The 112989-nt window shown below is 60.4% G+C and carries 113 protein-coding genes, 6 tRNA genes and 1 pseudogene (2 of these 120 cut by a window edge); 48 read left to right on the top strand and 72 right to left on the bottom strand.

The window, feature by feature from the left end:
• Positions 1-391 carry the 3' portion of a histidine phosphotransferase family protein gene (locus D3P04_RS04540; protein WP_119746360.1) on the top strand. The gene continues 248 nt to the left of window position 1, outside the view, so only the last 391 of its 639 coding nucleotides appear in the window; the start codon falls outside the window, past its left edge; it ends in the stop codon at positions 389-391.
• A 54-nt stretch (positions 392-445) separates the two neighbouring features.
• Here D3P04_RS04540 and D3P04_RS04535 read toward each other — a convergent pair whose 3' ends face one another.
• Entirely contained in the window at positions 446-1711 is a 1266-nt protein-coding gene (locus D3P04_RS04535; RefSeq protein WP_119746358.1) for a glutamate-5-semialdehyde dehydrogenase, read from the bottom strand.
• 100 nt (positions 1712-1811) lie between these two features.
• Here D3P04_RS04535 and D3P04_RS04530 point away from each other — a divergent pair, with 100 nt between their 5' ends.
• Entirely contained in the window at positions 1812-2279 is a 468-nt protein-coding gene (locus tag D3P04_RS04530) for a DUF1203 domain-containing protein (RefSeq protein ID WP_119746356.1), read from the top strand.
• An 8-nt stretch (positions 2280-2287) separates the two neighbouring features.
• Here the strand turns inward: D3P04_RS04530 and D3P04_RS23255 are convergent, their stop codons facing one another.
• Positions 2288-2449 carry a hypothetical protein gene (locus tag D3P04_RS23255; RefSeq protein ID WP_182912729.1) on the bottom strand — a complete coding sequence of 54 codons (162 nt, stop codon included), beginning with the start codon at positions 2447-2449 and terminating at the stop codon, positions 2288-2290.
• A gap of 124 nt (positions 2450-2573) precedes the next feature.
• Entirely contained in the window at positions 2574-3818 is a 1245-nt protein-coding gene (gene tyrS / locus D3P04_RS04525; RefSeq protein ID WP_119746354.1) for a tyrosine--tRNA ligase, read from the bottom strand.
• Between the two features lie 56 nt (positions 3819-3874).
• Between tyrS and D3P04_RS04520 the strand changes: the two genes are divergently transcribed.
• The 3 genes from D3P04_RS04520 to D3P04_RS04510 all read left to right on the top strand — a co-directional run bounded on the left by D3P04_RS04520 (position 3875) and on the right by D3P04_RS04510 (position 5396).
• A complete protein-coding gene (locus tag D3P04_RS04520; protein WP_119746353.1) occupies positions 3875-4975 on the top strand; it encodes an anhydro-N-acetylmuramic acid kinase in 1101 nt (366 codons plus the stop codon).
• 240 nt (positions 4976-5215) lie between these two features.
• Positions 5216-5292, top strand: a tRNA-Asp gene (locus tag D3P04_RS04515).
• 27 nt (positions 5293-5319) lie between these two features.
• A tRNA-Asp gene (locus D3P04_RS04510) sits at positions 5320-5396 on the top strand.
• A 203-nt stretch (positions 5397-5599) separates the two neighbouring features.
• Here the strand turns inward: D3P04_RS04510 and D3P04_RS04505 are convergent.
• From D3P04_RS04505 to D3P04_RS04480, 6 genes are all read right to left on the bottom strand, one after another.
• Positions 5600-6604, bottom strand: a complete 1005-nt coding sequence (locus D3P04_RS04505; RefSeq protein WP_182912728.1) for an SPOR domain-containing protein — start codon at positions 6602-6604, stop codon at positions 5600-5602.
• Between the two features lie 71 nt (positions 6605-6675).
• Entirely contained in the window at positions 6676-7311 is a 636-nt protein-coding gene (upp, locus tag D3P04_RS04500) for a uracil phosphoribosyltransferase (RefSeq protein WP_119746349.1), read from the bottom strand.
• Positions 7308-8267, bottom strand: coding sequence for an adenosine deaminase (locus D3P04_RS04495; RefSeq protein ID WP_119746347.1), 960 nt, complete (start codon positions 8265-8267; stop codon positions 7308-7310). Before D3P04_RS04495 ends, upp begins: the two co-directional genes overlap by 4 nt.
• Positions 8264-9451 carry a phosphopentomutase gene (locus D3P04_RS04490; RefSeq protein WP_119746345.1) on the bottom strand — a complete coding sequence of 396 codons (1188 nt, stop codon included), beginning with the start codon at positions 9449-9451 and terminating at the stop codon, positions 8264-8266. Before D3P04_RS04490 ends, D3P04_RS04495 begins: the two co-directional genes overlap by 4 nt.
• 107 nt (positions 9452-9558) lie before the next feature.
• The gene (locus D3P04_RS04485; RefSeq protein WP_119746343.1) at positions 9559-10848 is read right to left on the bottom strand and encodes a thymidine phosphorylase; all 1290 of its coding nucleotides are present in this window, start codon (positions 10846-10848) and stop codon (positions 9559-9561) included.
• Positions 10845-11240 carry a cytidine deaminase gene (locus D3P04_RS04480; RefSeq protein WP_119746341.1) on the bottom strand — a complete coding sequence of 132 codons (396 nt, stop codon included), beginning with the start codon at positions 11238-11240 and terminating at the stop codon, positions 10845-10847. The genes D3P04_RS04485 and D3P04_RS04480 overlap by 4 nt, the downstream gene beginning before the upstream one ends.
• 134 nt (positions 11241-11374) lie before the next feature.
• On the opposite strand from D3P04_RS04480, the gene D3P04_RS04475 reads away from it, so the two are divergent.
• The 3 genes from D3P04_RS04475 to metG all read left to right on the top strand — a co-directional run bounded on the left by D3P04_RS04475 (position 11375) and on the right by metG (position 16051).
• Positions 11375-13654, top strand: coding sequence for an NADP-dependent malic enzyme (locus D3P04_RS04475; protein WP_119746339.1), 2280 nt, complete (start codon positions 11375-11377; stop codon positions 13652-13654).
• Between the two features lie 180 nt (positions 13655-13834).
• Complete coding sequence (locus tag D3P04_RS04470; RefSeq protein ID WP_119746337.1) at positions 13835-14272, top strand: PaaI family thioesterase; 438 nt, start codon at positions 13835-13837, stop codon at positions 14270-14272.
• Positions 14273-14332: 60 nt separating this feature from the next.
• The gene (metG, locus tag D3P04_RS04465) at positions 14333-16051 is read left to right on the top strand and encodes a methionine--tRNA ligase (RefSeq protein WP_119746335.1); all 1719 of its coding nucleotides are present in this window, start codon (positions 14333-14335) and stop codon (positions 16049-16051) included.
• Between the two features lie 106 nt (positions 16052-16157).
• On the opposite strand, the gene rlmH is transcribed toward metG, so the two are convergent.
• Entirely contained in the window at positions 16158-16625 is a 468-nt protein-coding gene (gene rlmH, locus D3P04_RS04460) for a 23S rRNA (pseudouridine(1915)-N(3))-methyltransferase RlmH (protein ID WP_119746333.1), read from the bottom strand.
• Positions 16626-16628: 3 nt separating this feature from the next.
• Entirely contained in the window at positions 16629-16976 is a 348-nt protein-coding gene (gene rsfS / locus D3P04_RS04455) for a ribosome silencing factor (protein ID WP_408634352.1), read from the bottom strand.
• A gap of 419 nt (positions 16977-17395) precedes the next feature.
• Between rsfS and leuC the strand changes: the two genes are divergently transcribed.
• Complete coding sequence (gene leuC, locus D3P04_RS04450; RefSeq protein ID WP_119746329.1) at positions 17396-18826, top strand: 3-isopropylmalate dehydratase large subunit; 1431 nt, start codon at positions 17396-17398, stop codon at positions 18824-18826.
• 11 nt (positions 18827-18837) lie between these two features.
• On the top strand, positions 18838-19443 hold the full coding sequence (gene leuD / locus D3P04_RS04445) for a 3-isopropylmalate dehydratase small subunit (protein ID WP_119746327.1): 606 nt from the start codon (positions 18838-18840) through the stop codon (positions 19441-19443).
• A 195-nt stretch (positions 19444-19638) separates the two neighbouring features.
• Here leuD and D3P04_RS04440 read toward each other — a convergent pair whose 3' ends face one another.
• From D3P04_RS04440 to D3P04_RS04400, 9 genes are read right to left on the bottom strand one after another with little or no spacing between them, the layout of a single operon-like run.
• Entirely contained in the window at positions 19639-20001 is a 363-nt protein-coding gene (locus D3P04_RS04440; RefSeq protein ID WP_119746325.1) for a hypothetical protein, read from the bottom strand.
• Positions 19995-21059 (bottom strand): flagellar type III secretion system protein FlhB, encoded by a 1065-nt coding sequence (flhB, locus tag D3P04_RS04435; protein ID WP_119746323.1) that lies wholly within the window; start codon positions 21057-21059, stop codon positions 19995-19997. Before flhB ends, D3P04_RS04440 begins: the two co-directional genes overlap by 7 nt.
• Entirely contained in the window at positions 21056-21808 is a 753-nt protein-coding gene (locus D3P04_RS04430; protein WP_119746321.1) for a flagellar biosynthetic protein FliR, read from the bottom strand. The genes flhB and D3P04_RS04430 overlap by 4 nt, the downstream gene beginning before the upstream one ends.
• Complete coding sequence (locus D3P04_RS04425; protein ID WP_119746319.1) at positions 21808-23904, bottom strand: flagellar biosynthesis protein FlhA; 2097 nt, start codon at positions 23902-23904, stop codon at positions 21808-21810. The genes D3P04_RS04430 and D3P04_RS04425 overlap by 1 nt, the downstream gene beginning before the upstream one ends.
• The gene (locus tag D3P04_RS04420; RefSeq protein ID WP_147391882.1) at positions 23901-24188 is read right to left on the bottom strand and encodes a hypothetical protein; all 288 of its coding nucleotides are present in this window, start codon (positions 24186-24188) and stop codon (positions 23901-23903) included. The genes D3P04_RS04425 and D3P04_RS04420 overlap by 4 nt, the downstream gene beginning before the upstream one ends.
• Positions 24185-25051 (bottom strand): flagellar motor stator protein MotA, encoded by an 867-nt coding sequence (gene motA, locus D3P04_RS04415; RefSeq protein WP_119746315.1) that lies wholly within the window; start codon positions 25049-25051, stop codon positions 24185-24187. Before motA ends, D3P04_RS04420 begins: the two co-directional genes overlap by 4 nt.
• A gap of 10 nt (positions 25052-25061) precedes the next feature.
• On the bottom strand, positions 25062-25610 hold the full coding sequence (locus D3P04_RS04410) for a MotE family protein (RefSeq protein WP_182912727.1): 549 nt from the start codon (positions 25608-25610) through the stop codon (positions 25062-25064).
• Positions 25603-25962: a hypothetical protein gene (locus D3P04_RS04405; RefSeq protein WP_119746311.1), complete on the bottom strand. Its 360-nt coding sequence runs from the start codon at positions 25960-25962 to the stop codon at positions 25603-25605. The genes D3P04_RS04410 and D3P04_RS04405 overlap by 8 nt, the downstream gene beginning before the upstream one ends.
• A complete protein-coding gene (locus D3P04_RS04400) occupies positions 25959-26420 on the bottom strand; it encodes a flagellar basal body-associated FliL family protein (protein ID WP_119746309.1) in 462 nt (153 codons plus the stop codon). Before D3P04_RS04400 ends, D3P04_RS04405 begins: the two co-directional genes overlap by 4 nt.
• Before the next feature lie 113 nt (positions 26421-26533).
• On the opposite strand from D3P04_RS04400, the gene fliF reads away from it, so the two are divergent.
• The 4 genes from fliF to fliP are packed head-to-tail and all read left to right on the top strand — an operon-like array spanning position 26534 to position 29659.
• Complete coding sequence (gene fliF, locus D3P04_RS04395; protein WP_119746307.1) at positions 26534-28135, top strand: flagellar basal-body MS-ring/collar protein FliF; 1602 nt, start codon at positions 26534-26536, stop codon at positions 28133-28135.
• Positions 28135-28701, top strand: coding sequence for a FliH/SctL family protein (locus D3P04_RS04390; protein ID WP_119746305.1), 567 nt, complete (start codon positions 28135-28137; stop codon positions 28699-28701). The genes fliF and D3P04_RS04390 overlap by 1 nt, the downstream gene beginning before the upstream one ends.
• Entirely contained in the window at positions 28698-28955 is a 258-nt protein-coding gene (locus tag D3P04_RS04385) for a FliM/FliN family flagellar motor switch protein (protein WP_119746303.1), read from the top strand. Before D3P04_RS04390 ends, D3P04_RS04385 begins: the two co-directional genes overlap by 4 nt.
• A complete protein-coding gene (fliP, locus tag D3P04_RS04380; RefSeq protein ID WP_119746302.1) occupies positions 28952-29659 on the top strand; it encodes a flagellar type III secretion system pore protein FliP in 708 nt (235 codons plus the stop codon). Before D3P04_RS04385 ends, fliP begins: the two co-directional genes overlap by 4 nt.
• 2 nt (positions 29660-29661) lie before the next feature.
• On the opposite strand, the gene dxs is transcribed toward fliP, so the two are convergent.
• From dxs to D3P04_RS04345, 7 genes are all read right to left on the bottom strand, one after another.
• On the bottom strand, positions 29662-31587 hold the full coding sequence (dxs, locus tag D3P04_RS04375; protein WP_119746300.1) for a 1-deoxy-D-xylulose-5-phosphate synthase: 1926 nt from the start codon (positions 31585-31587) through the stop codon (positions 29662-29664).
• 22 nt (positions 31588-31609) lie between these two features.
• Positions 31610-32473, bottom strand: a complete 864-nt coding sequence (locus D3P04_RS04370; protein WP_119746298.1) for a polyprenyl synthetase family protein — start codon at positions 32471-32473, stop codon at positions 31610-31612.
• A complete protein-coding gene (locus D3P04_RS04365; RefSeq protein WP_119746296.1) occupies positions 32473-32709 on the bottom strand; it encodes an exodeoxyribonuclease VII small subunit in 237 nt (78 codons plus the stop codon). The genes D3P04_RS04370 and D3P04_RS04365 overlap by 1 nt, the downstream gene beginning before the upstream one ends.
• The gene (locus D3P04_RS04360; protein WP_119746294.1) at positions 32706-33626 is read right to left on the bottom strand and encodes a histone deacetylase family protein; all 921 of its coding nucleotides are present in this window, start codon (positions 33624-33626) and stop codon (positions 32706-32708) included. Before D3P04_RS04360 ends, D3P04_RS04365 begins: the two co-directional genes overlap by 4 nt.
• 67 nt (positions 33627-33693) lie before the next feature.
• Positions 33694-34209 (bottom strand): DinB family protein, encoded by a 516-nt coding sequence (locus D3P04_RS04355; protein ID WP_119746292.1) that lies wholly within the window; start codon positions 34207-34209, stop codon positions 33694-33696.
• Between the two features lie 15 nt (positions 34210-34224).
• A complete protein-coding gene (locus tag D3P04_RS04350; protein ID WP_119746290.1) occupies positions 34225-35433 on the bottom strand; it encodes a UbiH/UbiF family hydroxylase in 1209 nt (402 codons plus the stop codon).
• A gap of 21 nt (positions 35434-35454) precedes the next feature.
• Positions 35455-36135 (bottom strand): pyrimidine 5'-nucleotidase, encoded by a 681-nt coding sequence (locus D3P04_RS04345; protein WP_119746527.1) that lies wholly within the window; start codon positions 36133-36135, stop codon positions 35455-35457.
• Between the two features lie 66 nt (positions 36136-36201).
• Here D3P04_RS04345 and D3P04_RS04340 point away from each other — a divergent pair, with 66 nt between their 5' ends.
• Genes D3P04_RS04340 through D3P04_RS04330 form a run of 3 tightly spaced genes read left to right on the top strand, consistent with a single transcriptional unit; the run spans position 36202 to position 38124 of the window.
• Entirely contained in the window at positions 36202-36831 is a 630-nt protein-coding gene (locus D3P04_RS04340; RefSeq protein ID WP_119746288.1) for a GntR family transcriptional regulator, read from the top strand.
• Positions 36824-37471: a DNA-3-methyladenine glycosylase family protein gene (locus D3P04_RS04335; RefSeq protein WP_119746286.1), complete on the top strand. Its 648-nt coding sequence runs from the start codon at positions 36824-36826 to the stop codon at positions 37469-37471. Before D3P04_RS04340 ends, D3P04_RS04335 begins: the two co-directional genes overlap by 8 nt.
• Positions 37468-38124: an alpha/beta hydrolase gene (locus D3P04_RS04330; RefSeq protein ID WP_119746284.1), complete on the top strand. Its 657-nt coding sequence runs from the start codon at positions 37468-37470 to the stop codon at positions 38122-38124. The genes D3P04_RS04335 and D3P04_RS04330 overlap by 4 nt, the downstream gene beginning before the upstream one ends.
• 38 nt (positions 38125-38162) lie before the next feature.
• Here the strand turns inward: D3P04_RS04330 and D3P04_RS04325 are convergent, their stop codons facing one another.
• Positions 38163-38597, bottom strand: coding sequence for a VOC family protein (locus D3P04_RS04325; RefSeq protein ID WP_119746282.1), 435 nt, complete (start codon positions 38595-38597; stop codon positions 38163-38165).
• Between the two features lie 184 nt (positions 38598-38781).
• Here D3P04_RS04325 and D3P04_RS04320 point away from each other — a divergent pair, with 184 nt between their 5' ends.
• A complete protein-coding gene (locus D3P04_RS04320) occupies positions 38782-39381 on the top strand; it encodes an HNH endonuclease (protein WP_119746280.1) in 600 nt (199 codons plus the stop codon).
• 24 nt (positions 39382-39405) lie between these two features.
• Here the strand turns inward: D3P04_RS04320 and D3P04_RS23250 are convergent, their stop codons facing one another.
• Both D3P04_RS23250 and D3P04_RS04315 read right to left on the bottom strand, forming a co-directional pair.
• On the bottom strand, positions 39406-39579 hold the full coding sequence (locus tag D3P04_RS23250; RefSeq protein WP_182912726.1) for a hypothetical protein: 174 nt from the start codon (positions 39577-39579) through the stop codon (positions 39406-39408).
• 132 nt (positions 39580-39711) lie between these two features.
• Positions 39712-40293, bottom strand: coding sequence for a uracil-DNA glycosylase family protein (locus D3P04_RS04315; RefSeq protein WP_119746278.1), 582 nt, complete (start codon positions 40291-40293; stop codon positions 39712-39714).
• A 152-nt stretch (positions 40294-40445) separates the two neighbouring features.
• On the opposite strand from D3P04_RS04315, the gene D3P04_RS04310 reads away from it, so the two are divergent.
• The 3 genes from D3P04_RS04310 to kdsA are packed head-to-tail and all read left to right on the top strand — an operon-like array spanning position 40446 to position 43670.
• Positions 40446-41099: an ABC transporter ATP-binding protein gene (locus tag D3P04_RS04310; protein WP_119746276.1), complete on the top strand. Its 654-nt coding sequence runs from the start codon at positions 40446-40448 to the stop codon at positions 41097-41099.
• Complete coding sequence (locus D3P04_RS04305; RefSeq protein WP_119746274.1) at positions 41083-42831, top strand: capsule biosynthesis protein; 1749 nt, start codon at positions 41083-41085, stop codon at positions 42829-42831. Before D3P04_RS04310 ends, D3P04_RS04305 begins: the two co-directional genes overlap by 17 nt.
• Positions 42828-43670, top strand: coding sequence for a 3-deoxy-8-phosphooctulonate synthase (gene kdsA, locus D3P04_RS04300; protein WP_232844876.1), 843 nt, complete (start codon positions 42828-42830; stop codon positions 43668-43670). The genes D3P04_RS04305 and kdsA overlap by 4 nt, the downstream gene beginning before the upstream one ends.
• A 5-nt stretch (positions 43671-43675) precedes the next feature.
• On the opposite strand, the gene D3P04_RS04295 is transcribed toward kdsA, so the two are convergent.
• Entirely contained in the window at positions 43676-44860 is a 1185-nt protein-coding gene (locus D3P04_RS04295; RefSeq protein WP_119746272.1) for a BaiN/RdsA family NAD(P)/FAD-dependent oxidoreductase, read from the bottom strand.
• A gap of 93 nt (positions 44861-44953) precedes the next feature.
• Between D3P04_RS04295 and D3P04_RS04290 the strand changes: the two genes are divergently transcribed.
• A tRNA-Gln gene (locus D3P04_RS04290) sits at positions 44954-45028 on the top strand.
• A gap of 197 nt (positions 45029-45225) precedes the next feature.
• Here the strand turns inward: D3P04_RS04290 and D3P04_RS04285 are convergent.
• Positions 45226-46404, bottom strand: coding sequence for a DUF1501 domain-containing protein (locus tag D3P04_RS04285; RefSeq protein WP_119746270.1), 1179 nt, complete (start codon positions 46402-46404; stop codon positions 45226-45228).
• Between the two features lie 4 nt (positions 46405-46408).
• A complete protein-coding gene (locus D3P04_RS04280; RefSeq protein ID WP_119746268.1) occupies positions 46409-47779 on the bottom strand; it encodes a DUF1800 domain-containing protein in 1371 nt (456 codons plus the stop codon).
• Positions 47780-48073: 294 nt separating this feature from the next.
• On the opposite strand from D3P04_RS04280, the gene D3P04_RS04275 reads away from it, so the two are divergent.
• Positions 48074-48667 carry a gamma-glutamyl kinase gene (locus D3P04_RS04275; RefSeq protein ID WP_119746266.1) on the top strand — a complete coding sequence of 198 codons (594 nt, stop codon included), beginning with the start codon at positions 48074-48076 and terminating at the stop codon, positions 48665-48667.
• Between the two features lie 28 nt (positions 48668-48695).
• Here D3P04_RS04275 and D3P04_RS04270 read toward each other — a convergent pair whose 3' ends face one another.
• The 10 genes from D3P04_RS04270 to D3P04_RS04225 form a co-directional block, all read right to left on the bottom strand.
• Complete coding sequence (locus tag D3P04_RS04270; protein ID WP_119746264.1) at positions 48696-49418, bottom strand: MipA/OmpV family protein; 723 nt, start codon at positions 49416-49418, stop codon at positions 48696-48698.
• Positions 49419-49546: 128 nt separating this feature from the next.
• Complete coding sequence (locus D3P04_RS04265; protein WP_119746523.1) at positions 49547-51400, bottom strand: ABC-F family ATP-binding cassette domain-containing protein; 1854 nt, start codon at positions 51398-51400, stop codon at positions 49547-49549.
• Between the two features lie 227 nt (positions 51401-51627).
• Positions 51628-51703, bottom strand: a tRNA-Thr gene (locus tag D3P04_RS04260).
• A 153-nt stretch (positions 51704-51856) separates the two neighbouring features.
• Complete coding sequence (locus D3P04_RS04255; RefSeq protein WP_119746262.1) at positions 51857-52441, bottom strand: (d)CMP kinase; 585 nt, start codon at positions 52439-52441, stop codon at positions 51857-51859.
• Between the two features lie 281 nt (positions 52442-52722).
• Positions 52723-53601, bottom strand: coding sequence for a translation elongation factor Ts (gene tsf / locus D3P04_RS04250; protein ID WP_119746260.1), 879 nt, complete (start codon positions 53599-53601; stop codon positions 52723-52725).
• A 90-nt stretch (positions 53602-53691) separates the two neighbouring features.
• Entirely contained in the window at positions 53692-54489 is a 798-nt protein-coding gene (rpsB, locus tag D3P04_RS04245; protein WP_119746259.1) for a 30S ribosomal protein S2, read from the bottom strand.
• A gap of 180 nt (positions 54490-54669) precedes the next feature.
• The gene (locus D3P04_RS04240) at positions 54670-55230 is read right to left on the bottom strand and encodes a nucleotidyltransferase family protein (protein ID WP_182912725.1); all 561 of its coding nucleotides are present in this window, start codon (positions 55228-55230) and stop codon (positions 54670-54672) included.
• On the bottom strand, positions 55227-56078 hold the full coding sequence (locus tag D3P04_RS04235; protein WP_182912724.1) for an XdhC family protein: 852 nt from the start codon (positions 56076-56078) through the stop codon (positions 55227-55229). The genes D3P04_RS04240 and D3P04_RS04235 overlap by 4 nt, the downstream gene beginning before the upstream one ends.
• Before the next feature lie 115 nt (positions 56079-56193).
• Complete coding sequence (gene rpmG, locus D3P04_RS04230) at positions 56194-56361, bottom strand: 50S ribosomal protein L33 (protein ID WP_089344652.1); 168 nt, start codon at positions 56359-56361, stop codon at positions 56194-56196.
• A 208-nt stretch (positions 56362-56569) separates the two neighbouring features.
• A complete protein-coding gene (locus D3P04_RS04225; RefSeq protein ID WP_119746253.1) occupies positions 56570-60022 on the bottom strand; it encodes a chromosome segregation SMC family protein in 3453 nt (1150 codons plus the stop codon).
• A gap of 1012 nt (positions 60023-61034) precedes the next feature.
• Here D3P04_RS04225 and D3P04_RS04215 point away from each other — a divergent pair.
• From D3P04_RS04215 to D3P04_RS04185, 7 genes are all read left to right on the top strand, one after another.
• Positions 61035-61502, top strand: a complete 468-nt coding sequence (locus D3P04_RS04215) for an RrF2 family transcriptional regulator (protein ID WP_119746249.1) — start codon at positions 61035-61037, stop codon at positions 61500-61502.
• 183 nt (positions 61503-61685) lie between these two features.
• On the top strand, positions 61686-62876 hold the full coding sequence (locus D3P04_RS04210; protein ID WP_119746247.1) for a sulfate ABC transporter substrate-binding protein: 1191 nt from the start codon (positions 61686-61688) through the stop codon (positions 62874-62876).
• 3 nt (positions 62877-62879) lie between these two features.
• Positions 62880-63719: a sulfate ABC transporter permease subunit CysT gene (gene cysT / locus D3P04_RS04205; protein WP_119746245.1), complete on the top strand. Its 840-nt coding sequence runs from the start codon at positions 62880-62882 to the stop codon at positions 63717-63719.
• Positions 63720-63835: 116 nt separating this feature from the next.
• Positions 63836-64702, top strand: coding sequence for a sulfate ABC transporter permease subunit CysW (gene cysW, locus D3P04_RS04200; RefSeq protein ID WP_119746243.1), 867 nt, complete (start codon positions 63836-63838; stop codon positions 64700-64702).
• A gap of 12 nt (positions 64703-64714) precedes the next feature.
• Positions 64715-65434 carry a sulfate/molybdate ABC transporter ATP-binding protein gene (locus tag D3P04_RS04195; protein ID WP_119746241.1) on the top strand — a complete coding sequence of 240 codons (720 nt, stop codon included), beginning with the start codon at positions 64715-64717 and terminating at the stop codon, positions 65432-65434.
• Positions 65435-65449: 15 nt separating this feature from the next.
• On the top strand, positions 65450-65827 hold the full coding sequence (locus tag D3P04_RS04190; protein ID WP_119746239.1) for a hypothetical protein: 378 nt from the start codon (positions 65450-65452) through the stop codon (positions 65825-65827).
• Complete coding sequence (locus D3P04_RS04185) at positions 65824-66315, top strand: Lrp/AsnC family transcriptional regulator (protein ID WP_119746237.1); 492 nt, start codon at positions 65824-65826, stop codon at positions 66313-66315. Before D3P04_RS04190 ends, D3P04_RS04185 begins: the two co-directional genes overlap by 4 nt.
• 207 nt (positions 66316-66522) lie before the next feature.
• Here D3P04_RS04185 and D3P04_RS04180 read toward each other — a convergent pair whose 3' ends face one another.
• From D3P04_RS04180 to D3P04_RS04130, 10 genes and pseudogenes are all read right to left on the bottom strand, one after another.
• Positions 66523-66939, bottom strand: a complete 417-nt coding sequence (locus D3P04_RS04180; protein WP_147391881.1) for a hypothetical protein — start codon at positions 66937-66939, stop codon at positions 66523-66525.
• Between the two features lie 348 nt (positions 66940-67287).
• Positions 67288-67389, bottom strand: a pseudogene (locus tag D3P04_RS23925) (IS630 family transposase); the annotation flags it as partial.
• A 606-nt stretch (positions 67390-67995) separates the two neighbouring features.
• On the bottom strand, positions 67996-69324 hold the full coding sequence (dddP, locus tag D3P04_RS04165) for a dimethylsulfonioproprionate lyase DddP (RefSeq protein ID WP_119746229.1): 1329 nt from the start codon (positions 69322-69324) through the stop codon (positions 67996-67998).
• Between the two features lie 61 nt (positions 69325-69385).
• A complete protein-coding gene (locus tag D3P04_RS04160) occupies positions 69386-70960 on the bottom strand; it encodes a dipeptide ABC transporter ATP-binding protein (RefSeq protein ID WP_119746227.1) in 1575 nt (524 codons plus the stop codon).
• A complete protein-coding gene (locus tag D3P04_RS04155; protein WP_119746225.1) occupies positions 70957-71799 on the bottom strand; it encodes an ABC transporter permease in 843 nt (280 codons plus the stop codon). The genes D3P04_RS04160 and D3P04_RS04155 overlap by 4 nt, the downstream gene beginning before the upstream one ends.
• Complete coding sequence (locus D3P04_RS04150; RefSeq protein ID WP_119746223.1) at positions 71796-72743, bottom strand: ABC transporter permease; 948 nt, start codon at positions 72741-72743, stop codon at positions 71796-71798. Before D3P04_RS04150 ends, D3P04_RS04155 begins: the two co-directional genes overlap by 4 nt.
• Positions 72744-72828: 85 nt before the next feature.
• The gene (locus D3P04_RS04145; protein ID WP_119746221.1) at positions 72829-74430 is read right to left on the bottom strand and encodes an ABC transporter substrate-binding protein; all 1602 of its coding nucleotides are present in this window, start codon (positions 74428-74430) and stop codon (positions 72829-72831) included.
• A 98-nt stretch (positions 74431-74528) separates the two neighbouring features.
• Positions 74529-75578: an aldo/keto reductase gene (locus tag D3P04_RS04140; protein WP_119746219.1), complete on the bottom strand. Its 1050-nt coding sequence runs from the start codon at positions 75576-75578 to the stop codon at positions 74529-74531.
• Positions 75579-75691: 113 nt separating this feature from the next.
• Positions 75692-77188, bottom strand: coding sequence for an aldehyde dehydrogenase family protein (locus D3P04_RS04135; RefSeq protein WP_220475264.1), 1497 nt, complete (start codon positions 77186-77188; stop codon positions 75692-75694).
• Between the two features lie 25 nt (positions 77189-77213).
• Positions 77214-78614, bottom strand: coding sequence for a lyase family protein (locus D3P04_RS04130; RefSeq protein ID WP_182912723.1), 1401 nt, complete (start codon positions 78612-78614; stop codon positions 77214-77216).
• Positions 78615-78835: 221 nt separating this feature from the next.
• Here D3P04_RS04130 and D3P04_RS04125 point away from each other — a divergent pair, with 221 nt between their 5' ends.
• From D3P04_RS04125 to D3P04_RS04105, 5 genes are all read left to right on the top strand, one after another.
• Positions 78836-79825 carry a LysR substrate-binding domain-containing protein gene (locus D3P04_RS04125; RefSeq protein ID WP_119746213.1) on the top strand — a complete coding sequence of 330 codons (990 nt, stop codon included), beginning with the start codon at positions 78836-78838 and terminating at the stop codon, positions 79823-79825.
• 2 nt (positions 79826-79827) lie between these two features.
• On the top strand, positions 79828-80718 hold the full coding sequence (locus tag D3P04_RS04120) for a LysR substrate-binding domain-containing protein (protein WP_220475263.1): 891 nt from the start codon (positions 79828-79830) through the stop codon (positions 80716-80718).
• A gap of 183 nt (positions 80719-80901) precedes the next feature.
• On the top strand, positions 80902-82119 hold the full coding sequence (locus D3P04_RS04115) for a mandelate racemase/muconate lactonizing enzyme family protein (RefSeq protein ID WP_119746211.1): 1218 nt from the start codon (positions 80902-80904) through the stop codon (positions 82117-82119).
• 5 nt (positions 82120-82124) lie between these two features.
• Positions 82125-83744: a GMC family oxidoreductase gene (locus tag D3P04_RS04110; RefSeq protein ID WP_119746210.1), complete on the top strand. Its 1620-nt coding sequence runs from the start codon at positions 82125-82127 to the stop codon at positions 83742-83744.
• Positions 83745-83879: 135 nt separating this feature from the next.
• Positions 83880-84314, top strand: a complete 435-nt coding sequence (locus tag D3P04_RS04105; RefSeq protein WP_119746208.1) for a tyrosine-type recombinase/integrase — start codon at positions 83880-83882, stop codon at positions 84312-84314.
• A 9-nt stretch (positions 84315-84323) separates the two neighbouring features.
• Here D3P04_RS04105 and D3P04_RS04100 read toward each other — a convergent pair.
• Positions 84324-84400, bottom strand: a tRNA-Arg gene (locus D3P04_RS04100).
• Between the two features lie 101 nt (positions 84401-84501).
• Between D3P04_RS04100 and D3P04_RS04095 the strand changes: the two genes are divergently transcribed.
• Positions 84502-85515, top strand: coding sequence for a LacI family DNA-binding transcriptional regulator (locus D3P04_RS04095; RefSeq protein ID WP_119746206.1), 1014 nt, complete (start codon positions 84502-84504; stop codon positions 85513-85515).
• A gap of 60 nt (positions 85516-85575) precedes the next feature.
• Here the strand turns inward: D3P04_RS04095 and yidD are convergent, their stop codons facing one another.
• The 3 genes from yidD to rpmH all read right to left on the bottom strand — a co-directional run bounded on the left by yidD (position 85576) and on the right by rpmH (position 86433).
• Positions 85576-85836 carry a membrane protein insertion efficiency factor YidD gene (gene yidD, locus D3P04_RS04090; RefSeq protein WP_119746204.1) on the bottom strand — a complete coding sequence of 87 codons (261 nt, stop codon included), beginning with the start codon at positions 85834-85836 and terminating at the stop codon, positions 85576-85578.
• Positions 85833-86204 carry a ribonuclease P protein component gene (gene rnpA / locus D3P04_RS04085; RefSeq protein WP_182912722.1) on the bottom strand — a complete coding sequence of 124 codons (372 nt, stop codon included), beginning with the start codon at positions 86202-86204 and terminating at the stop codon, positions 85833-85835. The genes yidD and rnpA overlap by 4 nt, the downstream gene beginning before the upstream one ends.
• A 94-nt stretch (positions 86205-86298) precedes the next feature.
• Positions 86299-86433: a 50S ribosomal protein L34 gene (gene rpmH / locus D3P04_RS04080; RefSeq protein ID WP_028725980.1), complete on the bottom strand. Its 135-nt coding sequence runs from the start codon at positions 86431-86433 to the stop codon at positions 86299-86301.
• Positions 86434-86689: 256 nt separating this feature from the next.
• On the opposite strand from rpmH, the gene D3P04_RS04075 reads away from it, so the two are divergent.
• Positions 86690-88111 carry a sensor histidine kinase gene (locus D3P04_RS04075; protein ID WP_119746200.1) on the top strand — a complete coding sequence of 474 codons (1422 nt, stop codon included), beginning with the start codon at positions 86690-86692 and terminating at the stop codon, positions 88109-88111.
• Positions 88112-88184: 73 nt separating this feature from the next.
• Positions 88185-88261 (top strand) — tRNA-Arg (locus D3P04_RS04070).
• A 133-nt stretch (positions 88262-88394) separates the two neighbouring features.
• On the opposite strand, the gene D3P04_RS04065 is transcribed toward D3P04_RS04070, so the two are convergent.
• From D3P04_RS04065 to D3P04_RS04055, 3 genes are all read right to left on the bottom strand, one after another.
• Positions 88395-89714, bottom strand: coding sequence for an MFS transporter (locus tag D3P04_RS04065; RefSeq protein WP_119746198.1), 1320 nt, complete (start codon positions 89712-89714; stop codon positions 88395-88397).
• A 7-nt stretch (positions 89715-89721) separates the two neighbouring features.
• Positions 89722-89982, bottom strand: a complete 261-nt coding sequence (locus D3P04_RS04060; RefSeq protein WP_119746196.1) for a metal-sensing transcriptional repressor — start codon at positions 89980-89982, stop codon at positions 89722-89724.
• Between the two features lie 336 nt (positions 89983-90318).
• Positions 90319-91131 carry an aminoglycoside phosphotransferase family protein gene (locus D3P04_RS04055; protein WP_119746194.1) on the bottom strand — a complete coding sequence of 271 codons (813 nt, stop codon included), beginning with the start codon at positions 91129-91131 and terminating at the stop codon, positions 90319-90321.
• 267 nt (positions 91132-91398) lie between these two features.
• Here D3P04_RS04055 and D3P04_RS04050 point away from each other — a divergent pair, with 267 nt between their 5' ends.
• The gene (locus D3P04_RS04050) at positions 91399-93282 is read left to right on the top strand and encodes an acyl-CoA synthetase (protein WP_119746192.1); all 1884 of its coding nucleotides are present in this window, start codon (positions 91399-91401) and stop codon (positions 93280-93282) included.
• 152 nt (positions 93283-93434) lie between these two features.
• On the opposite strand, the gene D3P04_RS04045 is transcribed toward D3P04_RS04050, so the two are convergent.
• The gene (locus D3P04_RS04045) at positions 93435-94568 is read right to left on the bottom strand and encodes a GNAT family N-acetyltransferase (protein WP_119746190.1); all 1134 of its coding nucleotides are present in this window, start codon (positions 94566-94568) and stop codon (positions 93435-93437) included.
• A gap of 178 nt (positions 94569-94746) precedes the next feature.
• Here D3P04_RS04045 and D3P04_RS04040 point away from each other — a divergent pair, with 178 nt between their 5' ends.
• Together D3P04_RS04040 and D3P04_RS04035 are read left to right on the top strand one after the other, a co-directional pair.
• Positions 94747-95655 (top strand): DMT family transporter, encoded by a 909-nt coding sequence (locus D3P04_RS04040; RefSeq protein WP_232844875.1) that lies wholly within the window; start codon positions 94747-94749, stop codon positions 95653-95655.
• Positions 95656-95759: 104 nt separating this feature from the next.
• Positions 95760-96257: a DUF2569 domain-containing protein gene (locus tag D3P04_RS04035; protein ID WP_119746188.1), complete on the top strand. Its 498-nt coding sequence runs from the start codon at positions 95760-95762 to the stop codon at positions 96255-96257.
• Between the two features lie 9 nt (positions 96258-96266).
• Here the strand turns inward: D3P04_RS04035 and D3P04_RS04030 are convergent, their stop codons facing one another.
• Entirely contained in the window at positions 96267-97094 is an 828-nt protein-coding gene (locus D3P04_RS04030; protein WP_408634354.1) for a bifunctional allantoicase/(S)-ureidoglycine aminohydrolase, read from the bottom strand.
• Positions 97095-97153: 59 nt separating this feature from the next.
• On the bottom strand, positions 97154-98557 hold the full coding sequence (gene puuE / locus D3P04_RS04025; protein ID WP_119746184.1) for an allantoinase PuuE: 1404 nt from the start codon (positions 98555-98557) through the stop codon (positions 97154-97156).
• 220 nt (positions 98558-98777) lie between these two features.
• Between puuE and D3P04_RS04020 the strand changes: the two genes are divergently transcribed.
• Positions 98778-100079, top strand: a complete 1302-nt coding sequence (locus tag D3P04_RS04020) for an NCS2 family permease (RefSeq protein ID WP_119746182.1) — start codon at positions 98778-98780, stop codon at positions 100077-100079.
• Between the two features lie 38 nt (positions 100080-100117).
• Here the strand turns inward: D3P04_RS04020 and D3P04_RS04015 are convergent, their stop codons facing one another.
• Entirely contained in the window at positions 100118-100447 is a 330-nt protein-coding gene (locus D3P04_RS04015; protein ID WP_119746180.1) for a TfoX/Sxy family protein, read from the bottom strand.
• 60 nt (positions 100448-100507) lie between these two features.
• Here D3P04_RS04015 and miaB point away from each other — a divergent pair, with 60 nt between their 5' ends.
• Entirely contained in the window at positions 100508-101860 is a 1353-nt protein-coding gene (miaB, locus tag D3P04_RS04010) for a tRNA (N6-isopentenyl adenosine(37)-C2)-methylthiotransferase MiaB (protein ID WP_119746178.1), read from the top strand.
• A gap of 76 nt (positions 101861-101936) precedes the next feature.
• Here miaB and D3P04_RS04005 read toward each other — a convergent pair whose 3' ends face one another.
• The 6 genes from D3P04_RS04005 to D3P04_RS03980 form a co-directional block, all read right to left on the bottom strand.
• Entirely contained in the window at positions 101937-102353 is a 417-nt protein-coding gene (locus D3P04_RS04005; RefSeq protein WP_119746176.1) for a DUF3597 domain-containing protein, read from the bottom strand.
• 106 nt (positions 102354-102459) lie between these two features.
• Positions 102460-103407, bottom strand: coding sequence for a cation diffusion facilitator family transporter (locus tag D3P04_RS04000; protein WP_119746174.1), 948 nt, complete (start codon positions 103405-103407; stop codon positions 102460-102462).
• Between the two features lie 12 nt (positions 103408-103419).
• Entirely contained in the window at positions 103420-106221 is a 2802-nt protein-coding gene (polA, locus tag D3P04_RS03995; protein WP_119746172.1) for a DNA polymerase I, read from the bottom strand.
• A gap of 78 nt (positions 106222-106299) precedes the next feature.
• Positions 106300-106662: a putative signal transducing protein gene (locus D3P04_RS03990; RefSeq protein WP_147391880.1), complete on the bottom strand. Its 363-nt coding sequence runs from the start codon at positions 106660-106662 to the stop codon at positions 106300-106302.
• 67 nt (positions 106663-106729) lie between these two features.
• Positions 106730-107059, bottom strand: coding sequence for a GNAT family N-acetyltransferase (locus D3P04_RS03985; RefSeq protein WP_119746169.1), 330 nt, complete (start codon positions 107057-107059; stop codon positions 106730-106732).
• Between the two features lies 1 nt (position 107060).
• Positions 107061-108572, bottom strand: a complete 1512-nt coding sequence (locus D3P04_RS03980; protein ID WP_119746517.1) for a VOC family protein — start codon at positions 108570-108572, stop codon at positions 107061-107063.
• 158 nt (positions 108573-108730) lie between these two features.
• On the opposite strand from D3P04_RS03980, the gene D3P04_RS03975 reads away from it, so the two are divergent.
• The 5 genes from D3P04_RS03975 to D3P04_RS03955 all read left to right on the top strand — a co-directional run bounded on the left by D3P04_RS03975 (position 108731) and on the right by D3P04_RS03955 (position 111844).
• A complete protein-coding gene (locus D3P04_RS03975; protein ID WP_119746167.1) occupies positions 108731-109666 on the top strand; it encodes a pirin family protein in 936 nt (311 codons plus the stop codon).
• An 88-nt stretch (positions 109667-109754) separates the two neighbouring features.
• Positions 109755-110207: a GAF domain-containing protein gene (locus D3P04_RS03970; RefSeq protein ID WP_119746166.1), complete on the top strand. Its 453-nt coding sequence runs from the start codon at positions 109755-109757 to the stop codon at positions 110205-110207.
• Positions 110197-110577, top strand: a complete 381-nt coding sequence (locus D3P04_RS03965; protein ID WP_119746164.1) for a GFA family protein — start codon at positions 110197-110199, stop codon at positions 110575-110577. The genes D3P04_RS03970 and D3P04_RS03965 overlap by 11 nt, the downstream gene beginning before the upstream one ends.
• Positions 110574-111200 (top strand): LysE family translocator, encoded by a 627-nt coding sequence (locus tag D3P04_RS03960; RefSeq protein WP_119746162.1) that lies wholly within the window; start codon positions 110574-110576, stop codon positions 111198-111200. Before D3P04_RS03965 ends, D3P04_RS03960 begins: the two co-directional genes overlap by 4 nt.
• Entirely contained in the window at positions 111197-111844 is a 648-nt protein-coding gene (locus D3P04_RS03955; protein WP_119746160.1) for a pseudouridine synthase, read from the top strand. Before D3P04_RS03960 ends, D3P04_RS03955 begins: the two co-directional genes overlap by 4 nt.
• Before the next feature lie 41 nt (positions 111845-111885).
• Here D3P04_RS03955 and D3P04_RS03950 read toward each other — a convergent pair whose 3' ends face one another.
• Together D3P04_RS03950 and plsX are read right to left on the bottom strand one after the other, a co-directional pair.
• A complete protein-coding gene (locus D3P04_RS03950; RefSeq protein ID WP_119746158.1) occupies positions 111886-112863 on the bottom strand; it encodes a beta-ketoacyl-ACP synthase III in 978 nt (325 codons plus the stop codon).
• Positions 112860-112989 carry the 3' portion of a phosphate acyltransferase PlsX gene (gene plsX / locus D3P04_RS03945; protein ID WP_119746156.1) on the bottom strand. The gene runs 980 nt beyond the window's last position, so only the last 130 of its 1110 coding nucleotides appear in the window; its start codon lies beyond the right edge, outside the window; the stop codon is at positions 112860-112862. The genes D3P04_RS03950 and plsX overlap by 4 nt, the downstream gene beginning before the upstream one ends.

Raw genomic sequence — 112989 nt, 5'->3', positions numbered from 1 at the left:
GATCACCACGGCGCAGCTGAAGAAACTGCTATCCGGCATGATGGCACATCGACGGATCAAGGTTGATCTGATTGCCTACGGCACATTTCCGCACGATCACATCCGGATGGTCTTGCTTGCCACGATGTGCCTTGAACATGCCCTGTCCAAAGGCGGAAACGTCACGGTTCGGCATTCCGAAACCGGCTGGAAACTGACGGCGGATGCCGAAGAAACCCGGGCCGATACCGCCCTGTGGGCCTGGCTGGATCAAACCGAAACCCCGCCGCAGCGCAACCCTAGCCCTTCGCCGTCAGAGGTTCAGTTTCTCCTGCTTGCGGAAGCGGCGGCGGATTGTGGCCGCGCATTAAGCTGGGAACTGACCGGGCGCGGCGCCGGAATCGCGTTCTGAAATTCGAAAAGACCGCCCCGGCTGACAAAGGGGCGGTCCCGCCGGAGATCCGGCCTAGCCTCTGATCGTTCCCTGCCCCGTAACCAGATATTTGAAGCTGGTCAGTTGCTCGGCTCCGACCGGGCCGCGGGCATGCAGTTTTCCTGTTGCGATACCGATTTCCGCCCCCATGCCGAATTCGCCGCCATCGGCAAATTGCGTCGAGGCGTTCCGCATGAGGATCGCGCTGTCCAACCCGGCAAAGAACGCCTCGGCCGTCGCGTCATTGTCGGTCAGGATCGATTCGGTATGCTGGCTTCCATATTCCCGGATATGCGCAATCGCTTCGTCAACGCCGTCCACAAGCCGGGTCGCGATGATCATGTCCAGAAATTCCCGCCCGAAATCATCAGGCTGCGCGCGAACGGTTCCCGATATCTTCGACAACTCGCCTTCCGCCCGGACCTCGACACCCGCGGCGATCAGATCCTCGATGACCGCCGCGCCGTGTTTCGTATAGAATTGCCAGTCAATCAGCAGACATTCGGCCGCACCGCAAATGCCCGTGCGCCGCGTCTTGGCGTTCAGCACCACCTTGCGGGCCATGTCGGGATCCGCATCGCGATCCACATAGACATGACAGATCCCTTCAAGATGCGCGAAGACCGGCACCCGCGCCTCTCGCTGTACAAGCCCGACCAATCCCTTGCCGCCACGTGGAATGATGACATCGATCAGGCCCTGCGCGGTCAGCATCGCACTGACCGCCGCACGGTCACGGGTGGGAACAAGCTGAATGGCGGCCTCGGGCAATTTCGCCTGACGCAATCCTTCAACCAGACAGGCGTGGATCGCTTCTGACGAATGCAGGCTTTCCGAGCCGCCGCGCAGGATCACCGCATTCCCGGATTTCAAGGCAAGCGCGCCAGCATCCGCCGTCACATTCGGACGGCTTTCATAGATCACGCCCAGCACGCCGATCGGTGTGCGGACGCGCTGGATATGCAACCCGGTCGGACGGTCCCATTCATCGATGACCGCACCGATCGGATCCGGCTGCTCGGCCACGGCACGCAAGCCGTCCTCGATCCCGCGCAACCGGTCGTCATCCAGCCGAAGCCGGTCGATCATCGCGTCGGACAGGCCCTTTTCGCGACCATATTCCAGGTCGCGCGCATTCGCCGCAAGAATTTCGGGCGCACGTTTGCGAATTTCATAGGCTGCGCCGATCAATGCGGCATGTTTCCGTTCGGCCGGGGCTTGCGCCAATTCCGTCGCGGCCGCGCGCGCGGCTTCGCCCATTTTCGCGATCAACGCCTCTGCTTCGACCATGTCCTTCATCGCATGTCACCCAGTTTGCCGAATGAGACGCCCGATTTCTGCGCCCCTGCATTTCGCCTGCCCTACATAAACAGGTCTGTCGCAAAACAGGAGTCCCGAAATGCAAATCCGTTTCCGTCCGATCCCGACCGCGTTAGCACAGGCATGGCGCAACGGCGCGGCTGACGTCTATGGTCTGGCACCCGAACATGTCGCAGCCTCACCCGGCAATGGCACGCCCTGCCGTCACTGCATGGAGCAGGTGCCCGAAGGCGAACCTTATCTGATCGTCGCGCATAGGCCATTCGAGGGGCTGAACCCCTATACCGAATCCGGCCCGATCTTCCTTTGCGCCGCGGAATGCGCGGCGGGAGGGCCGGATTTCCCCGCGGGCTTTCTGCGATCAAAGCAATATATCGTCCGCGGCTATTCCTCCGACGAACGTATCGTCTATGGAACCGGCGGAGTCGTCCCGACCGGAGAAATCGAGGCCCGGTGCCGCGAATTGTTCACGCGGGACGAGATCGCATTCATCCATATCCGCTCCGCCAGCAATAATTGTTTCCACTGCCGGGTCGAGCGCGGATAAGACGATAATCAGGCGGCGCGGACCGCAGCCCGATAAGCGTCGAATTCCGTAACGATCCGGCGCGGCTGCTCCTCTCGCGAAAAATAGCCGAACATCTGCTCCAGAGCGTTATCGGCTTCTTTTCCGTTCTGACGGCTGGCGATGCTTTGCGGTTGTGTATCTTGGCTCATATCTGATCTGCCATATTCGAGTGGTTTCCCCCCGCATCCGTGCAGATATGACCGTCGACGCCCGAATTCCAGTGCCGCGACGTGGCGTCACATGGCTGCGCAAGGCAGCCATGCAATAACCGCCCTAGCCGATCCGCACCATCCGGTGCTTTTTTCGGCCGACAGAAACCTTCAGACCATCACCGATCATTTCCGCATCGACAGGCAGCAAAGGATCACTGACGGAATCGTTGTTCAGACGCAGCCCGCCTTCGGCGATCAGCCGCTTGGCTTCCTTGCCGCTTGTCGTGATACCGGTCTTGACCAGCATCTGAACCACACTCAGCCCATCATCAAGCGCATCCGCAGGCAACAGAGCAACCTCCAGATCGCCGCCCGTGCCGCCCTGTTCAAAGACTTCCCGCGCGGTTGCTTCGGCGCTCGCCGCCGCATCGGCGCCATGCAGAAGCGTCGTGACCTCATTGGCCAGACGGATCTTCGCCTCGTTGATCTCCGAGCCTTGCAAGCCTGCGAGACGATTGCATTCCTCGACCGGCAATTCGGTATAAAGCTTCAGAAACCGTCCCACATCGGCATCGGTCGTATTGCGCCAGAATTGCCAGAATTCATAGGGCGACAGCATCCCGCCATTCAGCCAGACGGCACCGCCCTGCGACTTGCCCATCTTGCGCCCGTCGCTGGTCGTCAGCAGGGGCGAGGTCAGCCCCCAGATCACCTTGTCATCCACACGCCGGGTCAGATCGATCCCGTTGACGATATTTCCCCATTGATCCGAGCCACCCATCTGAAGCTGGCAGCCATAGCGGCGATTCAACTCAAGGAAATCATAGGCTTGCAGGATCATGTAGTTGAATTCAAGGAAGGATAGCGACTGCTCGCGGTCCAGCCGCGACTTGACCGACTCGAATGATAGCATCCGGTTGACGCTGAAATGCCGGCCGATATCGCGCAGGAACTCCAGATAGTTCAACCCGTCCAGCCATTCGGCGTTGTTCAGCATCAGTGCCTGTCCGTCGCCGTAAACAAGATAGCGCGCGAACACCTGCTGCATCCCGTCGATATTGCCTTGAATCGCGGCATCATCCAGCAATGGCCGTTCATCCGCGCGGAAAGACGGATCGCCCACCTTGGTCGTCCCGCCGCCCATCAGCGTGATCGGCTGGTTACCGGTTTTCTGGAGCCAGCGCAGCATCATGATATTCAGCAGATGCCCGACATGCAGGCTGGCCGCCGTCGCATCATAGCCGATATAGGCCGTTACCGGACCGGCCAGCAGCGCCTTGTCCAGACCTTCGTAATCGGTGCAATCGGCCAGATAGCCGCGTTCGGACATGATCTGCAGAAAATCGGATTTGGGCTGGTAGGTCATGGGTGTTTCCTTTGCTGCGCTGCGGATATACCGGCTGCGAGAGCAAAGGAAAAGCCATGATGATCCGCGTTCTGGGAATGATGTCGGGAACCTCGCTGGACGGAGTCGATGCGGCGATGATCGAGACGGACGGCATCCGTATCGGCGGATTTGGCCGCAGCGGTTATCGCGCCTATTCGGATAACGAGGCCGCCGTGCTGCATGCGGCGCTTGGCCACTGGCACGGCGATGCGGGGGTGGAGGACGCAGCGGAGATCTCGGTCGTCAGCCATGCGGCACTGGCGGCGGATTTTCCCGAGGCGGAACTGATCGGCTATCACGGCCAGACTTTGGCGCATGACCCGCAGGGCCGTGGCACCCATCAGGCCGGGGACGGCGCGGCGCTTGCCCGTCTGACGGACCGCCCCGTCGTGTGGGATTTTCGCAGCGAGGATGTCCGGCAGGGTGGCGAAGGCGCTCCGCTTGCACCGTTTTTTCACTGGGCCTGCGCGGAATGGGCCATCGCGCAGGGGTATTTGCCCGCAGAACCCGTAGCCTTCCTGAATCTCGGCGGGGTCGGGAATATTACCTGGACCGATCCCTCTGCCTCCGCGCCCGAGGCCCCGGGCGCCTGCATCGCCTTCGATACCGGCCCTGCCAACGCGCCGATCAACGACCTGATGCGCAGTCGCCTGCACCGGGAACGGGACGAAGGCGGCAGGCTGGCCAGTTCGGGACAGATTGACCATGCCATTCTGACAGAATTCCTGCGCCATCCGTATTTCGAGCGCCCGCCGCCGAAATCTCTGGATCGGGATCAGTTTTCAGGGCTTTCCCAGGCGGTTTCCCATTTGACCGATGCCGATGCGGCGGCCACGCTGGTCGCGGCATTGGCGGGTTCGGTCGCGGTGGGGCTGCGCTGGCTGCCCTCGGCTCCGGCGGTTCTTCTGGTCTGTGGCGGCGGGCGTCATAACATCGCGATCATGGAAGCATTGCGCGCAGAGCTGCCAACCAGGGTGCAGCCCGTCGAATCGGCGGGTCTGGACGGCGATATGCTTGAAGCACAGGCCTTCGGCTGGCTGGCGGCCCGCGTCTTGCAAGGGCTTCCGACCTCCGGCCCCATGACGACCGGAGTTCCAGCGCCGGTTTGCGGAGGGCGGATCAGCCACAGCCGGTAAATGCGGCTTGCCTCTTCCTCTGTCACCAAATGCGGTTATCACGCCGCGATTTCGTCTGACATACCGGGAAGATGGTGCAAAATCAGCTTTGTGGCACTCATCCCCGGACGGCATCACAAGGCAACTCGGGTATTCTCTTCTGATCCACGGATGTTTTTTCCCATGCTGTCTTGACGTGTCGCCACGCTACGCTTAAACCCCGCTCACCCCGGCGGGCGATCAGCCGGGGAAGGTGAGTGTGCGGTTGTAGCTCAGTTGGTTAGAGTACCGGCCTGTCACGCCGGGGGTCGCGGGTTCGAGCCCCGTCAACCGCGCCACTTGCACCTTTTCGCCCGGATAAATGCGCGGTTGTAGCTCAGTTGGTTAGAGTACCGGCCTGTCACGCCGGGGGTCGCGGGTTCGAGCCCCGTCAACCGCGCCACTATCCCCTTTTTGTCATTTTGATGATGCCCTGCACCGATTTTCCTCACCGGTCACCGATACAAGCGGACTTCGTCGCAGACGGCTTCATTGCAGCAATGCGCTTTCTTCCGTCATTGCCCGAGTCGCATACCTCAAGGCGGCCGTGCGAAGATGCGTTCTTCTGGGATCTGAGGAGCTCCCCCAAGCCCGATCCGGTGCTTTTCAACGCGCGACCGCCCGGTATCCTTTGTTTCGCAACAGGTTCAGTGCGGCCACCAGCGATCGGCGATCGTCAAACGGACCCGCCAGGATGACTCGTGATTTCCGGTCCGCGCCCTGTCGATAAGCCCGCGCGACCGGATAGCCCAATGCGGATAAATGCCGGATGGCCGGTTCCGAGCTGACGTCATTGGAAAACGCACCAATCTGAACATAGCGCGCCGATGCCGGAATCAGCTCTGGAACAGGATCACGGCGCGGCGCGGCTGGCTTAGCCTTCCCGACCGGAGCTGCCTTGCCGGGTGCCGCGCTATCACGCATGGGCCGCCTGACCGGTAGCTGCGTGTCAGACGCCACCGATGCTTGCCGTACTGCGGGTGCAGTTCGGGGCATAATCTCCCCTTCTCGGTCCAGCCGCTTCCCCGGAAGAATATGCGCTTCTGGCACTGCGGGACGTTGACCGCGACAAAATCCGGACAGCACATCGCCCCCCGGAATCGGATGTGGAACCGGATCGGGAACATAGCCCAACCGTGCACAAAGAGCCGAATCGGCCGGACGGCTCGCAAGCTTCGCACCGATCGCGGCGCGCAATTTCAGCCTTGCCTGTGCCTCGGCGATCAGATCATGGCCGGCATCGGGAATTTCCGGTTCACGCCGTTCCTCGGCCTGTCGCGGATCGGTGACAAACTCGCCCTGACGCAGTTCACCGGCCAGTTGTTCCCGCAGCAATTGCGCAGGATCCGGAGATTCCGGCAGACGAAGCGGCGCCAGAACGGTTTCGGCATCCGGATCGGTCCGGCGCGCCGAAAGGCTGGAGGGAAAGCCGCAGACGGCTTTGCCAGCGCGATCGGTCCGGGCAATCCATCGTCCGCCGGCACGGTTGAAGACGCAACCCGCCCCGTCGATATACTGATCACCCGAAAAATCCCCCGGCGGCGCAGGTGAAGGGGCCGCCTGCGCAACAGAGGCAATCAACAGAAACAACAAGCCCCGGACATACCGCATTGGCCACCTGCGCAGATTCATCTTATGGCCAGTGGATAATCCGGAACTTTGAACAAACGCTTAATGCGCCTCTATTTCGTGCCGAACATCCGGTCGCCGGCATCGCCAAGCCCGGGCACGATATAGCCGTGATCGTCCAGCCTCTCATCCAGCGCGGCGGTAAAGACCGGCACATCGGGATGCGCCTGCCGCATCCGCTCCACCCCTTCGGGCGCGGCCAGAAGGCACAGGAAACGCAGGTTTTTCGCGCCATGCTCCTTCAGCTTGTCGATAGCCGCGACCGAGGAATTTCCCGTTGCCAGCATCGGATCGACGACGATGGTCATGCGGGCATCAAGCGCATTCGGCACCTTGCAGTAATATTCCACCGGCTGAAGCGTCTCGGGGTCGCGATACAACCCGACGAACCCCACGCGCGCACCGGGGATCAATTCAAGGATCCCGTCAAGCAATCCGTTGCCGGCCCGCAGGATCGAGATCAGTGCCAGTTTCTTGCCCTCGAGCGTAGGGGCCTGCATCTCGCAGATCGGAGTCTCGATCGTGGTGGTCGTCAGTTCCAGTTCCCGCGTGACCTCATAGGCCAGAAGCAGGCTGATTTCACGCAGGAGTCTGCGGAATCCCGCGGTCGAGACCTCCTTCTTGCGCATGATCGTCAGCTTGTGCTGGACCAGCGGATGATTGATGATCGTCAGGTGCTGTTTGTTCACGTGAACTCCTTTCTCAGCCGCGCACGTGTTTCCTCGTCGCAGAAGGCGGCGTCAATGGCCCATTGATTCATTTGCGTGAATTCCCGTTCGCCCCAACCGAAAGCATCGGCAAGGCGCGCATATTCATGGCGCATGGTGGTGTGGAAAAATGGTGGATCGTCGGTCGAGATGGTCAGTTTCACCCCGGCGTCCAGCAACCGGGCAATGGGATGCGCGGCCCAGCCCGGCCAAAGGCCAAGCGCGATATTCGAGCCGGGGCAAACCTCCAGCACCGTTTCACGCGCCGCGAGATCACGAACCAGCGCCGGATCGTCAATGGCGCGCACGCCATGGCCAATGCGCGACACGCCAAGGGCCAATGCGTCGCGGATGCTGTCTGGCCCGCCCCATTCCCCTGCGTGACAGGTCAGGCCCAACCCGGTCTCGCGCGCGCAGTCAAAGCTCCATGCGTAATCAGTCGCACGGCCCACGGATTCCGCTCCACCCATACCGAATCCGGTAATCCATTCGCCCGCCGTTTCGGCAGCGCAAATGGCGGATTTACGGGCGCGTTCGGGGCCGAAGTGGCGAATCGCGGTGACAATTCCGCGGCTGTCGATGCCCTGAAGACGCATCCTTGCTGCCACCTCGGTCATGGCGGCAAGATAATCGCGCCATGCGGGCAAATCCGCGCCGCCGCAGAATTCGGGCGAAACGAAAAGCTCGGTATAGATGACGCCCTGCTCGGCGGAACGTTCCAGCACTTCGGCCAGCAGCCGGGCGTAATCCTGCGGGGTTTGCAGGACGCTGGTGGCGGCTTCGTAGACGCGGAGAAATTCGGCGAAATCGCGATAGGCATAATGCCCGTGGGCATCGAATGCCCCCGACAGATCGGTATGTTTCTCGGCGGCGAGGCCGCGGATGAAGGATGCGGGCGCGGCCCCTTCAAGATGCAGGTGAAGTTCGATCTTCTTCACAGGAACGACCTTCCATGTTGCGGCGCAGGCAGGTCCAGATGCGCCATGACAGAAGCGCCGATATCCGAGAACCCCACCTGTCCGATTGCTTTCTGCCCCAGTCCTGCGCCCAGAACCGGAACCCGTTCACGTGTGTGATCGGTACCGGACCAGCTTGGATCATTGCCGTGATCGGCAGTGAAAATGGCAAGATCGCCGGGCCGCAGGCAATCGATCAGGCGGCCCGCCACCCGATCGAACCATTCAAGCTGTGCCGCATAGCCGGGAATATCGCGGCGATGGCCGAAATTCATGTCGAATTCGACGAAATTGGCGAAGGTCAGGCTGCCGGATTCCGCCTCATGTCCCAGCCTGACAAGATGATCGGAAAGATCGGCATCGGATTTTCCCTTATGGAGATGAGTGATGCCGCGATGACTGAAGATATCGCCGATCTTGCCGATGGCATGGGTGAGGCGGCCTGACTTTTCCGCGATGTCCAGAATGGTATCCGATGGAGGCGCGATAGCGAAATCGCGGCGGTTTGGAGTCCGTTTGAACTCGCCGGGGCGCTCGCCGATAAAGGGCCGTGCGATTACTCTGCCCAGCCGCATGTCATGCAGCATTGGCGCGATGCTCTGGCAGAGTGCAAGCAGACGGTCGAGACCGAAATGCTTTTCATGTGCGGCGATCTGCAACACGCTATCGACCGAGGTGTAACAGATCGGCCAGCCGGTACGAATATGCGCTTCGCCGAAGTCCTCGATCACCTGTGTGCCAGAGGCGTGGCAATTCGCCAATATCCCCTCGGTCCCGGCCAGTTCGCAAAGGCGCGCGGTGACTTCTGGCGGAAAGGCCGGGATGGTCTTGGGGAAATAATGCCATTCCCATGGAACCGGCGCGCCTGCAATTTCCCAATGCCCCGAGGGCGTGTCCTTGCCCTTGGACATCTCGGTCGCGGCGCCCCAGAGTCCCTGAGGAGCGGCACCCAGTCCCGGTGCCTCCAGTCCCGAAGCCAATCGGATGGCGGCGCCCAGTCCCAGCCGAGCCAGATTGGGCATCCGCAAGGGCTGCGCCTGCGCGATATGGCCAAGGGTATTCGCGCCGGTATCCGGCTTGCCGTCATTAAAGAAACGGTCGGCGTCAGGCGCACCGCCGATGCCGACGGAATCCATGACGATCAGGAATGCGCGTTTATCCGGCATCGATATTTCCATATAACAAGGTTTTTCGCATCGGGTCGAAGCGGGCCATCCTGCCCTCACGCGCGGCCGCACCAGAGACCGGTTGGCCGATTGCTCTGAACACTGCTCTAATCATCGCCGCCGATCCTGTCGCGGATCAGAGGTCCGACCGCTGCCGGCGCGCCGATCCGATAGGAGGCCTGAACCGCCGCAATGGCAATATCGGCCGCGGTATCATCAGCTGCATGAACCATGGCTATGGGGGCATCGGGGCCAACCGCATCGCCCAGCTTGGCAAGCGCGGACAGGCCGACCCGATGATCGATCCTTTCATCTGCCCGGACACGCCCGCCGCCAAGGGCGACAACGGCATGACCCAGCGCCGTGACGTCAATCGCCGAAACCGCTCCGGCATGAGCCATAACCGGACGGATGACCGGAGCGGCAACCAGATAAGCATCGGATCGGTCAAGCAGATCAGCAGGGCCGCCTTGCGCGGCAATCATGCGGCCGAAAGCCTCGGCAGCCGCGCCGCTGTCCAACACCTGCTCCAACCGATTGGCGTCTTGCCCGGACAAACGCAGGCATTCCGCCGACAGCGCAAGGGACAGGTCACGCAATGCACCCTTTTCGCCGCGCAGAACCCGGATCGCCTCGGCAACCTCAAGTGCGTTTCCGGCGCTATACGCCAATGGCTGATCCATATCGGTAATCAGGGCCGAAGTCCGGCACCCTGCCCCGTTCGCCGTCTGTACAAGCGCCCGGGCCAGCCGTTCGGATGCCTCGGGCCTGGGCATGAATGCCCCGGAGCCCGCCTTGACGTCCAGCACCAGCGCATCCAGCCCCGCCGCCAGCTTCTTGGACAGAATCGACGCGGTGATCAGGTCGATGGATTCGACCGTGCCTGATTCGTCGCGGATCGCGTAAAGTCGGCGGTCGGCGGGTGCGAAATCCGTGGTTGCCGCCACGATGGCGCAGCCGCAATTCGCAACGATCCGACGAAACTGTTCCTCGGATTGGTCGCAAATATATCCGGGAATCGCTTCCAGCTTGTCCAATGTTCCACCCGTATGGCCCAGCCCGCGCCCCGAGATCATCGGAACGAACACCCCGCTTGCCGCCAGAAGCGGGGCGAGGATCAGACTGACCGTATCCCCGATGCCGCCGGTCGAGTGCTTGTCCACGATCGGCCCCGGCAGTTCCCAGCTCATCACATGGCCCGAATCGCGCATCGCCCGGGTCAGGGCTACCCGTCCCTTTTCGCCAGCCCCGCGCGTCAGCACGGCCATGGCGAATGCCCCCGCCTGAGCGTCCGTTACCGAACCGTCCGCCAATCCCTGCGCAATCAGAGCCGCGCCCGAGCCATCAAGCCCCCGCCCGTCGCGCAAAGCGGCAATGACACTGCGCGGATCGGTCATGTGGCGTTGCCCATATGGGCGGCATCGAAGCGCCCGGGCAGCAATTCCCCGATCGTCGTCGAAAGCGTTGCGCCCGACACCGTCGCCAGCAGAACCGGCGTATCGGCATGCCCGAACTCGGCCAGTTTCTGGCGGCATCCCCCACAAGGCGGCACGGGGGACGGGCTGTCGGCGATCACCGCGACCTCGATCAGTTCGGTCTCTCCGGCGGCGACCATCGCCGCGATTGCGCCGGCCTCGGCGCAGGTGCCTTCGGGATAGGCAACGTTTTCCACATTGCAGCCGCGATAGACCTCGCCCGAGACGCTGCGAATCGCGGCGCCAACCTTGAATCGGGAATAAGGAGCATATGCCGCCTCGCGCACCTCTCGTGCGGCATCCAGTAATGACATGGCTTGCTGCTCCTTTACTGTCAAAATTTTTACGAGTTTTGCGCCCATCGGCACATAACGCAAGCTGAACCCTCCTGTTCCCCGCCGCAGAAATGGTTTAACGGTGAACTAATATGAAAACCGGAGGGGCAAATATGGAAGATCGCAGGCAGGACAGTGCCCGGCAAGCCGCACTTGATTATCACGAATTCCCAAGACCGGGTAAACTGGAAATCCGGGCAACCAAGCCGCTGGCCAATGGCCGCGACCTGTCGCGCGCCTATTCCCCCGGTGTCGCCGAAGCCTGCATTGAAATCCAGGCAGATTCGGCCAATGCCAGCCGTTATACCTCGCGCGGGAATCTGGTCGCGGTTGTCTCGAACGGTACGGCGGTTCTGGGGCTGGGCAATATCGGCGCGGCGGCCGCCAAACCGGTGATGGAGGGCAAGGCGGTCCTTTTCAAAAAATTCGCCAATATCGACTGTTTCGACATCGAGATAGATCAGTCAGACCCCGAAAAACTGGCTGAGATCGTCTGTTCGCTGGAACCCACATTCGGGGCGATCAATCTTGAAGATATCAAGGCCCCCGATTGCTTCATCGTCGAGAGAATCTGCCGCGAGCGGATGAACATTCCGGTTTTCCACGATGACCAGCACGGCACCGCCATCGTCGTGGGTGCTGCGGCGCATAATGCGCTGCGCGTGGCGGGCAAGAGGTTCGAGGATATCAAGGTCGTCTCGACCGGCGGCGGCGCGGCGGGAATCGCCTGCCTCAACATGCTGCTGAAACTTGGCGTCAAGCGCGAGAATGTCTGGCTTTGCGATATCAACGGGCTGGTTTACGATGGCCGGACCGAAGACATGAACCCGCAGAAACAGGCCTTCGCCCAGAACTCGGACAAGCGGGAACTGGACGAGGTGATCGAAGGTGCGGATTTGTTCCTTGGCCTTTCCGGGCCCGGCGTGCTGAAATCGGAGATGGTGGCGAAGATGTGCAAGGCGCCGATCATCTTCGCGCTGGCCAATCCCATCCCGGAAATCCTGCCGGACGAGGCCCGGAAGGTTGCGCCCGATGCGATCATCGCTACCGGACGCAGCGATTTTCCCAATCAGGTCAATAACGTTCTGTGCTTCCCCTTCATTTTCCGGGGAGCGCTGGATGTAGGCGCGACCACGATCAATGACGAGATGCAGATCGCCTGTGTCGAAGGCATCGCCGCGCTTGCCCGTACCACCACGGCAGCCGAAGCCGCAGCCGCCTATCATGGCGAAACCCTGACCTTCGGGCCCGAATACCTGATCCCGAAACCTTTCGATCCGCGGTTGGTCGGCGTCGTTTCCTCGGCAGTGGCGAAGGCGGCGATGGATACCGGCGTCGCCACCCGCCCGATCGAGGATCTGGAAGCCTATAAGCGCAAGCTGGACGGCTCGGTCTTCCGTTCGGCCATGATCATGCGTCCGGTCTTCGAAGCAGCTGCAACCGCGACGCGGCGCATCGTTTTCGCCGAGGGCGAGGATGAACGGGTGCTGCGCGCCGCCAATGCGATGCTGGAGGAAACGACCGATGCGCCGATCCTGATCGGACGGCCCGAGGTCATCACGATGCGGGCGGAACGCGCGGGGCTGCCGATCCGGCCCGAGCGGGATTTCGAGATCGTGAACCCCGAAAACGATCCCCGTTACCGTGATTACTGGGAAACCTATCATCAACTCATGGCGCGACGCGGGGTCAGTCCGGATATCGCCCGTGCGATCATGCGCACCAATACGACAGCCATCGGCGCGGTCATGGTGCACCGGCAAGAGGCCGACAGCATGATCTGCGGCACCTTCGGGCAATATAAGTGGCATCTGCAATACATCCAGAATGTCCTGGCCCGTGACGGGCTGCGGCCCATTGGCGCATTGTCGATGATCATTCTCGAGGATGGCCCGCTCTTCATCACCGATACGCAATGCCATAACGATCCCACGCCGCAGCAGGTCGCCGATACCGTCATCGGCGCCGCCCGCCATGTCCGCCGCTTTGGTCTTACTCCGCGAATCGCTTTGTGCGCTCATTCGCAATTCGGCAATATGGATTCCTATACCGGCCGCAAGATGCGTGATGCGATCGCGCTTCTCGATGCGCAGAAGCCCGATTTCATGTATGATGGCGAAATGCAGGTCGATGCGGCGATCAATCCCGAATTGCGGGAACGGATTTTCCCGGGCTCGAAGCTGGAAGGCAAGGCGAATGTTCTGGTTTTCCCGGGTACAGACACCGCATCCGGTGTACGCAATGCGTTGAAGATGTGTGCGAACGGGCTGGAAGTCGGGCCGATCCTCATGGGCATGGGTAACCGCGCCCATATCGTCACCTCGTCGATCACCACGCGCGGCCTGTTGAACATGAGCGTGCTGGCGGGCACCCCGGTCGCCCATTACCGCTGAGTCCTTGCAACCCGCAGCGCCCATCCCGTCTTGGGGATGAATGCTGCGGGTTGCCCGTGCAAAGGCGTTTACGAACCTTCCCCGACGTTCCTGTTGCAGGAAGCCGGGACTGTCCGCAAAAAGAACGGGCTTGGCTCGCCACATTCATCATATGTCCAAGGCTCATTCAGGGGACGCGTCATGGATCGATCTTCGATGCCCGAACTGGCTCGCCGGATCTTCGCGAGCCAACCCTTTACGCAATTGCTTGGGGCCGAACTCATCGAAGCGTCCGAAAGCGGCGTGACCATGGAGTTACCGCTGCGCAGGGAATTACAGCAGCAGCATGGTTTTGCACATGGCGGCGTGATTTCCTATCTGGCCGACAATTCATTGACTTTCGCCGGGGGCATGGCACTGAACGACGATGCCCTGACCTCTGAATTCAAGATCAATTACGCCCGCCCTGCAAAGGGCGCGCGATTACGAGCCCAGGCCGAAGCGGTTTCGGTCTCCGGAAAGCAGGCCATCTGCCAATGCCGGATCTGGTCTGTGGATGACGATCGCGAAACGCTCTGCGCGGTTGCCCAAGGGACTATCGTTCGCGTCTCCGGCGGACCCGGCGGCTCCCGGGCCTGATCACCACTTTCATTCGCCCGCCATCGCGGCTAGATAAGCGCCGTTACAAAGGACGCGAATATGGCCCGCCATCTCATTACATCTGCCCTGCCCTATATCAACGGTATCAAGCATCTGGGAAACCTCGTCGGCTCGCAATTGCCCGCCGATCTTTATGCCCGTTACCTGCGGGGGCGCGGGCATGAGGTGATGTTCATCTGCGCCACCGACGAGCATGGCACCCCGGCCGAGCTTGCTGCCGCCAAGACCGGCGAGCCCGTGGCCGATTACTGTGCCCGGATGCATGGCGAACAATCTGCGCTGGCGCGGGGCTTCGGCCTGTCTTTCGATCATTACGGACGCTCCTCCAGCGACCGCAACCGCGTGCTGACCCAGCATTTCGCAGGAAAGCTGGCGGATCGCGGCTATATCCGCGAAGTCAGCGAGAAACAGGTCTATTCCATCGATGACGGCCGCTTCCTGCCCGACCGCTATATCGAGGGCACCTGTCCGAATTGCGGCTATGACAAGGCGCGTGGCGATCAATGCGAAAACTGCACCAAGCAGCTTGATCCCACCGACCTGATCGACCCGCGCTCTGCCATCAGCGGCAGCACCAATCTGGAGGTGCGCGAGACCCGGCATCTCTATCTGCGGCAATCCGCACTGAAAGATGATATCGCGACATGGATCGATTCAAAGACCGACTGGCCGATCCTGACCACGTCGATTGCGAAGAAATGGCTGAATGACGGAGACGGCTTGCAGGATCGCGGCATTACCCGTGATCTGAACTGGGGCGTGCCGGTCAAACGCGGAGATCAGGATTGGCCGGGAATGGAGGGCAAGGTCTTCTATGTCTGGTTCGACGCACCCATCGAATATATCGCCGCAACCGCCGAATGGGCCGACGCGAATGACAAAGCCGAAGCCGATTGGCGCGGCTGGTGGCGCACCGATGAAGGCGCGGATGACGTCACTTATACCCAGTTCATGGGCAAGGATAATGTTCCTTTCCATACGCTCAGCTTCCCGGTCACGCTGATCGGTTCGGGCGAGCCGTGGAAGATGGTCGATTACATCAAGTCCTTCAACTACCTGACCTATGACGGCGGACAGTTCAGTACCTCTCAGGGGCGTGGCGTCTTCATGGACCATGCACTTGAAATCCTGCCTGCCGATTACTGGCGCTGGTGGCTTCTGTCCCATGCTCCCGAATCCGGCGACAGCGAATTCACATGGGAAAATTTCCAGCAATCCGTGAACAAGGATCTGGCCGATGTGCTGGGGAATTTCGTCAGCCGGATCACCAAGTTCTGCCGCTCGAAATTCGGCGAAGCGGTGCCCGAAGGCGGCGCCTTCGGTCCCGATGAAGACCGGCTGATCGACGCATTGACCACCCGTGTCCGGGCCTATGAAACCAGCATGAACCGGATGGAGGTTCGCCGCTCGGCTTCGGAATTGCGTGCGATCTGGGTGCTGGGCAACGAATATCTGCAAGCTGCAGCGCCCTGGGCCACTTTCAAGGCCGATCCTGAAAAGGCGGCGATGCAGGTACGGCTGGGTCTGAACCTGATCCGTCTCTATGCCGTCCTGTCTGCCCCTTTCATTCCCTTCGCCTCGAAAGCGATGCTGGAAGCGATGCAGACTGACAATGCTGACTGGCCCGGCGATCTGCAAAAGGCTCTGGCCGCGCTGCCTGCAGGCCATGCTTTCACGGTGCCCGAAGTGCTGTTCGCCAAGATCACCGATGACCAGCGCGAAGAATGGGCAGAGCGTTTCAAAGGCGAAAGACAGTAAGCCCGCCTGCCTTCTTCTTCATCCAAAAATATCCCGAGGGCATCGCCGGCAGCTACGCCACCGGTTCAAGAGACCTGTTGGCAACGGGCGAGCCCCCGCTCCGGCCTCAATTCCGGTGATAAGGTGTTCCTGCAAGGATGGTGGTGGCCCTGTAAAGCTGCTCGGCCAGCATGACCCGCACCAGCATATGCGGCCAGACCATCTTGCCGAAACTGATCTGCCATTCCGCGCGGGATCGCAGTGACGGATCGATTCCGTCCGCACCGCCGATCACGAAGCACAAATCCCGGGCCTGATCTCGAAATGCCGCGATACGTGCGGCGAAATCGGGCGATGTTGGCTGATCTCCCCGCTCATCCAAGGCAATCACGGCGGAACCTGCGGGAATTGCGCGGGTCAAAAGCCCGGCTTCCGCCGCCATACCGCCGCCACGCTTGTCCTCTACCTCGATAAGCCTGACCGGGGGCAGGCCCAGCCCTCGCCCGGTTTTGGCGAAACGGTCAAGGTAATCCGCGACCATCGCCGCCTCGGGCCCCTTGCGAAGCCGCCCGACGGCAGCGATGTCGATCCGCATGTCTTACTGAGGCTGCGGGCCGGCCTCTCGCACCCGGGCAAGTGCATCGGCGGGCATCCACATCTTCTCGAGCTGATAGAAATCGCGAACTTCGGGGCGGAATACATGGACGATGACGTCATCGGTGTCGATCAGCACCCAATCGCCGGTGTCCTTGCCCTCGATCCGTGCGCTGCGGCCGGTTGCCTGCTTGAAGCGGTCGGCCAGCTTTTCGGCGATGGAGCCGACCTGACGTGCACTGCGGCCCGAAGCGATCACCATGTGATCCGCCATGGCCGATCGGCCGCGCAGGTCGATCGTAACGATATCCTCGGCCTTGTCGTCTTCAAGCGAGGACAGGATGCGGGACAACAGCTGCTCACTGCTCAGCTGATCTCCTGCGGCGGTCGCAGCCGGCCTATCAGCCGGCGAGACGTGTTCTGACAGGGTCATATCCTCCGGTCAACGCGCCGATCGCCCCCGGCGCAGGGGTTATACTAAAGATAGCATCTTTTCGTCTCATCTCAATCCACAGACGTAAATTTGGCATTCCGGAAAAGTGACATGGCTTGCAATGCCAGCCTGCGCAACCAATATTGCAGGTTACGAAAATCACGCGTAGAATATGATCCATGACCGGATTCATCTATTTCGACATCCATGACCGTGCCCGTCTTCCATCACGGTTTTACGGTGAAACGCGCTGCGTGACGGCCCGCGGCTGACGGCTTGTGGCATCCTGCCGATTCTTGCCATCATGCACTTAATCTCACAGCCGAAAGCCACGAGCCATGACGAATCCCGAAATCACCCCGCGTACCCTGTATGACAAGATCTGGGACGCCCATGTCGTCGACCGTTCCGAAAGCGGTACCTGCCTGCTTTATATCGATCGCCATCTGGTTCACGAAGTGACCAGCCCGCAGGCCTTCGAGGGTCTGCGCATGACCGGCCGCAAGGTACACGCGCCCGAGCGCACCATTGCCGTCCCCGATCATAATGTGCCCACCACACTGGATCGCCAGAACGGGATCGAGAACGAGGAATCGCGGATTCAGGTCGACGCGCTTGACAGGAACGCCCGCGATTTCGGCGTCGAATATTATCCCGTCAACGATATCCGGCAGGGCATCGTCCATATCGTCGGCCCGGAACAGGGCTGGACCCTGCCCGGCATGACTGTTGTCTGCGGCGACAGCCATACCGCGACGCATGGCGCATTCGGCGCGCTTGCCCATGGCATCGGCACCTCGGAAGTCGAGCATGTCCTGGCGACGCAAACCCTGATCCAGTCGAAATCGAAGAACATGAAGGTCGAGATCACCGGCCGCCTTGCCCCCGGCGTCACCGCCAAGGACGTGGTTCTGGCCATCATCGCCGAGACCGGCACAGCGGGCGGCACCGGCCATGTCATCGAATATTGCGGGGAAGTGATCCGCAATCTGTCCATGGAAGGCCGGATGACGATCTGCAACATGGCGATAGAAGGCGGCGCGCGCGCGGGACTGATCGCGCCGGACGAAACCACCTTCGAATATGTCAGGGGTCGCCCCCACGCCCCCAAGGGTGCGCAGTGGGAGGCCGCACTGGCCTGGTGGAAAACGCTGCATTCCGACGAAGGCGCGCATTTCGACAAGATCGTGACGCTGCGGGGCGAGGATATCGCGCCGACGGTCACATGGGGCACCTCGCCCGAGGATGCCTTGCCGATCACCGCGACGGTCCCCGCGCCCGAGGATTTCCAGGCCGGCAAGGTCGATGCCGCGCGGCGTTCGCTGGAATATATGGGGCTGAAACCGGGTACGAAACTGACCGATATCGCGATTGACGCCGTGTTCATCGGCTCTTGCACCAATGGCCGGATCGAGGATTTGCGCGCCGCTGCGGATGTGCTGCGCGGGCGCAAGCTTGCCGCGAATGTGCGCGGCATGGTGGTTCCCGGCTCGGGGCTGGTGCGGGCACAGGCCGAAGAGGAAGGGCTGGATCAGATCTTCATCGATGCCGGATTCGAATGGCGGCTGGCCGGATGCTCGATGTGCCTGGGCATGAACCCCGACCAATTGGCGCCGGAGGAACGCTGCGCCGCCACCTCGAACCGGAATTTCGAGGGGCGTCAGGGCTATAAGGGCCGGACCCATCTGATGTCACCCACCATGGCGGCGGCAGCCGGAGTTGCCGGGCATCTGGTGGATGTGCGCGAATTTGCGGCCGAAAACGCCTGAGGAACCGAGACATGGATAAATTCACTACACTGACGGGAATCGCGGCCCCCATGCCGCTGGTCAATATCGACACCGATATGATCATCCCCAAGCAATTCCTGAAAACCATCAAGCGCACAGGGCTGGGCGTCAACCTGTTCGACGAGATGCGCTATGACCGCGAAGGCAGGGAATTGCCGAATTTCGTCCTGAATCAACCCGCTTACCGCGACGCGCAAATTCTTGTGGCAGGCGATAATTTCGGCTGCGGATCGTCGCGGGAACATGCGCCCTGGGCGCTGCTGGATTTCGGGATTCGCTGCGTCATCTCGACCAGCTTCGCCGATATCTTCTTCAACAATTGCTTCAAGAACGGCATCCTGCCGATCACCCTGCCACAAGAAGCCATAGATGCCCTGATGGAGGATGCGCGCAAGGGCGCGAATGCCCGGATGACCGTCGATCTGGAAAACCAGACTGTCAGCAGCTCGGACGGGCAGGAATTCCATTTCGACATCGATCCGTTCCGCAAGCATTGTCTGCTGAACGGGCTGGACGATATCGGCCTGACGATGGAAAAAGCCGGGGCGATCGACAGCTATGAGACACAAATGGCGCAAGCCCGCCCCTGGGTCTGAGGTCACCTCATGGCCGGATCGAGTTCCGGTCATGATAAGGTGATCCTGAAGCGAGAGAGTGTCGCGTTGAAGCGATAACGCCGGTTATTTGCGTCCCGCGATGGCCGGGGGCACTGCCCCCGGACCCCCGAGGTATTTGGACAAAGAAGAAGAGGAAGGAGGAAAGAAGGAGAATGCGGGCAGATGCCACAGGCTCTAGGTCTTCTTGATGCGGGTTTCTTGACGCGCCAGTTCCTTAAGGACTTCTGCCCGGCCAAATTCCTGCATCGCGGCATGGCGAATCCGCTCGAAGCCCGGTTTCAGACGTTCGGCATCCTGTTCTGCCATCCATAATTCCCGGGCGACACGGCCGGCTTGCGCGGTCTCGATCCGGGCAACGGGCAAAGAAAGCGGCGCCCGGTTGTGATAGCTTTGTTCAAGCGTCTGCCGCATCGCGGCAATACGCTGCCGGGCAGCGGCCATATGTGCGTTGATCGCTGCGAATTTTCCAAGCTCACGTTCGGCCTTCAGCCTTGCGATCCGTTCAAGCCGGGTCAGATCACCGCTTCTGTTTACCATCCCGCCCGCGCTTTCTGCCGCATCTTCTCGGCAAAGCGGATGGCGATCGCCACAGCGGCGAAATGCTCTCTTCGTATTTCCTCTCCGATACCGACGGCGGCGTACAGAGCCCGCGCGCATGGCGGATCGGAATGGATCGGCACGTCATGCATGCGCGCTCGGTCACGAATTCGGGCCGCGAGATCGTCGGTGCCCTTGGCAAGGCAAACCGGCGCACGCCCGCTTCCCCGTTTCCATTCAAGCGCAACCGCGTAATGCGTGGGATTGACGACGACCACATCCGCGCGCGCGACGTCCGAAAGCATCTGTTTCATCGCAAGATCAATGGCTTTCTGACGACGCGCCGCCTTGATATGCGGATCGCCTTCGGTATCCTTGTTCTCGTCGTCAAGTTCCTTGCGGGTCATCCGATGACGCTTCAGATATTCATGGCGCTTCCAAAGCAGATCGATAACCGCGAACAGCGCCGAGATCGCGACAGCCATCGTCACGACATCCTGCAGCAATTTCCGCAGCCCCGGAATCCATTGATTACCCGCCCCCGACATGGTCGCGGCAAGATGGTTCAGAAGCGACGAAAACAGATACCATCCGCCAAGACAGACAAATGCCGCCTTGAGGACCGAGATCCCGAAAGTCACCAACCCGGCGGGGCCGAATTTCTGCCCGGCATTCCTGATCGGGTTCAGACGTTTGGGATCGAACGCGATCTTCTTGACCGAAAAGACCAAACCGCGCTGTGCGACGAGTGCGATCAGGATCGTCGCAAACGGCACCATCATCAGACCGATCACGGCCGCGGCGGCAAAACCGCCGACCGGCATGGCAATAGCAAAGACCGATCCGCCAAGCCAGGCGTCGCTGCCCAATGCCCGGCTTCCCGAGGCCAGCCATTCACGGGTTGCGACGCCCGCGCCGACTGTCAAAACCAGCCAGGCCCCCAGATACATGCCCAGCACATTGACTTCGGTCGAGCGTGGAACATCGCCTTCCTGACGGGCCTTTTGCAATTTCCGTTCGGATGGGTCGAACGGTTTTTCGTCCTTCTCCTCACTCATAGTGGCGGCAAGGTGAAGTCAAGCACCGCATTTGCCCAGATCTCGATCAGCAGCGGCGCCATCATCGCCGCCCCCGCAATCGCCAGAAATACCGACAATGGGGAGCCGATGAAGATCACCGGCAAGGATGGCATCACGCGATTGATCACCCCGGACAGGGCCTGAAAAAGAAAACCTCCAAGGGTGAACGGAGCAGCCAGCAGCATGGCAAGACCGAATGCCCGCGCAACCGTCGGTATCGCCTCATGCGCCAGATATTGTAAATCGGGCCAGCCGCCCGGCGGCCATATCGACAGGCCGTCGGCCATGAATTGCAGAACCATGACCGGCAATCCCAATGCCATCAGAACCGCTATCCCACCCAGATGCAGCAGGTTGCCCAGCGGATGCGGAGCCGCATCGATCGAAATGCCGACCAGTTGTGACAATGAGGCAGCAGTGGCAATCGCCGTCGTCGCGATATCGATCGCAATTGCAAGAATCCGAAGCAGCCCCCCGCTTGCCAGACCGATCACCATTTCTACAGCGGTCTGTCCCAGAATTCCCGCAGGCGCGCGGGGAATTGCGGCAGCCGGAAGCCCCGCAGCCAGCAGCGGCACGATTACCATCGCCAGGCCCACCTTGACGCGGGCGGGGATCACCTGTTCTCCGAAGCCCGGCAGAATCAGCAGGCAGGCCTGAACCCGCACATAGACGAGCACCATCGTCCAGTTGAACCAGGGCAGCAATTCCACCGCCTGCTGCCACATCACGCCGCCTCAACCGTGCCCAGCAGGCACAATTCAGCCGAGCTGTCGATTTCCTCCATGCCGATCACCGGTACCCTGACCCCGCTCGACGTCAGAACCGCGCGAACCATCCTGCGCCTGTGATCCGGAGCGATGAGGACAGCCCGGGGCGACTGCATGCCGCCAAGCGCCTGATGCATCGCCTTCACCAACCGACCTGAAAGGGATGGGGTGATGACAGTTCCGCCTGCCCTGCCGGTTTCGGTGTCCGAGCGCACGAATTCCGCCTCCCATGCCGGATGCAGTTGCAGCGCCTCGATCCGGCCGGCATCGTCCGAATATTGCTGCGTTATCTGCCCGCGCAGTCGCTTTCGCACCAATTCATAAACGGTCTCGACCGACTCGATCGCCCGGAATTCGCAAATCGCATCGATGATGACGGGCAGGTTCCGGATCGAGATCCCTTCTTCAAGTAATGCACGCAGAACGGCCAGAAGCGTCTCGGGAGTTACCTTTTCGGGAACCATGCTGTCGAAATATCGCCTGTAACGCTCTGCCCGCGAGGGATCGGAAATGGATTTCAGTTCCTCGATCTGCCGCTGCAGCGCTGTCAGGGTCAGCAATGAAGGTAAATTGGCCTTAACGGCTTCCATCAGATGGGTGGACAGAATTTCCATCGGGGTAACCACTGTCAGGCCCATCGTCGCAGCATCGTCCCGCGTGTCTCTGGAAATCCAGCGGGCGGGGCTGGAATAGACCGGTTCTTTCACCGCAATCCCGCCCAATTCCTCAAGCATATCGTCCGGCCCCAGCGCCAGAACCTCATCGACGCGCAAACTGCCGCGCCCTCTTACGACTCCCTGAATGCGGATCTGATAATCCGTTGCATGAATCTCATCCGCATCGGTGATCCGGACATCCGGCAGAATAACGCCAAAACTGCGCGCGGCGAAAATGCGCAAATTCGTGACCCGGCCCCCCAGGCCATGCGCCTGATCCAGGGCTGCGGGAACCAGATCACTGCCGATTTCAACCGTAATCTCATCGGTATCCAGCACGTCGCCGATCCGTTCTGCAGGGCGCTCAACCGGCTGTTCATCATCCAGTCCGGATATCGGCTCTTCGATCCGAAGCCCGCGACGGACAAGCAACCACGCGCCAATAGCCATTGCAAGCGCCATGGCAAGAAACAACCCGCGCGGCATTCCCGGCACAAAGGATAGAAGTGCCATGGCGCCCGCGACAATCGCAACAGGCTTCCAGCCAGACAATATCTGCTGCGAAACCAGTTGCGCGGTCGTATCGGTAGTTCCGCCACGCGAAAGCAGCAAAGCGGCAGCCATCGAGGTGATCAGGGCCGGGATCTGGCTTACCAGCCCGTCGCCGATGGTCAGGTGCGAATATGTCGACAACGCATCTCCCAAAGCCATGCCATGAACGGCGACACCGACGCTCAATCCGATCAGCAGATTGATCAGGGTAATCACGATCCCCGCAATCGCATCGCCTTTGACGAATTTCGATGCGCCGTCGAGCGAGCCGAAAAAGCTGATCTCATGCTGTTCGCGAATGCGACGCTGTTTGGCTTCTTCGTGATCGATAGCCCCGGCATTCAGGTCGCCGTCGATCGCAAGCTGCTTGCCCGGCATGGAATCAAGCGCGAAGCGGGCGGCAACTTCGGCCATACGGCCCGACCCCTTGGTGATGACCATGAAGTTGACCACCGAGATAACCGCGAAGATCGTCAGCCCGACCAGCAGCGAGCCACCGGCCACGAAATCAGCAAAGCCGCTGATAACCTGACCTGCGGCGCTTTTGCCGGTATGGCCCTGGGTCAGGATCAACCGCGTCGACGACACGTTCAACGACAGCCGGATCACCAGAGACACCAGAAGCAGCACCGGGAAAGCCTGAAAATCCGCTGGCTTGTCGACCAGAGATGCCATGACAAGCACCAGCGTTGCCGTCGCGATCGACAGGGCAATCCCGAAATCCAGCAGACCCGGAGGCAGTGGAATGACCAGCGAAATGACGATCAGCACCAGACCACCGGTGATCAGAAGCTGCGCATCCGGCAGAAAAGAAGAACGTGAGGATACCCCGCCGACCTGTTTCATTCGGCAATCTCATTCGGGCCGGATATTCCGGACGGGCGGAGAACGTCTTCCAGAAGCCAGATGTCACCGGAAAGAAGGCCCGACCGGCGCAGAAAAATGATTGCCTGTAAACGATCCGTCGGCGACATCGTCAGAAGCTGGCGCCGGTAATCGGCCGGAAGACCCCGCCCCTCCAGCAATCTGGCAGAGGCATCCCGGGTAAATGCGTCCAATCCGGTTGTTACAGGAGGTTCTGCATCCGATGTCGCAAGTGCAACGGTCAAAAGCGCCGATACGATCATCATGCAGCCTTTTTCAATTCGCGCAGCGCAGTTTCGAGTCCGTCGAAACTCGGCCTTACATGTTCGGGCACGGCTTGCCTGCCGACTTCCACGCAAAGATTTGTCGCATGTTGGTGCAATCCGGCGACAAGCACCGATTTGACAACGTCGTAGAACATGAGATCCTGCTTGATGACCGCTCCGAGGCGCTGCGCCAGCGGTGCCACGAAGCCATAGGACAGAAAAACCCCGAGAAATGTCCCGACCAATGCGCCACCGATCAGCTTGCCCAACACCGCCGGCGGCTGATCGATCGAGCTCATGGTCTTGATGACGCCCAGCACCGCGGCGACGATCCCCAGGGCAGGCAAGGCGTCAGCCATATTCTGGAGCGCGTGGGGAACATGCATCTCGTCTTCGCTCATACTCGCGATACGCCGCGTAAGCATCTCTTCGACCTGATAGGGATCATCATAGTTCAGGCTTGCCGATCGCAGTGTATCCGCAATCAGCGAAACGATATTGCGATCCGCCAGCAGCCGCGGATAGGCGGTAAAAATCTCGGAGCTGTCCGGACTTTCGATATGCGCCTCGAGTCCGACCGGATTGTCGCGCGCAACGCGCAGCAGTTGAAACATCAGGCAAAGCACGTCCTGATGATCCTGCGCCGTCCATTTCGGCCCCTTGAAGGCCCGCACAAGCCCGCTGATCGTCGTTTTCAGCGTATGGCTGTCATTGGAAAGAAGATAGGCGCCGACAGCCGCACCCATGATCATCATCATCTCATAGGGTAGCGAATGCAGGATCACATACATCTTGCCCCCTGCAAGCAGATATCCCCCGAATACCATCACCGTGGTCACCACCATACCGACGATCCCGAACATACAACTACTCCTATGGGTTGCGGACGCTGCGCGCGCCCATTTCGGCGGTCAGCAGGGCTGCCTGACGAGGCTCGACCGAAGCGATAATCCGCGCGCCGTTCTGGGGATCGACGCGCATCAGAATCTCGGCGGCAAAATCCGATGGCAGATTGGTCAGGATTGCCGCGGCCTCCGCAGGCTTCATCTGATCATAAACGGCAATCAGGCGGTCGATATCGTCCTGAATGGCAACGGTTTTGTTTTCGTTACGCGTGCCAAGCGCATCCTTGCGACTTTTAAGCTCCTCTGCCCTTTTCCGAAGCGCGCCTTCGGCCTGAGACAATTCGGTCTTTCGCTCCTCGATGTTTGCCAGGTAGCGCTCGATCCGCAGGGCCCGTTCCTTAAGGGTCCGGGCAAGGGCGACCGCCTCGGGCACGTCCGTACAGCCACGCATCAGATCAGCAGGTTCGGCGAATGCCGCGAACTGATAAGGAAAATTCTGCCCGCCTTTACCAATCAGGGCGACCGCAACCGGCAATGCGAATGCCATCGCCAGAAGGGGAAGAAACCCGTTACGCATTGGCATCCTCCGGCAAGCGCTTGCGGAGGCGGCGGGATGCTGGGCCCCGGTTTTGCGGGCCAACCGGGAATCCCGCATCCATTTTCTGACGCAAGTCCCACATTTCCCGTTCGCCGCGTGCCTGCGCGATTTCTTCGGCCAGCGCTTCGCTTGCCGCCGACGCCTCGGCACGCGCCTTGCGGATCGCGCGATCAAGCCGGTCCACCTCGGCAGTCATGACGGCAATGGCGCCGCCAATCCCGGATTCAAGATTGTTCAGCCGATGCAACCTGCGCGCCAGCAGGATACAGAACATGCCAAGTCCGCAAGAGACGGCAAGCAGCAGAATTTGCAGGATGGAATCCATCGTCATTTGATCCGAAACTCCGTTATCAGCAGGTCTTTGACGGGTTCTTCCCCAAGGACATAGCGAGTGCGCGTCACCAGCTCGGACCGCAGGATTTCCAGCACGCCGCGCTTTTCATACGCGCTTTCATCGACATCGGATAAAAAGCTGGTGAATGCATCCTGAACACGCGGCATCATATGCTCAACATCGGATTTGTGCCGGGCATCCGTCTCGATTGCCGCCGAGACAATGACCATACGATGACGCGCGCCGGGAATCGGAAGTTCTATCGTGGGGATGTCCACAAACTCGACCTTATGCATGGCTGGCCTGGCTTCGGCCCTACCGCCAGGAAATGGCAGGAATCCAAGATAGGTAGAGCAGAAACCCACCCCGCCCAGAACGATCGCAGCCAATGGTATCAGTAACTTCTTTCGTTTCTTCCCGCGTTTCCGCCCCTGCTGTTCCGCATCGTTGCTCATGGTGATTCTCCGTCATTCACGGATCGATCTAACAGCACGCGACTAACCAAATCTTAAGCCGACCGATGTCATGAAGGAGGCAGAGAGCAACGATTGATTCGAAGGGGCCGGTTTTGCAAAAATTGCAGGACTATTGGAGAATGCGCAGCGCGAAGCAGAAAGCCGTGATGACTGCTACGTTTCTTGCCGCGTTCATTGCAGTCGCGACGATTGGCTGGATCGCCAACCGCGCCCAGTTGGCATTGCTGTATGGTGGGCTGGAACCCGCACAGGCCAGCGAAATCGTCACAAGAATCGAAAGCACGGGTATCGCCTATGAGCTTCGTGGCGATTCAATCTGGGTCGATGCGGCATCCCGTGACAGGTTGCGCGTCGATCTGGCGGCGCAGGGACTGCCCGAAACAGGGAATGCCGGATACGAATTGCTTGACGGGATGTCGGGTTTCGGCACGACGTCGCAGATGTTCGACGCAGCTTACTGGCGCGCCAAGGAAGGGGAATTGGCGCGAACGATTCTGGCACTGCCCAACGTGAAATCCGCGCGCGTGCATCTGGCGGTCGATCAGGCGCGCGGCTACCGCCGGAATGCCGACGCGGGCGCCTCGGTCACATTGACAACAACCGGATCGGCGATCAGCCGGGATCAGGCTTCGGCGTTGAAATATCTGGTGTCTTCGGCAGTTCCCGGATTGCATCCCGACAATGTCACCGTCATCGATTCACAGCACGGGATCATCGGCACCGGCGAGGATCGGGAGGGGTTGGACCGGGCCGCGGAAATGAAGCGGAATGTCGAGCGGCTCCTTGAATCGCATGTGGGCGCAGGCAACGCCATTGTCGAACTGAATCTCGACATCATGAACGAAACCGAACAATTGCGCGAAGAGCGTATCGACCCCGAACAGCGTGCATTGATCAGCCAGATCACCGAGGAAAGCTCGGATCAAAGCAGCTCAGGTGGCGCCGGAGCGGTCACCGCCGCCTCCAACCTGCCGGATTCGGAGGATAAGCCCCAGGATGGTTCGCAATCCGCACGGTCGCAGGCGCGGCAGCAGGCAAATTACGAGATCAGCACGATCACCAGAGAAGTGTCCCGTCAGCCGGGCGCGATTCGTCGTCTTTCCGTCGCGGTTCTGGTTAATGGAACCGTAGGAACTAATGATCAGGGAGAGTCAGAGATCTTACCGCGTCCGGAAGCAGAGCTTGCGGACTTGCGCGAACTCGTGGCCTCTGCTGCCGGTTTCGACGAATCCCGTGGAGACGTCATCACCGTTAAATCCCTGCCATTCGCGGCATTGACGCAGGATGGGACATCTGCGCAACCATCCTTGCTGGATCGCCTTCACCTGAATTCACTGCTGCGATTAACGCTGTTTGGCCTGTTTGCAATGGCCATTCTGGTGCTCGTTCTCCGCGCTTTGCGGCGTCCTCAGGACGTGGCCCAACTTCCCTTGGTGGATAATGGTAACGCGCCGGTGCAGCCCGAACCAGAGCCATCGCCCGGCCTGCTGAATGACAGCAGCGAGGACGGTTTTTCACTCGACAGTTTCGTTACCCCGATTCCGCTGGGCGCGGACCCGTTCGAACCTGCCGACGAGCCTCTTGCCCTGCCATCCGCCGATCCGGTTGCACGGCTGCGCAGCATGATGCGTGAAAAACATGATGAGAGCCTTAAGATTCTGTCGGGATGGATTGAAAATAGAGAGAAAATATAATGGCACCCACTGCGATAAAGCTTGAATCCTTCATTCCGACCGGACTGCAGCTTGCGATTGAACCGACATTCACTCTCGACGATCTGGATCGTGCGCGGGCAGAGGGTTTTGCGGATGGGCAGCAACAGGCCCGGAACGACGATACCCGCCAGCTTTGCAGCGCGCTGGAGCGGGTTTCGCAGTCGCTCGCCGAAGACCAGAAGCTCCGCAATCAGGTCAGAAAGGAAACGACAGCGGCGTTTATTCCTTTGATATCAGGGATCGTTGACGCGCTTGCGCCGCTTCATGCTTCACAGCGGATCGAACGGGCCCTGATAGCCGAATTGTCCCGGTTGGCCAGCGACGAACACCCGATATCCCTGCGCATCGCCTGTAATGACAAGCTGCGCGATCTGGTCCGACGATGTATCGCCGAAACGGGCATGACGGAAATCACGCTGGACGACGCGGAATCCGACCTTGTCTCACTGAGTTTCGCAGGCGGGAATATCGAATTCTCGAACGAGAAAATAATTCGTGAAATCAATGATATGATTGAAGAAATTATGGTGGATTCAAAAATATGAGCGAATTGAGGAACCTGATCGACACCGATCATATCCAACTGGAGGTCAGCATCCGATTGGGACATACAAGACAGACGGTCGCGCAGCTCTCTGCCTTGAAGCCGGAAGATGTGCTGGTGCTGGATCAGACCATCGATGACGGTGTTGAAGTCTGTGTCGGTGACAAGGTCGTCGCACGCGGCGAATTGACCGGCGACGGCTCTCCGGGCGACCGGCTTTGCGTCCGGATCATCGGCGCGACGGAGGGGATGTGACAAGGCTGTTATCCGTTGCCGTGACACTTGTCCTGCCGTCCGGCGCGTTTGCGCAAGAACTGCCGTTTCAACAGGCCGCCGACAGTCTGGGTCAGAATTCGGTTCTGATTCTGCTGATGATGACAGTGCTGTCCCTCACCCCGGGCATTCTGGTGACGGTGACCTGCTTTCCGTTTATCGTCACCGTCTTGTCGATCCTGCGTCAGTCCGTAGGATTGCAGCAATCTCCGCCCAATATGTTGATCATCGCGCTATCGCTATTCCTGACATGGTTCATCATGGACCCGGTTCTGCGCGAAGCCTGGCAAAGTGCCGGTGCGCCCTTGCAGCGTGGCGAGATCGGGATCGCCGAGGCATTTCAGCGAGCCATGATACCGTTCCGGCAATTCATGGAAAACCGGACGGACCCGGATACCCTGTTGCAGCTTGCCGAGATCGCTCCGGATCCGGATGCCGGACCGGAGCGCCTGTCGGTTCTGGTCCCCTCATTCATGCTGTCCGAGATTCAGCGGGCATTCGCGATCGGCTTTCTGATCGCCCTGCCCTTTCTGATCATCGATCTGGTGGTATCGGCGGTGCTGATGTCCATGGGCATGATGATGGTGCCACCGGTCGTCGTATCGCTGCCGTTCAAGCTGGCATTCTTCGTGGCAGTCGATGGCTGGACATTGATCGCAGGCGCGCTTGTCCGCAGTTACCAGTAAGATCAGCGGTTATCGGCGCGCCGTCCCTTCAGGTCGCCGATGCCCAGCACATCCAGAATTTTCGCCTCGATATGCGCCGCATTCAGGGCGGAACTGTCATACATCGCATAAGGCGCATCGTGATCGACGAAACGATCGGGCAAAACCATCGAGCGGAACTTCAGCCCGTGGTCGAAAATGCCCTCTTCCGCCAGAAGCTGGGCGACATGGCTGCCAAAGCCCCCAACCGCGCCCTCTTCGATGGTGATCAATGCGCCATGATCCGCCGCGAGCCGTAGAATCAAATCCCGGTCCAGCGGCTTGGCGAAACGGGCATCGGCGACGGTTGGCACGATTCCACGGGCGCGCAGGGATTCGCATGCCTTCGAAACTTCGGATAGGCGCGTACCGAAAGACAGAATGGCAACCCCCTGCCCCTCGGATATGATCCGGCCCTTGCCGATTTCCAGAACCTCGCCATGTTCAGGCATATCGACGCCCGTGCCTTCGCCGCGTGGAAAACGGAACGCGATCGGCCCCCGATCATACGCTGCGGCAGTCGCAACCATATGGGTCAACTCGGCCTCATCCGCGGCGGCCATCACAACGAAACCCGGCAGATTCGAGAGATAGGCGATATCGAAAGCCCCCGCATGGGTCGGCCCGTCCTGCCCGACCAGCCCGGCGCGGTCGATGGCGAAACGAACCGGCAGACCCTGCACCGCGACGTCATGCACGACCTGATCATAGCCACGTTGCAGGAAGGTCGAATAAATCGCGCAGAACGGTTTCATCCCGCCTGCCGCAAGACCGGCGGCGAATGTCACCGCATGCTGTTCGGCAATACCCACATCGAAACAGCGGCGGGGAAATGTCTGGGCGAATTGTTTTAGCCCGGTGCCATCCGGCATCGCGGCCGTAATCCCGACGATCCGGTCATCCCGGCTGGCCTGATCCGTCAAGGCGCGCGCGAAAACCGACGTATAGCTGGGCGCATTGGATTTCGCCTTTGCCTGAACCCCGGTCACGACATCGAATTTTCCCGTCGCATGCCCGCGGTCGGCGGCGGTTTCGGCGGGTGCGTAACCCTTGCCTTTCCTGGTCACGGCATGGATCAGCACCGGTCCGGTCGCCCGCGACTTGACCGTGCGCAGAAGCGGCAGAAGCTGCTCCATATCGTGACCATCCACAGGACCGATATAGGAGAAACCTAGCTCCTCGAACAAAGTGCCTCCGACCGCCATGCCCTTGAGCATTTCCTTCGCCCGGCGCGCTCCCTCCTGCAAAGGCTCGGGCAGGAACCCGACAGCACCCTTGGCCGCCGCCTTCAGTTCCTGAAACGGACCGCCGGTATACAGCCGGGTCAGATAGGACGACATCGCACCAACAGGCGGCGCGATCGACATCTCGTTATCGTTCAGGATCACGAAAAGACGCTTGCCCAGATCGCCGGCATTGTTCAGGGCCTCATAGGCCATGCCCGCGCTCATGGCGCCGTCGCCGATCACCGCGATGGCATCCCCCGGATCACCGCCCAGGTCCCGGGCAATGGCAAAGCCCAGTGCCGCCGAGATCGAGGTAGAGCTATGTCCCGCACCAAAGGGATCATAAGGGCTTTCGGTGCGCTTGGTGAAACCGGACAGGCCACCGCCCGTGCGCAAACTGCGGATCCTGTCGCGCCGGCCGGTCAGGATCTTGTGCGGGTAACATTGATGCCCGACATCCCAGATGATCTTGTCGCGCGGCGTATCGAATACCGCATGCAGCGCCACGGTCAATTCGACCACGCCCAGCCCTGCACCCAGATGTCCGCCGGTTTCGCTGACGGCACTGACAGTCTCGCTTCGCAACTCGTCGGCGAGTTGCCGCAATTCGCTATCGGTCAACGCTTTCAGGTCCGACGGCAGGCTGACCCTGTCAAGAAGCGGAGTCTGCGGGCGATTTATCATGACTGGCGCTCCGGCAATGCGTTCAGGTGTCGCGTTCGATAACGAACCGCGCCAGTTCCCGCAAGTTCTCTGCGCTTTCGCCATAGCGTTTCAGCGCAGCTTCCGCAGCTACGGCATAGCGGCGCGCTTCTGCCTGCGCCCCGTCCAGCCCAAGCAATGACACGAATGTCGCCTTGCCCGCGTTACTGTCCTTGCCCACGCGCTTGCCGGTCACTTCTTCGTCACCCGTCACGTCAAGAATGTCGTCCACGATCTGAAATGCCAGTCCCAGTGCCTTGGCATATTCATCCAGATATTGCGGATCCTCCCCCGTAATCAAAGGTCCGGCAGTTGCGGCAAAGCGGATCAGTGCCCCCGTCTTCGCAGCCTGAAGTTTCGTGACCGCTTTCAGATCAAGCGGTTCAAGCGCGGTTTCCGCCGCGATATCCAATGCCTGGCCCCAGACCATCCCGCGCGCGCCGATCGCGTCGGAAAATGCCCGAATCAGCCGCAACCGCGCCTCGGGGTCGCCGATCGCATCCTCGCTCAGCAACCGGAAGGCCAGAGACTGCAAGGCATCGCCGGCAAGAATGGCAGTGGCTTCCGACCATTGCACATGACAGGTCGGCATCCCGCGGCGCAGATCATCGTTATCCATGGCGGGAAGGTCGTCATGGACAAGACTATAGGCATGCAGCAACTCAACCGCCGTCGCGACAGGCAGCGCAATGTCATCGCCCAGCCCATGCAGCCGCGCCGATTCCATCACCAGAAAAGCGCGAACCCGTTTGCCGCCAACGGTGGCATAGGCCATCGCATCGCGGAGTTCACCCTTTGGCAACTCCGCCATTGCGGCATCGAGCGCAGCCTGAACCTGCGCTTTCACCTCATCGAATCTGGCTTGCATCACGGCTGCTCGGCCGGTTCCGTGCCGGTGGGCTGACCATTCGCGGAAAGCGTGATTTTCTCTACACGTTCTTCAGCTTCGCGCAGCCGTTTTTCGCAATGCTGCCGCAATTCGGCGCCGCGTTCATAAAGCTTGATCGATTCTTCAAGCGTGGCTTCGCCGGTTTCCAGCTTGCCGACGGTCTGTTCCAGTTCGCGCATCGCGTCCTCGAAAGACAGCTTTTCGATCTCGGTCATTTTCCGGCCTCCATCATCACTTCGACATGGGCGCGGACCGACCGCCCCAGAGCGGCCAGATCATAACCGCCTTCCAGACAGGATACCACCGGCGCACTGCATTCGGCGGCCATCGCGCAGATCGCATGCGTAATCTCTGCGAAATCCGCCTCTCGCCATTCAAGCTGGGCAAGCGGATCGTCACGATGCGAGTCAAATCCGGCCGAGATCAGCACCAGTTGCGGCCTGAAATCCCGGCATCGATCCAGAATTGTTCGCCATGCCGCAGCGGCCTGTTCGCCACCCGAGCCCGGCGGAAGCGGCACATTCATGATCTGCCCATATGCACCGGTTTCACCGACCGTCCCGCTGCCCGGATACAAAGGCATCTGATGGCTGGAAGCGAAAAAGGCGCGCTTCTCATCCCATAGCAAATCCTGGGTCCCATTGCCGTGATGGACGTCGAAATCCAGGACAGCGACCCGATCGAGGCCGTGATGATCCATTGCCCGCTTTGCCGCAATCGCCGCGGTTCCGAAAAGGCAGAAACCCATCGCGGTTTCACGCTCGGCATGATGGCCGGGCGGGCGCATTGCAAGAAACGCATTGGACACATGCCCGGCCAGCACCGCATCCACGGCCGCGCAGGCTCCGCCGACCGCGCGCGAAGCGGCCTCGAGACTGCCGGGCGATATATGCGTATCGGCATCCAGTGCCCGAAACCCCTCATCCGGAAGCGCGGCGCGGATACGGTCCAGATATCGCTGCGGGTGGCAGCGCAGAATCTCGGAATCATCGGCCAGTCCGGCCTCTTGCCAAAGCAGATCAAGACCATCCAGAGCCGAGATCACGGCGGCATAACGCGCCACCTGCTCGGGATGTCCCATGGGCATCAGGTGGGTTTCGGCAGAGGGATGCGTGAACACGGCAGTTGTCATCGAAGCGGCCCCTTGAAGGAAGTTGACTGAACATAGACGAGTATCGCGGCGGCGCGCAAAAGAAACATCAGGCGCTTGCGTAAATCTCGGGCATGACAAGTAAATCCGTCGCGCCCGGCTGCGCCCCCGCCAAGGTCAGCATGGCATGTATCTGACCGCGATGATGGGTCTGATGATTGAAAAGGTGCATGATCACGATTTTTCGCGGCATGGAAAACTCACGATGAACCATGCCAGAAGTCCAGCGGAGATTTCCTTCGAACCAGTCCGGCGACACATCATGCGCCCATTGCAGAATTTGCCTGTCCAGCCGGTCCCGCAACTCACGGAACTCATCCCAATCTCCGATCAGAGCGTCCGACTCCGAATGGCTGCCCTTCGGACGCGACGTTCCGGCAAAGCGATGCAGCCATATCATGTCGGCCCAGAGGATATGCGAGAAAGTCCTTTCGATAGACCCGAAGAAGGCGCCCCTGTCCTTGCGTCGCTCATCAGGGGACAACCCATCCGTAGCAGCAAGAAGGTTTTCGTTCTGCCAGCGGTTATATCTGGCCATGATCAGAACATAGTCCTGATTGGGCATATCGCCCTCCTCCGCTCAGGTTCCGGTTCCGCGCAATCCCAGCCCGGCCCGCATCATCATGCGCCTGACCGGGGCAATGCCGTAAAATCCCCCCAGCGCGATGGCCCGCAGATCCCGCAAAGGGCGGAAACTGGCCTGACTGGCGCGATTCAGCGCATCGATACCCAGAAGCCGCGTATAGGCATCGGGGCGACGGGTCCGATCATAACGTTCAAGACCGTCCCGGCTTCCGGGATCGCCGCGCGAAAGTTCCGTCAGGGCATCCAGATCAGCAAGGCTCATGTTCAGCCCCTGCGCGCCGATGGGCGGAAGGACATGCGCGGCTTCCGCAATCAGGGCGGTGCGGGGGCCGCTGAACCGGTCGGCGATCTGGCTGATGATCGGCCATTGCGACAGCGGCGTCGCCTGGGTCAGATGTCCCAGGATCCCGGCTGATCGCGCATTGAGTTCATAAGCGAAATCCTCTCGTGGAAGCGCAGCAAGCCGCTCAATCTCGCGTCCGCTCTCCATCCAGACGACCGCCGAGGATGGCGATCCCTCGCGATCCGGCAAGGGAACCAGCGTAAACGGCCCGCCCGAACGGTGGATCTCGGTCGAGATATTCTCGTGCGGCATGTCATGCGTCACCGCGAAAGCCAGGGCTTTCTGGCCGTAGCGGAATGTCCGCACGTTGATTCCCAGGGCCTGCCGTACGGGCGAATTGCGACCATCAGCCGCGATCAGCAAGCGCGCGCGCAGGCGTCGCCCGTCAGACAGCGTGACAATCGCGCCCTCGTCTCTGGGGATGATATCTGCAGTCGCTATACCGGGCTGGAAACGCACGGTCTGCAAAGCCTGAAGCCGCGCCGGAATTTCACGACGCAAAAGCCAGTTGGGCAGGTTCCAGCCAAAGGGGCTGTCGCCGATCTCGGCGGCGTCGAAATCGCGGGTCAGCCGGGCGTCAGGCCGTTCGCCGCCGGCATCCACGATGCGCATGACCTGCAAGGGTGTGGCGAAAGGCGCCAGTTGTTCCCACAGACCGATCCGTTCGAGAAACGCCACCGAAGGCGCCAGAAAGGCAGTGCTGCGCAGATCCGCGCCCGCCGCAGCCTCATCGGCAACCGGGGGTGCAGGATCGACGCACAGGGTCGAAAAACCCCCGGCTCCAAAGGCTGCTGCGGCAATCAGCCCGGCGATTCCGCCGCCCGAGATCAGGATGTCGATATCTTCGATCTTGCTGTTCATCCGCACCCTTTCCAAAGGGACCTATACCAAGGCGATGCCCCGCAGGAACACGGTCAGATCGCTGGTCCGGTGTTGGACATGATCGCCAATCCTGCCCCCCGCAGCAAGCGCATTCGGCCCGTCACGCCCCGGACCGACTAAAATCGTGCGCATGCCAAGCCTATGCGGCACGGCGAGATTACGCGGGTCGTCTTCAAAGAACGCAGCGCGGCGCGGATCGATCCCGGCCTGCGCGATCACGGCTTCATAAGCCTCGGACCGGGGCTTGGGATGAAACGCCGTTTCCTCGACACCATAAACCGCTTCGAAGACATCCAGTTGCCGGGCGGCCAGAACCTTGGCGGCATAGGCGGAATCACCATTCGTGTGCACCAGCTTGCGCCCCGGCAAGGCGGCGATCGCTTCGGCCAGTTCCGGCGCAGGCGGCAGAACCGAAAAATCGATGTCATGCACCTCGGTCAGATAGGCGGAAGGATCAACGGCATGTTCCGCCATCAGCCCGGCAAGCGTGGTCCCATAGCGGGACCAGTAATCATGCCGCATTCCGTTGGCGATCTCTGCATTGACCGAAAATTCGCGCATGACGAAATCGACCATCCGCGTCTCGATCTGCGCAAACAGATCCAACTCGGCCGGGTAAAGCGTATTGTCCAGATCGAAGATCCAGATATCGGTATTGGTGAAATCGTTGATCAAATCCATGTCCAGACGCATATCCCGGCGACACCGCGCTTGCAATTGCCGTTCAGTCGGCCAATCGTGTCCGCCATGAGAGATGATGCCTATACCTTGATCCTTGCCGCCATTGAAGCGGGGACTTACCGCCCCGGTGACCGGCTTGTGGAATCCGAACTGGCCGAACGGTTCGGCGTGTCACGAACCCCCGTACGTGAAGCGCTGCAACGGCTAGAAACGCAGCAAATGCTGGTCCGGGACGGACGTAGCCTGATTGTCGCCTCGCTGGATCACAATCAATTGGCCGAGCTTTACGTCGTGCGCGCCGAATTGGAAGCGTTGGCCGGGCGGCTGGCGGCGCGCCATGCGACGCCTGAAGAAGTGCGCGTTCTTGCGCAAATGGTGGCCGACGATCAGAAATCCCTGAATGATCCGGAAACACTGGCACGCACGAACCGCCGCTTTCACCGGCAGATTCATCTTGCGTCGCATAACCGTTATCTGGTGCAGCAGCTTGACCTGGTGCATCGCAGCATGGCGCTTATGGCGCGAACCTCGCTTGCGGCAGAGGGACGCAGCGTGACCGCATTGTCCGAGCACAAGCGAATCGTCGACGCCATCGCCGCCGGCGACGGCAATGCCGCCGATGCCGAGTTGAGACAGCATATCTCGAAAGGATGGGAAACCCGGTTGAAACTGGAAGCTCAGGCGGATCATGGCTGAACTTCTCCAGCCGCCAGGCCGTATCATCGAGACCGAGGCGGATCTGGCGGAAGGAGCCGCATGGCTTGCCGGCATCTGCCCGGTCTGGGCACGCGTCATGCCGGCTCTCTCTCCCTTGCCCCTGCGCCGCCGTCCCGATGGGTTCGAGGCGATTGCAGGCGCAATCGTGGCGCAACAGATATCGGTTGCCGCGGCGGCCTCGATCTGGGCGCGGATGGAGCATGCCGGGCTGACCTTGCCTGACCGGATCGCGCAAGCAAGCGAGGATGACATGCGCGCCGTCGGCTTATCGCGGCCCAAAATCCGATATTTGCGGGCAATCGCCGAAACACAGCCGGATTGGGCACGGCTGCGCGAACTTCCCGATGAGGATGCGATAGCGGCATTGGTCGCCTTGCCGGGAATCGGTCAATGGACGGCCGAAATTTATCTGAAATTCGCACTTGGCCGGGCAGATGTCTTTGCGGCGGGCGATCTGGCCCTGCAGGAAGCGGCAAAACTGCTCTATGGCCTCGACGCGCGTCCCAGCCCGGCAGAGCTGCGGCAAATGGCCGAAGCGTGGCGGCCCTGGCGTGCGGTTGCAGCAAGAGGGTTGTGGGCCTATTACCGCCAGATCAAAGGACGAGAGGGGATCAGGTGACCACCGAGTTGAAATCCGCCCGCAAGGGCCCCGAAAACGCAGATTCCGTTATCGTGTTCCTGCATGGTTATGGCGCGGACGGCGCCGATCTTCTGGGGCTTGCCGATCCGCTTGCGCCGCATCTGCCCGGCACCGCCTTTTATGCACCCGACGCGCCAGAGCCCTGCGCGAATAATCCAGCGGGCTATCAATGGTTTCCCATTCCGTGGATGGACGGCTCGACCGAAGCGCAGGCACGGGAATCGATGGGGCGATCCATTGAATTGCTGAACGATTTCCTGGACAAGGTGCTGACCGACGAGGGCCTGACTGCGGATAGGATGGTTGTGATCGGCTTTTCCCAGGGAACGATGATGGCCCTTCATGTCCTGCCACGCCGGAGCCGGGAAGTCGCAGGCATTGTCGGTTTTTCGGGGCGCTTGCTGGTCCCCGAATTGCTGGAAAGCGAAGCGAAGGTCAAACCGCCCGTATTGCTCATTCACGGCGACGCCGATCCGGTGGTGCCATTCGCGGATATGAAGCTCGCGGGCGATGCGCTGCAAGGCGCGGGTTTCACGGTTTACGGGCACGTGATGAACGGTACCGGCCACGGCATTTCGCCTGACGGGCTTTCGGTAGCGCTTGGCTTTCTGAAGGAACGTCTGGGGAAGTGATAGCCCGGCCGGAACGCATCGCATGCGACCGGCGACCGTCACGCCCATAAATGCGGATCCGCCAGTTCGATCGAATTCCCCGCCGGATCGCGGAAATAGATCGAACGGGCACCATCAGGCCACAGGAAATCCGCCTCTATTTCAACGCTGTGAGCAACCAGATGACTGCGCCAACGCTCCAGTTCCTCTGCCGCCACGGCAAGGCAGAAATGGCCCGGGCCACGCGCTCCATGCGGCGGGACCGGCAATCTGGCATCCGGATCAGTCGGTTTTTCCGACGCATCGGGCTTGAAAATCAGAAGCACCTGCGGACTGGGGCTTGTGGCGATACGAAAAAAGACATGCCGCCCCGCTTCGGCGACGATTTTTTCGAATCCCATGACGCCGGACCAGAAATCTTCCGCGGCGTGCAGGTCATTCGCGTAAAGAGCGGTTTCCAGCGTGCCGAAAACAGGAGGCGATGATGCAGTCATAATTCCAGACTGCCATTCGTTCGAGTTCGAGGCAAGTTGTCATGGCCTTGTCATCCTTGCAGACTAATTCTTCGCCAAGCCGAATACATCCGGGGGCTTGTCACTCGTCAGCCACGAGATATAGTCGGATCAATGCGAGGCAAGCGCCGTTTTCAGGCGGAGGCAAGACAGGCGGACCCAACGGATGCTGGACAAGGCTCATCACGCGGAATTTCGAACCCAGTTCGTGCGGGAACCGGCCAATCTGCGCCATCATCCCGCCTTGGTCCTGAACGCGGATTACCGGCCACTCAGCTACTATCCCCTGTCGCTCTGGCCCTGGCAGGAAGCCATCAAGGCGGTGTTTCTGGAAAGGGTCAGTATCATCGCCGAATATGAGGAGGTCGTGCGAAGTCAGCGGCAAGCCTTCAAAATCCCCTCTGTCGTCGTATTGAAAGATTATGTCAGACCCCAGAAGCGCGTGGCATTCACGCGCTTCAATCTTTTTCTGCGGGACGAATTCTGCTGCCAATATTGCGGAGCCAAGGGTGAACTGACCTTCGATCATGTCGTGCCGCGTTCGCGCGGGGGGATTACCAGTTGGGAAAACGTCGTGGCGGCCTGCTCGCCCTGCAATTTGCGCAAGGCCAATCGCAGCCTGCGCCATAGCGGGATGAGCCTGCGCCGCAAGCCGCGCCAGCCGGTGCCCGAGGAAATGCATGCCATTGGCCGGCGCTTCCCTCCGAACCACCTACATGAAAGCTGGATGGATTTTCTTTACTGGGATGCTGAACTGGAAAGCTGAAATTCCGACTCAACTATCCTGGACTCAACTATCCTGATCGTGCCCGTTTCTTGTCGAGAAATGCAGAAGAACGGCCCCGGTCAGGGCAATGAGCAGCAGAGTAAGCAGGGGAACACCAGCGGTCAGACTGACCCAAAGCGTGGCGGCAGCCGTCATGACCACCATAAAGATCAGCAAAAGAAAGTGCGGCAAGGGCATGTCGTATCCTCTCCTTGATCTTAATATGGAGAGGATAGACGCGGATGAAAAGGTCTCACGGCCCCAAAAGCCAAGAAATCAGGTGCCGAATCCGACCTGGGAACGGCCCAGTTTCCGCGAATAGCGTATAATTCATCGGTTGAGTTCAGCGAAAACCGCCTGGCGCAATTCGGGTAAAAGTTCCGCTTCGAACCAGGGGTTCCTGCGCAGCCATGCCGTATTGCGCCAGGATGGATGCGGCAGGGGAAAGACGGTGGGGGCGTGATCCCGCCATGCCCGAACCGTCTCGGTCACATTCGAGGCCCCCAGATGCCATTTGATCGCATGCCCCCCGACCAGCAATGTCAGGCGCGGGCGAAGATGCTCCATGACCCGATGACGCCATGTGCGGGCGCAGACCGGCGGCGGGGGCAGATCCGAGCCATTCTTGTCATATCCGGGAAAACAGAAGGCCATCGGCACAATGGCGACCCGGCTTCGATCATAGAAAGTTTCCTCGTCGATATCCATCCACTGCCGCAAACGTTCGCCAGACCTGTCTGTGAAGGGACGGCCGCTTTCATGCACCCGCATGCCCGGCGCCTGCCCCGCGATCAGAAATCGGGCGGTGCTGCGAAACCAGACGACCGGTCGCGGCTCGTGCCTGGTCGCGGTGGCGGAAAAGCGCTGCGCGCACAGCCTGCAGGCGCGAATATCTTGCAACAATGGCGACATGCCGCGAATTTAGACCGGATTCCAAGGAAATAAAGCCATCTTCTCTTATTAGTTCAAATTTCTAGCAGTCTGCTGGACAGGCAGGTAGTCCGAACCTATTGTCCGCACCGGGTCGCCACGGTGGCGGCAATCAAATGGTGCCAGGATCGTCAATGCTGGAATTCGAGAATGTCTCCAAGTCCTTCTGGACCGGGCTACAGCGCAAAATCATTCTGGACTGTGCATCCTTTCGGGTGGAACTCGGCAATTCCCTAGGCATCCTTGCGCCAAACGGCACCGGTAAGACCACGTTGATCAATATGATGTGTGGTATCGAAAAACCGGATGAGGGAACCATCCGGTCGAATTGCAGGGTTTCCTTCCCTCTCGGTTTCATGGGTGGCGTGAACAACAAACACTCCGCAGTTGAGAATTCTCGTTACATCGCACGTATTTACGGCCTTGACCCCGATTACGTCGAAGCATTCACGCGCTGGCTTACAGGGATTGACGAATATTTCGAAATGCCGGTCGGAACCTATTCCGCAGGAATGAAGCAGCGTTTCAACTTTTCATTGCTTCTTGCACTGGAATTCGACATTTACCTGATTGACGAAGGCATGCCGCATACGACGGATGTCGAATTCAACCGAAAGGCTGGATCGGTACTTTACGACCGACTCCGGAAATCGACCGTAATCATCGTTTCACATCAGCCAAAGACAATTGAACGATTCTGCCGTTCCGCTGCCATCTTGCGTCACGGTAAATTATATAGATTTGAGACCCTTGAAGAGGCAAAGCAGTATTATGACTATTCGGCCTAAAGCAAGACGCTTTCACGCCTCGGCACCGGAATCCGTCCATGACGGCGAAACCAAGGCATCTGAAACCGAAAGCAAAAGGTCGTCGGTACGCGTGGCGGTCCGCAAGAAAGCCCCGCAGCCACAGCAGACAACGGCAAGCAACCCCACCGAGGCTGAAATACGCGAACGGATGATGCAGCCCGAACCGCATGATGACGGTTTCGGGGATCTTCGTCTCACCGATCCCAAGCCGGACACTCCTTCTGGTTCAGCGGCGCAACCGAATGAGCCAGCGGATGATCGCGATGCCAAACTTGCCGCGATCCGCGCGGAAAAGCTTTCGGATCGCCAGTTGCGCATCGCCCGCCGGATCGCCACTTTGCACCAGATCAGGGTCAGCACCGACGAAGAAGCCGTGCTGGAACTGCGCGAACGCGGCATCGATCCTTCTCACCGCGAAGCCCTCAAGAAAATTCTATCGAATGAAGGGGCCAAGGTCGGATCCTCACCGTCTCCCAATGCACCTGCCATTCGCCCACCCGGGTCGCTCACCGGTCCTCATGGCGGGGAAAATCTGCCTGCCGCAGACGATATGAATGAAGAACGGCGGGCGGCAGAGATCTATCGCATTCAGCAGGATATGGCCCGCCGCCGCCGCCGCAGGCTTATCTCTCTTGGGATGCGTTTGCTGGTCTTCGTGATGCTGCCGACACTCGCGGCGGGAGTTTATTACTTCAAAATCGCCTCGCCGCTTTATGCCACCTATTCGCAGTTCCAGATCCAGCGGGCTGATTCGACAGGAGGTGCAGATGTCGGTGGCATGTTCAGCAGCTCTCCGCTTGCGAATAACACCGATTCTGTCGCGGTTCAGGGCTATCTGACATCGCGTGAAGCCATGATGCGGCTGAACGAGGATCAGGGCTTCAAGGAAAACTACCAGAGTTCGGAGCTCGATCCGATTCGGCGATTACCCGCGGACGCCACCAATGAGGAAGCCTATGAACTCTATAAGGATTCAGTGATCATCGGCTACGATCCAACCGAAGGGCTGATCAATATGGAGGTGATCGCCCCCAATGCCGAGTTGAGCAAGGAATTTTCATTGGCGCTGATCCGCTATGCCGAAGAAGAAGTCGACAAGCTGACGGCCCGTATTCGCGGCGACCAGATGGAAGGAGCAACCGAGAATTACAAGGAAGCCGAGGCAAATGTATTATCCGCGCAGCGACGGGTGCAGGAATTGCAGACCCAGCTTGGTGTGCTGGATCCCGCGGCGGAAAGTTCGGTTGTCATGCAACAGATTTCTCAGCTTGAGGCGCAACTGACCGAAAAGCGACTTGAGCTGGGACAGCTTCAGGCCAATTCCAACCCGGTGCAAAGCAGGGTCACGGCGACACGAGGCGATATCGCCAGACTTCAGGAAATCATCAGCGAAACGCGCGCGCAACTGACCGAAGACGGGGATGCGCGAAATTCACTGGCCGAAATCTCGGGTGAATTGCGGATCGCCGAAGGCGAATTGGCGACCCGGCAAGAACTGCTTGCAAGCGCCGCGACACAGCTTGTTTCCGCCCAGATAGAGGCCAACAAGCAGGTGCGCTATCTGTCGATGTCCATCTCTCCGGTTCCGCCGGATGAGGCAACCTACCCGAAAGCGTTTCAGAATACGATTGTCGCGTTCCTGATTTTCATGGGCCTCTATCTCATGGCGTCGCTGACGGTTTCCATCTTGCGTGAACAGGTATCCACATGACGATGCAGCGCCATATCACAATCGGCAACCTGACCTGCGGCAATGACCTTCCGCTAACGGTCATTGCCGGACCCTGTCAGCTTGAAACGCTGGACCACGCCCTCAATATTGGTGAGACGATGGCCCGGATTTGCGCCGATGCCGGTGCAAGCTATGTATTCAAGGCAAGCTATGACAAGGCGAACCGCACCTCTCTTCAGGGTCGGCGGGGTGTGGGAATCGACGAAGGCCTGCAAATGTTGACAACGATCAGCGAAAGGTTGGGATGTCCGGTCCTGACCGATGTCCATGACATCGCGCAGGCGGAATTGGCGGCCGAAGCCGTGGATATCATTCAGATCCCCGCCTTCCTTTCCCGACAGACCGACCTGCTGCTGGCGGCCGGAAAAACCGGCGCGGTCGTCAATATCAAGAAGGGCCAGTTCCTCGCACCGTGGGATATGCCGAATGTCGCCGCCAAGGTCGCCTCGACCGGCAATGACAACATCCTGCTGACCGAACGCGGCGCAAGTTTCGGCTATAACACCCTGGTTGCGGATATGCGCGCATTGCCGATCATGGCGCGTAGCGGCTACCCCGTCATCATGGATGCCACCCATTCGGTCCAGCAGCCCGGAGGGCAAGGCGGCTCGTCAGGCGGGCAACGCGAATTCGCGCCGGTCATGGCACGTGCAGCGGTCTCCCTGGGCGTCGCCGGCGTCTTCATCGAAACGCATGAAGACCCTGACAACGCGCCATCCGACGGGCCGAACATGATCCCGCTGGACCAGATGCAGGCATTGATCGGTTCACTCATGAAATTTGATGCTCTGGCCAAGTCGGACCCGCTTCGGGTCTGAACCGGTCAGCGCTGCGATATCGCGCGGCCAGCGGCATCCCCCGATGCCCAGGCCCATTGGAAATTATAGCCACCCAACCAGCCCGTCACATCGACGCATTCCCCGATGAAATGCAATCCGGGCACCTTGCGCGCCTGTAAGGTTTTCGCGTCCAGATCACCGGTATCTATGCCGCCCAGCGTCACTTCGGCCGTTCGATACCCTTCGGTTCCAACGGGACGGATCTGCCAGCGATTGATCCGCCGGCCCAACCGTTGCAGGCTATCGTTCGACTGATCCGCCAGGCGGCCAGCGGCCAGCCCCATCTCGGCCAGAATCGCCTGCGCCAGCCGCTCGGGCAGCCATTGCGACAGGACCGAGGCGACACTCACCCGCCCCGCACCATTCCGGGCCTGTATCAGGCCCCCGGAGATATCCACATCCGGCGCCAGATCAAGCTCAAGCATCTCACCGGGCCACCAATAGTTCGAGATCTGCAAGATCACCGGGCCACTCAGGCCGCGATGCGTGAAAAGCAACGCATCCCGAAACCGCGCTGGTCCATGCGCAATCTCAGCCTCGACCGAGATACCGGCTAATGGGCGACACAGCGCCAGATCCTGCTCGGCAAAGCCAAGGGGCACCAATCCGGCACGGGGCTCAACCAGCCGTAACCCGAATTTTTCAGCGATATCATAGCCGATGCCGGTCGCACCCATTTTCGGAATCGATTTGCCGCCCGTGGCGACCACGACCTGCTGCGCCCTGACTTGCCCGGCAGATGTCGCGACGACAAATCCGTCCGCATTGCGCGAGACATCCTTCACAGCCGTCTGAAGCCGAAGCTCGGCGCCACGCATACGATTCAGAAGCAGATCGATGATCTGGGTCGCCTTGCCATCGCAGAAAAGCTGACCCTGCGTTTTTTCATGCCATGCAATCCCTGCCCCGTTAACGAGCCGCACGAAATCCCCGGGCTGGAACCGGGCCAGGGCTGACGCTGCAAACCGCTGGTTACCCGACAGAAACCTGTCCCATGTTGCGGCCATGTTGGTGAAATTACATCTCCCACCCCCAGAGATGCGGATTTTCTCGCCCGGCTTCGAGGAATGCTCGATCACCAGCACAGTTCGTCCCTGCGTCAATGCCGAGCCCGCACAGAACAATCCAGCCGCTCCAGCCCCAAGAATTGCGATATCCACCTGATCCATGAGCTGCCCATAACGGTATCTCTGAAAGTGAACAAGTTGAGATAAATTTCGACTTGAACCCCCCGGTCGTCTTGGCTATTCAGCGCGGACAGTTGGGGCGTGGCCAAGTGGTAAGGCAACGGTTTTTGGTACCGTGTACCGTAGGTTCGAATCCTACCGCCCCAGCCAGACTTTTACCAAGAAGCCACCGCGATAGTCAGACCGGCGATTTTGCCGGGAAGACCGGTTGGAACGTCAATTGACAGTTTGTTCTGCTTCTGCCCCATTTGCCAGGAGCCGCGCCCATGATCTTGCAAGCAAGATGCGGCTCCGGACATCGGTCCTCTGTTCAAACCATGCGATCCGGGCAAAGGGCGCAATGCTGTTCAGGCAAGGATGCGCGGATTTTCACCCATATCCAGCCCCGGGAAAACCGAGCTTTCAAGCGCGCCCCGTTCGGTCCCGAACAGATCGTGCAATGCCCAGGCGGCATAAGCACGAATATCGGTCACAGGCATCAGGTCGCGCCCCGCATAAAGATCGCTTTCGCCCAGCCCCGGCCATTTTCCCAAAGCCTGCCCACCGCGCACGGCCCCTCCGGCAACCAGCATGGCCCCGCCAGTGCCGTGATCGGTGCCACCGGAACCGTTCTCACGTGCGGTCCTGCCGAACTCGGTCATGGCCAGAATGGTGGTCTTTGACCAATTCTTGCCCAGATCCTCGCGCATTGTCAGGATTGCATCCGCAAGGCTCATCAATGCACCGTCAATCGTGACGGATTGCCGTGCATGCGTATCCCATCCGGAAAGCGAAAAGGTCGCGATCCGCGTGTCACCGTTCAGCCGGCTTGCAGAGAAACGCGCCAATTCGCGCGCGTCACGGGTTGGCCCTTTCTTCTCCTTGATCCTGTCCATGCTTTGACTGGCGATTTCCATCCCCTCTAATCCGCCTTCCCGGAACAGGGGATCATCGTGGTAGACATGTTGCAGTAGCATTCGCGCCTGCGGGCCAAGCTTCAGATTGATTTTCGGCGTCCAGCTTTTTGCCGGCGCATCGCCCGCAAGAATCCGCATCTGCTCAGTGCCGACCGAATAGGCGGTTTCGGATTCCGCACCGGGCATGTTGTGCAACAAACGATTCAGCCAACCATCGCGCTGCTGAAAGACATCCAGATCCGTTCCCGTGCCGGCTTCAAGCATATCCTGCCCGTCGAAATGGCTTCGCTTGTCGCGATAGGGTGTCGAGACGGCAGGCGCAAAACCCAGCTCGCCAGCTTTCCAGAGCGGCATGAGCGATGATAGCGACGGATGCAGGGCAAAAAACCCGTCAAGATCATGCGCGCCCTGATCTGGGCCTAGCGAGATTTTCTGGCGCAGCTTGCGCAATTCCGGATCGCCATAGGGCTGGAACACATCGATACCATCCATGGCACCGCGTAGAATGATTACGACCAGCCGATTTTCGCCCGGAGCGGAGGCAAAGGCGATGCTGGACAAAAGCGGATGCGCCGCGGCCGAGCAGCCGATGATTGCACTGGATTTAAGGAATAGTCGTCGACTCAGCATCGCTTCATCTCCGGTTGAAATCCACCGATGCCAGCACGATCGCAATTCCGTCGCGCGTGGTCTCGGCCTTGGGAACCGCCCATTGCAGCGGCTCGGAGGCGGTTTCTCCAAGAGCCGTCTGCATGAACTGTCGCGGATCAGGCAGGTTTTTCCGGAATTTCTGAGGCACATTCATGGCCCATTCGATCCGGGCGGCCAGCCCTTGTGGCGTAATCCAGTCATCGGCGGCTTCGGGCCAGCCATCAGGTCCCGCAGGTCTGCCCCATTTCTGCCCCATTCCCGTCAGGGGAAATTCCAGCCATTGACGCACCTGCTTGGGCTTGAGCCCCATGATCTCTTCACCGGTAACGCCAAGACCGCGCAATGAGGCAACGATGAACTCGAATGGCTGCTTCACCTTCTCGCGGAAATGTCCCGCAAGTTCGGGGGAATCGGCCAAGGCAGCATTAACCGCGCTTAGGTCTCCATCCGAGTCCGCATAGATCCCCGCCAATCGGTCTACCAACGATTGCGGCGGGTCATCCGAGATGAAATGCGTGACCAACTTTCGGGACAGATGCTGTGCAGTCGCAGGGTGCCGGGACAAATCCTCGATTACGGCACGAATATCATCGATCTTCGGCGGGCCATCGCCCCTGTAGCTTTGCCCCAATACGGTGATTTTCCCCGGTTCGGCATATGCAGCGCGAAAATTGTCTCCGTGTCCCGGGCTATATGTCAGCCCGGTCAGTAATTTCGCAAGCTGGCGCACGTCTTTCTGCGTGTACTCCGCCCCGACGCCCAAACTATGCAGTTCGATCATCTCGCGCGCGAGATTTTCATTCAGGCCAGGCTTGTTCTTTCCCTTTTTTTTCTTTGCCAATTGCGAATTGGGTCCGACGGAATTATTCTGGTTAAGGTAGACCAGCATGCATGGATGCGTCTCTGCCGCGAACATCAGATCGGCAAATCTTCCGCCGATATGCGGGCGGATCGCCTCATTCACGTGACTGCCCACCATCACGCGGCGCACGACATCGCCACCGCCGACCGTAAAATGATCGGCCCAGAACTGAACCAGCCTTTCACCAAAACCTGCCGGATCATCAACCGCACGGGCAAAGCGACGTTGCGTATCCCTGAGAACCAGCAAACTTAGGCTTTGACGCTGCTTCTTGATCGCCTCGGGGGCGCTTTTGTCGCCATTCTTACGCTTTTTCGCAAGATTGATCAGGCGTGACTGCCCCTTGCGCACAGCCGCCATGGTGACGCCATCGGCATCAGCAACCGCGCGTTTGACCGAAGCAAGCACCTCGTCCTGCCCGGCGGGAGGGGGTGTTTGCGCTGACAATCCATATCCCAGCCGAATCGCCGCAAGTTCCGGATATGTGGCCATCTCTGCCTCGTTTTATCTTGCTCATGCCGTCAACCGGCCACATGGCGCAGATTACATCATTCATCGATCCGATGTCATTTCACGCTTTCGGTAGTCCTCCGGATCACCCGCGGCTATCCCCGCCGGCCGGATTTCAGGATGTTGCATTTAAGTACAAGCAGGCACCTTTACCAAGAGTTCCGTCAGATTTAATTGTGCATCGCACAGTCCGCGACAGAAAGCGAATCTTGTGGCGTTGCATCCGGCTTACGATCGCAAGCCCGAAACTGCGGAAAACGATCGGGAGAAACAGTAATGATGGTGTTCTGGAAATTCGGTCTGGCATTTCTGGCCGTACCCAAGACAGGTACACATGCCTATCAGGCAGCATTGGCGGATCAGGCCGCAATCGTATTCCGCCACCCTCCGGGCCTGAAACATATGGGCATCCGCATGTTCAATAACCGGTTCCGCAAACTGATCCCGGACGGCCCGGCGCCCATCGAGACCCTGGCCGTTATCCGGGAGCCGCTTGACTGGTTGGGAAGCTGGTATCGCTATCGGTTACTTCCGCAATTTTCCGGACAGCCGGAATCCACCCGGGATGTGAGCTTCACCAAATTCATTGAAGGATATCTTGCCGAAGAACAGCCCGGTTACGCGAAAATCGGGCGGCAAAGCCAGATGGTGACCGCCCCGGATCTTGGCTACAGGGTTGATCATCTGTTCAAATACGAAAGTCAGAAAGCATTGCAGGATTTCCTGTCTGACAGGCTGCGGATTGATCTTGATGTGCTTGAAAAGATCAACGTCTCTCCGCAGGCGCAACTAGAACTGCCAACGGAATTACGCAGCCATCTTCAGGAAATGCGCCGGAATGATTTTGACCTGTATGAAGAAGCAATCTGAAACCTGCAGGAACAGGTATTTGCGATAATCAGAAGCCGAAGGAGAAGCGGCGCACCACGCCGAGTTTCAGCGAGGGCTGCCATTCTTCCTGCACGACCGGCGAATCGGCAGCATCGCCAAGCAACTTGCCATAGGACACTTCACCCAGCAGGGCTGTCTTGTCATTCACGGCATAGGCCGCCTGGAACTTGATCGCAGCAGAGGTCAGCCCGCCGCCCGCATCATAGGCGGAATATTGGCTGCGGCTTGCCTCATCCGGGGTCACACCGAAATAGGTGTTGGTATATTTCGAGTTGGCGAAGCCCAGTTCGACGCCGGACCACAAGGAAACCCGATCACTCAGGACCGTGCGGTAATCCATCCCGACTTCACCTGTCAGACCTTCATGACCCTTGAAGCCCCGGCGCATCGAGGCATAGGCGGTCACCGGTCCGTTTACATAGTTAAGGCGGGCACCCACTTCATAGGCCCGTTCGATTTCATCCAGCCCTTCAAGCGCCGCATCGTCCGAAGCTTCCCGGTCTCCGACCATCGAAAATGAGGGTTGAAGCGAAAAACCGTTCTTACTGCCGTCATCGGCGCCAAAGCTGACATTGCGCCAGATGAACCACGGCGCGATAGAGGAATCATCCGCGCCGGGATAGGTCGGCTTGGCCTGCACGCCAAGCCCAAGATCAGCCGATACCTCCTGCGAATACGCCGCCGTCGTGACGGCAGAGGTCAAGATTGCTGCAACTAGAAAACATTTCATGAGGCTGTCCGGACCCGAGGTTCAAAGGCTGTGCTGTCATCCCTTAGCGGAGAATCACTTCACCGCGCAAGAAAACATCGCCCGGATCGCGGTCAGGAAATCGTGCTTGCACAATTTCGCAACAGTCCTCAGGACTTCTGCGCAAGCTCAAGATTTTCCAGCGCATTCATCCAGATATCTTCCGCCCGCCGCATGGCATCCTTTGCTTCGGCATGTTTTCGGCTCCATTTCTCGGCCTCCACTGCATCCCGATAAATCTCGGGATCGGCCAGTTTCAGGTCCAGCTTCTTCAGCATGTCGGCCAGCTTCTGCACCCGTTCTTCTGCCCGGCGGACCTCTGACCTGACGGATTGCAATTCGTCGCGGGCCGGGCGTTTGGGAGCGGATTTCACCGGTTCGGACGGCTTGGGTTTGGACGGCTGATCTCCGTTCAGCAGGAACCGGCGGTAATCTTCCAGATCACCTTCATAACCTGTTACCTGACCTTCATTCACCAGCCACAACCGATCCGCGACCAGCCCAAGAAGATGCATGTCGTGACTGACCAGCACAACCGCCCCGGTATAGTCGTTCAAGGCTTCGGACAGGGCCTCGCGGCTCTCAATATCAAGGTGGTTGGTCGGTTCGTCCAGCACAAGCAGATGCGGCGCGTCGATCGTGGCGATCAGCAGCGAAAGCCGCGCCTTCTGGCCACCGGACAATTGCCCGACCCGGGTTTCCGCCTGTGCCTCCATCAGCCCGAATCCGGCCAGCCGTGCCCGCAGCCGTGACGGCGCTTCATCCGGGCGCAGTCGCCGCACATGATCCAGCGGAGTCTCATTCAGCGACAATTCATCGACCTGATGCTGCGCAAAGTAACCTACCCGCAATTTCGCCGCGCGGGTGATCCGGCCCTCCATCACGGTCAGCCGTTCGGCCAACAGCTTGGACAGGGTGGATTTTCCCTGCCCGTTCCGGCCCAGAAGCGCGATCCGGTCGTCCTGATCTATCCGCAGGTTCAGCCGCCGCAGCACCGCACGGTCGCCATAACCGACCGCGACATCCTCCATCGCAATAATCGGCGGCGACAATTCCTCCGGCTGAGGAAAGCTGAAACGGTGGAATTTCGCCTCTTCCGGCGCAGTGATCGGCACCATCTTGGCCAGCATCTTGATGCGGGCCTGCGCCTGACGGGCCTTGGTCGCCTTGGCGCGGAAACGGTCCACGAAGCTTTGCAAATGTGCCCGACGGTCCGCCTGTTTTCTGGCTTCCGCCGCCTGAAGCGCCCGCTTCTCGGCCCGCAGCTTGGCAAAACCGTCATAACCGCCGGTGTAAAGCGTCAGCTTGCGGTTTTCGACATGCAGGATATGCCCGACCGCCCGGTTCAGCAATTCCCGGTCATGGCTGATGATGATCACCGTATGCGGGTAGCGGGCCAGATAGGTCTCGAGCCACAGCGCACCTTCAAGATCCAGATAGTTGGTCGGTTCGTCCAGAAGCAGCAGATCCGGCTGCGAAAACAGCACCCCCGCCAGCGCCACCCGCATCCGCCAGCCACCCGAGAAATCGCTGGTCGGACGCGCCTGATCGGCATTGCCGAATCCCAGCCCGTCAAGGATCGAAGCCGCACGCGCCTCGGCCGACCATGCGTCGATATCGGCCAGTCGCGTCTGGATCTCGGCGATCCGATGCGCATCTGTAGCGGTCTCGCTTTCCGCCATCAGGGCCGCGCGTTCCTTATCCTCGGCCAAAACCGTCTCGAGTACCGAGCGGTCGGTACCCGGAGCCTCTTGCGCCACGCCACCGATACGGGCGCGGCTTGGTAATGTGATCTCACCCCCATCAAGCGCCAGTTCCCCACGGATCAGCCGGAACAGCGTCGTTTTTCCTGCCCCGTTGGGACCGACAAGACCGATCTTGTGACCTTCGGGAATACTGACCGAAGCGCCTTCGAAAAGCGGGCGGCCCTGAATGGAAAAGGATATGTCGTCGATACGTAGCATGGTTCGCGGCATGGCCCAAGCCGTGCCTCGCGTCAATGGGCAGACGGCAATGAGATACAGATGAACCCGGCCCGGAACCATCCTGCCGACGGATTCCTGGCTTCCGCCATTTTACCCAGTCTTTCCCTGGGGCGGGAATATCGCGTAATTGGTTAGATGTACCGTTGAAAGGCTGGAACCAGAATTTCCTGCTTATCCCGTATTTACGGAAATCAACGGAAATTTCATGGTGCCGGTGAAGGGACTCGAACCCCCGACCCCATCATTACGAATGACGTGCTCTACCAGCTGAGCTACACCGGCCTTTTGTTATGCCGGGCCAGATAGCAGGTTCCTTTGGAAGGGGAAAGAGGGTAACGGCGATATTCGGCAGCGATCGGCAGATAATATTTTCCCATCCACGAGTGCCTGTTCGGATCAGCGACGGCACCTGGCGAAAGGCTCGTCCGGATAATGTCAGCCGCGACGATGATCCACGATACTGATCGCTGCGGCAATCGCCTCATCAATCGAAATATTGCTGGTATCGATGATCAGGGCATCATCCGCCGGACGCATCGGCGCCGTATCACGTTCCCGGTCACGCCGGTCACGTTCCCGCAATTCGGACAGCATTTGCGCCGGATCCGCACCCAGTTCCGCCGCGCGGCGCTGTGCCCTCACCTCATTCGAGGCAATGACATACAGTTTTACCGGCGCATCTGGACAAATCACAGTGCCGATATCGCGCCCATCCAGCACCGCACCCGGCTCCTGCACGGCAAAACGGCGTTGAAACTCGACCAGCGCCGAACGGACTTCGGGAATGATGGCAATGCGGCTTGCGATCTGCCCGGCTTCCGAACTGCGCAGACCGTCACGTTCAAGATCCGCAGGCGCAAGAGTTCGTGCGGCCTCTACCGGATCACCGCCCTTCGCTCCGGTGGCCCGATACAGCAATCCGGTATCCAGATGATGAAAGCCATAATGTTCGGCCAAGGCGTGGGCAATCGTGCCCTTTCCCGACGCGGCGGGTCCGTCAATTGCAATGATAAAAGGCATACCAGCAGCGCACTCATAAAGTTTTGAAAAGCCAGACCTGATTGCCATATTTTCAGGTCATAGATCCAGTTTGCAACGGGATTTGCGGAAAAAAGATTTTCCCGAACGGCGTTCCTTCCGGCAGGCAGCGTTCAATTCCCTCCAAAACCGGCGCGTATCGCGGATATCCCGTCAGTGACTGACCATCCCGGCGTGGCAATGTAACAACATGTCATCATTCGAAAATAAAAACGGCGCCATTCCAGGAAATGGCGCCGAATGCAGAGATGGCCGGGAATGGATCAGGCGCCGCCCAAAGTCTTGGCGACCTCGGCTGCGAAATCCTCTTCCTTCTTGTCGATGCCTTCGCCGACGGCAACACGGGCAAAGCCGGTGATCCGTGCGCCGGCCTCTTTCGCCGCCGTCTCGACGGTCAAGTCCGGATTGATGACGAATTTCTGGCCAAGAAGCGTCACTTCCTCGAAGAATTTCTTCATCCGGCCTTCGATCATCTTTTCGATAACGGCATCGGGCTTACCGGATTCGCGGGCCTGATCGGTCAGCACCTGCTTTTCATGCTCGATCATCGCGGGGTCCAGATCCTCTTGCCCCAGCGACGCCGGCGAGGTCGCAGCGACATGCATGGCGATCTGACGGCCGATCTCGTCATCGCCCCCTTCCAGACCGACCAACACACCGATCGCGCCCATGCCTTGGGCAACCGAGTTATGGACATAGGTGACAACTTTCGGCGCCTCGACGACAGTCATCCGGCGCAGCGACATGTTTTCACCGATCTTGGCAATCGCATCGGTCAGAATATCCGAGACAGGCTTGCCGTCGATCTGGGCTTTTTTCAAAGCCTCCACATCGTCGACATCAAGCGCCGCATCCGCGATCTTGCGGACCATACTCTGAAATTCTTCGTTTTTCGCAACGAAATCGGTTTCCGAGTTCACCTCGACAGCAACACCTTTGCCATCACGTACAGCAACCGCGATCAAACCTTCGGCGGCGACACGACCCGATTTTTTGGCCGCCGTGGCGAGACCCTTGGTACGCAGCCAGTCGGTGGCGGCCTGCATATCGCCGTCAACCTCGGTAAGTGCCTTTTTGGCATCCATCATACCTGCGCCAGTGATCTCACGCAGTTCTTTCACCATCGCGGCTGTGATAGCCATGATCTTCTCCTTTTTTCAACGCCTCAGGCGGGGCATATCCCCGCCTGACGACAGTTCTGTAAAATGCAGTTATCCCGAGCCCGGCCGGAATCAGGCGTCGGTCGTGGCTTGCTCGGCGGCGGCGGTCTCGGCTTCGTCTTCGCTCAGATCTTCTGCAGGAGCTTCGGCGAATGCGCCGACATCCACACCGGCAGCGCCCATCTGCGCCGACATCCCGTCCAGAGCGGCACGGCTGGCCAGATCGCAGTAAAGCGCAATCGCCCGGGCCGCGTCGTCATTGCCCGGAATGATATAATCCACACCATCAGGCGAGCAATTGGTATCGACCACGGCGATGACCGGAATGCCCAGCTTGCGGGCCTCGGCGATGGCGAGGTCTTCTTTGTTCACGTCGATCACGAACAGCATGTCCGGCAGGCCGCCCATATCGCGGATACCGCCAAGCGACGCTTGCAGTTTAGCCTGCTCACGCTCAAGGCCCAGACGTTCCTTTTTGGTCAGACCTTCGGCACCGCCGGCCATCGTCTCATCGATAGCCTTCAGGCGGTTGATCGATTGCGACACGGTTTTCCAGTTGGTCAGCGTGCCGCCAAGCCAACGGTGGTTCATGTAGAATTGCGCCGATTTCTCGGCAGCTTCGGCAATCGATTTCTGCGCCTGACGCTTGGTGCCGACGAACAGCACGCGGCCGCCCTTGGCGACGACGTCACGGATCGCCTGCAAAGCCGCGTCCAGCATCGGGACGGTCTGCGTCAGATCGACGATGTGAATACCGTTGCGATCACCATAGATGAACTCGCCCATGCGGGGGTTCCAACGCTGGGTCTGGTGACCGTAATGCACGCCAGCTTCCAAAAGCTGACGCAGCGAAAATTCGGGAAGCGCCATATCCAATTCCTTTCCGGTTTGCGCCTTGGCAAAGGTTTCGAAGCATATGCTCCAACCGGTGGACCTTTTGCGGATGTCTCCCGCAAGGGCCCTCCTCTGCCTGAGAAGTGTGGCGCAAATAAACGCTCCATGCGAGTTTGGCAAGGGGAAATGCCGCAGAAAACGCTCTGGCGCGGGTCCTCATGGGCGCGGTTGCTTCTCCAGCCGATCCAGATCGGCGAGGCTGTCGATATCGGCAAGCATCCCGCGCGCCGGAATCAATGCGCTGGCAGGCAGGTCACGAATGAACCGCCCCGCCCCTCTGTCTCCCGATGCATCGGCAAGCCGCGCAAGCCAGTTCTTCGGGAAACAGGCCGGCGGCATGGGCGGGCCTTCGTCATGACACGCCGCCGGCTGACTGTCGCTGACCCGGGCAACGACCTGCTCCAGCAATTCGGACGTGACCAGCGGCATATCAGCCAGCACGATCAGCAGCCGATCAGGCACGCCCGCCGCTTTCAGCCCGGCGATCAGACTGTCGGATTGGGTGCCGGATGTGATCTTTACCACATCGAAACCGGACAGGAACGGGCGCAGTTCGGCATTTGCGATCACAGCAATCCGGCGTTCCAGCGACGCCTTTCGCATGGCTTCCGCAGCATGCGCAATTACCGGACGATCATGAAGCATGGCCAGAAGCTTGTCATCCGCGCCAAAGCGGCGCGACGCCCCGGCGGCAAGCAACAGCCCGGTGCGAGTCAACCGAATGCCCGGTCATATAGCGACAATATCTCGGTCAGGACCGATGCGGCCAGCAGGCGTGGCTCGCGCGCGGGGGCGACAACGCCGATTGGTCCCCGAAGCTTTGCCAGTTCCTCTTCCCCTACCCCGACATCCCTCAGCCCGGCGAGACGCGCCACCTGCGCACGATGGGATCCCATCGCGCCGATATAGAACGCGTCAGAGGCAAGCGCGTCGCGTAGGATGGTCAATTCCCGGTCATGATCATGAAACAGGGCCACAACGGCGGTTTGTGCATCCGCCGTAACGGAATTCGCACCCACATGGCAGTCCAACCCGATCGCACGTGCCATGGCGGCCAAAGCCGTCGCCTCATCGCCCTCGCCATGAATATGCAAGGCACAGCCGGGATACAGTTTGAGGACGAATTCATCGCCATGCAAGCCCGTCTCCGCCGTTTCGGTCATCCGAACCTCGCCTTCAGCAAGACCGATCCTCCAATAGGCGGCCTGCCGAATTTTCCGGGCATGGGCGATTTGTCGCAGCCATTCGGGATCCGGCCGCTGAATCAATGCAATCTCGACGCTGCCGCCACAGGGCAAGGGAAGATCGATCGGGCCGCCCTTCCCATAGATCAGCCGCGTCACCGGTTCGGCCGCACCCAGATGTCCCGCAATATCCGCATCGATGCATCCCGCACCCAGACGCCCGATCCGCACCCCATCGGGCCATAATGCCATCGCTGCGCCAGGACGGCGGGGAAAGCCCCCTTCCGAGCGCAGAAGCAACGCCAGACTTCCATCCGGTCGCGAGATCAGGCCGGCAAACGGGTCCGGCGAAGTGTTGAAAATATCGTTGCCAGTATCCATGCCGCTTTCCTGCATCCCGTGTGCCAGTCAGCAACCATATATGATCGTAAGCATCAATGAAAAGGCCGTCGCCCAAAGGGCGCGGCCTTTCAACGAAACAATCGAGGCGAAGATCTTACTTGATCTTGCCTTCTTTGTATTCGACATGCTGACGCACAACCGGATCGTATTTCCGGACGGTCATCTTTTCCGTCATGGTGCGGGCATTCTTCTTGGTCACGTAGAAATGACCGGTCCCGGCACTGGAATTGAGCCGGATTTTGATGGTCGTCGGCTTCGCCATGGTCTTAAGCTCCTGCTTCGGGGCAAACCGCGTGACGCAAACCCCTAGAATCCGTTGAAGCCCGCTTTTTAGTCGCAGCAAGCATGAAGTCAACCGCGAATCTCTTTCAAACGCTGGCAAAACAGCGATTGCAACACAGCCATGCAAAAATAACAGCCTCGAAACGCGATTCCCGGGCGCAAAGAGGCATGACGACATCGTATCGGAGTTACGCGACCAGCGCCTCGGCCCGTTTCAGATCCACGCTGACCAGCTGACTGACTCCCTGCTCGACCATGGTCACCCCGAACAGACGATCCATCCGCGCCATGGTGACCGCATGGTGCGTGATGATCAGAAACCGCGTTTCGGTGCGCTGTGTCATCTCGTCCAGCATGTCGCAGAAACGGCTGACATTGGCGTCATCCAGCGGCGCATCCACTTCGTCCAGAACGCAGATCGGGGCGGGATTGGCAAGGAACACGGCAAAGATCAGGGCAAGCGCCGTCAGCGTCTGCTCTCCGCCCGAAAGCAGGCTGAGCGTGGACAGTTTCTTCCCCGGAGGCTGGCACATGATCTCCAGCCCGGCTTCAAGCGGATCATCTGATTCCACCAGAACCAGCCGGGCTTCCCCACCGCCGAACAAAGTCTGGAACAGGGTCGAGAAATTCCCGTTCACGGTATCGAACGCATTCAGCAGGCGTTCGCGCCCTTCGCGATTCAGACTGTTGATCCCAAGACGCAATTTACGGATCGCCTCTTCGAGCTCCGCCTTTTCGGCAGCCAGCTGATCGCGCTCGGCCTCGATCTCGCGCTTGTCTTCATCGGCTCGCAGGTTGACGGCGCCAAGCGCGTCGCGCTGGGTCCGAAGCTTCGCGATCCGATCTTCGAGAATGGCAGAGGGGGTATCCGTATCCTCATCGGCCAGCTTGTCGCGCAATGCGTCAGGCGCATCCTCGGTTTCCTCGACAATGCGCCCCCGTGCGGCAGCCTCTGCATCCCGTGCCGCCTCCGCCCGTGCCGAAAGTGCCGCGCGATTTTCACGAGCCTCCGACGCAAGACGCTCTGCATCCCGTTCGGCATGGCCGGCCGAGCGGACGGCATCATCGGCGATCGACAAGGCTTCGCGCGCCCGATCAAGCCGTTCCTGAGCTTTGACCTCGCGTTCGGTCAGGTTTTCGCGCTTCTCCGCCAGAACAGCGGGCTGTGCCTCTGCCTGCTCCAGTTCATCTGCCGCCGCTTCGCGCCGTGACGCAAGTTCGGAAGAACGGGTCCCGGCCTGCTGAAGCCGCAGCTTCCAGCCCGATTCTTCCTTTGCTATTTCCTGCAGCCGTTTGATGCGGGCATTTCCTTCCCGCCGCAATTCATCCAGGGCCGTCCGCCGCGTCATCGTCGCGATCCGCGCGGCCTCTACTCCGGTCCGGGCATTCTCGACCGCCTGTGAAGCATCGCCGCGATCGGGCAACTCGGCCAAGGCCCGCTCGGCCTGGGTCAGCCGGCTGCGGGCATCGGCAGCGTCCTCCCGATGCCGCTTGACCTCACCACGCGCCGAGTCCACCCGGCTGTTCGCCATGGCCAGTTCCGACTCGGCCCGTGTGGCCGCGCGCGCCGAATCCGACAGCTGCCGCTCGGCCTCGCGTCGTGCGTCGCGCGCCGATTTCTCTTGCGCACCCGCATCGGTCAGGCGCGCTCTGGCCTCGTCATGCGCCTCGACGGCGATCGCGGCGCGTTCCTGCGCCTCCTCAACTTGCCCGGACAATTCATTGAGCTGGTTTACCTTTTGGAGATGAAGCGCCGCCGATGACGAGGCTTCGCCCGCCATCACCCGCATCCCGTCCCAGCGGAAAAGATCTCCCTCTGCCGTCACCAAACGCTGACCGGGACGCAGCCCCGCCTGCATCGCAGCACCACTGTCCGCATCGGCGACCAGCCCCACCTGAGTCAGTCGCCGGGTCAGTGCCGCCGGGCCGGTGACGTGCTGCGATATCGCTGCCGCGCCATCGGGCATGGGTTGCGGCGAATCCCAGCCCGGCAATTCATGCCAGCCGCTTTCGCCGTCCTCTGCCAGTCCGGCTCGCAGATCATCACCAAGCGCAGCGCCAAAGGCGATTTCATAGCCCTTGGCAACCTGCACGCGGTCCAGAATGGCGCGGCCATCAGACTGCCCGCGTTCGACCAGCCGCTTCAGCGCCGCCATCTCGGCAGCCAGCGCCCCGGCTTCACCCTCGGCTTCCGACCGCGCGGCGCGGGCCACCGCCTCTGCTGCCTCTGCCTCGGCCCGGACGGTTTCTGCGCCGGCCAAGGCATCCTCGGCTGCCTCGGCCCTTTCACGGGCAGCCTCCTGCGCCTCTTCAGCCATGCGCAACGCCTCTTCGGCGGCGATACCCGTAGCGGTGGCGCGTTTGGCATTTTCATCCGCCTCAGCCGCCGCGCGTTCGGCGCGATCCAGCATGTCGCGCAGATCGGATGCCAGACGCTCCGCGGATTGGTGGCGCGCAGCCAGCCTTGCAGCTTCATCGGTCAGTTCCGCCAGCCGTCCTTCGACCTCACGCAGTGCCTCGGCGGCCTCATCGGCAGCATTTGCTGCGATATCCAGTCTGGCTTCATGCCCTTCGCCCGATTTCTCAAGCTCGGCCTTTTCCCATGCCAGTCGCTCAACCACCTCGCCCGCATCGCGATTCAGCGCCTCTTCGCGCTCGATATCCCGGTCAAGCTGCGCAATCCGCGCAACCAGGGCCCGTACCGTTTCCGCAGCCCGCGCCTCGGCCTCGTCCAAAGCTTCCCGCTCGACCACCAGCCGCGACAGGATCGCCGCCGCCACCTGTTCTTCTTCACGCAGCGGAGGCAGCGCCTCATCCGCCGCCTCGCGCCGCGCCGCCGCCTCGCGCGATGCAGCCTCTGCCGCAGCGGCGGCCTTCACCGCAGCGGCCAGGGCTTCCGCAGTCGCAATCCGCGACGCTTCCGCCTCGGACCAGCGGCGATAAAGCAACAACCCCTCGGCCAGGCGCAGCGCCGCCCCGATCTCGCGATATTTCGCCGCCGCCCGCGCCTGCCGCGCCAAAGAGGCGGCCTGCGTGGACAGTTGTTCCAGCGTATCATCCACCCGTGTGAGGTTGCTTTCCGCCCCGTTCAGCTTCAGTTCAGCCTCGTGCCGACGCTGATACAGGCCGGAAATCCCCGCTGCCTCTTCCAGAATCCGGCGGCGGCTCTTGGGCTTGGCGTTGATCAACTCGCTGATCTGCCCCTGCCGGACAAGCGCCGGAGAATGCGCGCCGGTAGAAGCATCGGCAAACAGCATCTGCACATCCCGCGCCCGCACATCCTTGCCCGCGATCTTGTAGGCAGAGCCCGCATCGCGGGTGATCCGGCGCACGATGTCGAAATGATCCTCATCATTGAAGCCTGCGGGCGCAAGACGGTCACGGTTGTCGATCTTCAAAGAAACCTCGGCATGCCCCCGGGCCGAGCGCCGCGTCGTTCCGGCGAAGATCACGTCTTCCATGCCATCGCCGCGCATCGCGGTCGGGCGATTCTCGCCCATGACCCAGCGAAGCGCCTCAAGCAGATTGGATTTTCCGCAGCCATTCGGCCCGACCACACCCGTCAGCCCTTCGCGAATGACCAGATCGGTCGGATCCACGAAGCTTTTGAAGCCGTTGAGGCGAAGACGGTCGAATCGCAAAGGCGGACCTTTCCAGAATCAAAGCTGTTGGGGATTGTTGCCCCGAGACCGCTACAAGTCAACCAAAACCCCATATATAGACGGGATTCACAAGTTATCCACAAAATGGGCAGATCAATCTGGATGCGCGAGACAACGAGACCTCAGCCGCATTGACGATCAGAGGATAAATTGCAGTAATCGGGTAATGGAAGGATTCGCGCATGGTTCATTACCGGACCGGACATACAGCAATTCAGATCTTGCGCCGCGGCAGGCCGGGCCTGCGCCACGTATATGCGGGCGGACTTGGCAGTTTTGTTTTCGTGAAGCCCGCAGCCAGCCCGGTTGCCGGATGTCCGGCACCCTTTCCATGTCATTTCCCCGTAACGAGTGAATTATGCTGAGATACCTGCTTCTTGTGCTGGCAATTGCCCTGACGGCGTCCTGTTCGTCGAAACGCGTTGTCCCCAAACCATCCGGTGGCCCTGCGATCGGAGAATTGCGCGCCTTGTGCAAGCAAGGCAACGCATCCGCCTGCCAGAGGGTCAGCATGAATGACAGCATGCTCTGAATACGGGTTCCCGCATGCAGGAATGCCGCTTCACGGAGCATCTGCAAGAATGCCCGAGCAAGCCGCATAAATACTCGCCCGACAATCCTGCCAATGCGTCATTTGGAAAACCGCATACCGGCGATCATGAGGATGCAAGCACATTTACATCGGAATCTTTCCGGTCGGGGTCGGACGCCTGGCTCTTGCGCAGGCCACAATACTACCCACATCAAGTTGCAATGATCGTCGGTTCCCTTCATCTCCGTTCGAACGGTCTGAACACGATCAGGTCATGACCGCTATCCGAGCTCTTCCCAAGGGCCGTCAGAGGTTTATCTTCTTGTGATATGCCGAATGAGGCCATCGGGGAACAGCAGTAGGCAAATGCATCGTAAAGCGCAGATTAGGGTCGCTTTTTACTGTGCTCTTGCTAGAATCGACCATGTTAATCAAGTTTTTCTAACCCGCCGGAAATAAATGATCACTCAGAAAACGAAATACGCTCTCAAGTCTCTTATGGTGATGGCCGATGAAATGGCACGGGATGGGACAGCTTTGCGCATCGAAGAGATTGCCGAGCGGTCCGGGGCTCCGAAACGGTTTCTGGAACATATCCTTCTGGATCTGAAGCGCGCGGGCTTTATCGGTAGCCGGCGCGGACGCAAGGGCGGTTACGAACTTATCAAGAATCCCAGACGGATCTCTATCGCCATGATCCTGCGGCTGATCGACGGGCCGATGGCACCTTTGCCCTGCCTGTCGCGAAAAGCCTATCAGCGATGCGAGGACTGCAAGGACGAGGAAACCTGCCGGGTGCGGGCAGTCTTTGGCGGTTTCTACTCGGCTTATATTCTGATGATCGAGTCGCTTACATTGGCGGATCTGATGGAAGATTCGCAGCCCCTCGAAAGATTCTCCCTGTCGGAAGTCGCTGCCGGAGAATAATTTTCCAAAATCTCGATCAAAATAGGCGTAATTTTTCCTTTGCAAAACACGACTATCTCTGTCGTAATTTAGATGTCAGGCGGCGCTTGCGACTCACGACAAACCTGATCGCATGATCGGACCCCGTGAGCGCTGCGCCAGTCAGGCATAAAACGATGACCCGGTTCAGCAAAGGAAGTCACTATGATCCGCACAATCGCCATCAGCTCGCAGGTACTCGCGCAGGGCACCTTCGTCCGGGATCTTGTCGGTGGTCATATCGAGATCGATACGGGTGGTCGCAGACTGTCCGGGAAGCCGGTCGCATCACGAAAAGACACGCGCGTCTCGCCTGTCAGAGCGGCGTTCTCCGCAAGACATTTGCGCGCAGGACTACTTTCAATGATCGCTGCCATCGGTCTTGCCGTCAGCGGTGCCCCTGCCGTGCATGCGCAGGAATCGGTGGAAATCCTGAACGTTTCTTATGATCCCACCCGCGAATTTTACCGGGCATATAACGAGCTTTTCAACGAATGGTGGAGCGAGCAAGGCAATGATCCGGTGACATTGCGCCAGTCGCATGGCGGGTCCGGCGGACAGGCCCGGTCGGTGATTGACGGGCTGGAAGCACAGGTGGTCACATTGGCGCTTTCCGCGGATATCGACGTCATCGCGGAAAACACCGGTAAGATACCTGAAGACTGGCAGTCGCGCCTGCCACACAATTCCTCGCCCTACACATCGACGATCGTGTTCCTTGTCCGGGAAGGCAATCCGAAAGGCATCGAGGATTGGGATGATCTGGTCGGAGAAGATGTGCAGGTCATCACACCGAACCCCAAAACCTCGGGCGGTGCCCGTTGGAACTTCCTGGCCGGTTGGGGCTGGGCACTCAAGGAGTTTGGCGGCGACGAAAAAAAGGCGCAGAACTATGTGGCCGCGCTTTACGGAAATGTTCCGGTCCTCGACACAGGTGCGCGCGGGTCGACGAATACCTTCGTTCAGCGTGGTATGGGTGACGTACTGCTAGCCTGGGAAAACGAGGCATTTCTTGCGCTCGAAGAACAGGGCGAGGATGCGTTCGATATCGTGGTCCCGTCGATCTCGATACTGGCCGAACCGCCCGTCGCCCTGATCGACGAAAACATCAAGTCAGATGCGCAGCGCGAAGCCGCGGAGGCCTATCTGGAGCATCTTTACAGCCCCGAGGCGCAAGCCCTTGCCCTTAAGAATTTCTATCGCGCCTGGGATACCTCGGCTGCGTCAGAAGAAGACATCGCCCGCTTCCCCGAAGTCGAGCTTCTCTCGATCGAGGATTTCGGAGGTTGGGCCGAGGTGCAACCGACCTTCTTTGCCGATGGCGGCATTTTCGACCAGATCTACGAAGGGCAGTAAGGCATGAGAACGGGTATTCTCCGCTCGGCCTCGCCCCTGCCGGGCTTTGGGCTGAGCTTCGGGATCATGATGACGGTGCTTTCCATCGTCGTGCTTTTACCGATCGCCGCCCTTCTGGGCCGGGGATTGACCATTGGCCCTGCCGATCTGTGGGAAATGGTCAATTCACAGCGCATCCGCAGCGCCCTGCTCCTTTCTTTTCGGGCCGCACTGATCGCGTCACTGTTCAATCTGGTGTTCGGGCTGCTGCTGGCCTGGGTTTTGGTTCGTTACAGATTCTGGGGTCGACGCCTGATCGATGCGGCGATCGACCTGCCCTTCGCCCTGCCGACGGCGGTGGCCGGTATCGCACTGACGGCTCTTTATGCGCCCAATGGCGTATTCGGACAGTTGCTGGCACCATTCAACATCAAGATCGCCTATACCGAGATCGGTATCTGGCTAGCACTGATCTTCATCGGCTTGCCCTTCGTGGTGCGCACGGTTCAGCCCGTGATCGAGGAACTCGACCACGAGCTTGAAGAGGCAAGCGCCACACTTGGCGCGCGGCGCATCTATACCCTGTATCGGGTCATCCTGCCCACGCTGACGCCCGCGCTCCTGACCGGCTTCGCTCTCGCGCTTGCCCGATCAGTTGGTGAATACGGCTCGGTCATTTTCATCGCGGGCAACCTTCCGCTTCAGACCGAGATCGCGCCGCTGCTGATCGTGATCCGGCTCGAGGAATATAATTACGACGCCGCCACTGCGATCGGACTTGCCATGCTGCTGATCTCCTTTGCGATGCTGCTTGCGATCAATGCCATCCAGATCTGGAGCAGACGGAGGATGGGCGATGTCTAGCGACGACCAAATGCGGCGCCATCCAGATGATGCAGTGACGCGCCCGTCCTCTGAACAGCACATACAGCGGAAATACCGGTTTCCGAGCAACGACCGAAACCGCGGGAGACTTGTAAATGTCTGATATTGCGTATCCTGTACGGGCAAACCCCGTCACGACAGAACCGCGCCTCGCCCGGTATATCCTGATCGGAACGGTCGTCGTTCTGATTGCCATCCTGTTATTCGCACCACTCATCGCGGTCTTTTCCGAGGCCCTGCGCGAGGGATGGTCTGCCGCGATTTCCTCACTTTCGGAGCCGGATGCGCGCTCTGCGATCCAGCTGACGCTGCTGGTTGCGGCGGTTGTCGTCCCTCTCAATGCCGTCTTCGGCATCGCTGCAGCCTGGGCAATCACGAAGTTCGATTTTCGCGGCAAGGCTTTCCTGATCACGCTGATCGACCTGCCCTTCTCAGTCTCGCCGGTGGTTGCCGGTCTGGCGCTGGTCCTGCTCTTTGGTTCGAATTCGGCTCTTGGTGCCTGGTTCATCGCGCATGACATGAAAATCGTCTTCGCTCTCCCCGGTATCCTGCTTGCCACGATGTTCGTGACCTTCCCCTTCGTGGCGCGCGAATTGATCCCGGTGATGATGGAACAGGGCCGGGCCGAGGAAGAAGCCGCCCTGACCCTTGGCGCTTCGGGTTGGCGTACATTCTTTACCGTGACGCTGCCAAATATCCGCTGGGCGCTGCTTTATGGTGTGCTTCTTTGCAATGCGCGGGCCATGGGCGAATTCGGTGCGGTTGCGGTCATCTCCGGCAAAATCCGGGGTGAGACAACCACCATGCCGATCATGATCGAAATGCTTTATAACGAATATCTCTCGGTCGCCGCCTTCTCGTTGGCCGCAGCACTGGCCATGCTTGCGCTGGTCACCCTCCTCCTGAAATCCCTGCTCGAATGGCGTTACGCGGATCTGCTTTCTGCCACCCGACGTCATTAGAAAGGTTCAGTCATGTTTGTTGAAATCGAAGAAATCGCAAAAGAATTCGGCGCCGAGCGCGCGCTTCATCCCGTGTCGCTTTCCATTCCCTCGGGCGCGTTGATTGCACTTCTGGGTCCTTCGGGTTCCGGCAAGACAACGCTTTTACGTATCCTCGCGGGACTAGAATTCCCAACCTCCGGCCGCGTGCTCTTTAACGGAGAGGACGCAACCGGGATGAGCGTGCAGCAGCGCCGCGCCGGTTTCGTGTTCCAGCATTACGCCCTGTTCCGGCATATGACCGTTTTCGAAAACGTGGCCTATGGTCTGCGCGCCAGAAAACGCAAGGAACGCCCGACCGACGCCGAGATAGGACGGCGCGTCAATCGTCTGCTGGATCTCATTCAGCTGCCCGATATCGGGCCGCGCTATCCCAGCCAGCTTTCGGGTGGACAGCGCCAGCGTGTCGCCCTCGCCCGCGCCCTGGCCATCGAACCCCGAATGTTGCTGCTTGATGAACCTTTCGGCGCGCTTGACGCCAAGGTCAGAAAGGAGCTGCGTCAGGGCCTGCGCGAGATTCACGATACGACCGGCCTGACAACCGTCTTCGTGACGCATGACCAGGAGGAAGCCATGGAACTGGCGGATCTGGTCGTGGTCATGTCGATGGGGAGGATCGAACAGGTCGGCAGACCCGGCGATATCAGAGCGCGTCCGGCCAGTGAATTCGTTCGCGCCTTCACCACGGCCTAAGAATGGGCGGGTGCGATGCAACCCCGGCCCCAATCCGGCCCGCATTTCTGGCTTCGTGCCGCATTGTGGTTCACGACGGCAAAGTTGCGGGTGCCGGGACCGGTCACGAACAGCATCGGGCATGGATGGGACATTCGCACCGCAGCGCCGAAATGGGTTTGCGTCTGGCACAGTTACCCCGAAGCGCAACGCCAGCTGCGCACGATCGTGATGCCCAGGCCCCGGCGAGGCCGATTCGATCCAGTCTGGCAGGCCCTGCTTCACCAGAGCCTGTATGATTTCGGGCTGAGAAGAGACGAGCCGAATGCCAGGCTCTTCGCGCAAGCCAAAAGCGAATTCTTCGCCCGGCTTGCGCCACCGTGGACCAACTTGATGGCAGGACCATATAAATGAACGCTCCAGTAAACACCCCCGCACTCGACAGGATTGACCGAAAAATCCTTCATGAATTGATGCGAGACGCGACCCTGCCCGTGGCACAATTGGCAGAGCGTGTCGGATTGTCTCAGACACCTTGCTGGAAAAGGGTGCAAAAGCTCGAAGCCGCCCGGATCATCACCGGCCGGGTTGCCCTGGTTGATCCCGATACGATTGGCCTTGGCTTGATGGTATTCATTGAAATCGAGGCCGCGGATCACAGCCCGGAATGGCGGACGCAGTTTCGGAAGATCATCCCGCAATTCGATGAAATCGTAGAGGTTTATCGGATGGCAGGTGATATCGATTACCTGCTGAAGGTCGTTGTGGCCGACACCTCTGCCTTCGACCAGTTCTATCTGGAACTGACACGGGCATTACCATGCCGGAACGTCACATCGAAATTCGCGATGGAAACCGTCCGAACGACCACAGCCTTGCCGATCGATGTCGAAACGGTCTAAGGCGGTTCACTCTTCCGAATGCGCCATCAAGCGGCGCTGCGCCCTGTCGTCATGAGATGACCCGGTTCTACGGCGAACTGCCATAGCCGAATATGCGGCACCCGAGCGGTCGCCGGTTCGACGGTTGCGGGGAGGTTTAGGTTTTAGCGCCATGATCTTGCTCATCATTTCAGGTGAGACTGTGACCCAGCATTCCGCATGACCCTTCTACGCTTTCATATGGACCTGGCGCTCTTCGGGCCATAAATCGTCTGGCGTGATGCAAACCGCCTGATCAATCCGCGCGGCCGTCTCACGCATGAAGCGCACCAAGGCTGCGTTGTAGGGATCGGCAGCGTCGCAGAAGGCGCTGATCCAGGCGTGATCAGACGGCTTACGCTCCACACGGCTTTGGCGGTTTCTTTTCCTGTCCTGATCGATCATCTCGAATCGTGTGTAGCGGGCGACGCGCAGCAACGGCGTGCCGACTATCTCATGCACATGGTTAATCACCGCACGTGCAGGCGTCACGATTTCACGCCACCATGTGTCCGTGGATGCATTGGGGCGCAATTTCGGCCCGAGGCCTTTCAGGAACTTCCCGGTGATTTCGGACACCGGCATGCCACCGATTTCATCGAGCAAGGGTAGCATTGCCGGGCAGAACGTGTGTTGGCCGGGTAAAGCTCTATCGCGTCCTTGAAGTAAAATACCGTTTTCTCGCCACTGTAATGCCTCCGGCGCTGCATTTCAGATTCTTCAGCTATCCAATCCCGTGCGCCAACTTCATCAAGTGCTCCCGTGCTTTTGCGATATGGACCGGTGATGGCCCGGCCGTTGATATTGACACGGCCCCTGCCCCACCAGACGCGGCCCCGGAGGTATGGTTCGAGCGGCATTTCTGTCCCTCCATCAAAATCTAATCTATGTGTGCAGGCGTGATAATCGAAGTGTAGCATTCTTCGTCGGTGAAGAGGTCGCACACATGGCCGACGTCTGCCAAGGTTCGTCATATGTCCGAGCCGCTACCTTCCTGATCAGCGCCTTGAGTTTTGAGAGCACCATTTCAATGGGGTTCAGATCGGGACTGTAGGAGTTGGAGGGATCAGGAAAGGCCTCAGTTGGGCGTTTCCCCCGAGCAACGGAACAGGAACCACGCACCGATGCCCCGCACGGCGCGAGCCGCGCCGGGACTTTTGTGACTGGATAGGTTGTCGAGGATAACGACGTCGCCCTCGCGCAGCGTCGGCGCCAATTGGGTCTCTATAGAGGTCGAACATCTCGCTGTTCATTGCCCCGGTCTCGCGCTTGAGCCGCACCATGTCGTTGACGAGCTTGATCGAAACGCAAAGCCGCCGGGCCGTTTCGGTATGCGTGTTTCCCTGCTCGACGACTGCAACGGCGCGTTCCCGTAGCTCAACAGGATGCGGTCTGCCCATCTCTGCCCCCATATCCGCCTCGACGGCAGGGAAATCCAGAATCCGATCAGGACCGACACGCTCTAAACTCTTGAAGGCCATCTAAATCCAGAACCTCTTTGCGCAGTTGCGGTTGGTGAAATCCAAGATGAACGCAGCTTCTGAAAGTTGTTCGCTGCTTGATTGCGCTGGCCGACATGGAAATGGCCGCGGGGCAGGTTTCATGGGCGCGGCCATTCTCTCGTATTGCTGGGACGTCGCCGGCCAAGCTTGTCCCAAGCGCTCAGGACAGCCTTTCGTCGAACGGGCAGGAGGTCATGTTCTTGCAGCCGGTCGCTGTGACGAGCACCTGATCCTCGAGTTTGATCCCGTAGGGGCCGTTTTCCGAACCGATATAGGCCTCGACGCAGAGCATCATGCCTTCCTCCACCACCCCGTCATAGCCCGAGGACTCCCAGTCGATCGGATGCGGAATGCGCGGCCATTCGTCGCACAGACCGACACCGTGGAACCGGGTGTAGCGGTTCTTCAGGAATTCGGGCGTCAGGTGATGACCGAGATGGCAAAGCTCCTTGAAGGTGACGCCGGGGCGAATGTGCTGCATGTTGGTCATGATATGCTCATGGGCGATGGCGTGCAGGCGGCGCATCTCCGGTTCGGGCGCTCCGTCGCCTATGAACCAGCTGCGAGAGATATCCACGCACATGCCATAGGACCCGATGAGGTCGGTATCCCATGCAAGGATCTCGTTGTTGCCGATGATGCGCGGGCCGCATTCCTGGAACCAGGGATTGGTGCGGGGTCCCGAGCTAAGGATGCGCGTCTCGATCCATTCGCCGCCGCGCTTTATGTTTTCGGCGTGCAGGACGGCCCAGACGTCGTTCTCGGTCACCCCCGGGCGGGCGGCCTTGCGCATCTCGGCGACCGAGGCCTCGCAGGCGTGAATCGCGCAGCGCATCGCGGCGATATCGTCGGGGCCTTTGATCGCGCGGGCTTTTTCCATGACCTCCTCGCCATTGAAGATCTCGAATCCCCTCGCATCCAGCGCCCGGAGCCCGGCAATCTGGATCTTGTCGATGGCAATGCGACGGCTGGTACCGCAGCGCGCCTGCAGGATCGTATCCAGCTGATCGGCAAAGGCGACGGCCATTTCCTCGGTGCGATCGCCGTTCTGGAAGTAAAAGAATGACGCTCCGCCCCGGACCTCGCGCACGAGGGGGTTGTGGGCCGACAGGAAATCGTAGCCATCGTAATCCCACAGGATCATGTGGCCATCTGCGGTGACCAGACAGGCGCGGAACGGGTTGTGCGCCGCCCAGAGCTGCATGTTGGTGGTGTCGGTCGCGTAGCGGATCGACAGCGGGTCATATATCAGCACCCCGTCGAGCTGCCGCTCGTGCAGCGCGGCGACGATCCGGTTCAGCCGGTATCGGCGCATCGAGACTAGGTCGGGGCAGGCGATACCGGCCGCGGCCCATTCGGCGAAGGCCAGCGGCGTCGGGCCGATCTCGACGCGGTCATTGTCGTCGGGGCTGCCGTCAGGACGCGTGGCGGGGCGACGGGCAGGATCGATCTTGCGAGGGGCAGCGTCGGAGAACACGAAATCGCTCATGGCTGGTCCAATCCAGAAGATGACGGGAATCGCCTTCCCGCGGGGTTATGGTCGAAACGGGTCAGAACACCCCACGACCGGGCGCGGCGGCCAGCAGATCACGGGTATAGGGATGTTGCGGCGCGCTCAGCACGGCGCTGGCCGGGCCACGTTCGACGACATGGCCCTTGCTAAGCACGATGATCTCGTCGCTGATCTGTGCTGCAACCCGCAGATCATGCGTGATGAACACCACGGCGAGCGAAAGCCGGCTTTGCAGATCGGCGAGCAGATCCAGAACCTGCGCCTGCACCGACACATCGAGCGCCGAGACGCTCTCGTCGGCGATCAGCACATCGGGCTGCATCGCCAGCGCCCGGGCGATCCCGATACGTTGGCGCTGCCCGCCGGAGAAGGCCGCCGGGCGCCGGTCATAGGCGCTGCGCTGCAAGCCGACGAGTTCCAGCAGATCCTTGGTGCGTGCGATAGCCTCGGCGCGCGAGGCGCCTGACAGCATTGCCGCGCGGGCGATCATCGGGCCGACCTTGCGGCGCGGGTTGAGCGATCCGAACGGGTCCTGAAAGACCATCTGGATCTTGCGCCGCATCTTGCGCAGCGCGCCGCCCTTGAGCGCCAGCATCTCCTGCCCCGCCACGACGACCCGGCCCGAGCTCGGGTCGGTCAAGCGGATCAGATTGCGGGCGATCGTCGATTTTCCCGACCCGGATTCGCCCACGATCGACAGCACCCGGCCGGGCGACAGGTCGATCTCGATGTCGTGCAGAACCTGTTTCGTGCCGTAGGAATGGTTGAGCGCATCGACACGGAGCGCGGAGGCCCCGGCCGGCGCCGGCGGCCGGTCATGCGGTTCGAGGCTAGGTACCGCGGCGATCAAGGCCTTGGTATAGTCATGCGCGGGCGATTTCAGAACCTGCTCGGCGCTGCCGATCTCGACGATTTGCCCCTGGCGCATCACGGCGATCCGGTCGGCGATATCGGCGACGACACCCAGATCATGGGTGATGAAGATGATCCCGTGGCCATGGTGATCACGCAGCTCGCGGATCAGTTTCAGGACCTGCGCCTGGGTCGTTACATCAAGTGCCGTTGTCGGCTCATCGGCGATCAGCAGCCGGGGGCTCATCGCCAGCGCCATTGCGATCACGACCCGCTGGCACTGGCCCCCCGAAAGCTGATGCGGATAGGAGCGCAGGATGCGATCGGGTTCGGGCAGGTGCATTTCCTCGACCAGCGCACGGGCGCGGCGCTGGCGTTCCGCGCGCGGCAGATCCGAATGCAGCTCGAACACTTCCTCGATCTGCTGCGCGACGGTCAGCGCCGGGTTCAGTGAGGCCATCGGTTCCTGGAAGATCATGCCGATATCCTTGCCGCGGATATCGCGCCAGCGTCGTTCCGAGACCCGCAGCAGATCCTCGTCGCTCATCAGCGCCTGACCCCGTGCGACCCTCAGGCCGCGCGGCGCGGCCCCCATCAGCGTCGCCGTCAGGACGGATTTTCCCGAGCCCGACTCCCCCACGATGCACAGGATCTCGGCCGGGTTCACTTCGAGCGTCACTCCCTCAACGGCAAAGGGACGATCGGCCCCCTTCGGCAGCGCCACGGAAAGGTCGCGCACATGCAGGATGGGTTGGGTCATGCCTGACGCTCCTTGGCCTCATTGACCTCGCGCAACCCGTCGGCCAGCAGGCTCAGGCCCAAGGTCAGCGACGAGATCGCAATGCAGGGGAAGATCACCAGATGCGGGAAGGCGATCGCCATCGCGCGGCCCTCGTTGACCATGCCGCCCCAGTCCGGAGTGGGCGGCGGCAGGCCAAGGCCCAGAAAGCCCAGCGTGCCGATGGTGATCGCCGTATAGCCCAGCCGCAGGCAGAAATCGACGGCAAGCGGACCGGTGGTATTGGGCAGGATATCGACCAGCAGGATGCGCCAGGTGCTTTCGCCCTGGGTGATTGCCGCGGCGACGTAATCGCGGCTGGCAACATCCATGGTGATGCCGCGCACGATGCGGAAGATCGCCGGAGCACTGCTGAAGGTGACCGCGATCACGATATTCAGCGGCGAGGCGCCGATGAGGACGATGATGACGATATAGAGCACCAGCACCGGAAAGCTCAGCACCACATTCGCGGCGAAGGACAGCGCGGCGTCAATCCGCCCGCCCATATAACCGGCGATCAGCCCGAAGAGCATGCCAAAGGCATACGCGGTTAGAGTGGCGAGCGTGGAATAGATCACAACGGTGCGGGCGCCCCAGATCAGCCTCGACAAGATGTCGCGTCCCAGCATGTCGGTGCCCAGCACGAACAGCTGTCCGTCCGCGCCCGTGGCCATCGGCCGGGCAAGCGGCTGCAAGGTCTCCAGCGGGTCATAGGGCGCCAAGATCGGGGCAAGGAACGCCACCAAAAGCCAGCCTCCCGACAGGGCGACACCGATCACCACCAACGGTTTTTTCAGATAGGGCAGCAGGATCTTCATGCCTTGGCTCCAAGGGAAATGCGCGGATTGAGCCAGCCATAGATCAGGTCCGACAGGATCTGGCTCAGCACAACCACCAGAACCGAGACCATCGCACAGGCCTCGACCAGATAGATGTCCTGATTCAGCGCAGCGTCATACAGGAGCGAGCCGAACCCCTTGTAGGCATAGAAGACCTCGATCACGATCACCCCCGACAGAAGCCAGGGCAGTTGCAGCATGATGACCGTGACCGGGGTGATCAGCGCATTGCGCATCGCATGCCGCAGTACGATCCGGGCAGGGTTTGCACCCTTCAGCCGTGCGGTTCGGATATAGTGGGTGCCCATCACCTCGACCATCGAGGCGCGGGTGATGCGCGCCAGATAGCCCATCGAATAGAGGCCCAGCACCAGAACCGGCAGGATCAGCTCGCGCAGGGAGAACCCCGAGATCATCGTGCTGGCGCCGGGCAGAAGCCCCAGCCAGAATACGAAGATGCCCGACAGGAAAACAGCAGATGCGAAATCCGGGATCGAGGTCGTGATCACCGAGAAGACCGAGATCACTCGATCGAGCAGCGATCCAGCCCGCATCCCCGCCAGGATGCCGAGGCCAAGCCCGAAGACGACGATGACCAGCAAGGCCCCCCCTGCCAGCAGCGCCGAGGCCCCGAGCCGCGGAAATACGATACTGGTGATCGGCACACGAAAGAACGTCGACAGGCCCCAGTCCCCGGTCACGAACCCGCCCAGCCAGCGCAGATAGCGGATCACGAACGGATCGTAGTAGCCGTTCTCGGCAAGCCAGGCCGTCCGTTGGTCCGGCGTGGAATATTGCCCCAGCACCTTGACCGCGACATCGGCGACATTCACCTCGAAGGCAAGAAAGATCAGAAAGGACACCGTCAGCATGGTGAGGATGGCGACGGCGGTCTTTCTCAGCAGAAACGACCCAAGAGTCATCGTGGCTTCCTTTGGAATTGTTCAAGCGGGGCCTCCCTGCCCAGCCTGACAGAGCGGGGCGCCGCGTACGGCGCCCCCTTTCGGATCAGGACAGCCAGATGCTATCCATCCGATAATAGTCCGACGGGTGTAGCACGAAACCCTGGACATTCTGGGCGGCGGCCGTCATCGGCTCGGACCAGAACGCCTGAACCATGACGGCGCTGTCCTGCAGGATGCGCTCGACATCCTCCATGGCGGCCTTTCGGGCCTCGGGATCGACAAGGGCCATCGCCTTGTCGAGCGCCGCATCGAATTCGGGACTGGCGAAATGGCTTTCATTCCAAGACCCGCCCGAGCGATAGGCCAGATCCATGGTCATCGAGCCAAGCGGACGATGCGCCCAGTAGGTCAGGCCGAAGGGCACCTTGTTCCAGATCGGCCAGTATTGCGTCGCGGGCAGAACGTTCAGCTTCACCTGAATCCCGGCTTCCGCCAGGTTCTGCTGAAGCACCTGGGCGGTGTCCTGCTCCCATTTGCCTTGTGTATTGCCCAGCGTCAGCTCGATCGCCAGCCCGTCGGCATGCCCGGCCTCGGCCAGCAGCGCCTTTGCCTGTTCCACATCGCGCGCCATCGCCGGCAGCGGGAAATAATCGGCCTGCACCGGCGAGACGTGATAGTTGCTCGCAATCGTTCCCTTGCCACGATAGGCGATGTCCAGCATTTGCTGGTTGTTCGCGGCCAGCTGGATCGCCTTGCGCACCCGAATATCGTCGAAGGGGGCCTGATCGACCTGCATCCGCATCACGACCGTATTGGCCGATTTGCCCGACAGGATCTGGATGTTGGGCAGCGACTGCATCAGATCGTATTCGGCAATGGTGGCGCGATAGATCAGATCAACCTGACCGCTGGACAGCGCCGCCAGATGAGTCGTCACGTCGGGCCCGAGGTCGATATACTGGATCTCATCGAGATGTGCGGGCGTGCCCCAGTAGTCGGGCCGCTTGGTGAAGACGGCGCGGCGTCCGACCTCGATGACCTGCAGGGCAAAGGGGCCGGTCCCGACAGGGTTTTCGGGCCAGTTGCCGGTGAAATCGCGGTGCACCATGGCACAGGTATAGGAATAGAGTTGCTCGGGCAGCGAGGCCACGGGCCGCGACAGAGTGATCCGCACCGAGTGATCGCCGGTTTTCTCCATCCCCGAGATCGCGGCAAAGGCGGTCTTGTTCGAGCTTTGAGAGTCCGGCGCGATCCAGCGGTTGATGTTGAAGATCACGTCCTCGGGGGTGAAGGCATCGCCATTCGACCAGGTCGCGCGCTCGTCCAGTTCGAAGTCCCAAAACGTGAGGTCTTCCGACGGCGTCCAGGCCTTGGCCAGATAGGGCCGCACGATGTTGTCGGCGTCGACCCAGGTCAGGAATTCCAGGCTGTTGCGGTAAAGGTTCGAGGCCTCGATCCACTGACTCATCATCGGATCAGTGATTTCCTGGATCTGGCAGGCAAAGCGTAAGGTGCCGCCGTCCTTGGGCGTCGCTTGCGCATGGGCCAGATCCGGCATCAGGCTGGCGCCGCCAACGGCCACGCCCAGCCAAGACAGGGCGCGCAGGAAGCTGCGCCGGTCCATGCGTCCTGCGTTGAAGTCGGTTTCCATGCGGCGGGCTGCGGGATGCACCGGGGCGCCGCTCAGAGTCTCGAGATCGTTCATGTCGTTCTTCCCTGTTTGCGTTGTGGCAGTTGAAATGCCGTTTTTTTCTTCGGGCGAGGAAACGGGCGCGTCACACCGCGCCCGCTACAGTGTTTCCGTCAGCCAGCGTTGGCCATGGCCGCAGTGCCCGCGGTTGCGAAGCGCCCCTCGGCCGGTCGCGGATCGCGCGGAATGCGCTTGCCCACGGTATAATCGGTGATCGGATCGCAGGGAGTATAGTTGCGCTCGATCTCGAAAATCTCCTCATCGTCAAGCTGCGTCTCAAGCGCGGCGATCGCGCTGTCGAGTTGGGCGGTCGTATCCGCTCCGACGAGCATCGACGAAATCTCGGGCTTGCGCAGAACCCAGGCCTGCGCGATCTGCGCGGGCGGCAGGCCGCGGGCCTCCGCAACGCGGGCGACCGAGGTGGCGATCTCGCGCGAGGCGGAGTCGCTATACATCTCGGCGGTGAAGAAATCCGTCTGGTTGCGGATAGACTTCATGTCGTTGGTCAGGATGCCACGGGCGAGTGGGCTGAAGACCGAGACGCCGATCCCCTGATCCTTGCAGTAGGGCAGCATTTCGCGCTCTTCCTCGCGATAGGCACAGTTCAGCTGCAACTGCATGTTGATCGGCTTCGCCCAGCCGTTCTTATCGCAGACATTCATGATCTTGGCGAATTGCCAGACGGCCATGGTCGAGACCCCGACATACCGCGCCTTGCCCATGCGGACGATATCGTTCATCGCCTCCATCGTCTCTTCGACCGGAGATTCGGAATCGAAATAATGCAGCATGTAGATATCGACATAGTCGGTCCGCATCCGTTTGAGCGAGTCATCGATCGCATCGAAGACATGCTTGCGGGAATGGCCGCCATTGTTCAGTCCGCTGCCGACCGGATAGCCCAGCTTCGTGGTGATGACCAGATCATCGCGCCGGGCCAGACGGTGCAAGACGTTGCACACGACCTCTTCGCCCACGCCGGTCGAGTAGAAATCGGCGAGGTCGATGAAGTTGACACCGTTGTCGAGCGCATGGCCGATGATCGGCTCGCTCTCGGCCTCGTCGAAGATCCAGGGCTTCCATTGCTTCGAGCCCATGTTCATCGTGCCCAGGCACAGGCGGGAGACTTTCAGGCCGGATTGGCCGAGACGGGTATATTGCATCTTGTGCATCTTTCGGAGGGAGTTGCCGAGCAGGCTTGGCAGGGATGTGTGACAGGTGAGTTCGACAGGGGGGCGGGAACCGGCCCGATCGGCCGCTTCCCGCAAGACTGGCGTCAGGCGTCGCCGTAATAGATCCAGGTGCTCTTGCTGCGGGTGTAGGACGAGAGCGAATGGATCGCCATTTCCTTTCCCCAGCCGCTTTCCTTGAAGCCACCGAAGGGTGCCGAGAGGCCATAGCAGCCGTAGCGGTTCACGAAGACCATGCCCGCGTCGAGCCGTTCGGCTATCCGATGCGCCAGGCTCACATTGCCGGTATAGACCCCGGCGGCCAGACCATAGCTGGTGCCGTTGGCAATGCGCACGGCCTCGTCCGCGGTCGCGAAAGGCGTGCAGGAGAGCACGGGGCCGAAGATTTCTTCTTGGGCGATGCGCGCCGTATCCGGTACGTTCGAGAAGATCGTCGGGCGGATGAACAGGCCCTTGCCATTCTCGCCGCTCGTATCGGCATGGCCCCCCGCGACCAGCTCGGCCTCGGTCTTGCCGATCTCGATATAGTTCAGGATGCGCTTGAACTGTGCTTCGTTGCACTGGGCGCCCTGCTGGGTCGAACTGAGCAGCGGATCGCCGCAGGTCACCGCCTCGGCCCTGGCGACCAGTTTCTCGAGGACGTAGTCGTAGATCCCCTTCTGGATCAGGAAACGGGTCGGTTCGGAACATTTCTCGCCCTTCTGCGAGAACATCACATAGAAAGCTCGCTCGATCGCCGCATCGAGATTTGCCGTGTCATCGAAGAAGACGCAGGGCGATTTTCCGCCGAGCTCAAGCGTGACGCTCTTCAGGTTCGAGGCGCCCGAGTTCTGCACGATGCGGCGGCCCACGCCGGTCGAGCCCGTGAACGAAACCTTGTGGACGTTGCGGCTGATCGTCAGCTGGTTAGCCGCCTCGCCATCACACAGGACAAGGTTCAGCAGCCCCTTGGGCAGGTCCATCTGTCGGTCGATCAGCTCGAACAGATGCAAGGTTGCCAAGGGCGTGTATTCCGAGGGTTTCATCACCACGCTGTTGCCCATCGCCAGCGCAGGGGCGATCTTCAGGCTGGCCTGATAGAGCGGATAGTTCCACGGCGCGATCAGCGCACAGACGCCAACCGGATCCTTGGTGGTGAAGTTCAGGAAGCCATCCTCGACGGGCGAGACTTCGCCATAGAACTTGTCGGTCCAGCCCGCGTAATATTCGAAGATCTCGGCGCAGGTATAGATGTCGTCATTGACCGCCTCGAGATAGGTCTTGCCATTGGCAAGGCTTTCCAGAAGCGCCAGGCGCGTGACGTTCTCGCGGATCAGGCGGGCAATCGCCAGCAGCTGGTCGGCGCGAGCCTTGCGTGCGGTCTTGCGGCTCCATGCCTCGCTCTGATGGCAGCGGTTCGCCGCGACGGCCGAGGCTTCGATCTGGTCCTTGTCGGCCAGCGCGATCCGGCACAGGGTCTCGCCGGTGGCGGGGTTCTTCACGCTCCAGTCGGCCCCCGCGCCCGCAATCCAGTCGCCGTCGATATAGTGCTTCTTGTCCTGCGCGAGCCAACCAAGGGCCCAGTCAAGATCGCTTTCCTGCAAGATGTCTTTCATCATGGTCTTCCAATCAGGAGGTGTGTTCGGTTTGCGGGGACAGGTCAGCCTCGGCCTGCGCAACTTCGCGGTGTACGAAGGCAAGGTCGCCGGCGGCTTGCCCGGCGATCTGACTCGAGTAGCTGTATCCCTTCAGCTGCTTCAGCCGGATCAGCGAGGGCAACAGGCTGGTGGCATTGTCGGTGTTGCGCGCCACATCGGCGCGCAGGCCCTGCACGCAGTTGCGACGCAACGTCGACACGCCGCTTTCCAGGATCGCGATCATGTCGAGCAGATTGACGATGACCACGGCTTCCCAGGGGTTGTAATCCATTTCCCCATGATCCTGGGTCATGCGAATCGCGGCGGCGCGGCCGCAGGCCATCATCCCGCATTGCACCATGAATTCGGGGATGGTCGGATTGATCTTGCCGGGGATCGCCGAGGAGCCGGGTTGCACCGCAGGCAGCACCAGCTCGCCCAGGCCGCCATGCGGCCCCGAGGCCATCAGCCGCAAATCCTTGGCAAGGCGGATCAGCGTCCGCGCCATCTGCTCGAGCGTCGCCGCCAGATTCAGCAGGCGATCATGCGCCTGCGAGGCAGCAAAGAGATTATCCGTCCGGCGCAACCCGGCGGGCAGCCCCGCAGCGGCGAGTTCACCGTTCAGCACACCGATCACCTGCTCGAAGAAATCGGCATCGCAATCGATCGAACGGCCGATGATATTGCCGCCAAGGTTGATCTGGCGCAATGCCTCCGCCGCGGTCCCCGACTGCGCGAGGTTCAGCCGCAGATTGACCGCGACCCCGCCCAGATAATCCTGAAACCCGATATCCACCGCATCCTGAAGGCAGGTCCGCGACAGCTTGCGCAGCGGTGCCCATTCGGCGCCAAGCCGTTCCAGATCCTGCGCCAGCCCCTCGATTTCAAGGGAAAACGGCTGAAATGCCGCCAAGGCCGCGATATGGCAGGCCGAGGACAGACAGTCGCTCGTCGAGTGATTTAGGTTCACGTGATCGTTTGGATGGACCGGGGCATAGCTGCCCAGAGGCGCGCCGAACCCATCCCGGTTGGCGAGGTTTGCCAGCACCTCGTTGACGTTCATGTTGAACGATATCCCGCCGCCACCATGAAAGGCATGCACCGGGAAGGCCGCGCCCCACGACCTGTCCGACAGCCCGTCCACCGCATCGACGATCGCTTGCCCTCGGTCGCGAGCGATCGCGCCGGTCAGGATGTTGGTCAGAGCTGCGGCCCGTTTGATCTGAAGCATCGCCGTCAGCAGGATCGGGTAGTCCGCGAATGTCGCCGCCCCCTGCAGGGGATAGAGCGCGACCGCCCGCTGCGTCTGGCCGCCGAACAACGCCTCTGCCGGAACATCGACGCTTCCGATGCTGTCGTGCTCTTGTCGCGTTTGTGGTTGATTCTGAGACATGATGTCACGTTCCCGGCTGCAGTATTTCTGAAAATGAACAGAAGGCCCCGCAGTCTGGCAAACGAATTTACCGCCAAGGTCATGAGATATAATCATGACTTTCGGATGGATTTTTGCTTTACGCTTGACGGACTGGCCCGGATTTCCTGACAGTGCAGCCCGCGATCCCGCCTGCTCACAACGGGCATTTCAGGGCGCAAAGAGCAACCTAAGGCACGGATATGTCATCATTTCCCACGCTTACATCGCTGAAGGCCTTCGCCATGGTTGGAAACTGCCTCAGCTTCACCCAAGCGGCGAAACGGCTTGGGGTGACGCAAAGCGCGGTCAGTCGGCAAATTCGCCAACTCGAAGAAGCGATGGACATCGTCTTGTTCCGCCGCGTCGGCAATAGTGTCGTCTTGACCGAGTCGGGCGCCCTGTTACACGAAAAATTGGCAGACGCCTTCGACCTGATGGACGAAGCGGTCCGCGGCGCGAATGAATCCCTGCCGCGGGAAAAGCTGACCGTTCTGGCGCCTCCGACCTTCGCCGCGCGTTGGCTGGCACGCCGACTGGCGTCGGTCCGCCACAGTCTGCCCGATCTCGATCTCGCAATTCACATGCAGCCCGAAAACAATGTGCGCTTTGATTGCACCATCCGCTTCGGAACCGAGGCGCATCAAAAACAATCCAGTACCCTTCTGATGATGGAGCAGCACATCGCGGTCTGCGCGCCTGATCTCTGGGCCGATGAGCAACGTCTGCGCCGCAGTTGCCTGCTCTACATTCTCAACGATACGCGCCGTCTGCCGACCTGGGAAAACTGGTTCTCCGCGACCCAGCACAATCGCAACATCTTTCCGGAGAATTCGGTGGAATTTGCGACGCTCGATATGGTGATCCAAGCGGCTCAGAGCGGAGGCGGAATTGCCGTGGTCGACCGCAGCATGATCGAATTCGAATTAAAGTCCGGTCACTTGACCCAGATCGACCCGGTTATCGTCACCGGTCCCTTTGGCTATTGGCTGGACATCAACAACGAACGCATGGAGCGGAGGCGCGTGCTGCGTTTCGCGCGCTGGCTTCAGAATGCTGCGGGCGCAGGCCGCGAGGCGATTGGAGGTTTGCCCCCGGCGAAGCGGGCTCTCGATGACAGGCGGGAGAGGTTGCCTGACGCGGACGGAACAGCCTTCAACCCGAATGCTGCTCAGGACGGCGTTGTCGACTGATCATGCGCAGGCTACCTGGACTTCCGGCACTGAAGGTCTTTGAGGCGGTCGCGTCGAGCCGCAGTTTCACCCGCGCGGCGGGGCTGTTGAACCTGACGCAAAGCGCCGTCAGCAAGCAGATCCGCACCCTTGAGACGGATCTGGGAGAAGTCCTGCTGATCCGGCGGCACCATGATCTGGAATTGACGGCCGCTGGCAACGCCCTGCTCGACACGGTTCAAAGTCTGTTGCCGGGGCTGGAGACCGCCTTGCGTGGGATTTCCACCCGGCAATCCCGCATCAGGGTCAACGTGCCGCCCACCTTCGCCAAGCGCTGGCTGATGCCGCGGCTGTCACAATTGCGCGCTGATTTGCCCGAGCTGGACCTCAGCATCAGCACGATGGCGTCGGACGGGTTGAACGAGCGCAACCTGCTGGATTGCGCGATCCGCTTTGGCGATGGCGAATGGCCGATGCTCGAGGCCCGGCGGCTGATGACCGAGCGGCATATCGTCGTCGCAGCCCCCGGCCTGCTTGCGGCACATCCGGTCACCGGCCCGGCGGATCTGGTGCATCTGCCCCTGCTGCATGTGCTCGCGGCGGATGATCGCCGGTTTCTGACCTGGCGCCATTGGCTGGATGCGGCGGGCAGCCCGGAAATCGACACGCGCCCCGGGCTGGAATTCGACCAACTCGACCTTGCGATCGAGGCGGCCATCCGCGGCTTGGGGATCACCTTGGCCGATCGGGCGATGATCGCGCCAGAGCTTGAAAGCGGTGCGCTGGCCCGGGTTCTGCCGGTCGCGATCGAGGGGCACGAGTCCTACTGGTTCGTGACCCGGCGGCAAACCGGACCGAACCTGCCGCTGGAGTTGTTCCGCGACTGGCTTCTGACCAGCGCCGCTGCCGAGTGACGGGGCGGTTCCGGCATTCCAATCCGGACTGCTGATCGCGAAAATTCTTCGTTTGCAGCGCATACCGAGATCGGGAAATCCTGCCCGACAGGATGGTCGTCGCGATCCGCGCTGTGCCCCCGGCAAAAGGCGCCTGCGCGGCGGCACTCGACGCAAACCCGCCTGCCCGAAAGGATCGCCCGGATGAGACTTGCTGACCTGGATATCCACGTCGTCGCCGTGCCGCCGCCGCATGTCGGTGGCACGTATTGGATCTTCGTCCAGCTTCGCACCGCCTGCGGCATCGAGGGTCTGGGCGAGGTCTATGTCACCGCCTTTCACCCCGGGGCGATGGTGCCTCTGATCCGCGACGTGTTCGAGCGCTATCTGCTTGGCCACGATCCGCACCGCATCGAGCGTTTCTGGCGCGCGGCCTATTCCAGTGGCTTCACCCAGCGGCCGGATCCGACGATGATGGGGATCGTCTCGGGGCTGGAGATTGCCTGCTGGGATATCATCGGCAAGGCGGCGGGCCGGCCAGTCGCCGATCTTCTGGGTGGGCTCGTCCATGACCGGCTGCGGGCCTATACCTACCTCTATCCGGTCGATGCGCAGGGCAATTTCGATTACACCGATGCCGATCTGGCGGCGGACTGTGCCCTGCGCATGGTCGAGGCGGGCTTTACCGCCGTGAAATTCGATCCGGCTGGCCCCTACACCGACTATTCGGGCCATCAGCTCTCGCTGGCGGTGATCGAGCGCTGCGTGGATTTCTGCGCCAGGATACGGCGCGCGATCGGCATGCGCGCGGATCTGCTGTTCGGCACGCATGGGCAGATGGCGCCGTCGGCGGCGATCAGGCTCGCGCGGCGGTTGGAGCCCTTCGATCCGCTGTGGTTCGAGGAGCCGGTGCCTCCGGGTCAGGAAGGCGCCATGGCCAGCGTTGCCCGCACCACCTCGATCCCCATTGCCACAGGCGAGCGCCTGACGACGAAATACGAATTTCAGCGCGTGCTGGAGACCGGCGCGGCCTCGATCCTGCAGATGAATGTCGCGAGGGTCGGCGGGTTGCTTGAGGCCAAGAAGATCGCAGGCATGGCCGAGGCGCATTATGCGCAGATCGCGCCGCATCTCTATAACGGCCCGGTCGGCGCCGCGGCCAGCATCCAGCTGGCGGCCGCCTCGCCGAACTTCCTGATCCACGAGGCGATAACCGATTTTTCTGGGTTCCACGCCGAGGTGCTCAAGCGCCCCTTGCAGGTGGAGGACGGGCATATCCTGCCGTCGCGCGAGCCGGGTCTGGGCATTGAGCTGGATATGGAGGTGGTGGCCCGCCACAGTCCCTATGTGGGCCAGCGTCTGCATCTGCAGATGGATCCCGCGCCCGTCGATGTGCGCGCACTGACACCGGCACGAGGGTAGGCGCGATGGGCGACGGACAGTTCGATTTCATCGTCATCGGCGCCGGATCGGCCGGTTGTATCCTGGCCAGCCGGCTCAGCGAGAACGGTCGCTATACCGTTCTACTGCTCGAGGCCGGCGGCAAGGACAGCTCCTTCTGGTTCCGGATCCCGATCGGCTATGCGCGCAACTTCTATGATCCGCGGGTGAACTGGATGTTCTCGACCGAGCCCGAAGCCGAATTGCACGATCGCAAGATCTATGTGCCGCGGGGCAAGGTTCAGGGCGGCTCGGGGTCGATCAATGCGATGATCTTCCTGCGCGGCGCGCGCGAGGATTTCGACGACTGGGCCGCGGCGGGCAATCCGGGCTGGGGTTTCGACGATGTCCTGCCCTGGTTTCGCAGGCTCGAAAGCCATGCAGGCGGCGCATCCGAGTGGCACGGCGGCGACGGGCCAATCCATGTCACCCCGATGCGCGGCATGACCCATACCGTCGCCGATGCCTTTCTCGCGGCCTGCCGCGCCCTTGGGCTGCCGCAGAGCCCCGATTTCAACGGCGCCTCGCTCGAAGGGGCGGGTGTCTATGATGTGAACACCCATCGCGGTCGGCGTTCCCATTCCAGTGCGGAATATCTGCGCCCCGCGCTGAAGCGCGCGAATCTGCATCTCGAGCGCAACATGCAAGCTACGCACCTGCTGGTCCACGAGGGGCGGGCGACGGGTGTCGCTGCCGTCAGGGGCGGCCGGACCTACCGTTATCATGCCCGTCGCGAGGTCATCATGACCGCCGGAGCGATCGGCACTCCGCAGCTGCTGCAACTCTCAGGCATCGGTGATGGCGCGATGCTGGCCGCGCTCGGGATCGCGCCGCGCCATCATCTTCCCGCCGTCGGCCGTAACCTTCAGGACCACCTCGCGGCCAGCTTCTATTACCGCGCGCGGGTGCCCACGCTGAACGGCAGCTTCGCGAGCCCGTTCGGCCAAATGCGCCTTGGTCTGCGCTACCTTCTGACGGGCAAGGGCCCCTTCGCGATGAGTGTGAACCAGGCCGGAGGTTTCTTTCGGGGCAGCCCGCAGCAGGCGCGCCCGAACCTACAGCTCTATTTCAACCCCTTGTCCTACCGCATTCCGGCCGATCCGAAGGCAGGGCTGAAGCCTGAACCCTATCCCGGGTATCTGTTGTGCTTCAATGCCTGTCGCCCGACCAGCCGGGGTATCGTCTCGATCCGCGCGGCCGATCCGTTCGTAGCCCCGGCGATCCGCCCGAACTTTCTGTCGACCGAGCATGACGTGATCGAGGCTCTGCAGGGCTGTGAATTGATCCGCCGCATCGCCGGCGCCCAGGCCCTGAGACAGGCGACCGCGCAGGAGGTTTCGCCGGGCCCCGAGGTCGAGAGCGATGCAGATTTACTGGCGTATTTCCGGAAAAGCTCGGGCTCGATCTACCATCTTTGCGGAACCTGTGCGATGGGGCCGGAATCGGTTGAGACCGTGGTCGATGCCCGCCTGCGCGTCCATGGTATGGCGGGCCTGCGGGTGGCCGATGCGTCGATCTTTCCCAATATCACCGCCGGCAATATCAACGCGCCGGTCATGATGGTTGCCGAAAAGGCCGCCTCACTGATACTCGAGGACGCAGGGTGATATTTCACGCCAAGCTGCAGAGGGACGGGCTAAGTTGGATGACGGTTTTCCACCGCCTCTTCGATTGCCATGCTGTAGCCGCGCGTGCGCTTCCTGTCCTCCACGCCGAACAGAGGCGGAAACTGGGCACCATGAATGAACGACTGCTTTCGTCTGACTGTGCGGTACCGCGCCGCGCTGCCGCAAGTCCGCTTTCCGCCCATCCAAAGCCCAACTGGAGCTGGTCATGGCCGCGTTGCAGAGACCGCCAAGGAAGGCACGTTGTCCCGCTATGTGATCGAATCGGGCGGCAGACAGGTCGGAAGCATAAAGACCGGATTCAATGCGGCAGTTGAACGCGCAGGCATTGAACATTGCACCCAGCACGATTTGCGCCGAACGGCTGGCAGGTTCGTGGCAGAGGCCGGAATGCCGATTGACGAAATTGCTCAATACCTTGGCCACACGAACCCGATTATCACCCGGTCAACTTACTCGCGATTCTCGCCAGAATACCTTCGGAAGGCGGCAAATGCGCTGGAATTTGGTTCGATGAACCAGAGTGCAAACCCCAAAACGCCTCGCAAGTGATTGATTTAATGGTGACCCCGGCAGGACTTGAACCTGCAACCTGCCCCTTAGGAGGGGGCTGCTCTATCCAGTTGAGCCACGGGGCCATGTGCTGGTGTTTAGGCCGGCAGGCATCCCAATGGCAAGGTTGTCCTGTCAGTTGATGTCCGCTAACATATGAATGATAGCAAATTTTCATCGGACAGAAATGAACAATCCCCGCTCTCGCCGCTCGCTGACCCTGCGTGATGTCTCCGAAGCGTCCGGGGTATCCGAGATGACGGTCAGCCGTGTTCTGCGAAATCGGGGGGATGTTTCGGCGGCAACGCGGGAAAAAGTCCTGACCGCCGCAAAGACATTGGGCTATGTGCCGAACAAGATTGCCGGAGGGCTGGCAAGCCAAAGGGTCAATCTGATTGCGGTGGTCATTCCTTCATTGTCGAATCTCGTATTTCCCGATGTTCTGGGCGGCGTCTCTGCCGAGTTGGATGATACCGGGCTGCAGCCCGTGGTCGGGGTAACGAATTACTCTCCGGCGCGGGAAGAGATGGTGCTTTACGACATGCTGTCATGGCGGCCCTCGGGCGTCATTCTGGCAGGGCTGGAGCATAGCAAGGCCTCGCGCGCGATGCTTGCCAATTCCGGCATCCCGGTCATCGAAATCATGGATACGGACGGGGAAGCGGTCGATACGATCGTCGGAATTTCGCATATCCGGGCCGGGCGCGAGATGGCCGAACGGTTGCTTGCGGCAGGCTATCGCCGGATCGGTTTTGTCGGCACCCATATGCCCGAAGATCACCGCGCCCGCAAACGCATGGAAGGGTTCGAGCAGGGACTGGCCGCCGCCGGCGTGCAACTTGCGGGGCGGGAATATTATCAGGGCGGCTCATCGCTTCTGAAAGGCCGGGAACTGACCGAACGAATCCTGACCCGCGCGCCTGATCTGGATTTTCTCTATTACTCCAACGACATGATAGGTGCAGGCGGATTACTGCACTGTCTGGACAAGGGCTATGACATTCCCAATCGACTGGGGCTTGCAGGCTTCAATGGGGTGGATTTGCTGGATGGCCTGCCCATGCGCCTGGCGACGACCGATGCGCGACGGGTGGAAATCGGACGGCGTGCCGCGCGTCTGGTTGCTGGGAAGGAAACGCCGCCGGAAGGGCGCGTCATTCAGCTAGCGCCGACTTTCATGCCCGGGGACACCATCCGCTAAGGGCTGTTCCCATGATCGCACGGTATCGGCAATTCCGGCCCGGTAGAATATCGCATGCAATTAATCGCGGTGCTTTTCCTCATCATCGCAATCCGAACCGCATTGCGGAACGGGATCGAAGCCCTGCCCTCCCCAGGGATGACACCGCGCAATGCGCCGCAGGGTCAGCCATCCGCCTCGAAACGCGCCGTGACGCTGAAGCGCTTCAAGCGCATAGGCAGAGCAAGTGGGCTGGAAGCGGCAGCCATGCCCCACCCAAGGTGACCCGATCAGTCGATAAGCCCGGACCGGCAGGGCAAAAAGATGCGCTAGCGGGCTCATTTATGCACCTTGCGCAATGCCCGGGTCAAATCGGCGCAAAGCGAGGCAAATTCGCGGCTGACCGTGGTTTCAGGGCGGCCAATCAACACATAATCCCAACCTTGCCGGGCAGCGCCGGTCAGGATGTGCCGCGCAACCTCGCGCAGCCGGCGCTTCGCCCTGTTCCGCGTAACGGCGTTGCCGATCTTTTTCGAGCAGGTAAAACCGACCCGCGCCGGCGCGCCATCACCGCGATCCCGCGCCTGTAGAAGAAAACCCGGCATCGCTTGACGGCGTGCACGCGCTGCGGCCAGAAAATCAGCACGTTTCCGGATGATCTCAGGCATCCTGCACTGATGCGGATTGTTATCCATGCGAAAAGCCGCCATGCCATCATCCGGGGACCGAGTATTGGTACAAGGATGGGGCAAAGGCGGCATGTTCGGGCCTTTTACCGGCAGGGCCAAAGCCCTCCGGAATGGATCAGGCCGAAAGACGCTTGCGGCCTTTGGCACGGCGGGCATTCAGCACACGGCGGCCACCTTTGGTGGCCATGCGGGCGCGAAAGCCGTGACGGCGCGCACGAACAAGGTTCGACGGTTGAAAAGTGCGCTTCATATTCCTGTCTCCGGGTCGTAGCTTGCGGTTGGCGGCAGACGACAAGGCAGCCTGAAAGCACCGCCCCGCACGATAACCGCCGGTTGTTTGAAGCCCGCTGGATAGTGCAAGCCGGTTACTGCGTCAACCGTTGAAATGCCTGCGGCAGCTTGACGCAACGAGATCCGGGAACTCTGACCCTGCCTGTTTCGTTCGATATGTTAAAATCGCGTTCGCGTGATTACATAGCAGCCGAAGCGCACAGAACCGAGAGAAGATGAAACTGAATACCATCTCTGGCCGATTCGCTGCATTGACGATCATCTTCGTCATACTGGCAGAAATATTCATTCTTTTGCCAGCATTGTCGAATTATCGCCTGGATTACCTTGAATCGCGCCTGGAACGCGCCCAGATCGCCAGCCTTGCGCTGTTGGCGACGGATGACGCCCTGGCGAGTGACCTGGAATCCGAGCTTTTGCAGAATGCCGGGGTCTTCAACGTGGTCCTGCGGCGTGACGATATCCGGCAGCTTGTGCTTTCGTCACCGATACCGGGGCCTGTTATCGAAACCTATGATCTGCGTGAGACCCGTCCCTGGCAGTCTATCACGGATGCAATGGGAACGCTGGCCGAAAGCAAGGATCAGGTGATTCGCGTTATCGGCGCGCCGGTCAATCAGGCCGGGCAGTTGATCGAGATCACCATGCAGACCGCTCCGCTGCGAAGCGGAATGATCGATTTCGGTCTGCGCATTCTGGTGACATCCGCCGCTTTCTCCATTCTGACGGCTATCCTGCTGAACCTTGCCGCGCAGCGCCTGATTCTGGTTCCCATCCGCCGCGTCATCAGCAACCTGTCCGCCTATGCCGAAGCGCCGGACGATCCGCGCCATATCATTACCCCGGACGCGCGGCTTGTCGAATTGCGTAATGCCGAAATCGCGCTTGAGGCGATGCAGAAGACCGTCACTTCTTCGCTGAAGCAAAAGGAGCGTCTGGCGCAGCTTGGACAGGCGGTTGCCAAAATCAGCCACGACCTGCGCAATATTCTGACCACCGCACAGATTTTTGCCGACCGGCTGGAAGACAGCGCCGATCCCAAGGTCAGGCGGGCGGCGCCGAAACTGCTCAACTCGATTGCCCGCGCCGTGACGCTGTGCGAAACCACCCTCGCCTTCGGCAAGGCGGAAGAGCCTGCGCCATCCCTGTCGCGGTTCAATCTGGCCCAGCTTGCCGGCGAGGTCATCGAAGCGGAAACGCTGGCCGCCCCGGAGCCGGGGCTGGTCGAATATCTGACGGATATCCCGGCAAGCCTGATGATTCGGGCAGATCGCGATCAACTGTACCGGGTACTCAGCAATCTGACGAGAAATGCCCGGCAGGCGCTTGAGGGAACCGGGCAACCCGGCCTGATCGAGATCGGCGCGGGTGAAAGTGACAGCGAATGGTGGATTCGCATTGGCGACGATGGCCCCGGTCTGCCCGACAAGGCCCGGGAATATCTGTTTCAGCCATTCACCAGCAGCGTACGCAAAGGCGGAACCGGCCTCGGCATGGCGATCGCGGCGGATCTGGTGCGCAGTCACGGCGGGCGGCTGGAACTCCTGCGCAGCGACGCGGAAGGCAGCGAATTCATGATACGCATCCCCCGCGAGGTGAATGCCCCGCTCCTGTCGCGGCCGGAAACGGCACGCTGATCATTTACCAAATTTTTCTTGTCATTCCCCCTTGCGCATCCAAAGCCACATCGTTAGATCACCCCCCTACAGTGGACCCGTAGCTCAGCTGGATAGAGCACCAGACTACGAATCTGGGGGTCGGGCGTTCGAATCGTCCCGGGTCCGCCAATCATCTTATGATCGTCTGTCAGACATTTCTGGTTTTCCATCAGATTTCCGACCCATTTGGCATGTTAGCCATGGTCCACGCTATCGACGTGAAGAGCCCTTTACGGTCATCCGCTTCAACTTTACTCGATCGTCAAAATTGGTTCGCCCAACGCGGATGGAGGTCGTCGATCACAAGCTCATGGCTATGTATCCGGCACCCTTTCAGATGCGGGTGATCCAGCGGCAGATTCTCATGGGTATGTTCGATCTCCGCACCCTCCTTGGCGGGCCATAGTGCAAGGCTGATCGCGATACCAATCCCGGAAAGGCCGGCAAGTGCCAACAGAGCCGGGATTATACCGAACTGCGTCATCAGCCAGCCCGAGAGCGGGTAGGTAATCAGCCAACAGGCATGGCTCAGGGCGAATTGCGCAGCGAAGAGCGCTGGCCGATCCTCCGGGTGGGCAGAGCGGCGCAGCAGGCGGCCCGAGGGCGTAAGCACCGATGAATAGCCGAGACCGATGAAAAACCATGCAGTGAGAAGCATGTTCCAATGCAATCCCGTGGCCGCTGTTATTCCGGCAAGGCCAAGCAGGGTGACAACCATCAGTGCCGCGCCTCCGAGCATGACGGGACGGTCCGGAATTCTGTCCAGCAAGCGGGGTAGCAAGAGCGCGGCCATCATGGAGCCCGCTCCGAAGGCAAACATTGTCCAGGCAAGAGCGCTGTCAGAGAGGCTCAGAAATCCTCGCACGGCGACCACGGAATTGACCAGCACCATGGCCCCCGCCGCCGATACTGCGAGGTTGAGTGCCAGAAGGCCGCGCAGACGTGGGGTTGCCAGGTAAATGCGGATTCCACGTGTGGTCCTATCATAAATCCCGCGTGGCTTGGGTGCTTTCGGGCTTGGCAGCAGCACAGAGAGAACGAGCAGCGCAGAACCGAGGAACCCTGCGACCGTGCCCAGAAACAACGTGTTGTAGCTCATCACCGCCAGCAAGAGCGCCGCGAGAGTCGGGCTGGCGATGTTTTCCAGATCGTAGGCCAATCGCGAAAGCGACAGCGCACGGGTATAGCGGGTCTCCTCGGGAAGCACGTCCGGGATTGTTGCCTGGAAGGTCGGCGTGAATCCCGCCGAGGCCGATTGCAGCAAGAAGATCAGCACATAGACCTGCCAGATTTCGGTTACGAAAGGCAGTGCCAGCGCTGATGCTGCCCGCACGAGATCAAGTGAAACAAGAAGGCCACGACGGTTTACCCGTTCGGCGAAGGCGCCCGCAATTGGCGCGATCCCGACATAGGCGACCATCTTGATGGTGAACACGGTTCCCAACACCATCGCGGCCCCATCTCCGGCCAAGTCATAAGCCAGCAAGCCAAGCGCGACGGTTGCGAGACCGGTGCCCAGAAGTGCCACAATTTGGGCCAGGAAGAGGTGTCGATACGTGCGGTCGGCGAGGATATCCAGCATGGCGACCTCAGAGATAGCGAGCGATTGCCTTCAGTTCGACCCGGTCCTGTTCGGAACCCTCCGCATCCAGGCAATGGTCCATATGATCGTGGATCAACGTCTGCTTCGCGTTCCTGATCGCACTTTCGACGGCCTGAAGCTGCTGCGCAATATCGAGACAAGGGCGTTCCGCTTCGATCATCCCAATCACCGAGCGCAGATGTCCCTCGGCGCGTTTCAGCCGGGCAACGAGCTTGGGGTGAGTTGTATGGCGATGCTGATTGGTCATATGAATAGATTATCCTCCCCGGGAGGATAATGCAACAGGGCCTTAGGCGCGCCTTACGAAGGATTGAATATAGCTTGAGCCGCAAAGATTCTGCGGATGCTCACTCTCCCACGAATGACCGGTTTGTCCGCATAGCAGACACGCGGCATCCGTCCCAGTGGGTCAGTTTTAGCTGGCCGATGGAGTGGAAATGCCTGACGGTTCCGCCCGACAAGCACAACAATACCTCGTTCCGTAAGTCAAAAATCTCTGACATCTGACACTTATTGCCGTAATCGATGCGAAGAGCCCATTACCGCCAGCTGTCTTCGCAGGCATGTCGCGTTCCTTTGCAAATTATCGATCAAGCTCTGCAGCCGCCAATTCCGCGACATCCAGATCGATCTTTGCCATGGGATCATCATCGTTCAGGTACCAGGCGGCGGACAATCCGGTCCATGCAAGGATCCATTGCAGCAGGCGCAGCCGGTCCAGCCTTGCCGCTTCGGCAACCACGTTCAGGCGGCGGGCGAAGCAGCCCGGTTCACGCGCGACGGGACGGCAAGGATCACTCAGGTCTGGATTGGTGAAGATGTTCGCGAAGTCGAAACCGCGCTCGCCAAACAGGCCGTGGGGATCAATGGCAAGCCAGCCACGCGCCCCGAAATCAAGCACATTGTCATGGTGCAGATCGCCGTGAAGAACCCCGCACTCGCGCGGCTCGGCAAGCAGCGATCGGGCGGTTTCCGCACAGCGAGCAAGGATCCCGCCATATTTCACGGCGGCAGGTTCAAGGTCGCGGAACCAGTATTCCAAAGACACCAGATCGGGAAGAACCCCGGAACGGGTGGTATGTAGCCCTGCGGCGGTCGCGCATAGAATGCGGCAGGCTTCGTCATCATATCCGGTGCGGGCCATATCTGCCAAGGATCGCGTCCCGTTGGCCCGCTCCATAAGCAGGGCCGCGTGGTCCCTTGCAAGGATCTTAACCGCGCCTTCCCCACCCCACCATTCCAACAGGATGGCACCGCGCTGAGCGTCCTCGTTGGAGGTCAGTTTGAGCATGGCTGGCTTGTCGCGCCACAGCACCGGAAGCAAATCAGCGGACGGGGTAACGATTGGCTTTCCGTCGCGAACAAGGTTCCAATGAAACAGATAGGGTTCGAACATGGGAATTCTCCAGCCCCGGTGATCAAGGGCAATTGCCTTCCTGAAGGGGCAATCTCATAAAACGCCCGGCTGCGCAAACCGGCGCGCTGCGCCCTTCGGCATCGACGAAAATCGCCCCTAGGCGTGACAGATGACTGGTTTCCCGGGATTTGACGTGGCGTTCCGATGGGGTCTTCCGAGTAAACCCTTGCCGATGATCATCGGTTTATCCCATTCTGACAATCAATGAGCAAAGCCCCCCAGTGGGCTTTGAAGGAGGGGAAAACGATGGGCCGATTCAGCAGCTATGAAGACCGCGACCGTGTCGAAGCCGAAATGCCGTTCGACAGACGGGATCTGCCTGTAACATTATACGGGTTTCTGAAAGACACCGCACATCGTTTTCCATCCCGTCCCGCCCTCAGCTTTCAGCTTCTTTCGGGCGCCAATGATCACGCCACGACGCTGAGCTGGCGCGAGTTTCTCACCCGCGTCACCCAGACCGCGAATCTGTTCCGCAGCCTGGGCGTCGGGCCGGGTGACACGGTCGCCTATCTTCTGCCGAACAGTACCGAGACACCGGTGATCCTGGTGGCCGGGGCGACGGCGGGGATCGTCAATCCGATCAATCCGCTTCTCGATCCCGAGCAGATTGCCGGTATCCTGCGGGAAACCAATGCCAAGGTGCTGGTTACGCTGAAAGCCTTCCCCAAGACCGACATCGCCCAGAAAGCCGCCGAGGCGGTCGCGCAGGCGCCGAATATCACTCATGTCCTCGAGGTGGATCTGAACCGGCATCTGACCGGGCTGAAACGCTTTATCGTCCCCTTGATCCGACCAAAGGTCACGGCCGTCCACAAAGCGCAGATTCTGGATTTCAATGAAGCAGCCAACAAGCAGGACGGCACCGCCTTGCGTTTCGAGGATGTTCAGCAGGACCGGGTCGCCGCCTATTTTCATACCGGTGGCACCACCGGCATGCCCAAGCTGGCGCAGCATAAATATTCCGGCATGATCTATAACGGCTGGCTGGGCGGCACGCTGTTATTCGATGAAACCGATGTGCTGATGTGCCCGCTGCCGATGTTCCATGTCTTCGCCGCCTATCCGGTCCTGATGTCCTGCATCGCCTCTGGTGCGCATGTGGTCATGCCGACGCCGGCGGGGTATCGTGGCGAGGGCGTGTTCGACAATTTCTGGAAACTGATCGAACGCTGGCATTGCACCTTCCTGATCACCGTGCCAACGGCCATTTCGGCCCTAATGCAGCGCAAGGTGGATGCAGATGTCTCGTCCCTGAAAACCGCGATCTCGGGTTCTGCCCCGTTGCCGCTGGAGCTTTATAACCGCTTCCGGCAGGCCACCGGGGTCGAGATCGCCGAAGGTTACGGGCTGACCGAGGCGACCTGTCTGGTCAGTTGCAATCCCGTGGATGGGCTGAAGAAGGTCGGCTCTGTCGGGATTCCCCTGCCCTATACCCATGTCCGCATCCTGAACCATGACGATGCGGGCAATGTGCATGAATGCGCCACTGACGAGGTGGGCGAGATCTGCATCGCCAATCCCGGCGTCATCCCCGGCTCGACCTATACCGAGGCCGACAAGAACCACGGGCTCTTCACCGAGGATATCTATCTGCGCACCGGCGATCTGGGGCGGATCGATCCGGATGGTTATCTGTGGATCACCGGACGGGCCAAGGACCTGATCATTCGCGGCGGGCATAACATCGACCCGGCCGAGTTGGAGGACGGATTGCTAAGCCATCCCGATGTTGCCTTTGCCGGTGCGATCGGCCAGCCCGACAGTTTCGCGGGTGAGCTGCCATGCGCCTATGTCGAACTGGTTTCCGGCAGCACGGTAACGGTCGAGGAACTCATGCAACATGCGCGCACACATATCCACGAACGTGCCGCGATCCCGAAATATATCGAAATCCTGCCTGAACTTCCCAAGACGGCGGTCGGAAAGATCTTCAAGCCCGACCTCAGGAAACTTGCGATCATCCGGATCTATAACGAAGTTCTGGACGGCACCGGAGCCAGCGTTGCCGAAGTGATCGACGACAAGAAGCGCGGCCTCGTCGCACGCCTGAAGCGCGGCGATACCGTGGATGAGGCCGAAGTGGCGCGGCGCCTTGGCGAGCATACACGGCCTTGGGAATGGGTATGAATCCAATCGGGTGAAGTCAGGGCGCTGCCCCGGATCCTCCGGATATGGGGGTGAAGAAGAAAAGGCGCAATATGGCTGACCACCGGGAGGAAGAGCCCGATAGCCACCAGATCACACCCATTCGGCGATATTTTCGGTCAGAACGGCACCCGCTAGCCGTTCTTCCGGAATGGCCCCCAATCCGTCAGCAATTCGATTTCTTCACCCATCGCTTCGCGCTCCTGATCGAGATAGCTGGCCACTGCACGCAGAAAGCCTTCCTCGCGCAGCCAGTGCAATGAATGGATTTCGGCGGGAAGATAGCCCCGCGCCAGCTTATGCTCGCCTTGCGCCCCTGCCTCGACGCGGGCGAGGCCATGCTGGATCGCGTAGTCGATGGCCTGATGATAACACAGTTCGAAATGCAGGAAGGCGTGATCCTCGACACAGCCCCAGTAGCGGCCGTAAATCGCGTCGGGACCGATGAAGTTCAGTGCCCCGGCAATAGGTTCTCCGTCCCGCTCGGCAAGAACAAGCAGCACATCGTCCCGCATGCTGTCCTGGATATGATCGAAAAAGGCACGGGTCAGATAGGGCTCCCCCCATTTGCGGCTGCCCGTGTCCTGATAGAAGTTCCAGAAAGCATCCCAGTGGCGCGGTTCAAGCCGATCCCCGGTCAGTTGGACGATATCTCCGCCGAATGCCTGCGCCCGTGCCCGTTCCTTGCGGATCGCTTTTCGCTTCCGCGATGACAGCTCCGCCAGAAACGCGTCAAAACTGGCATAGCCGCGATTGAACCAGTGAAACTGCTGGGTGACGCGTGGCAGATAGCCTGCAGTTTCCCCCAAGGCCACCTCATCCTCGTCGCAGAAGGTTACGTGCACGCCGGAACATCCCGCGCGCTCTGCAATCTGCATCATGCCCGCCAGAAGCGCCCGCTTCACCTCGGGATCAGGGGACAGCAGGCGCGGACCGCTGACCGGAGTAAAGGGGCTGGCGCATTGCAGCTTGGGATAATATCGCCCGCCCGCGCGCATATAGGCCTGTGCCCATGCGTGGTCGAAGATATATTCGCCCTGGCTATGCGACTTTGCGTAAAGAGGCGCAGCCCCGACAATCTCACCCGCGCATTCGACGGTCAGATGCAAAGGCTGCCAGCCTGTGCCGGGCCCGACGGAGCCCGAACGCTCAAGAGCGTCGAGGAATCGATGCGTCGTAAACGGGTTGCTTCCGCCCAGCCGATCCCAGGTTTCAGCCGGGATTTCGGCAATAGCGGCATGGGTGGTCAGGGTGAACGATGTGCTCATGCCGGAAATCTATGTCGTCGCGTGGCGAATGTCAGTGCCTGAGCGACAAAACAAATCGCGCCGCGCCAAATAAGGGCTTCGGCATATCCGCCACAACATGCGCCCCGACATCGCGACGCAGCAGAAGAGCGCATAAATTTACCTTGCAATTCCTGTCGAAAACGCAAAGTTGCAGATCATGCAAATCGACCTTGAAACACGCCGGGATGCGATCGGCATTGGCTGGATGCTGTTGACCGGTTTTTGTTTCGTCGCCGTCAATACCATCGTGCGCGGTCTGGAGGGCGCGCTGCCCGCACCTCAGGCGGCATTCATCCGTTTCGTCTATGGTACGGCTTTCCTGCTTCCCGCGCTGTTACCCGCCCTGAGGCAGGGATTTTCCGCCAGCCTCTGGCGGCTTTTCGCCTTGCGGGGTCTATTGCATGTCCTGGCGGTGATCGCGTGGTTTTATGCCATGGCGCGGATAACCGTCGCAGAAGTAACCGCAATCGGCTTTCTCAACCCGATCATGGTGACTGTCGGCGCGGCGCTTTTCCTGGGCGAAAAACTCGCGATCCGTCGCATTGCCGCCATCGGCGTCGCCTTGCTGGGTGCGGTCATCGTGCTGCGTCCGGGAATTCGCGAGCTGGATCCCGGGCATCTGTCGCAACTGGGCGCCGCCGTGATGTTCGGTGGCTCTTATCTGCTGGCCAAACGCCTGACGGACATGATCTCTCCGGTGGCGGTTGTGGCGATGTTGTCACTGACCTGCATGATCGGGCTTATTCCGCTGACAATCATCGTCTGGGTGCCGCCGACATTCGGCCAGCTTGGCTGGCTGGGGCTGGTTGCCCTGTTCGGGACATGCGGGCATTACACCATGACCCGCGCTTTCGCCGCCGCACCGATGACCGTGACGCAGCCGGTGACCTTCCTGCAACTGATCTGGGCAAGCATGGTCGGTGTGTTCATCTTCCATGAACCGCTGGACGAATGGGTCATTCTGGGCGGCGGACTGATGATCGGCGCCATCACCTATATCACTTGGCGCGAGGCCCGGATACGCGCAAGAACGAAGACACCCCCGGTCAACGCGACCAAGGGATAGCGTCGATCCTGCCGGATTTTCTAACCAGAATCCGTAAAGATATTTACCATCCGTCAAATAATCTGGAATATTCCCGATAAAGATCACGAGCGCGAGGTTATCTCATGCCCCCGACATACGATCCGAACGGCCCCTCGGGTATCGGAGGATGGCTGATATTGCCGCTTCTGGGTCTTGTTGCGGCAGCGGCGTCGACCGGCTTCAATCTGTTTCAGGCATTCATGCAATGGGACAGTATCGGCGCGATCATCCAGGGTAACGAGCCGTCACTCTTGTATTTGCGCCTGCCCGTGATCGCTTCGCTTGCGATCGGGCTCCTGGCATTCGCGCTGGCACTATATTGCCTTTATCTCATGCTGACCCGCTCTTCACGGACACCCAACTGGATGATCGGCTATTACCTGTTCGGGGTGGTGGTTGCCGTGGTGGAATATCTCGCAACCCGCGCGATCACACCGTCAGAGGCTTCGGCCATGATTTACAGCCTGTCTGGCGCGGTAATCGGGTTATTCATCTGGATTCCCTATTTCCGCGTCTCGAAACGGGTTGCCAACACGTTCAGGCAACCCGATGCCGATGAAACCCGGCAGATTTTCACCTGAACGCGTCTTTCAGCGGTTCCGCCAGAGGGCGGCGTGGCGGTTGACGTCCTTGTACAGAAGATAGCGGAACCGGCCCGGCCCGCCCGCATAGCAGGCCTGTGGGCAGAAGGCGCGCAGCCACATGAAATCACCCGGGCCGACCTCGGCCCAGTCGCGGTTCAGGCGATAGACGGCCTTGCCCTCCAGCACGAACAGGCCATGTTCCATCACATGGGTCTCGGCGAAGGGGATCGAGCCGCCGGGCTGCAGCGTGACGACGGTGATATGCATGTCATGGCGCAGATCGGCCGGATCCATGAACCGCGTCGTGGCCCATGCGCCATCGGTATCGGGCATGGGCGAGGGCGGGATGTCCTGCTCTTGCGCGATGATCGGATCGGGCCGGTCGACGCCCTTGCAGGGCTGCCAGCGTTTGCGCCACCAGTGAAAGCCGGTCTCGCCGGGCGCACGGTTATGCACCTGCCACGGCATGCCCGGAGGGATATAGGCGAAACCGCCGGGCGTCAGCAGGTGATCGGTGCCGTCGATCGTCACGCAGATTTCTCCGCCGGTGACGAACAGCGCGTGCTGCACCTCGGGATCGTCATCGGGCTGATCGCTGCCACCGCCTTCGGCCAGTTCTACGATATACTGGCTGAAGGTTTCGGCAAAACCCGAAAGCGGGCGGGCCAGCACCCACATGCGCATTCCTGTCCAGCCGGGCAGATAGCTGGTGACGATATCGCGCATCACAGAGCGCGGGACGATCGCATAGGCATCGGTGAAAACTGCCGTGTCGGTGGTCAGACCGCTCTGCGGCGGCAGGCCGGCAACCGGTCCGGCATAGGGGGCGGCCAATTGCTCTTGCGGCGATTTTGCCGGATTGCCAGAGGGGGTTCCTTCGAGGGGCAGATCATTCATTTCAGAACTTCCTTCAGCCGTAATTCAGCGATGCGCATGACCTGCCGTTCGGCCTCCACACGCTCATTCGGGGTATCGTTCTCGACCCGCGATGTCATGGCGGCAAGAATGCCCGCCTTGTCGTGATCGCGCACGGCGATGATGAACGGGAAACCATGCTTTCCGGTATATAGCTCGTTCAACCGGGTGAACTCGGAATGCTCGGCATCGGTCAGTGCGTCCAGCCCGGCGCTTGCCTGCTCGGCGGTGCTTTCGGCGGTCAGCCGTTTGGCGGCAGCCAGTTTGCCCGCCAGATCCGGGTGAGCGGTCAGAACACCCAACCGCTCTGAGTCCGAGGCACAGCGGAAAATCTGCGCCATCCTTGCGGCAAGCCCTTCTGCGCTGTCATGGACCGCACCCATCTCGCTGTCCCAGACCCGCTCCGCGATGAAAGGCGAGTGTTCGTAGATGCCGCCGAATGTCTTGACGAAATCCTCACGCTCCATCCGCGAGGGTCGCAGCGTATCGCGATAAGGGTGAACCTCTTTCCAGTGCCGCGCGATATCCAGACGGGTGGCGAACCACACGCCCTCATATGCGCGGGCATGTTCGATGAAGCGGCGCACGGCCTCGGCCCGGGCGGGGCGGCCTGCAAGACGGCAATGCAGCCCGATGGACAGCATCTTCGGCGCCCCCTCACATCCTTCGCGGTAAAGATTGTCGAAAGCGTCGCGCAGATAAAGAAAGAATTCCTCGCCATTGGTGAAGCCGCCATTGGCAAAGCGCATGTCATTGGCGTCCAGCGTATAGGGCACCATCAGTTGCGGGCGGCCATTATGAATATGCCAGAAAGGTAGTTCATCGGCATAGGTATCCGCCAGATACTCAAAACCGCCCTCTTCGCAGCCCAGCGGAACCGTGTTGACCGAAGCACGGCCCTGATAGAAGCCCAGCGGGCGGCTGCCCGTCACTTCGGTATGAATACGGATCGCTTCGGCGATATGCTGTTCCTCGGTTTCGCGGGGCACATCCTTGTATTCGATCCATTTGTAGCCATGGGTCGCCATTTCCCATCCGGCATCCATCATCGCCCGGGCCTGTTCTGGACTACGCTGAAGCGCCGTCGCCACGCCGTAAACAGTGACCGGAATGTCGCGCAGAATACGGTGCAACCGCCAGAATCCCGCGCGGGCGCCGTAATCATAGATCGTCTCCATGTTCCAGTGACGCTGGCCGGGCCATGGCTGTGCGCCCACGATCTCGGACAGGAATCCTTCCGAGGCGGCATCGCCATGCTCGATGCTGTTCTCGCCGCCCTCTTCGTAATTTACCACGATCTGCACGGCGATCTTCGCGCCGCCGGGCCATTGCGGATCCGGAGTTTTTTCGCCATATCCTCGCATGTCGCGGCTGTAGCGCATCTTGCCTGTCCTTCGGTTGCTGCTCCGGCCCCAGCAAACAGCTTCGGCCGCTGCCGGACAAGCGGGCAAAGCCAGAATTCTGTATCAATGAATCGACAAAGATCGCAGGTGGTTTCAATTCATCGTTGAAAGACTTCCGCTTTCCGGCAGATTGTAACGGCAGGCGCCATGCCCTTAAGCAAAGGCATGGCGGCAGAAACGCCGCGCGGAGGGAGAATTCATGGAACGCTACTTCAAGCTGTCAGAACATGGCAGCAATGTCAGGACCGAGGTGATCGCCGGTCTGACCACATTCCTGACGATGGCCTATATCATCTTCGTCAACCCGGACATCCTGTCCTCGACTGGCATGGACAGGAACGCGGTCTTCGTCGCCACCTGCCTTGCGGCCGCACTGGGTGCGGCAATCATGGGGTTACTGGCGAACTGGCCGATCGGCATGGCGCCCGGGATGGGGCTGAACGCCTTCTTCGCCTTTACCGTCGTAGGTGCCATGGGCTTCACATGGCAAGAGGCGCTTGGCGCGGTGTTCATCAGCGGCGTGATCTTTCTGATCCTGACCGTGACGGGTATCCGAAGCTGGCTGATTTCGGGCATTCCGATCTCGATGCGCAGCGGCATCGCGGCGGGCATCGGGCTGTTTCTGGCCATTATCGCCATGAAATCCTCAAATATCATCGTCGCGAATGACGCGACTTTCGTCGCGTTGGGCAATATGACCGAGACCGGGACGCTTCTTGCCATCATCGGTTTCTTCATCATCGCCGCGCTTGATGCCCTGAAAGTGCCCGGCTCGATCCTGATCGGGATTCTTGGTGTCACCGTGGTTGCCATCATCCTGGGTGTGCAGAACTTCGGCGGCATCATGTCCATGCCACCATCCATCGCACCGACCTTCTTTCAGCTGGATCTGATGGGGGCACTCAGCTTCGGCATCTTCCATGTCATCCTCGTCATGATCCTTGTCGAGGTTTTCGATGCCACTGGCACATTGATCGGCGTGGCAAAACGCGCCGGGTTGATGAAAGACGAACCCGCGCATGAGAACAAGAATCTCGGTCGCGCCCTGATGGCGGATTCATCGGCGATTCTGGCCGGTTCCGTGTTGGGGACATCCTCGACCACAGCCTATGTCGAAAGCGCCTCGGGCGTACAGGCAGGCGGCAGAACCGGGCTGACGGCTTTGGTTGTCGCGGTCCTGTTTCTGCTGGCAATGTTCTTCGCGCCGCTGGCTGGATCGGTGCCTGCCTATGCGACGGCTCCGGCATTGCTATACGTGGCAACGCTGATGGTGCGGGAACTGCGTGAGGTCGATTTCGACGATGTGACCGAAGCCGCGCCCGCCGTGTTGACCGCCATCGCGATGCCCTTCACCTATTCGATCGCCAATGGTCTGGCTTTCGGCTTCATCAGCTATGCGGTGCTGAAACTGCTGACGGGCAAGGCGCAGCAGGTGCATCCGGCGACATGGATCGTGGCCGCGCTGTTCGTGATCCGCTTCGCCTTCTTCCCCGAAGGCTGAACACGCAGACGAAAAAGCCGGGGGCGCGCTGCCCCCGGTCATTTGCCGCGCGGCAATCCGATCGCGTCAAGCTCGGCTTCGATGCCCGACAGAACTGTGCCCCGCACATCCTTGACCAAAGCGTCAAATCGTTCTCGCAGCGCAATCTTCTCATCGCCCCGACAATCATTCCACGGCCGTCCCTGCAACCCCATATGCAGTACGTAATAGCCGATGAAATGCGGTCGTTCTCCGTTCGACAGCAAGGCGCGATAGGCCGCATCCGCGCCCATTTCACGCAGATACGCCTCATCCGGCACCCCGGCGGCGATCAGGGCCCGCGCCGTGGCAGGGCCGATATTGGGAACATTGGTCAGATCGCTCGTCATCCATCTTTCCAAAACTTATGATTTCCTGTATCAGCCCCGGAACCTCAAGGACAGCACGGCATGAGTGATAACGCCAGCAAAACCGCCCCGGAAACCGTAACTGCGGCCAAAAAGCTCTTCATCAAGACCTATGGCTGCCAGATGAACGTTTACGACAGCCAACGCATGGCCGAGGCCATGGGCGGCGAAGGTTATGTCCTGACCGAGGATCAGGCCGAGGCCGACATGGTTCTGCTGAATACCTGCCATATCCGGGAAAAGGCGGCAGAGAAGCTTTATTCCGATCTGGGACGGCTGAAACCGCTCAAGGCCGACAAACCGGACCTGAAGATCGGCGTGGCGGGCTGCGTCGCTCAGGCCGAGGGCGAAGAAATCGTGCGCAGGATGCCCATTGTCGATCTGGTCGTCGGACCGCAGACCTATCACCGCCTGCCGCAGATGCTGCGCGGTGAAGCGCCCCGGATCCTCACCGAATTCCCGGAAGAGGATAAATTCGATCATCTGCCGCAAAACCGCGCCACCCGCCGCGCCCCTGCCGCTTTTCTGACTGTGCAGGAAGGCTGCGATAAATTCTGCGCCTTCTGCGTCGTCCCCTATACGCGCGGCGCCGAGGTCAGCCGCCCTGTTCAGCGTATCCTGGGCGAGGCGCGGGATCTGGTGGCGCGCGGCGTGCGCGAGATCACCCTACTGGGCCAGAATGTCAATGGCTGGCACGGCGCGGGCGAAGATGGCCGCGAATGGGGCTTTGGCCGTCTGATCCGGGCTTTGAGCGAAATCGACGGGCTGGACCGTATCCGCTATACGACCAGCCATCCCAATGACATGGCCGATGACCTGATCGAGGCGCATCGTGACGTGCCGCAGCTGATGCCTTATCTGCATCTGCCGGTCCAATCGGGCAGCGACCGCATCCTCAAGGCGATGAACCGCAAGCATACGGCGGTGGAATATCTCCGCCTGATCGAGCGAATCCGCGCCGCGCGCCCCGACATCATGCTGACCAGCGATTTCATCGTCGGCTTCCCCGGCGAAACCGATCAGGATCATGCCGACACAATGCGCCTGATCGAAGAAGTCGGTTTCGGTACCGCCTTCAGCTTTAAATACTCGCCTCGCCCCGGCACCCCCGCCTATGAGCGCGAAGAGATCGACAGCAAAGTCGCAGACGCCCGTTTGCAGGAATTGCAGGCGCTTCTGACCCGGCAACAAAAGGCCGCGCAACAGGATATGATCGGCCGGACGCTTGGTGTCCTGTTCGAGAAACCGGGACGCATCCCCGGTCAGATGATCGGAAAATCCGATTATCTGCATTCGGTCTTTGTGGATACCGCCGAAGTGCAGATCGGCGATCTTGCGCAGGTCCGGATCGTCGAGAGTGCGACCAACTCATTGCGCGGCGAACTGGCGGCCTGAAGCGCCAGGCAATCAGGCATCGCATAAAAAAGGCCGCACCCGAAGATGCGGCCCTGTAACCCGGATCCGTCCGGATTCAGAGATCGGCAGGCACTTTGCCGCCATTCTCTTTCAGCTTCTGGATCACCTGCTTGTGCAGCCAGGTATTCATCTCTGCCGAACCGTTCAGTTCGCCGGTATACCCCAGTTCCTGCGCCAACTCCTTGCGGTGATCAAGGCTGCTGTCCAGTCCGAGTGCTTTCATCAGATCGACGATCGAATTCCGCCAGTTCAGCGTCTGCCCGGATTTTTGCACCGCTCCGTCAAGCACTGCCGCGACATCGACCGCAGCACCGGATGATTGTGGCGCTTTCGCGGCTTCAGGTGCCTTGTCTGCCGGAGCGTCTGCCGGAGTCTTGGCAGCGGGTTCGGTGGCGGGCCGGGCCGCAGGATCGGCTTCTGCCGCTTCGGCTTCGCCCCAGATTGCGCCTTTGATTTTGTCGAAAATGCCCATAGTCCCCTCGATTCATCCAAGATTGATGCCTGCCGCTCACAGCGGCGTGAGTAAGATAACGCAGGTTAACGCCGGATCGTGATTAATGGTTCCCGATGCCAGCGGTTTATCGCAAAGAACTCTTCGCGGGTGCCGCAACCTCATCCGCGCAGGCGCCGGGCGGCTCGACCTCGATCGTTGCATGGGCTATACCGAAATCCCGATGCAGCATGTCTTTCGCAGCGTGAATCGCCCTGGAGTAGTCGTCGGATTCGACCACCAGATGCACCGAGGCCGCATTCCTCCGCTCATCGATCTGCCACAAATGCAGGTGATGCGCGTCGCGCACCCCGGGCAGATTCCGCAATGCCTCGATCGCGGCTTCCGGATCGCTTCCCGGCGGAGCGCCCAGCATCAGCATACGGAGCACGGGCCCAAGATCCGGCAGGATATGCCACAGGATCGCACCCGAGATCGCCAGCGTCAGGATCGGATCGGCCAGATTCCAGCCAAAGGCCCAGATAAGCAGCCCGCCGATAATCACCGCCACCGATACCGCGGCATCGGCCAGATTATGCATGAATGCCGCCCGGATATTCACGCTATCCTTGGACAGCCGGTACACCAGCGCCGCTGTCCCCAGATCGATGATCAAGGCAAATGCCGCCAATCCCATGACCAACCCGCCCGCGACCTCGGGTGGATTGGCAAAACGCCCGATTGCCTCGATGGCCAGCCAGACCGAGATGGCGATCAGCGCAAGGTAATTAACGAAAGCCGCCACCACCTCTGCCCGACCCCAGCCAAAGCTCATGTCGGGCGAAGCATCGCGCCGCGCCAATCGACGCGCCCCGAAGGCAAGCACAAGCGCCAGCGCGTCGGAAAGGTTATGCACCCCGTCCGCGATCAGCGCCGTGGACCCGGCCAGCAATCCTCCGATGATCTGCGCCGCCGTCAGAACCAGATTGACGAGGACAGCCCAGCCGATCGCATGGTCACCGTGATGATGGTGATGCCCATGCCCATGCCCATGCCCATGGTCGTGCGAATGTCCGTGCCCGTGGGAATGTCCCATCACCCAATCCCGTCAATGCGCTTCGGCCCAGTTTTCTCCGATACCCGCATCCACAACCAGCGGCACCGAAAGTTTGACGGCAGGTTCGGCAGCAGCTTCCATGACCTGACGCGCGGCGGCAATGAGTTCTTCCGCGGCGCTTTCCTCGACCTCGAAAACCAGTTCGTCATGAACCTGCAACAGCATCTTCGCGGGCAGATGACGGATCGCCGCATGCATCCGTATCATTGCCCGGCGAATGATATCCGCCGCCGCACCCTGAATCGGCGCATTGATCGCCGCGCGCCGCGCGCCTCCCGCAGCCGGACCAGAGGCATTGATTCCGGGTGTATTGATCCGCCGCCCGAACAGGGTGCGAACGAAACCATGTTCTTTCGCATCCGCCACGGTCTTGTCCATATAGACGCGAATCTCGGGGAAGCGTTCGAAATAGGTATTGATGAAGGCCTGCGCTTCGGCCCGGGGGATCCGCAGATTGCGCGACAGGCCATAGCCGGAAATGCCGTAAATCACGCCGAAATTGATCGCTTTGGCCTGACGGCGTACCATCGGATCCATCCCCTCGACCGGCACATGGAACATCTGGCTGGCGGTCATGGCGTGAATGTCTATCCCGTCCCTGAATGCCTGTTTCAGCGCCGGAATATCCGCGACATGGGCGAGTATTCTCAATTCGATCTGGCTGTAATCCAGACTGACCAGACGATGCCCCGGCGTCGCCACGAATGCCTCGCGGATACGGCGGCCTTCATCGCTGCGCACCGGAATATTCTGCAGGTTGGGATCGGTAGAGGCCAGCCGCCCGGTCTGCGCTCCGGCGATGGAGTAGCTGGTATGGACCCGGCCCGTATCCGGGTTCACATGGGACTGAAGCGCATCGGTATAAGTCGATTTCAGCTTGGCCACCTGCCGCCAGTCCAGGATCCGCGCGGGCAGGTCATGACCCTCGGCCGCCAGATCCTCCAACACGTCGGCACTGGTGGAATAGGCCCCGGTCTTGCCCTGCTTGCCGCCCGACAGGCTCATCTTGTCGAACAGAATTTCACCCAGTTGCTTGGGACTGCCGACATTGAATTTTTCGCCCGCAAGCTGGTGAATTTCTTCCTCCAGTTGCGCCATTTTCTGTGCAAAGGCATTCGACATGCGCTTCAGCGTATCGCCATTGACCTTCACCCCGGCCATTTCCATATCGGCCAGAACCGGAATCATCGGACGCTCCAGCGTTTCGTAAGCGGTCGTCACCCGCTCGCTGGACAATAGCGGCGCAAAATGCTGCCACAGGCGCAATGTCACCTCGGCATCCTCGGCGGCATAGGGGGCAGCCTTGTCGATGGCGACCTGCGCAAAACCGATCTGGGACTTTCCCGAACCGATCAGCTCTTTGATAGGGATGCATTTATGGCCAAGATAACGTTCGGCCAACTCATCCATACCGTGGTTATGGGTCCCCGCATTCAATGCATAGGACATCAGCATCGTATCCGTGACCGGCGTCATGCTGATGCCGTGGCGAGCGAGGATCTTCCAGTCATATTTGACGTTCTGGCCAATCTTCAGGATCGCCGGATCCTCGAGCACGGGCTTTAATGCTGACAGCACATCGGCGGTCTCAAGTTGTCCCGGCAGCCGGTCACCGCTGCCGAACAGATCCCCCTCGCCCTCGACATGGGCCAGCGGGATATAACAGGCATCGCCCGGGCGAACGGCAAGCGAGATGCCGACAAGCCCAGCCTGCATTTCGTCAAGCCCGGTGGTTTCGGTGTCGATGGCGACATGCCCGGTTTCGCGGATATCGTCGATCCAGGCATCAAGGGCGGCAAGGTCGGACAGGGTCTGGTAGCCATTCGCCCCCATCACCGGCAAATCCGGCGCGGCCGGGGCGACGCTTGTCGGAGCAGAGACCACCGCAGGGGCCTCGACTCCCAGTTTCTCTGCCACGCGGGCGGTCAGGGTCCGGAATTCCATCCGGCTCAGGAAGTCCAGCAGCGCTTCGGATTCGGGATCGCGCACCTCCAGACTTCCCAATGAGAAATCCAGCGGTGTCTGGCAATCCAGTTGCACCAGTTTTTTCGAGATGCGGATCTGCTCGGCAAAATCGATCAGGGTCTGCCGGCGCTTGGGCTGCCTGATCTCTTCGGCCCGTTCCAGCAGGGCTTCAAGATCTCCGTATTCATTGATCAGCAAAGCGGCGGTTTTCACCCCGATTCCTGGTGCGCCGGGCACGTTATCGACCGAATCCCCGGCCAAAGCCTGCACATCCACCACGCGGTCGGGCCCGACACCAAATTTCTCGGCCACCTCATCCGGGCCGATGGCCTTGTTCTTGATCGGATCCAGCATGTTCACGCCCTGCCCGACAAGCTGCATCAGATCCTTGTCACTGCTGACAATCGTGACCGCGCCGCCCGCATCGCGGGCCTGACAGGCCAGCGTCGCGATAATATCATCGGCCTCGAATCCTTCCGTCTCGATGCAGGCGACATTGAAGGCCCGCGTCGCCTCACGGGTCAGAGGGAATTGCGGGCGCAGATCCTCGGGCAATTCCGGGCGGTTGGCCTTGTATTCCGGATAAATATCATTGCGAAAGGTTTTCGAGGAATGATCGAAAATCACCGCGACATGGGTCGGCGCGTTGCTGCCGTTCTGGTCACTGATATATTTCCACAGCATATTGCAGAAACCCGCCACCGCCCCGATCGGCAGCCCGTCGGATTTCCGGGTCAGCGGCGGAAGCGCGTGATAGGCGCGAAAAATGAACGCCGATCCATCGATCAGGTGAAGATGGCAGCCTTTGCCGAAGCCGGTCGAAGTCATGGGTCATCCTTTCGCGCTGTTATCCGGTTTTGGCACGAAGTGACGGCGGGGCAAAGGGGGCGTTGTCCCCCTTGCGGTTCAAGGATCGGCAAGCTGCGTCTCATTGCCAGTCCTGGGGCGCAGCACAAGCGCGCTGCCAAGACCGGGTGGCGGCACATGCGCCAACCACCACGCAAATGCGAAGAACACCATCGTCCGCCAGGACGGGCGGCTCCAGACCGGCATGCCCAGAGCGGTCAGGAGTTCGCCTGCTTCGCCCGCCTGCCCGGCGCGAACAAGGACTCGGACACCGCCGATCGCCTGCGACAGATTCGAGAGCGTCAGTCCGGAATGCCTGTCGGTCGCGACCGGGTCGAAGCCATGCGCTTCCAGTACGCCCATCAACATCGCAACATCCGCAGCCCCATCTCCGACCGCAATCTGTTCCATAGCGTCTGTCATGCCGCTTTCTACCGCCAATCCGACCGATATCTGACATGCAGTGGAACGGAATGGCAAGCCGTGCCGATTACTGCGGTATTTTCGGCTTTTCACCCGGCGCAGTCGTGAACAGATCGGCCCATTCGGGATGCTTGGCATATTGCGCCTGCACATAAGAGCATAGCGGAATGATGGTAAAGCCGTTCGCCCGCGCATCCTCGACCATATGACGGACCAACGCCCCCGCGGCGCCCGTGCCCCGCAGTTCTTCGGGGGCGCCGGTGTGATCGGCACTGATCCGCCCTTCTCCGCGGCGCGTAAAGGTCAGTTCGGCCTCCGCATCGATTCCCGCGACATGCGCCACATAGCGACCATGCCGGTTGTCGATGTCCTCCTTGGTGATGGTAATATCCGCCATCCTATTCTCCTTTCAGCCAATCCTGTACAATCGCCACATCATCCTGCGTGATTTCATGGCCCGCGGAAACCGAGCGCGCGTCAAGATCGGCGCCGCTCGCCTTCAGCCAATCATTCAGACGCGCAGCATATGGCCCATAAGGATCCCGTGCACCGGTCACCGTCAAGACCCGTGTTCCGCTTATGCTGCTTACCGGCAAATCCTCCAGCGCGGCCATCGCACGCAACAGGACGGCCCGGCGCAGCAGCCCCGGATGCAGCGCCATCACCGCCGCCGCGAAATTCGCGCCGTTGGAATATCCCAATACGGTCATGCGCTCCGGGTCCAGATCATAGGCCGCAATCGCACCATGCCAGAACGCCTCGAAAGCGGCCGCCTCGGCACGGATATCGTCCTGATCGAAACTGGTCATGGTAATGCGGCGGAAGAACCGCGGCATACCCTCTTCGTTCGACCGTCCGCGCACCCCCAGCAAACGCGCCGCCGGCGCGATCTGATGCGCAAGCGGCATCAGATCGGCCTCATCCCTGCCCGAACCAGGCAGCAGGATCAGGGCAGAACCATCCGTTGTGTCGGGCTGGTAGATACGGTGGATAAAGGGAAGCTCTCTCATCGGAATCCTTTCCTCGCCCGGACGGGCGAATTGCGGAAGTGACACGCGCAGATCATCCGCGCGGCCCGCAAAATGCGGAGGGATCATCAGCGTCTCACCCAACCGGGCCTCATCCACGCCCATGCCGGGACCGTCGGTCGCCAGTTCGATCAGGATACCGGCGGGTTCGCGGACATAAAGCGAGGTGAAATATTTTCGATCATGCAGCGTAACCTCGCCGCTGTTCAGGCGCGACAATTCGGCATGATGCGCCGCGATCGCGTCGGTGTCGGCCATCCGAAAGGCGACATGATCAATCACGCCGCTGCCGGGAATGCTTGGGACAAAGCCCGAAGCATCGCGAATATCGACGGCGTCGCTGTCCGAGATCAGCCTTACGACGCCTCCTTCCACCGGCCCGGGCCGATAGCCGAAACGGCCAAGGAAAGCCACCGTCTGTTCGGGCAGTTCCGACCATAACGTGACCGAGCGCAACCGCTGCGGCGCGTCAGGCCAGCCCTGATCCGGCACATCCGTCCCGACCAGCTTGACGATGATCCCGTCCGGATCTTTCAGCCGCAGAACCGGCTCACCGAATTCGCGGGCAGGTCCCTCGACAGGCAGCTGGTGCTGCATGGCGCGGGTCAGCCAGTCCCCGATCCGAGCGCGCGGAATGGAAAGGGCGATCTCGGCCACCTGTCCATGCCCTACACGTCCGGCGGCTCCATCCTGCCAGATCAGAAAACTGACCAGGCTTCCCGGATCACCTGCCGCATTGCCGTAAAACAGATGCAACTGCTCGGCATCCTCGAAACCCGCGCTTTGCTTGACCAGCGAAAGTCCCAGGAATCCCATCCAGAAATCGACATTCGCCTGAACATCGCGGGTGATCGCCGTCACATGATGAATACCGCTGGTCATGACCCGGGCTCCTTTCTGCCTGCGTGTAAGATGCGCCATCTGCCGGCCCGCTGCCAGCGGCGTGACAGCCAACCCGGCGTTCGCGAATCCAGAACGTGTTTCCTCTTGGCCGTTCGCGAAAATCGGCCCATTCTGATCAATATCACAAGGAGGCACCTATGAGTTGGAACCCCGCACTGGCCCCCGGCTGCCCGGACGAGATCGGACCGGATGCCATCGAGACCCTGATCGTTCCCCGCGCCCGCGACCTTGGCGATTTCGAGGTCCGCCGCGCCCTGCCCGCCCCGAAACGGCAGATGGTCGGGCCGTTCATCTTCTTCGATCAGGCCGGACCCGCCGAATTTCTGACCGGGCAAGGCGTGGATATACGCCCGCACCCGCATATCGGGCTGGGCACCGTAACCTATCTTTTTCGTGGCGATTTCCATCATCGCGACAGTACCGGCGCCGATCAGGTCATCCGTCCCGGAGAATTGAACTGGATGGTCGCAGGCAAGGGCGTCACCCATTCCGAGCGGACCTCGGCCACGGCGCGTCAGGGGCCGAACAGCCTGTACGGAATTCAGACATGGATCGCGCTGCCGGAAAGTCACGAAGACATTGCCCCCACATTCGAGCATCATGGCAAGGGCACCCTGCCCGAAATTCACGATGAAGGCATCGAGGCCCGGCTGATCCTGGGTCGCGCTTATGGCGAAACTGCCCCGGCCAAAATGTATTCCGACAGCTTTTATCTCGACGTAACTCTGGCGGCTCGGGCGCGTTTTCCCTTGCCCAAGGATCACGAAGATCGCGGGCTTTACATCACCGAGGGATCGATCCGTATCGCCGGACAGGAATTCGAGGCCGGGCAGATGATGGTCTTTCGTCCCGGCGACGAGATCACCGTGGCGGCAGGCGATCGCGGTGCAAGGCTGATGGCCCTTGGCGGCGAAACGCTGAACGGTCCTCGGTATATATGGTGGAATTTTGTCGCATCCTCGCGCGAAAAGATCGAAGAGGCAAAGCGCGAATGGCGCGAGGCCCGCTGGGGTCAGGGGCAATTCGACCTGCCACCTGAAGATCAGGACGAGTTCATCCCGCTTCCGGATTGATCGGCTTGCCGAGGTCTCTTCTCATCTTCCTGCAAGGAATATCCGGGCGGGGCTTCTCGCTGCCGCTTCGCCAGAGTAAAGAGATGATATGGTTGATTACGATGCATTACGCGCACGAATCCGCGCCCTGACCCAAGGCGAAACCGATGAGGTTGCGCTTATGGCCACGTTGGCCTGCGAAATCCACAATTCGGACGATCGTTTCGACTGGACCGGATTTTATCGCGTTGTCGCGCCTGAACTGCTGAAGATCGGCCCCTATCAGGGTGGTCATGGCTGCCTTGTCATCCCGTTCTCGCGCGGGGTGTGCGGTGCGGCGGCACGCAGCGGCGAGGTTCAGATCGTCGCTGATGTCGAGGCATTTCCGGGTCATATCGCCTGCTCCAGCACGACCCGCTCGGAAATCGTATTGCCGGTATCCGGCAAGAGCGGACGGTTGATTGGCGTGCTGGATATCGACAGCAACCGCGCAGATGCCTTCGGACAACAGGACGCCACGCGGCTGGCAGAGATATTGGAGGAAGTTTTCGATGGGGTCTGAATTTACCGGGCATTGCCTGTGCGGAGACGTGCGCTTTCGCGGGCAATGGGATGACGCCGGATACAGCGCGTGCCATTGCGGTCAGTGCCGTCGCTGGTCCGGCCATCTCTGGGCCAGTGCGGTTGCGCGCACATTGACCATCGATGGACCGGTGAGATGGTATCGCTCTTCCGACGAGGCAGAGCGCGGCTTTTGTCCGGAATGTGGCAGCAGTCTGTTCTGGCGGATGATCGGCTCGGACCAGACGGCCGTGGCATCGGGAGCAGTGGATGAACCCACGGGTTTGCAGCTGACCGGGCATATATTCGTGACCGACAAGGGGGACTATTACGAGATCGCAGATGGTCTGCCGCAAGAGGCGCAACCGTGATCTGGGAAACATTGGCCAATATTCCGTTGGCGCAGCTCATGACCTTCATCGCGGGCGGGCTGGTGCTGAATTTCGCACCCGGTCAGGACGTGTTCTTCGCCAGCGCCTGCGGTATTCAGGGCGGACCAAAGGCCGGAATACTGGCCGGTCTGGGGGTTGGTCTGGGCGTATTGATGCATCTGACCATGGCGACGGTCGGGCTGGGGGCAATCGTCGCCACGCATCCCGGCATCTTGACGGCAATCAAATATGTCGGTGCCGCCTATCTTCTGTGGCTTGCGTGGAAAAGCTGGACCGCGGGGCCAGTGGACCCTTCGGCGAAAGGCAGTGTGCGGCCCTGGAACATCATTCGTCGGGGCTTTCTGTCCAATGCGATGAATCCCAAGCCGGTGCTGTTCCTGCTGGCATTCCTGCCTCAGTTCACGAATCCGGCCTGGGGGCCGGTCTGGCAGCAGATACTGGGACTTGGGCTGATCTTCATTGTGACCGGGACCATCGTCACGATGGGGTATGGTATCGTTGGCGGACTTGCAGGTCAGGTGATCGGAAAGCGGCTTGGGCTGGTCAACCGGATCGCGGCATTCATGTATGCCGGACTGGCGCTGCGCCTCGTGGCGAAATGATATCTGTTTACGCGCCACCCTCGGATCCGCCCGAGGTTATCCATGCCGATCATGAAATTCTGGTCGTGGCGAAGCCTTCTGGCCTGCTTTCGGTTCCCGGACGGGGCCCCGACAAAGCGGACTGCCTGATCGAGCGGCTGCGCGGCGCCTTTCCGACCGTGCTGCTGGTGCACCGGCTGGATCTGGATACATCCGGCGTGATGATCTTTGGCCTGACTCCGCATGCACAGCGATTCCTGTCGAAGCAATTCGAGGAAAGGCAGGTCAAGAAAACCTATATCGCCCGCGTATATGGGCGGCTGGAGCCGAAAACCGGCCGGGTCGATCTGCCTCTGATCGTGGATTGGCCCAACCGGCCCCGGCAAAAGGTCGATCACACCGAAGGACGGCCCGCGCAAACGGATTGGCGCGTCATCCGCGCCTCGGATGATGAAAGCAGGGTGCGGTTATTTCCATTGACCGGGCGCAGCCATCAGCTTCGGGTGCATATGGCCGAGACAGGACATGCCATCCTTGGCGATCCCCTTTACGCGACGGGGGAAGCTGCGGATTTTTCAAGATTGATGCTCCATGCCGAGGGCCTGCGCATCAGGCATCCCGATAGCGGAGTACAGCAAAGTTTCAGCCTGCCCGCCCCGTTCTGACGCCCCGCGTTTCCCGGCCCACGATTCGCTGGGCGGGTTCCCTACCAGCGAAGGATCGCAGATCCCCAGCTTAACCCGCCGCCGATGGCTTCGGTCACAAGAAGATCTCCGGGTTTGAACCGGCCCTCGTCATTCGCAACGGACAGGGCAAGCGGGATCGAAGCGGCCGAGGTGTTGCCATGATCCGCGACAGTCAGGACAACCTTCTCCATCGGTAGGCCCATCTTCTGCGCCGTGGCCGAAATGATTCGCAGATTGGCCTGATGCGGCACCAGCCAATCGACATCCGCCGGGGCCAGACCGGCCTTGTCCAGAGCGGCATGCGCCGTCTTGGTCAGCTTTTCGACCGCATGACGGAAAACCAGATTGCCCTGCATCCGCAGCTGCCCTGCAGTCCCGGTCGTCGAAACGCCGCCATCGACATACAGCAATTCGCGATACTGGCCGTCACTGTTCATGTCGCAGGCAAGGATGCCGCGGTCACTGTTATCCCCCTTGCCCTCCTGCGCTTCCAGAACGACTGCACCCGCACCGTCGCCGAACAACACGCAGGTACTGCGATCGCTCCAGTCCATGATCCGCGAAAATGTTTCCGAGCCGATGACCAGAAGCCGATCGGCCTGCCCCGAGCGGATCAGGGCGTCGGCATTGGCAAGCGCAAAGACGAAGCCGGCACAAACGGCCTGAACATCAAAGGCAAAGCCTCGGGTCATTCCCAGTCCGGATTGCACGATGGTCGCCACTGCCGGAAAGGTCAAATCCGGTGTCGAGGTCGCAAGCACGATTCCGTCCAGATCCTCCGGCCTCAATCCCGCCTTGTCCAATGCGGCGCGACCGGCGCGGATTCCCAGATCGCCGGTGGTCTCTCCTTCTGCCGCGAAATGCCGCCGCTCGATGCCGGTGCGTGTGCGGATCCATTCATCGGACGTGTCCAGCTTGTCTTCGAACCAGCTGTTCTCGACCACTCTTTCGGGCAGATAATGTCCTGTTCCGGTAATGACCGCGCGCCTTGTTGTCACGATGTGGCTTCTCCTGATTCCGTGCCCAAGGGCAGAGTGGCGGCGCTTTGGGCGACACGGGCGGCCAAGCGGTCCTGAAAACCGGATTTGGTCAACTGAAATGCCAGCTTGATCGCCGCAGAAACG

It is taken from the genome of Paracoccus onubensis (genome assembly GCF_003591515.1).
Classification (GTDB): Bacteria; Pseudomonadota; Alphaproteobacteria; order Rhodobacterales; family Rhodobacteraceae; genus Paracoccus; species Paracoccus onubensis.
Note: the sequence above shows the minus strand (reverse complement) of the source record. Positions and strands in the feature narration are given on the sequence as shown.

Coding starts and splice junctions, on each gene's coding strand:
- D3P04_RS04535 (WP_119746358.1), bottom strand. CDS start 1,711: ATGAAGGACATGGTCGAAGCAGAGGCGTTGATCGCGAAAATGGGCGAA.
- D3P04_RS04530 (WP_119746356.1), top strand. CDS start 1,812: ATGCAAATCCGTTTCCGTCCGATCCCGACCGCGTTAGCACAGGCATGG.
- D3P04_RS23255 (WP_182912729.1), bottom strand. CDS start 2,449: ATGAGCCAAGATACACAACCGCAAAGCATCGCCAGCCGTCAGAACGGA.
- tyrS (WP_119746354.1), bottom strand. CDS start 3,818: ATGACCTACCAGCCCAAATCCGATTTTCTGCAGATCATGTCCGAACGC.
- D3P04_RS04520 (WP_119746353.1), top strand. CDS start 3,875: ATGATGATCCGCGTTCTGGGAATGATGTCGGGAACCTCGCTGGACGGA.
- D3P04_RS04505 (WP_182912728.1), bottom strand. CDS start 6,604: ATGCGGTATGTCCGGGGCTTGTTGTTTCTGTTGATTGCCTCTGTTGCG.
- D3P04_RS04490 (WP_119746345.1), bottom strand. CDS start 9,451: ATGCCGGATAAACGCGCATTCCTGATCGTCATGGATTCCGTCGGCATC.
- D3P04_RS04485 (WP_119746343.1), bottom strand. CDS start 10,848: ATGACCGATCCGCGCAGTGTCATTGCCGCTTTGCGCGACGGGCGGGGG.
- D3P04_RS04480 (WP_119746341.1), bottom strand. CDS start 11,240: ATGTCATTACTGGATGCCGCACGAGAGGTGCGCGAGGCGGCATATGCT.
- D3P04_RS04475 (WP_119746339.1), top strand. CDS start 11,375: ATGGAAGATCGCAGGCAGGACAGTGCCCGGCAAGCCGCACTTGATTAT.
- D3P04_RS04470 (WP_119746337.1), top strand. CDS start 13,835: ATGGATCGATCTTCGATGCCCGAACTGGCTCGCCGGATCTTCGCGAGC.
- metG (WP_119746335.1), top strand. CDS start 14,333: ATGGCCCGCCATCTCATTACATCTGCCCTGCCCTATATCAACGGTATC.
- rlmH (WP_119746333.1), bottom strand. CDS start 16,625: ATGCGGATCGACATCGCTGCCGTCGGGCGGCTTCGCAAGGGGCCCGAG.
- leuC (WP_119746329.1), top strand. CDS start 17,396: ATGACGAATCCCGAAATCACCCCGCGTACCCTGTATGACAAGATCTGG.
- leuD (WP_119746327.1), top strand. CDS start 18,838: ATGGATAAATTCACTACACTGACGGGAATCGCGGCCCCCATGCCGCTG.
- D3P04_RS04440 (WP_119746325.1), bottom strand. CDS start 20,001: ATGGTAAACAGAAGCGGTGATCTGACCCGGCTTGAACGGATCGCAAGG.
- flhB (WP_119746323.1), bottom strand. CDS start 21,059: ATGAGTGAGGAGAAGGACGAAAAACCGTTCGACCCATCCGAACGGAAA.
- D3P04_RS04430 (WP_119746321.1), bottom strand. CDS start 21,808: ATGTGGCAGCAGGCGGTGGAATTGCTGCCCTGGTTCAACTGGACGATG.
- D3P04_RS04425 (WP_119746319.1), bottom strand. CDS start 23,904: ATGAAACAGGTCGGCGGGGTATCCTCACGTTCTTCTTTTCTGCCGGAT.
- D3P04_RS04420 (WP_147391882.1), bottom strand. CDS start 24,188: ATGATGATCGTATCGGCGCTTTTGACCGTTGCACTTGCGACATCGGAT.
- motA (WP_119746315.1), bottom strand. CDS start 25,051: ATGTTCGGGATCGTCGGTATGGTGGTGACCACGGTGATGGTATTCGGG.
- D3P04_RS04410 (WP_182912727.1), bottom strand. CDS start 25,610: ATGCGTAACGGGTTTCTTCCCCTTCTGGCGATGGCATTCGCATTGCCG.
- D3P04_RS04405 (WP_119746311.1), bottom strand. CDS start 25,962: ATGACGATGGATTCCATCCTGCAAATTCTGCTGCTTGCCGTCTCTTGC.
- D3P04_RS04400 (WP_119746309.1), bottom strand. CDS start 26,420: ATGAGCAACGATGCGGAACAGCAGGGGCGGAAACGCGGGAAGAAACGA.
- D3P04_RS04390 (WP_119746305.1), top strand. CDS start 28,135: ATGGCACCCACTGCGATAAAGCTTGAATCCTTCATTCCGACCGGACTG.
- D3P04_RS04385 (WP_119746303.1), top strand. CDS start 28,698: ATGAGCGAATTGAGGAACCTGATCGACACCGATCATATCCAACTGGAG.
- dxs (WP_119746300.1), bottom strand. CDS start 31,587: ATGATAAATCGCCCGCAGACTCCGCTTCTTGACAGGGTCAGCCTGCCG.
- D3P04_RS04370 (WP_119746298.1), bottom strand. CDS start 32,473: ATGCAAGCCAGATTCGATGAGGTGAAAGCGCAGGTTCAGGCTGCGCTC.
- D3P04_RS04365 (WP_119746296.1), bottom strand. CDS start 32,709: ATGACCGAGATCGAAAAGCTGTCTTTCGAGGACGCGATGCGCGAACTG.
- D3P04_RS04360 (WP_119746294.1), bottom strand. CDS start 33,626: ATGACAACTGCCGTGTTCACGCATCCCTCTGCCGAAACCCACCTGATG.
- D3P04_RS04355 (WP_119746292.1), bottom strand. CDS start 34,209: ATGCCCAATCAGGACTATGTTCTGATCATGGCCAGATATAACCGCTGG.
- D3P04_RS04350 (WP_119746290.1), bottom strand. CDS start 35,433: ATGAACAGCAAGATCGAAGATATCGACATCCTGATCTCGGGCGGCGGA.
- D3P04_RS04345 (WP_119746527.1), bottom strand. CDS start 36,135: ATGGATTTGATCAACGATTTCACCAATACCGATATCTGGATCTTCGAT.
- D3P04_RS04340 (WP_119746288.1), top strand. CDS start 36,202: ATGAGAGATGATGCCTATACCTTGATCCTTGCCGCCATTGAAGCGGGG.
- D3P04_RS04335 (WP_119746286.1), top strand. CDS start 36,824: ATGGCTGAACTTCTCCAGCCGCCAGGCCGTATCATCGAGACCGAGGCG.
- D3P04_RS04325 (WP_119746282.1), bottom strand. CDS start 38,597: ATGACTGCATCATCGCCTCCTGTTTTCGGCACGCTGGAAACCGCTCTT.
- D3P04_RS04320 (WP_119746280.1), top strand. CDS start 38,782: ATGCTGGACAAGGCTCATCACGCGGAATTTCGAACCCAGTTCGTGCGG.
- D3P04_RS23250 (WP_182912726.1), bottom strand. CDS start 39,579: ATGCCCTTGCCGCACTTTCTTTTGCTGATCTTTATGGTGGTCATGACG.
- D3P04_RS04315 (WP_119746278.1), bottom strand. CDS start 40,293: ATGTCGCCATTGTTGCAAGATATTCGCGCCTGCAGGCTGTGCGCGCAG.
- D3P04_RS04310 (WP_119746276.1), top strand. CDS start 40,446: ATGCTGGAATTCGAGAATGTCTCCAAGTCCTTCTGGACCGGGCTACAG.
- D3P04_RS04305 (WP_119746274.1), top strand. CDS start 41,083: ATGACTATTCGGCCTAAAGCAAGACGCTTTCACGCCTCGGCACCGGAA.
- kdsA (WP_232844876.1), top strand. CDS start 42,828: ATGACGATGCAGCGCCATATCACAATCGGCAACCTGACCTGCGGCAAT.
- D3P04_RS04295 (WP_119746272.1), bottom strand. CDS start 44,860: ATGGATCAGGTGGATATCGCAATTCTTGGGGCTGGAGCGGCTGGATTG.
- D3P04_RS04285 (WP_119746270.1), bottom strand. CDS start 46,404: ATGCTGAGTCGACGACTATTCCTTAAATCCAGTGCAATCATCGGCTGC.
- D3P04_RS04280 (WP_119746268.1), bottom strand. CDS start 47,779: ATGGCCACATATCCGGAACTTGCGGCGATTCGGCTGGGATATGGATTG.
- D3P04_RS04275 (WP_119746266.1), top strand. CDS start 48,074: ATGATGGTGTTCTGGAAATTCGGTCTGGCATTTCTGGCCGTACCCAAG.
- D3P04_RS04270 (WP_119746264.1), bottom strand. CDS start 49,418: ATGAAATGTTTTCTAGTTGCAGCAATCTTGACCTCTGCCGTCACGACG.
- D3P04_RS04265 (WP_119746523.1), bottom strand. CDS start 51,400: ATGCTACGTATCGACGACATATCCTTTTCCATTCAGGGCCGCCCGCTT.
- D3P04_RS04255 (WP_119746262.1), bottom strand. CDS start 52,441: ATGCCTTTTATCATTGCAATTGACGGACCCGCCGCGTCGGGAAAGGGC.
- tsf (WP_119746260.1), bottom strand. CDS start 53,601: ATGGCTATCACAGCCGCGATGGTGAAAGAACTGCGTGAGATCACTGGC.
- rpsB (WP_119746259.1), bottom strand. CDS start 54,489: ATGGCGCTTCCCGAATTTTCGCTGCGTCAGCTTTTGGAAGCTGGCGTG.
- D3P04_RS04235 (WP_182912724.1), bottom strand. CDS start 56,078: ATGGATACTGGCAACGATATTTTCAACACTTCGCCGGACCCGTTTGCC.
- rpmG (WP_089344652.1), bottom strand. CDS start 56,361: ATGGCGAAGCCGACGACCATCAAAATCCGGCTCAATTCCAGTGCCGGG.
- D3P04_RS04215 (WP_119746249.1), top strand. CDS start 61,035: ATGATCACTCAGAAAACGAAATACGCTCTCAAGTCTCTTATGGTGATG.
- D3P04_RS04210 (WP_119746247.1), top strand. CDS start 61,686: ATGATCCGCACAATCGCCATCAGCTCGCAGGTACTCGCGCAGGGCACC.
- cysT (WP_119746245.1), top strand. CDS start 62,880: ATGAGAACGGGTATTCTCCGCTCGGCCTCGCCCCTGCCGGGCTTTGGG.
- cysW (WP_119746243.1), top strand. CDS start 63,836: ATGTCTGATATTGCGTATCCTGTACGGGCAAACCCCGTCACGACAGAA.
- D3P04_RS04195 (WP_119746241.1), top strand. CDS start 64,715: ATGTTTGTTGAAATCGAAGAAATCGCAAAAGAATTCGGCGCCGAGCGC.
- D3P04_RS04190 (WP_119746239.1), top strand. CDS start 65,450: ATGCAACCCCGGCCCCAATCCGGCCCGCATTTCTGGCTTCGTGCCGCA.
- D3P04_RS04185 (WP_119746237.1), top strand. CDS start 65,824: ATGAACGCTCCAGTAAACACCCCCGCACTCGACAGGATTGACCGAAAA.
- dddP (WP_119746229.1), bottom strand. CDS start 69,324: ATGAGCGATTTCGTGTTCTCCGACGCTGCCCCTCGCAAGATCGATCCT.
- D3P04_RS04160 (WP_119746227.1), bottom strand. CDS start 70,960: ATGACCCAACCCATCCTGCATGTGCGCGACCTTTCCGTGGCGCTGCCG.
- D3P04_RS04155 (WP_119746225.1), bottom strand. CDS start 71,799: ATGAAGATCCTGCTGCCCTATCTGAAAAAACCGTTGGTGGTGATCGGT.
- D3P04_RS04150 (WP_119746223.1), bottom strand. CDS start 72,743: ATGACTCTTGGGTCGTTTCTGCTGAGAAAGACCGCCGTCGCCATCCTC.
- D3P04_RS04145 (WP_119746221.1), bottom strand. CDS start 74,430: ATGAACGATCTCGAGACTCTGAGCGGCGCCCCGGTGCATCCCGCAGCC.
- D3P04_RS04140 (WP_119746219.1), bottom strand. CDS start 75,578: ATGCAATATACCCGTCTCGGCCAATCCGGCCTGAAAGTCTCCCGCCTG.
- D3P04_RS04130 (WP_182912723.1), bottom strand. CDS start 78,614: ATGTCTCAGAATCAACCACAAACGCGACAAGAGCACGACAGCATCGGA.
- D3P04_RS04125 (WP_119746213.1), top strand. CDS start 78,836: ATGTCATCATTTCCCACGCTTACATCGCTGAAGGCCTTCGCCATGGTT.
- D3P04_RS04120 (WP_220475263.1), top strand. CDS start 79,828: ATGCGCAGGCTACCTGGACTTCCGGCACTGAAGGTCTTTGAGGCGGTC.
- D3P04_RS04115 (WP_119746211.1), top strand. CDS start 80,902: ATGAGACTTGCTGACCTGGATATCCACGTCGTCGCCGTGCCGCCGCCG.
- D3P04_RS04110 (WP_119746210.1), top strand. CDS start 82,125: ATGGGCGACGGACAGTTCGATTTCATCGTCATCGGCGCCGGATCGGCC.
- D3P04_RS04105 (WP_119746208.1), top strand. CDS start 83,880: ATGAACGACTGCTTTCGTCTGACTGTGCGGTACCGCGCCGCGCTGCCG.
- D3P04_RS04095 (WP_119746206.1), top strand. CDS start 84,502: ATGAACAATCCCCGCTCTCGCCGCTCGCTGACCCTGCGTGATGTCTCC.
- yidD (WP_119746204.1), bottom strand. CDS start 85,836: ATGAGCCCGCTAGCGCATCTTTTTGCCCTGCCGGTCCGGGCTTATCGA.
- rnpA (WP_182912722.1), bottom strand. CDS start 86,204: ATGGCGGCTTTTCGCATGGATAACAATCCGCATCAGTGCAGGATGCCT.
- rpmH (WP_028725980.1), bottom strand. CDS start 86,433: ATGAAGCGCACTTTTCAACCGTCGAACCTTGTTCGTGCGCGCCGTCAC.
- D3P04_RS04075 (WP_119746200.1), top strand. CDS start 86,690: ATGAAACTGAATACCATCTCTGGCCGATTCGCTGCATTGACGATCATC.
- D3P04_RS04065 (WP_119746198.1), bottom strand. CDS start 89,714: ATGCTGGATATCCTCGCCGACCGCACGTATCGACACCTCTTCCTGGCC.
- D3P04_RS04060 (WP_119746196.1), bottom strand. CDS start 89,982: ATGACCAATCAGCATCGCCATACAACTCACCCCAAGCTCGTTGCCCGG.
- D3P04_RS04055 (WP_119746194.1), bottom strand. CDS start 91,131: ATGTTCGAACCCTATCTGTTTCATTGGAACCTTGTTCGCGACGGAAAG.
- D3P04_RS04050 (WP_119746192.1), top strand. CDS start 91,399: ATGGGCCGATTCAGCAGCTATGAAGACCGCGACCGTGTCGAAGCCGAA.
- D3P04_RS04045 (WP_119746190.1), bottom strand. CDS start 94,568: ATGAGCACATCGTTCACCCTGACCACCCATGCCGCTATTGCCGAAATC.
- D3P04_RS04040 (WP_232844875.1), top strand. CDS start 94,747: ATGCAAATCGACCTTGAAACACGCCGGGATGCGATCGGCATTGGCTGG.
- D3P04_RS04035 (WP_119746188.1), top strand. CDS start 95,760: ATGCCCCCGACATACGATCCGAACGGCCCCTCGGGTATCGGAGGATGG.
- puuE (WP_119746184.1), bottom strand. CDS start 98,557: ATGCGCTACAGCCGCGACATGCGAGGATATGGCGAAAAAACTCCGGAT.
- D3P04_RS04020 (WP_119746182.1), top strand. CDS start 98,778: ATGGAACGCTACTTCAAGCTGTCAGAACATGGCAGCAATGTCAGGACC.
- D3P04_RS04015 (WP_119746180.1), bottom strand. CDS start 100,447: ATGACGAGCGATCTGACCAATGTTCCCAATATCGGCCCTGCCACGGCG.
- miaB (WP_119746178.1), top strand. CDS start 100,508: ATGAGTGATAACGCCAGCAAAACCGCCCCGGAAACCGTAACTGCGGCC.
- D3P04_RS04005 (WP_119746176.1), bottom strand. CDS start 102,353: ATGGGCATTTTCGACAAAATCAAAGGCGCAATCTGGGGCGAAGCCGAA.
- D3P04_RS04000 (WP_119746174.1), bottom strand. CDS start 103,407: ATGGGACATTCCCACGGGCACGGACATTCGCACGACCATGGGCATGGG.
- polA (WP_119746172.1), bottom strand. CDS start 106,221: ATGACTTCGACCGGCTTCGGCAAAGGCTGCCATCTTCACCTGATCGAT.
- D3P04_RS03990 (WP_147391880.1), bottom strand. CDS start 106,662: ATGACAGACGCTATGGAACAGATTGCGGTCGGAGATGGGGCTGCGGAT.
- D3P04_RS03985 (WP_119746169.1), bottom strand. CDS start 107,059: ATGGCGGATATTACCATCACCAAGGAGGACATCGACAACCGGCATGGT.
- D3P04_RS03980 (WP_119746517.1), bottom strand. CDS start 108,572: ATGACCAGCGGTATTCATCATGTGACGGCGATCACCCGCGATGTTCAG.
- D3P04_RS03975 (WP_119746167.1), top strand. CDS start 108,731: ATGAGTTGGAACCCCGCACTGGCCCCCGGCTGCCCGGACGAGATCGGA.
- D3P04_RS03970 (WP_119746166.1), top strand. CDS start 109,755: ATGGTTGATTACGATGCATTACGCGCACGAATCCGCGCCCTGACCCAA.
- D3P04_RS03965 (WP_119746164.1), top strand. CDS start 110,197: ATGGGGTCTGAATTTACCGGGCATTGCCTGTGCGGAGACGTGCGCTTT.
- D3P04_RS03955 (WP_119746160.1), top strand. CDS start 111,197: ATGATATCTGTTTACGCGCCACCCTCGGATCCGCCCGAGGTTATCCAT.